Here is a 115,343-nt window from a genome sequence, read left to right on the forward strand (position 1 = left end):
ACGTCGTCGCCGAGACGCCGGTCGTCGTCCTTCGCCTCACCACGGCGGCGATCGATCGGATCGAGGCCGAGAACCCCGAGCTCGCAACGGCGCTGCACCGATGGCTCGCGCGGACGCTCGCCGAGCGGCTGGCGGAGTCGCGGAGAACGTTCGAAGCCCTCGTCGATTAGCGGGAACGTCCTACCAGGTCACCGCGCCGCGTGAAGCGGAGCCGACGAGTCGCGCGTACTTCGCGAGCGCACCCGACGTGTAGCGCGGATTGGGAGCCTTCCATCCTGCCCGCCTGCGTTCGAGCTCGGCGGCGTCGACGACGAGGTCGAGCGTTCGGTTCGCCGCATCGATCACGATCTCGTCACCGTCGCGCACGAGCGCGATCGGACCGCCGACGAACGCCTCCGGCGAGATGTGGCCAACGCTGTATCCCTTCGATGCGCCGCTGAACCTGCCGTCGGTGATCAGAGCGACCTCCGCGCCGAGCCCCGCCCCGGCGACGGCGGCGGTCACCGCGAGCATCTCCGGCATGCCGGGCGATCCCTTCGGGCCTTCGTATCGGATCACCATCACGTCGCCGGGAACGATCGCCCCGCTCGTCACGGCGTCGAACGCGCCCTGCTCGGAGTCGAACGCGCGGGCCCGCCCGCGGAACTCGAGCGACGCCGCGCCGGCGATCTTCATGACCGAACCCTCCGGTGCGAGCGAGCCGTACAGGACCGCGATCCCGCCATCGCGATGGATCGCGTCCGACGGGGGGTGTACGACGGTGCCGTCCGGGGCACGCACGTCCATCGCCGCGAGGTTCTCGGCGAGGGTCGCGCCCGTGACGGTGAGGCAGTCACCGTTCAGCAAGCCGGCGTCCAACAGCTCCTTCGTCACAACCTGCACGCCGCCGACGCGGTCGAGGTCGCTCATGACGAACTTCCCCGCCGGCCGAACGTCGACAAGGTGTGGGACCACGCGTGAGATCCGCTCGAAGTCGTCCAGTCCCAGCTCGACGCCCGCCTCGTGCGCGATCGCGATCAGGTGCAGGACAGCATTCGTCGAGCCGGCCAACGCCATCACCACCGCGATGGCGTTCTCGAACGCTTCCTTGGTCAGGATGTCGCGGGGTCGGATCCTCGCCTCGAGCAGATTGGTCACCGCGATGCCCGATTCCCGCGCGAACACCTCGCGCCGGTAGTCGACCGCCGGAGGAGACGCAGCCCCGGGAAGCGACATCCCGAGCGCTTCTGCGGCGGCCGCCATCGTGTTCGCCGTGTACATGCCGGCGCACGATCCCGTTGTCGGGCAGGCCGCACGCTCCACGCCGAGGAGCTCCTCGTCGGTCATCGTGCCCTTCGAGTGCGCGCCGACCGCCTCGAACACGTCCTGGATCGTGATGTCGCGTCCGTGGTAGGTGCCGGGAAGGATCGTCCCGCCGTACAGATAGACCGACGGAAGGTTGAGCCGCGCCATCGCCATCAACATGCCGGGCTCGGACTTGTCGCACCCGGCGATGCCGACGAGCGCGTCCATCCGTTCGGCGTGCATCACGAGCTCGACCGAATCGGCGATCACGTCACGGCTGACGAGCGAGGCCTTCATCCCCTCGTGCCCCATCGCGATGCCGTCGGACACCGCGATCGTCGTGAACTCGAGCGGTACGGCGTTCCCCTGCCGAACGCCTTCCTTCGCCAGCGCCGCAAGCTTGTCGAGGTGATAATTGCAGGGCGTCACCTCGTTCCAACTCGACGCCACACCGACCTGCGGCTTGCCGAAGTCGTCCTCGGAGAAACCGACGGCGCGCAGCATCGCGCGCGCGGGCGCGCGCTCAGGACCGTCGGTGACCTCGCGGCTACGGGGGCGTTCAGCCGGACCCATCGAAGGATGACCTCCCGACTCGTGCGCCAGAATGGGCTCGAACCTTAGCAGCGCCCGACGAGAGGAGGGTTCGTGAAGCAGGCGCCACGTCCAGCCCGAAGGTCGTGGTGGATGGAGGAGGCCCTCTCGCACCCCGAGTTCGTCGGGCCCGATACGCCGCCACTCCGTGGCGACACCAAGGCAGACGTCGTCATCCTCGGCGGCGGGTACACGGGAATGTGGACCGCGTACTTCCTGAAGGAACGACAGCCCGACGTCGACGTCGTCCTCCTCGAGGCCGACATCTGCGGCGGCGGGCCGAGTGGCCGCAACGGCGGGTTCTGCGACGGCTGGTGGAGCCACATCGAGGACGTCGCCGGGACCTACGGCGACGCCGATGCCATGGAGCTGCTGATGGCGGGTGGACGCTCCCCCACGGAGATCGGGCAGTGGTGCGATCGCCACGGCGTCGACGCGTGGTTCCGGTACGCCGGGTGCCTCGGCGTGGCGACGAACCCGAACCACGAACGCGGATGGGGCGAGCTCCTCGACGTCGCGCGGCGGCTGGGGGTCGACCACGAGTTCGAGGTGCTATCGCCAGACGACATGCAGAAGCGTTGCGCGTCGCCGACGTTCCGCTCGGCCGTGTTCATGCCCGACGCGGGCACCGTTCAACCGGCGCGACTGGCGCGAGGACTCCGCCGGGTCCTGATCGAACAGGGAGTTCGGATCTTCGAGGGAACGCCGGTGACGCGATTCCGGACAGGTAGGCCGGCGGTGGCCGAGACCCCGAGGGGAACCGTGACGGCCGGGGAGGCGGTAGTCGCGCTCGGCGCGTGGGCCACCTGGTGGAGGGAGTTCAAGCCGCGACTCACCGTTCGCGGGTCGTACATCGTCGTAACGGCTCCCGCCCCGGAACGGATCGAGGGGCTCGGCTGGACCGGCGGTGAGTCGATCTACGACGAGCGCTCGTCGCTCCACTACCTGCGAACGACGGCCGACGGGCGGATCGCCTTCGGCATGGGAGGGCTGCAGCCGAACCTCGCGCGGCGCATCGACGATCGTTACGACTACGTCGAGCGGTACGCGCGTCGGGTCGCGCACGATCTCGTTCGGATGTTTCCGAACTTCGCCGATGTGCCGATCGAGGCGGCATGGGGTGGCCCGATCAACGTCTCCGGATTGACGATGCCGTTCTACGGCACGATGCGTTCGGGCAACGTGCACTACGGGCTCGGCTACACCGGCAACGGCGTTGGCCCGTCGTACCTCGGCGGAAAGATCCTCGCGGCGCTGGCGCTGCACGCGAACGACGGGTTCACCCGGCTGGCCGTCGTAACCAGGAAACCGAAGCGCTTCCCGCCGGAGATGGTCCGCTCGCCCGGCATGTTCGCCGTCAACGCGGCGATCCGCCGCAAGGACGACCTCGAGGACGCGGGGCGTCGCGCAGGAGCGCTCACGCGATTCGTCGCGACGCTCCCGCGCCGCCTGGGCTACAAGCTCGGGCCGCGATAACGGTCAGAACGTGAGCCCAGGTCCAGTGATAGTGCGTGCGTCCGCCCTCACGCGAAGATGTTCCAAGGAGTTCCGATTCACGCAAGACAACCGTAAGGCTCGCCTACCTACGATCGACCAAGGACGGCGAACGCCGCCGTCGTTCGTATGGGAGGGGATGGGTATGCGCAGTATCCGCCAGACGTTCCGAGTCGTGATCCCTGCACTTCTTCTAGTCGGTGCCCTGGCGACACCGTCGGCTGGAGCGCCGGTCGATCTCCGCACCTATCGGGTCACGGTCACAAACCTTACTGCCGGGCAGCCGCTTACCCCTGTCCTGTTCGCGACCCACAACGCGAGCGCCGATGTCTTCACCATCGGCGCGCCCGCGAGCTTCGGCGTCAAGGAGATCGCGGAGAACGGGAACCTCGCGCCCCTCGCCGAGTCGCTCGAGGCCGCGGGTCGCGTGTCGGAGGTCTTCGTGGGCGGCATGCCGATCGTTCCTGAGGGACTTCCCGGATCGGCCCTGTTCCCCGACTCGGTCACCTTCGAGATCTCCGGCGAGCTCGGTGCCCATCGACTTTCGTGGGTGTCGATGTTGATCTGCACCAACGACGGGTTCACGGGCCTGGATTCCCTCAAGCTCCCCGCGCACATCGGCGACCAGGTCACCGCGGCGACCGTCGGCTATGACGCCGGGACCGAGAACAACACCGAAGACTTCGCCGACATCGTGCCTCCGTGTCAGGCCCTGGTCGGAGTGAGCTCCGGCGAGCCCGGCACCGGCACCAGCAACCCCGCGCTCGCCGAAGGCGGCGTGATCCATCACCACGACGGGATCGCCGGCGGATCCGACCTCCTGCCCGAGGTGCATGGCTGGGACGTGAACGCGCCGGTCGCCGAGGTGATCGTCGAGCGGATCGCCTGATCTGGCACGCTGATGCGCCGACTCGGCTTGGCGTGTCCCGTGCTATGGCCTGCCTCGTCCGGGCTCCTTAGGGTGAACTGACTCGCGAGCTCGGCAAGGTCAGTGGGGCCGGCTAGGTCATGGTGTGCGCGCGTGCACCGCTCGATCCTGACCTCTGACAGCAACCCCGGGATCCGCACGCGTCCAGGTTCGCCCGTCGAGTCGCCTCGGAGCTTGCAGCGTTCCGGTGGGACCTCGCGGCCGGGTCCACCGGCAACAGCATCGGGTTCAGAAGGTGAACGCGGGGCCGGTGATCGTGTAGCGAAGGGCGTCGCCGGCCGATGTGAAGAACGCGAACATCACGAGGCAGGCACCGACGATGATGAGATTGCGCCCGAACAGCTGCGACTGGGTCTGCTTCTGCATCGGATCGTCGACTTCCCAGAAGCGGTGGAAGTACGCCGCCGCGACGATGGCGAACGCGGCGATCATCAGCGCGCCGATGTCGGGCCAGACGCCTAGCGCGACCGAGAGCGCGCCGGCGACCAGCCAGATCCCCGTGGGCCAGCCGGCGATGCCCGCCACGGGGAAGCCCGTCGAGCGGGAGTAGTCCTCGGCCATCTTCGACATACGCACGTGGAACCCCGCACCGGAATAGATGAAGTAGGCCGCAAACAGGATCCGGCCGACCAACTGGATGATCCCTGCGGCGTCGCTCACACCAACCTCCCTCTTTCGGATTCCGCCTGATTTGCAACGATCCGGGCGCTCCGATGCTTCCCGAGCGTCGGGGCCGAGGGACGCTCAAGCGCCCGGCGCATCCGTGGAGGGACGCCCGGCGACCCCCTCGAGGCCTAGCCGATCCTCGATCCGCACCAGTCGGTAGGAGATCCGCACCAAGCCAGCGCGCTCGAACTCGCGGAGCACAGAGTTCACAGTCTGCCGCCGAACGGCGAGGAGTGCCGCGAGCGACTCCTGGGGAAGCTCCACCGCGCCGTCGCGCTCCTCGTCGAGCAGGAGCAGGGCGACCTTCCCTTGGACGTCACGGTCCTGGAGCTGAAGGATCCGCCGTTGCGCGTGCACCAAACGGGCTGCCACGCTCGAAAGCCACCTCCGAGACACCTGCGGTCGCGTCGCTAGGAGTCGGTCCAGGTCGGCCGGCGTGATCACGAGAGCGTCGACCACGTCCAGAGCCCGTGCGGAATACGGGGGCGGCATCGACAGGATGATGCCGATGTCTCCCTCGACGTCCCCTGGGTGAAGGATCTGCACGATCAGCCGGCGACGCATCGGGCCGCGCCATACGAGCTCGACGCGGCCGTCGCGCACGATGAACACACCGTTGGGTGACTGCCCCTGGGCGAACAGCTGCGTTCCGGGCTCATACGTCCGTACGGACATACGGGTGGCGAGCTCCTCGAGATCGTCGTTCGCCAACGGAGCCCAATCTCCACGTCCGACGCAACGAGCCACCCATGCAGCTTCGCGAACCATGGGACGCGTGCCGGTTCGTAGCATTCAGCGGCCTCGACTGTGGACCGGTCGGGCCCTCCACAACTGTCGACCATCCCCATCAGAGCGTGTTCTGTCCGTCGCCCGACACTCTCGCGCCGAGAGAAGCACCTGGGGGCAAGACTGGTTACGGAGGTGAAGTGCGATGGCGGCTGAGACCAAGCACACGAATGCTCGAACGACGTGGAATGAAGGCTGGGGACGAACCATTCTCATCGGAACCGTGGCGGGTCTCGTCGCCGCGATCGTCATGGGGATGTTCGCGATGTTCGCGGCCGCCACATATCAGGGGACGGGGTTCTTCACGCCGCTGTACCACATCGCGTCGCCGCTCGCCGGCGGCGATCCGATGATGACGTCGATGGACGCTGCCGCCGGGAGCAACTCGTTCACATTCGACGCGGGACCGGCGTTCCTCGGTCTGACGATACACGTGATCTCGGGCGCGTTCTGGGGAGCTGTCTTCTTTGCGCTGGCTCGCGCAACCGGCCTGCGAGGCGCTGCGCCGCTCGTCGCGGCGGGGATCGCTCTCGGACTTGCGATCATGTTGTTCATGAGCTGGGTGACGCTGCCGCTGACCGCGGCGATCGTCGGCGGTGGCCGTCCGATCGAGGAGATGCCGAGCGTGGTCGGCTGGGGCACCTTCTCAGTCGAGCACGCCATCTTCGGGCTGGTCCTTGGCGTGTGGGCCGCTGCGCGAGGCTCAACCTTGGCGCGCGGCGAGGCACAGCGGCACGAGCCGCGGCTCGCAGCCTGAACGATTTCCTCGCAGCCTGTTGACTGACCCGCCCCTCGCGAGAACGGATGTGATCACGCCTCGTGCGCCGACTTCGCGTGCGCGTCGAGCTCTTCCTGCGATTCGAACTCCATGCCGCACGTGGGGCAGATGGCCTTGCGGCTACCGCCTGTGGCGGCGCCGTGCTCGGACCTCTCGTGCTCCCGCAGCTGCTCCGGCGTGTCGAACTCCATCCCGCACTTGGCGCAGACGTTCGCCATTCGGCTTAGCCTCCTTCACAGGTCGAGGAACGGTTCATCTTTCCTCCGGCCGCCGATTCGCGTGACAGAACTGTCCGGACACGGACAGTTCTCCCCGCGACGTCCGCGCCAGCAGCCGACGCCCTGGGCCGACGATGTGTTGGCCTCACGTGAGCCGCACGATGGCACTCGCACCGAATATCAGGCGGACCTTCATCCCGAGCGCCGCGTACACAGCGGACGGGATCGAGATGTCGGCGAGATAAAGCTCACCGACCACATCGGAAGCCGTGGCGAGCCCCGTCTTCGGCAGCGCCAGCGTGAGCGTTGCCGTTGCCCGGATGCATGGCTCGCGGACGTCGCCGGTCGTCGCGTCGAGACCGCTCGGCACGTCCAGCGCGCACACCGGCGTTTCAGGTTCGTTCGCCCACCGGATCAGATCCGCCGTCCTATGTCGTGGATCTCCGCGAAGCGAGTAACCGATCAACGCGTCGACGATGAGGTCAGCCGTTACGGGCTGCGAAGCAACTGGGACCTCCATCCGTTCCAGGATCGTCAGCTGATGTCCCGGAACCTCACCGAGCCTGCTCGCATCCTCGGCGAGCGTCACGTGAACGATGACGCCGCGATTGGCGAGGTGTCGCGCCGCCACGAGCCCGCCGGCACCGTTGCCGCCTACCCCGCACAGCACCGCGACGCTCTCCGGTCGGAACCGTCGGACGACGAGCTCCGCAAGGTGCGCGCCCGCGTTCTCCATCATCTGGATCAAAAGGAGGTCGAAATCCTCGACGGCGACGCGGTCGGCCTCGCGCATCTCGTCGGCGGTCACGCTGAGGATGGACGACGCCGGAACGGATGGGAAATCGACCTCTCGGTTCAGGGTTGTGGCCGGTCGCGTGCGTCGACGTCGGATCGTGGGGTCATACCTCGGCTCGCGGTTGTGTTTCAAGAGTCCGTCCCATTGAGGGTGATGACCGGCTAGCTTTGCCGACAAAAACGGCCAGAGGGAGGAGAACCGTGCCGAGTGAGATCGACCGCGAAGATGTTCAACGCCTCGTCGCAGAGGGCGCGCAGCTCGTCGAGGTCTTGCCGCCTTCGGAGTACCAGGAAGACCATCTGCCCGGAGCGATCAACATCCCCCTGAGGCTCGTCGATGCGCAGGCCAAGGAGATCCTCGATCGGGATCGCCCGGTGGTCGTGTACTGCTGGGACTCGGCCTGAGACCTCAGCCCACGAGCCGCGTGGCGGCTCGAAGCGCTTGGCTTTGCCGACGTCTCGGACTACGTTCATGGCAAGCTCGACTGGCTTGCCGCGGGTCTGCCGACCGAGGGGACGAACGCACAGCTCCCCAGAGCGGCCGACGTAGCCAGGAAGGACGTGCCCACGTGCGGGCTCGGCGACCGCCTCGGCGACGTGCGTGACCGCGTTCGGTCTGCGGGATGGAAGGCGTGTGTCGTGGTCAACGAGCACTCTGTTGTTCTGGGTCTGCTTCGCGAGAGGGAGCTCGAAAGCGATGCGAGTCTCGCTATCGAGCAAGCCATGCGGCCGGGACCAAGCACCTTCCGGACCTACGTTGCGATCGCGGAGATGACCGAGTACATGACCAAGCACGACCTCGTGAACGCGCCCATCACCACCGCGGATGGCAAGCTGGTCGGGCTACTCCTCAGGGAAGATGCCCAGCGCTCTACATCGGAGATCCAGCGGTCGAAGGGGAGCGAGAGATGACCCTCAAATCAATTGGGAGTCCACCCGAGGTCACCCTTCTGGCGTGCGTGGAATGTGGCCGCGACATCGACGTGTGCGCGTTCTGCGATGAGGCGCAGTGTGGAGCCGCGCTTTGCTACCGCTGTGTCAATCGGCTGCTGTATCTGGCCTCAGATTCTCATCAGGACGATGGCTGACGTAGGGTCGCGCCCTCGCCGCGAGCGAGAGGAGCCCGTCGTGATCGTTCGACAGACATCTCAGGTCGAAGGGACCAGAGCCGATGCGCGGGGCGACGGTTGGCGCAGCCTTCGCATGCTCACGCGCACCGACGGCATGGGCTTCACGATCACGCACACCACGGTCGAGGAGGGATTTCGCGCCGAGCTCCAGTACCGCAACCATCTGGAGGCGTGTCTCTGCCTGGAGGGTGCGCTCGAGATCCACAACCTCGACACCGGCGAGCGGCACGTCGTCCGACCCGGCACGGTCTACGCGCTCGACCGTCACGACAAGCACACGGTGAGCGCGCTCGAGAGAGCGACGCTCGTCTGCGTGTTCGCCCCGGCACTGGTCGGCGACGAGACGCACGACGAGTCCGGCGGGTACCCCGCCGCCGAGTGAAGCCGACGCCGGAACGCTACGGGACCGGGAAGGGCTCGTACCCCGGGGCCGAGAGGGGCCAGGGCCGTTTGCGCTCCCACGCATCGGCGAACGCGAGGACCATGTCGTCGCGCCAGCGCGGCCCGTTCACCTCGAGGCCGAACGGGAGGCCGTTCGAGCACATCCCCGCGGGGATCGCGAGCGACGGGTGACCGCTCATGTTGAACTCGCTGGTGTTGTAGCCCTCTGACCCGACGGGCTCGTTCGTGCCCGGAAGCATCCCGTCGGCCATCCATCCCTGGTACCCGTGCGTCGGACAGACAAGGACGGCGTCGCCGCCGAGCAGGCGATCGAGGTCGCTGGCGTAGTCGTACCGTCGGTGGCGCGCCGCCATGTACCGATCGATCGGCGTCGTGAGCGCGTCCTCCATCTCGCCGCGGAACGGCGCGCTGAACTCGTCCAAGTGCTCCTGCACCCATTCGCGCCCCAGCCAGTGGAGCTCCTCGACGATGACGGTGACGTACCAGTCTCGCGCCGGCTGGCCGCCGTTGGCGATCGCCGTGGGGAACAGGGCCGGCGGCGTGAGCTCCTCGACGGGAAGCCCGAGGTCATGCTCGACGGACTCGAGGGCCAGCCGGTAGGGCCCCTCGACCTCCGCGGGTAGCGGCCCCCAGTCCCACGTCCGCGGCACCGCGAAGACTCGGCTCGGCATCCCGCCGGCAGGCGTCCAGGTGGCCGCGGCGGTCGGGTCGCCCTCGACCGGCCCGCGCATCACGTCGAGCAGCAATTTGACGTCCGCGACCGAGACTCCCATCGGGCCCTGCGTGGACACGTCGAGCCACGACGGGATCGGACGGCGCCCGATCAGACCAGCCGTCGGCTTCAGGCCCACGAGGCCGCAGAACGACGCGGGCGTCCGGATCGACCCGCCGCCGTCGGTCCCCGTGGCGATCGGCGCGAGTCCGGCCGCGAGTGCCGCACCCGACCCGCCCGACGATCCGCCGGGCGACCATTCGAGCCCCCATGGGTTCCCGGTCACGCCGTACACGTCGTTCCACGTCCACCCCTCGAACGCGAACTCCGGAATGTTCGTTCGGCCCACGATGACCGCTCCGGCGTCGAGCATCCGCTCCACGGTGATCTCGCTGCGTTCGGCGGGAAGACGGTCGAGCATCGTTCGCGATCCGAACGTCGTCACGAGACCCGCAGCGTCCGTGCTGTCCTTGACGAGGAGCGGGACGCCGGCGAGCGATCCGTCCGCGCCTCGCTCGTCGAGGACCCGTGCTTCCTCGAGCGCCTGCTCGCCGCGGACGAGGGTGACGGCATTCAAAGCAGGATTGCGGCGCTCGATGCGTGCCAGCGACTCGGTTACGAGCTCGAACGCCGAGACGCGCCGAGAGCGAACCGCGTCCGCGAGCTCGGCAAGCATCTCTCAGCGGCCGCCGCGCCCGATGTCCATGCGATCAGCGTCCGATGTTCTTGATGCGGTCGACGAACTCACCGCGTTTGTGATCGCGCAGCACCACGCTCGCTGCGTTCCGGCCCGGAATGCCCATCACGCCGCCGCCCGGGTGCGTCCCCGAACCGCACAGGTACATGCCGCCGACCGGCGTTCGGTAGTCGCCATATCCCGTGATCGGTCGGAACCCGAAGAGCTGATCGGGCGTGAGCTCGCCCTGCATGATGTTGCCGCCGACGAGTCCGAACCGGTCCTCGATGTCCTTCGGCGCGAGCACCTCGACCCGTTCGATCGAGTCCTTCAGCTTCGGCGCGTACTCACCGAGTCCATCGAAGACTCGTCGGGCGAACTCGTCTCGGCCGCCGTCGTTCCACGATCCCTCGGCGAGGTCGTACGGCCCGTACTGGGCGAACCCGAGCATCAGGTGCTTTCCGTCGGGAGCGAGTCCCTTCGGCTCGTGGGCGGTCGGGAAGACCACTTCGACGTACGGGTGCTCGCTCATCCGTCCGTACTTCGCGTCGTCCCATGCCCGTTCCAGGTACTCGATCGACGGAGAGATCGCCACGAGTCCTCGGTGCAGGCTCGTCTCGTGCTCCCAGCTCGGGAACTCCGGCAGCTCCGAGAGCGCGACGTTCAGCTTCACCGAGCCCGAGCGCGTCCGATAGCGCTCGACGTCACGAACGACGTCGCCGGGAAGTCGTTCCGTACCGATCAAGGACAGGTACGTCGTGACCGGATGCGCCGACGACACGATGCGTTGCGAGCGGATCAGGGTTCCGTCCAAGAGAGCGACGCCGACGGCTCGGCCGCTGGCGTTGATCGCGATGCGGTCGACCTCGGCGCCGGTACGGATCTCCGCGCCGGCGGACTCGGCGGAGCGCGCCATCGCCTGCGAGACGCCGCCCATGCCGCCCTTCACCCATCCCCACGCCCCGGCGTGCCCGTCGATCTCGCCGATCCAGTGGTGCATCAGCACGTACGCTGATCCCGGCGTCATCGGTCCGGCCCACGCGCCGATGATGGCCTGCGTCGCCAATGCGCCCTTCACACGTTCGTCCTCGAACCACTCGTCGAGAAAGTCCGCCGCGCTCATCGTGAACAGCCGGACGACCTCGTGGACGTCTCGCCCGCTCCACTTGCGGAACTTGCCGGCGGTGGCGGCCCACTTGGGCAGCTCACGGACGTTGATGTTCGGCGGCACGACGAACATCAAGTCCTTGAGCAGGCGGGCCGCATGATCGAAGTAGCGATCGAATTCCACGTACGCGCTCGCGTCGCGTTCGGAGAAGGCCGCGATGGCCGCTGAGTCGCGTGACACGTCGCCCCACAGGGTGAGCGACGTTCCATCCGGGAAGGGGACAAAGTAGTCGGGGGTGACGATCGACACCTCGTACCCGTGTCGCTTCAAGTCCAGCTCCCGAACGATCCGCGGCGGCATGAGCGAGACGACGTACGACGCGCTCGACACGCGATAGCCGGGCCACGGCTCTTCTGTCGTCGCGGCGCCGCCGACCACCTCGCGCTTCTCGACGACGACGACATCCAGCCCCGCCTTCGCAAGGTAGGCTGCGCAAGCAAGGCCGTTGTGGCCTCCACCCACGATGACGACGTCGCGTTCGAACGCGCCCACAGACGCCCGAGGTTATCGGGCGGTGTCTCGCACCAGCAAGCCGATCAGCGTTCGCGGAGTGCGGCGTCCGTGACCGATCCTGTACGGCTGCGCGCGCTGATCAACGGCGTCGTCGCGGGCCTCGTCACGCTCGTGATCGGTTCGGCTGTCGTGGTCGGCGCCTCCGAAGACGATCTCCTCGAACCGACTCCGACGCCGAGCGGCGAACCCTCCGCCACAGCGCCCGCGTGTGCACCGACATGGGAGCTCGTGCAGGCCGCCGATCCGAACGACGTTTCGAATGCGCTCCTCGGCGTCGTCGCGATCGCGGGAACGGACGCCTGGTCGGTCGGCGGGTCCGGTGACCCGGCCGAGCCAGCGTTCGCGTTGATCGAACGGTGGGACGGCAGCGCATGGACGGCCGAGGAGGGCCCGAATCCGGCGGCCGAGACGAACGAACTCCTCGACGTCGACGCGTCGGGAACGAGCGACGTGTGGGCGGTGGGGCGATCGGCGGACGAGTTCGGCGATCGGCCGCTCGCGATGCGGTTCGACGGCATCCAGTGGGAAGCCGTCGAACTTCCCGAAGAGCTGAGCGGCCGCCTGACCGGCGTCGCCGTGATCGGGCCCGACGACATCTGGGCCGTCGGGTACAGCGGCTCCCCCGACGCGTTGACGGAGCGTGCGCTCCTGCTTCATTGGGACGGTACCTTGTGGGCGGACGTCGACGCCGGTCGCGCCGACGGTGTCGGCCGAAGCGCGCTCCTCGACATCGACGCGCTCGCATCCGACGACGTTTGGGCCGCCGGATACCTTCACAACCGCCCCCTGATGATCCGATTCGACGGCGAGGCGTGGTCCAGGATGGAATCGGACGCCCGGGGCACGATCCAGGCGATCGAGCCGCTGTCGTCCGACGATGGGTGGGCGGTCGGAGATTCGATCCTTCGGTTCGACGGGTCCACGTGGGTGGAGGACGAGGACGCCCGGCCGCCCGGCCGGCTCTCCTCGGTGGCGGCGGTCGGCGAGCAGGACGTCTGGGCCGTCGGCGCCGTGGTCGCGGACGTCGGGACGAGCCGGGCGCTCGTGATGCGGTTCGACGGGCAGGGGTGGGCGATCGTCGATGGTCCGCGAGTTCCGGGCTCGGAAGCGCTCATCGCCGTCGACGCGTTGCCCGACGGGACCGTCATCGCCACAGGCCATCGCGACGTCGACGCGGGCCGCCGCACGTTCGCCATCCGCGCGGCGACGTGCCCCGGCATCGCGTAGCGTGGGGACGCTTCATGGACGTCATCACGGTCGGCGTCGACATCGGGGGGACGAAGATCCAGGCCGCCGCCGTCCGGAACGGGTCCGTCGCGGGGTCGCACCGAGTATCGACACCGGAGACGGGCGCGAACGGTCTCGTCGCCACCGTCGGAGACGCGATCACCAAGTCGCTCGCCGAGACCGGCGCCGACCTCGAGGATCTATCCGCGATCGGGATCGGCGTCCCCGGCGCCGTCGACACGGCGGCCGGGACCGTTTCGAATTCGCCGAACCTGCCGGGCTTCCAGGGCGCGGATCCGATTCCGCTCGCGAAGATGGTCTCGGCCGTCGCGGGAAACGTCACCGTCAGGTTGGACAACGACGTCCGCGTCGCGATCCTCGGCGAGTGGAAGCGCGGCGCCGGCCGGCCCTATCGGAACCTGCTCGGCGTGTGGGTGGGCACGGGCGTCGGCGGGGGCCTCGTGTTGAACGGCGAGCTGTACGGGGGAACCGGAGCAGCGGGCGAGATCGGTCACACGAACGTGAAGCCCGGAGGACGGGTCTGTTCGGACGGACGGAAAGGACACCTCGAGGCGTATGCCGGGCGAGGTCGGATCGAGGCCGAGGCGCGCGAGCGCGTCAAGAACGGCCAGAAGACGATCCTGTTCGAGCTGATGGAGAAGAAGGGGCGTACGCGCCTCTCGAGCGGCATCATCGCCACGGCGCTGGAGCGCGGTGACAAGCTCGCGGAAGAGCTGATCGACGACGCCGTGTGGGCACTCGGGGTCGCGTGCGCGTCCGTGCAGAACCTGCTCGCGCTCGAGGCGATCATTATCGGCGGTGGACTCACCGACCGGCTGGGTGAGCCATTCGTCGACCGGGTCGCGCGTCAGATGCGGCCTCAGCTGTTCGTCCCCGAAGCCCCGCCGGTGATGCTCACTCCCGCCTTCGGCGACCTTTCCGGCGCGGTCGGCGGGGCGGTTCTCGCCGAGAGCTGATACCCCCGCGCCCTACGTCGCGTTCAGACAACCGACCGCCTCGTCGGGAAGGCCGGGGATCGACAACCCCTCACCGCCGTCGACGAAGTCGTACGGGATGCCCGACCACAAGCCGGGCAGGCCGTCGTACGGCCTCGTGTCGGTGTCCGAGCTCTCGAACTGGAAGCCGATCCAATCGGGTGACCTGAAGCCGGTGCTGTCGTACGGCGCCACCGCGACGAGGCCGCTACCGAACCGACGCCGCTCGACGAGGAATCTTCCCTGGAACGCCAGGTCGCGTTTCGCGTAGAGCTTCACGTACCACCGCTGCACGACGAGCAGGTATCCCTTGTCGGATGGCGGCGACTCCGGTCCCTCGAAGTAGCGCATGTCGACCACGAGCAGCGGACCGTCGATGGCCGTCGCTCGCCTGATCACCCCGAGCGGCAGCCGGTACCGAGACGAGTCCTCGGGCGGCGTCACCCATCCGTTCTCGCAGTCGGACGCGGCCCGACCGCGCGTCGGCGGAGGCTCGTCGGGCAACGCCGGCGGGGTCGGCGAAGCGGCGGACGGCGACTCGGCAGGCGTGATCGACGGCCGTTCGACATCCGACGGCCCCGCGCCCTCGTTCGTGCACACGACGACGACGAACGCGACGACGATCGACATCGCGGCACTGGAGGCGTCTCGGAGTTCCATCGAGTCGAACGGCGAGGATATCGTTCGCACGAGCGCTTGATAGCTTGAGCGCTCGTGCAGGACGTGCCCGGATCTCCGCACCGGCACGCGGAGCGCGAGCCCGAGGTCGGGTACGAGCGCCTCGCGCATCACGACTCGCCGTCGTTTTCCCGCCGTTCCTTCCTACGAAGGTCCGCTCTGGCGCTCGCCGGGGCGACGCTGTACGCGTGTACGGGCGGCGGTCGGAAGGAACGCGTCCTTGCCCCGACGACGACCACGTCGGTGCTGGCTGCGGACACTCGGTGGCCGATCAAGCGCGTCGTCTACGTGATGATGGAGAACCGGAGCTTCGACAACCTGTTCGGTCGGTTCCCGGGCGCGCGTGGAGCGACGACCGGCCTGAAGTTCGGGCAGGAGGTTCCCCTCGAGCCCTGCCCCCAATGGCTGCCGGGCGACCTTCCGCACGATCGCGCCGCGCATCTGAACGCGGTGAACGGGGGAACCTTCGACGGGTTCGCGCTGGGGCAGTTCGGCGATCCGTGGGCGTACACGGCGTTCGAGCAACGACAGGTTCCGAACTACTGGCGCCTCGCCCGCGACTACGTGCTGTGCGACAACTTCTTCTCCTCGGTCGCGGGGCCGTCGTATCCCAATCACTTCTTCTTCGTCGCAGGGCAGGCCGGCGGTGCTCTCGACAACCCCGAGAACATCGAGACGCGCGACGAAGAGAACGGCAGTCGCTTCAAGAGCTGGGGTTGCGACGCCGTCGGCGACAACGTGTTCGTCCTCGTCAAGGACGGGAATGGAAACACGACCAAGCACGACACCTGCTTCAACTTCAGATCCGTGCCCGAGCAGCTCGAAGAGGCGGGCGTGTCGTGGGCGTACTACTCGGCGAGCCCGTACCAGCCGGGCTACTTCTGGAACGCGCTCAACGGCGTGTCCGGCGTCTTCCACACCGACCTATGGCGTCCGGAACGGATCCGAGCGGTCGACGACCTGATCGACGACGTGCGTTCGGAACGCCTGCCCGCGGTGACGTGGGTGACGCCACGGTTCGAGCTCTCCGACCACCCCCCCGAGAGCACCTGTTTCGCTCAGGAGTGGGTCACGGACCTGGTGAACGGCGTCATGGAGAGTGGCGCCTGGGAGCACACCGCGATGTTCATCACCTGGGACGAGTGGGGAGGCTTCTACGACCACGTCAGGCCGCCCGAGGTCGACGACCTCGGGTTCGGCTTTCGCGTGCCGACGCTGGTCGTCTCGCCGTTCGCACGGAAGGGGTACGTCGACGACGCCGAGGGCGAGTTCAGCTCACCGTTGAAGTTCATCGAGGACAATTGGGGCCTGTCGTACCTGACCGACCGGATCGAGCGAACGCACAACTTCGAGCACGTCTTCGCTTTCGAACGAAACGCTCGACGCGATGGGCTACCGCTCCCCCGCGTCGAGGGCTGCTACGGAACGCCGTGGGATTTCCCCGGCTTCGACTACCCGGGTTGGCCGGAGGGCACGATGCCGGAGGAGAGCCATTTCGTCTGATGGCTTCGTACACCGTGAACAGACGCGGAGTGGCAGAGGCTCGGAAACTCATCCGGGCCAAGCAATACGTCTTGAACAGCGAGTGGGGCGAGGTTCAGCCGAAGGCCGCAGCCGAGAACTCCTTCCTGAAGGAGCACACATGGCAGGAGTACTCGCGCTGGTTCCTGGGGCTGACGGAGGGTGCCGCCGACGAGACCAAGGCGCGATATGCCTTCGTCTACGGCGACTTCCGCCGCCTCCATCGGAGCGGCCTCATCGCCTGCCTGTACCGAGCGGCTGAGTGGCGACACAAGGCGGTCGAGCGGGCCGCCTACAAGCTTCTGCAAGAACTCGACGCGGCGTCTTCCTAGCCTCGCTCTGACCCGCGAACGTCACCGCCGCGGGAGCACGAGTGCGTCGACCGCGACGCATCCCTCGGGTCCGCAGATCACCGGGTTCACGTCGAACGCCTCCAGGCGGTCGCCGAGGTCACGCGCCAGCCACGACAGGCCGACGATGGCGTTCACCAACGCGTCGACGTCGGCAGGAGGTTGACCTCGGACGCCGTCGAGCAGTGGACGGACCCTGAGCTCGTCAACGAGCCGGCGGGCGCGCGCATCGTCGAGCGGCGGTAGTGCCAGACGGCGGTCCTTCAGCACCTCGACGAGGGCCCCGCCGGCCGCGACGAGGACGAGCGGCCCGAACTGCGCGTCCCTAACGATCCCCAAGTGGATCTCCACGCCGGGCGGCGCCATTGCCGCAACGGTGACGCGTCCCCCGAGTCGTCTCGAGAGCTCCGCGTACGAATCGATCAGCGATTGCCGGTCAACGAGGCCGAGACGCACGCCGCTGACATCGGACTTGTGCGAGAGCCCCGGCGTCGCGGTCTTGAGTGCGACCGGATACCCAACCGCTTCGGCGACACTCGCCGCGGCATCCGCCCCGTCCGCCATCGCGGCGGCAACCGCTGAGACTCCATAGGACCGCAGAAGCTCGAACGCCTCGACCTCGTCGAACGGCTCACCGCCCTCCATCCGTCTCGCCCACTCGTTCCGCGTCGAGGCAGCGACAGGTGGTGGCGCCATGATCGGCGGCAACGCCCGGTGGTCACGATGGTCGAACAGGTGCCGGAAGGCCGCGAGACCCGTCAGCGTCCCCTCGAGCACTGGAGCTCCGGCGTCGTCGAGCCGTTGCGCATCGGACCGGTCGATGCCGCTCGCGAAGTTCGACAGCATCGCCATCGGCTTGTCGGTATCCGCCCACACGTCGAGGAACGACGCGATATATCCCTCCTCCGGATCGTCCTCGGTGGTGAGGTCGACGGTGAACGCGAGCGCGGCCACGCTGGGGTCGTCGAGCAACGCGCGCTCGCACCCCGTGATCACGGCGAACGCATCTCGACCCGTTCCCCAAAAGTCCACCGGGTTCACCTGCGGAAGCCCCGGATCGAGCAACCCTTCCAGCCGCTTCGACGTCTCGTCGGAGATCTCGGCCAGCGGCACGCCGGCGGCGGCGGCGGCGTCGACGAGCATCGCGCGCTCGCCGCCCGAGTCGTGCACCGACGCAAGCGCGCCCGGCCCCGCGCGGCGTCCGGCCACGAACAGCGCGAGCGTGTCGCCGAGCTCGTCGAGTGTCTCGACGCGGTGCACGTTGTCCGCTCGGAACAGCGCCTCGTACGCGCCGTCCTCGCCCGCCAGCGCGCCGGAGTGCGACGCGACCAGCTGCCGGGTGAGCTCCTCACGCCCAACCTTCAGGGCGATGACCGGGACGTCGCGTTCGTTCGCCACCGCCATCGCCTCGCGGAAGCCGACGGGATCACGGATCGTCTCGACGAACAGTCCGATCGCGCGCGTGCTCTCCAGGCCGAGCGCGTAACGCACGTAGTCGGCCGCCGTCGTGGCGAACTCCTGCCCCGCCGAGACCGCGATGTTGAACCGCAACGACCGATCGTTGTGCAGGAGCGCCGCGTATGCCGACCCGGAATGACTGATGAACGCGATCGATCCCGGTTCGAGATCCTCCGGCTCGTACCAGCCCGTGGCGCGCAGGCCGCGCTCGACGTTCACGAATCCCATGCAGTTCCCGCCGCAGACGGCCATCCCGGCGTCGTGGGCGATCTTCGCGAGGCGCTCCGTGAGCGGCTCGCCGTCGCCCGGCTCCTCGTGTCCGCTCGCGTAGATGACTGCGGACGCCACGCCCGCATCGGCACACGCCGTGAGCGTCTCCTCGAGCAGCGCGTTCGACAGGGCGATCACCGCGAGGTCCACCGCCTCGGGCACGTCGCCGACCGAGCCGTAACAGCGGTGCCCCTCGAGCTGGTCGTACTTTGGGTTCACGGGGAAGACAGCGCCGTCGAAGCGGCCCTTGCGGAGCTCGACGAGCGTCTGATGTCCCGGTGTTCCCTCTCGCGCGCTCGCGCCGATCACCGCGACCGAACGCGCCTCGAGCATCCGCTCGAGCGCGCTGCGCCCCTGTTCCGCACGCGCCCCGGCCACCGCGGAAGGCTACTTCGTGGACGCGACCGAACGGTCCCTCTTCGCCTGACGGAACGCCTGCCACCCGGGGATGCCGCAGACGCCCCCGCCGGCGTGGGTCGCCGACGACCCGTGGTACAGACCGCGGATCGGCGTTCGGTAGTCCGCGTAGCCGGGAGCCGGCCGCATGTGGAACAGCTGGTCCACAGACAGCTCGCCGTGGAAGATGTTGCCGCCGATCAGGCCGAGCTCCTGCTCCATGTCGTACGGCCCGATGATCTGCCGTTCGATCACCGACGACTTGAAGTTCGGGGCGAGCTCGGTGTAGAGGTCGACGATCCGGTCGGCGTACTGCTCGAGCTCGTCCCGGTGCGGCTCGTCGACCCAGTCGTCCGGCACCCACTGGGTGAACATCGAGAAGTTGTGGACGCCCTCGGGCATGAGCGTCGGGTCGAGCGTCGTGGGGATCACGCCGTCGACGAACGGCCGCTCCGACGCCTTCCGAAGGAAGTGCGCGTCCTGGAACGCCTTCTCGGCGAAGTCCGCGCTGAAGCAGAGCTCGACGGAGCCCGTGTGGTGGTCCTGGAGGTTCTTCCCCGGATCGGCGATGAAGTCGGGCAGCTCGCTGATGGCGAAGTTGATCTTCACGACGCCGCTGCGCGTCCGCCAGTTGCGGATGTCTCGGACGAAGTCCGCGGGCAGGTCGGTCTCGTCGATCAGCTTCAGGAACGCGATCTTGGGATGGACGGTCGTCACGACGACGGGCGCTCGGAGCTCCTCACCGTTTTCCAGGGCAACGCCGACGGTCCTGTCGTCGCGAACGAGGATCTTCCCGACGCGGGCGTCCGTGCGGATCTCCGCGCCGAACGACTCCGCGGCCCGACGGCACGCGTCCGAGACGGCGCCCATGCCCCCGCGCTGGTACCCCCACGAGCCGAGGTGACCGTCGCCGACGTCGCCGATCGAGTGATGGAGCATGACGTACGCCGTTCCGGGCGAGTCTGGACCGGCCCACGTCCCGATCACGCCGTTCACGGTGAGCATGCCCTTCACCGGGTCCGACTCGAACCACTCGTTGAGCAGGTCCGAGACGCTCATCGTGAACAACTTCGTCACGTCGCCCACGCCGCGGATGCCGAGTCCGCGGGTCTTCCACGCCACGCGAAGCTGCTCCAGCAGGTCGCGTACGCGTATCGACCCCAGTCGTGGCGGCACTTGAAGGAGGAGCGGGCCGAGTACGTCCGCGACGCCCGAGAGCCACGCGTCCCACTTGGGCATGGTCTCGGCGTCCTTCTTGGAGAATTGCGAGATCGATTCGTAGTTCTTCTTCGCGTCGTCGGCGTACAGCTTGATCGCGCGTCCGTCCGGATAGGCCTGGTAGTAGGGGCCGAACGGCGTGACTTCGTAGCCGTGCCGATCGAGTTGGAGCTCGCGGATGATCGTCGGCGGCATCAAGCTCATGACGTACGAATAGGTGGTGACCTTGAAGTCGGGGTGCTCCGGCCACGGGCTGCTCGTGTCGGCCGCACCCCCCGTCTTGTTCCGGGCTTCAAGGACCACGGTCCGCGCTCCGGCCTTGGCGAAGAACCCCGCGCTGATCAGGCCGTTGTGGCCTCCGCCGATGACGATTGCGTCGTAAACGTTGGTCATGTGCTGCGTTCTCCCTCCAGTTGGTTCTGGCGCCAATCCTGGCGAAGTTTGAACGGTCAGTCAAGCCGGGACGCGCCGGCCGCGAGTTGACATCGCTGCTCAACCCCGTAGAGTCGGCTGAACTGCCGTTCAAGTCGGCGCACGGGACGGCTCGTGACTGTACGGCGTTCAGGAGCGCGCGGATGGCGACGAACCGGCAGACCAAGGACCGCCACCAGGAGATCCTGGACGCGGCGGCTCGCGTCATCACCGAGCGTGGCCTTGCGGAAACGCGCATCTCCGACGTCGCCGAGCAGGCGGGGGTCTCGCCGGGACTGATCCTGTACTACTTCGAGTCGAAAGACCGGCTGCTGGCCGAGGCGCTCACCTTTGCGAACGACCAGTTCTACCTACGGACGTCGCGAGAGATCCGCCGCTTGCCGAGCGCCGTGGACCAGCTCAGACGGCTCGTCGACCTCTCCGTTCCGGGATACCTCCCCGAGTACGAGCGCCTGGACGAGTGGGCGCTGTGGATCGAGGTCTGGGTTCGCGCGCTTCGCGACAAGGAGATGGCCAAGGACCGCGAGGTCCTCGACGAACGGTGGCGTTCACAGATCGCCGACATCATCCGCAACGGGCGCGCGTCCGGCGAGTTCAGCTCGACCGAGGACGTCGACGAGCTCGCTTTGCGGCTCGCGTCGCTGATCGACGGCCTCGCCATCCAGGTCGTGATGAACGATTCCAAGGTGACCCCCGAGCGGATGCATCGGGCTTGCATGCAGGTCGCCGCGCACGAGCTCGGGTTCGAGTTCGCCAAGTCGGATTTAATGTCCTGACGCGTTCGGTGCCTGACGCCCCGCCGCTCGTCGTCGTCGGCGCGGTCAATGTCGACCTCGTTGTCCGCGGCGTTCCGCTCCCCGCGCCGGGGCAGACCGTGACCGGGGGCGTCTTCGAACGCCATCACGGCGGAAAGGGCGGCAATCAGGCTGTCGCGGCTGCGCGTGCGTTGCGCGGCGGTTCGCTCGACGGCGCCGTGCGGCTGGTCGGCGCGGTCGGCGACGACGGCATCGGTACGAACGCGCTCGAGGCCTTGCAGGCCGAGGGAGTAGACGTGTCGCGGGTCGGCATCGCTCGCGGCGTCGCGACCGGCGTCGCGCTGATCGTTGTCGACGAGCACGGCGAGAACCAGATCGCGGTCGCGCCCGGCGCAAATGCGACGCTGTCTCCCGCAGACATCCAGGCGGCGCTCGACGATCTCGACGGCCGAAGCGTCGTCCTGGCGAGCCTCGAGGTTCCGCTCGACGTTGTTCGGCGGGCGGCGGAGCATTGCCACGAGGTGGGCGGGACGTTCGTGCTCAACCCGGCGCCGGCGAGCGCGGACGCCGCGTCACTCCTCCCGCTGGTGAACGTGGTCACACCGAACGAGGGCGAGCTGCGGCTTCTCGGCGAGGACGTGGAGTCGATCCGCGCGAAGCTTCGCGATCTCCACGTCATCCTCACAGAAGGGTCGCGCGGCGCGGTCATCGACGGTCGGACGGTCGTTTTCGCGCCGAAGGTCGAAGCCATTGACGCGACCGGCGCCGGCGACTGCCTGAACGGCGTGCTCGCCGCCGGGCTCCTGGAACGCCGTCCTGTCCAAGAGGCCGTCGCCAGAGCCGTCGCGGCGGCGTCCGTCTCCGTGACTCGCCCCGGCGCACGGGGTGGCATGCCGACGCGCGACGAGATCGAGTCCGCGGTCGCCTCCGCCTAGGCCTGAGCGGCTAGGCCACGCGGCTAAGCAGGAGCGGAGAACCGCTCGAGATCAGCTCGGTGCTCGTCGTAGTGGTCGTACGTCTCGCCGGCGAGCTCCTCGACGGCGAGTTCGTCGACGTTCGGCAGCGCGTTCCATCCATCGACGACGAGCTCCCGCGCGGACATCAGTCCCCGGTACACGGCGTCGATCGTCATGCCGTGCGCCTGCGCCGCCAGCTCCTCGTTCCGCTCGTCGACGGTCTGCTCCGAGGCGAGCTCGTCCTCCCCTCGCGCGAATCGCTCGAGGTTCCGGGCGCACTTCTGCAGCCAGCCGGCCATGTGCCACAGGAGCTCCTTGACCGACCACCCGGGAAGGATTCCTTCCTCCTCCCACCGCTCACGCGGGATCCGCTCGAGCGCGCCCGCGAACGCCGCCCACGATTCGGCCTCGCGAGCCGCCTGCTCCGTCCGGAGATCGCTCATCCGGTCAGCGTCTGGACGCCGCGCTTGGCGAGCTGGTCGGCGATGATGTTCCGCTGGATCTCCGACGTTCCCTCCCAGATCCGGTCGACGCGCAGCTCGCGGTAGAACCGCTCGGCGACGTTCTCGCGCATGTATCCCCGACCGCCGAAGATCTGCAGCGCGCGGTCCGCGACTCGGTTGGCCATCTCGCTCGCGTAGAGCTTCGCCATGGAGCACTGCGCATGCTGCACCTTCACGTCCACGCCGCGATCGATGTTCTTCGCCAGCTCGTAGGTCATCAAACGAGATCCCCAGAGTTCGGTGAGCGAGTCGGCGAGCATGTGCTGGATCGCCTGGAACTCAATGATCGCGCTGCCGAACTGGACACGCTCCTTCGCGAATGCGGTGGCCTCCTCGATCAGACGCTCCATGGCGCCGCAACACCGAGCGGCGATCATGAGCCGCTCATACCGGAACCACGCGTAGGTGAAGTCGAGACCGTCGCCCTCTTCCCCGATCAGATGAGACGCGGGGACCCGGACGTCCTCGAACGCCAGCGTCGCGTGCGAGTCTGAGTACGTGTGCGAGTACTTCGGCTCTCGAACGAGTCGCACACCGGGCGTGTCCTTGTCGACGAAGAACATCGCGTGCGCGCCGGCGTTCGGGCCGTCGGCGATCTTGGCCTGGAAGAAGATGTACTCGGACGTGTTGTACGACGTCACGTGCCACTTGACGCCGTTCAAGACGTACTCGTCACCGTCGCGTCGCGCCGTCGCCTGGATCGAGTCGACATCGGAACCCGCGTTCTCCTCCGTGATCGCGTAGCACTCACGGACCTCGCCGCGAATGCCGGGCACAATCCACCGGTCGAGTTGCTCATCGGAGACGACGTCGGGCGCCCACCCCGGCGGGGTGTGCACGCACCAGCCGAGGCCGTTCGTCACCCGCCCGATCTGCTCGGAGACGAGGACTTGCTGGAGCGTCGTCATCCCCGTCCCGCCGAGCTCCTTCGGCATGTTCATCGAGTAGAACCCGAGCTCGAGTGCCATCTCGTGATGCCGTTCCCGTAGGCCGTCGGGCAGTCGGCCCTCGTTCATCTCGGCCTCGACCTCGTGCGGGATCAGTTCTACGTCGACGAACCGCCGAGCGCGATCCTGGATCTCGCGCTCCTCGTCTGACAGCGGGTACGTGCTCACGGCGAAAGCATATCCCGCGTGTTGAACGGTGATTCAGCGCAGAACGCTACGGGATGAATTCGAGGCGGTTCCGGTTCGCGCGGATCTGCGCAAGTGAGTCCGCGTCGATCTCGTGATCGCGCTCCGGACTGTCGACGTCCGGTCCGTCGCCGAACAGCTCACCGGACAGGTACCGCTGACCCGTGTCAGGGATGACCGTCACGATGCGTTCCATCTCCGGGTGCTTCTCCGCCACCTTGAGCGCGGCCGCCACGTTCATGCCGGACGACGGACCGCACAGCATCCCTTCGTCGCGTGCGAGTCGCCGAGCCATCTCCAGCGAATCCTCGGTCGACACGGTCACGATGCCGTCCATGCAGGACAGATCGAGGTTCTTGGGCACGATCCCGTCGCCGATCCCCGGAACGCCGTGTTGCCCCCAGCGCTGTTCGGAGATCAGTGGGCACTCCGCCGCTTCCACCGCGTACGCCTTCACGCTCGCGTCGCGCTCCTTCAGTGCGCGAGCGACGCCGGTGATCCAGCCTCCGGTGCCCTGGGAAGCGACGACTGCGTCGACGCGGCCGTCGAGCTGTTCCCAGATCTCGACGCCGGAGGATTCCTGCGCCTTCGGGTTGTCGGGGTTCTCGAACTCGGCCGGGAAGAAGTAGCGGTCGGGATCGGTCGCCACGATCTCGCGCATCTTTTCGAACGCGAGCTCGATGTCCGTTCCGGCGCCCGGGGAGAGCACGAGCTCCGCTCCGTAGGCGGCGATCATCCGCTTGCGTTCCTCGCTCATCCCCTCGGGCATGACGATCACGCACCGGTAGCCCATGATCGCCGCCGTCGCCGCGCATGCGATGCCCGCGTTGCCCGTCGTGCACTCGATGATCGTCATGCCCCGGTGGAGGCGCCCGCGTCGCTCGGCTCGGCGGAGCATCTCGCGGTAGATCCGGTCCTTCACCGATCCCGTGGGGCCGTACCACTCGATCTTGGCGTAGAGGTCGGGACCGTCCTCCGCGACGACGCGCCGCAGCCGGACGAGCGGGGTCCGCCCGACGGCGTCGAGCAACGAGTCTGCCGGACGCCTGGCGGCGTCCCACTCGGTCGGCACGACCCGGCCTCCCTTCCGGAACCGCGGAAGTGACAAAGTACCTGAACGGTGGTTCAACTCGCCAACGCGGTTCGGCCGGGGGCTTCGGCGTTCATGGACTTCAAGGTACCCGCCACCGGCCAGCGGGACACCCGCGCCCGGCCAGCGACCTCGTCCCGCTGGATGGCGCGAGCGCTAGGCTCGCGCTCGAACGATCTCGAAGACGGGCGATGGACGAGAACGGCCACAGGTACTGGCGCGCGGCGGAGCCAAAACCGGCCTACGACGTCATCGTCATCGGCGCCGGAGGCCACGGTCTTTCGACCGCGTACTACCTCGCGCGCAACCATGGCATCACCGACGTCTGCGTCGTCGAGAAGGGATGGCTCGGCGGCGGGAACATGGCGCGGAACACCACGATCATCCGGTCGAACTACTTGTTGGACGAATCGGCCGCGATCTACGAGCACTCGCTGAAGCTGTGGGAGGGGCTCGAGGAGGACCTGGGCTTCGACCTCCAGTTCAGTCAGCGGGGCGTGCTGAACCTTTCGCACAGCGTCCAGGACGTTCGTTCGTCGATCCGGCGTCTCAACGCGAACCGGTTGAACGGCGTCGACGCGGAGTGGCTGACGCCAGACGAGGTCAAGAAGTTCTGCCCCATCGTGAACGTCTCCCCGTCGCTCCGGTACCCGGTCATGGGCGCGACACTGCAGCGCCGAGGGGGGATCGCACGCCACGACAAGGTCGCGTGGGGGTACGCGACCAGGGCGAGCGACAAAGGCGTGGATATCGTGGAGCACTGCGAGGTGACGGGATTCGTTCGAGGCGACGGTGGTCGCATCGACGGCGTCGAGACGACGCGCGGCGCGATCCAGGCGCCGAAGGTCGCGCTCGTCGCCGCCGGGCATACATCCGTGCTCGCGTCGATGGTCGGACTTCGTCTACCGATCCAGTCCCACCCGTTGCAGGCGCTCGTGTCTGCGCTGTTCGAGCCGGTGCTGGAGTGCGTCGTGATGTCGAACGCCGTGCACGTGTACGTGAGCCAGGCCGACAAGGGCGAACTCGTCATGGGCGCGGGGATCGACGCGTACAACGGCTATGGACAGCGGGGGTCGTTCCACGTGATCCAGCACCAGCTGGCCGCAGCCGTCGAGCTGTTCCCCATATTCGAGCACGCCAAGCTGCTCCGGACGTGGGGCGGAATCGTCGACGTCTGCCCCGATGCGTCGCCGATCATCGGGCCAACGCCGATCGACGGACTATTCCTCAACTGCGGATGGGGAACGGGTGGGTTCAAGGCGACGCCGGGTTCGGGATGGGCGTTCGCAGAGACAATCGCGACGGGCGAGCCCAGCGAGCTGGCGAAGCCGTTCGGGCTCGACCGATTCACGACCGGCGCTCTGATCGACGAGCACGGCGCGGCTGCCGTCGCGCACTGATGCAGGCACGAACGATCCGGAAACTCGCCCTCGCTCTGCCCCACACGGAGGAGCGGGAGACGTGGGGAACGCCGACGTTCCGTGTGCGCAACAAGATCTTCGCGATGTTCGCCGAGGGCGGTTCGGAGGTCTGGGTGAAATCGACGTTCGACGAGCAGCGCGCGCTCGTCGCGATGGACGAAGACACGTTCTTCTTCCCGCCATACGTGGGACCGAGCGGATGGGTCGGCGTGCGGTACCGGACCGTCGATCGCGACGAGATGGAGGAGCTCCTCGTCGAGGCGTGGCGGCTCACTGCGCCGAAGCGCATCGTGCAGGCTTTCGACGAGGAGGCGAGCTGATGCTCCTCGTGCCCTGCCCCTGGTGCGGCCCGCGCGACGAGATCGAGTTCCGCTACGGGGGCCAGGCGCACGTGAACTACCCGGCCGACCCGGACGCGCTCTCGGACGAGGAGTGGGCCGACTTCCTGTTCATGCGGGAAAACCCGAAAGGTGATTTCCGCGAGCGTTGGTATCACACGGCCGGTTGCCGTCGTTGGTTCAACGCGGTCCGCGACACCGCGACGTACGAGTTTCGCGCGGTGTATCACGTCGGCGAGGAGGCTCCGGCGTGAGCCGGCGGCTCGATACGGGTGGCACGTGGATCGATCGTTCCAAAACGCTGAGGTTCACGTTCGATGGCGAGGAGTACGAGGGGTTCGAGGGCGACACGCTCGCCAGCGCGCTGCTCGCGAACGACGTGGTGGGCGGGTTCCTTTCACCGATACTGGGGCGACCGCGCGGGATCTACTCGGTGGGCGTCGAGGAACCGAACGCGTTCGTGGAGATCTCGGAGCCGTGGTTCGACGCGATCGTCGCGGCGACGATAGTCGAGTTGGTCGACGGTCTGGTCGCCCACAGCCGTCCAGGCGTCGGACGGCTCCCCGCCGACCGGAACGCCCTCCCCAGGCGCCGAACCGAACATCTGCATGCCCATGTCGAAACATTGGTCATCGGCGGCGGACCGTCGGGGCGTTCGGCTGCGATTGCCGCGATGAGTCGCGACGACCGAGTCCTGCTTCTGGACGCGTGGCATCGGATCGACGACGTGCCTCGGGGAGTCACTGCGCTTCCGCACACAACAGCGATCGGGATGTACGACGACGGCTACGTCGTGGCGCACGAACGATTCGGCGATCTCGAGCGTCTCCGGCACATCCGCGCTCGGCGGGTGGTCTTGGCGACCGGAGCGCACGAGCGACCCGTCGCGTTCGCGAACTGCGATCTGCCCGGCGTGATGCTCGCCTCGGCGGCGCGCGCATACGTGGAACGGTTCGGCGTTCTGCCCGGACGACGGGCGGCCGTTCTCACGACGAACGACAGCGGATTGGAAACTGCGGACGTGCTGCGCGCCGCCGGCGCTGAGGTCGTGGCGTTGGCGGACGTTCGCAAGGGAGAGGCCGTTTCGCAGGCCGTCGGTGATGCCGCCGTCGAGACCGTCCTCGTTCGAGACGCCGACGGCACCGAGCGCACGGTGGAGGCCGAACTCGTCGCCATCGCGGGCGGATGGAATCCCGCCGTGCAGCTGTGGCGCGCGAGCGGCGGTGCTCTCGCATGGGACGAGGATTGCGCGTGTTTCGTGCCGGATGGGACCGGACCGAGCTGGCTCGACATCGTCGGCCGGGCGTCCGGCGAGGGCCTGCCCGCATCGGGGCCCTATTGGTTCGTCCCCGCAGATGATCTGTCGACGCACTTCGTCGATATGCAGCGCGACCAGACGGTGGTGGACGTGATGCACGCCGTGGAAGCCGGTCTTCGTTCCGTCGAGCACGTGAAGCGCGCCACGTACATCGGCACCGCCGTCGACCAAGGGCGAACGTCCGGAGTGCTCACCGCCGGAATCGTCAACGCGCTCCAGCAGGCGAGCGCCGGCGCGCACGAGCCGACGAACGCTCGACCGCCGTACGTCCCCATCTCGTACGGGGCGGTTGCCGGTCCGTATCGCGGTGCGCTCCTCGATCCGGTTCGAACGACGGCGATGCACGACGCCCACGTTGAGCGCGGCGCCGTGTTCGAGGACGTCGGCCAGTGGAAGCGCCCGCAGTATTTCCCGCGCAACGGCGAATCGATGCGCGACGCCGTAACGCGCGAGTGCCTCGTGGTTCGGAACGACGTCGGGGCGATGGACGCGTCGACGCTGGGCAAGATCGAGTTGGTTGGGCCGGACGCGCCGGCGTTCCTCGACCGCATGTACACGAACCGGATGTCGAACCTCAAGATCGGCTCGATCCGGTACGGACTGATGTGCGGGCTGGACGGGATGGTGTTCGACGATGGCGTCGCGATGCGCCTCGCCGACGATAGATATCTGGTCACGACGACGACCGGTGGAGCCGCGCACGTGCTCGACCACTTCGAGGAGTGGCTCCAGACGGAGTGGACGGATCTCCGCGTGTTCTGCACCAGCGTCACCGAGCAGTGGGCCGTCGTGGCGGTGAACGGCCCGCGCGCGCGCGAGGTGATCTCCGCAGTGGGCACCGATATCGACCTGACCAAGGACGTCTTCCCGCACATGACGTTCCGCGATGGGCTCGTCGCCGGTGTGCCGGCTCGGCTCGCGCGGGTCAGCTTCTCGGGCGAGCTCGCGTTCGAGATCCACGTGAAGTGGTGGCACGGCGCGCATATCTGGGACCGCCTGCTCTCGGAGGGCGTGAGCCCCTACGGAACCGAGACGATGCACGTGCTCCGCGCGGAGAAGGGGTACGTCATCGTCGGCCAGGACACCGACGGGACGGTGACGCCCTTCGACCTCGGCATGGACTGGATCGTGAACCCCTCGAAGGGCGATTTCATCGGGCGGCGGTCGTTCAGTCGTGCCGACACGGCGCGCAAGGGTCGGAAGCAACTCGTCGGATTGCTCCCCAACGATCCCAAATGGCTACTTCCCGAGGGCGCCCAACTTGTCCTCGAGGAGACTGGTCGGATCCCGATGCCGATGGCAGGTCACGTGACATCGAGCTACCGGAGCGCCGCGCTCGGGCGAACGTTCGCGCTCGCCATGCTGGAACGCGGACAGGAGATGCACGGCGAGAAGGTGTACGCCCCGCTGGAGGGCGAGACGATCGTCGCCACGGTCACCACGCCGGTTCTCTACGACCCCGAGGGAGCGCGTCTTGCCGGTTGACGTTCGAGGCGCTCTCGCGGGCAGGACGCGTGACCTCGCTCGCGTCGCGAGCGAGGTCGAGGCACTGGCGCAGGTCGACGTTCGAGTCGGCTCCGCGCCGGCGTCCCTTGAGCTCCCACTCGAACCGAACACATGGATCGCGAAGGGCGATCGCGAGGCGTTGTGGCTGGGCCCCGACGAGTGGCTCATCGTCGGCCCACCCGGCGCCGAAGACTCGATCTCGAGCGATCTCGAACGAGCGCTCACCGGACTCCCCCACAGCGTTGTCAACGTGTCGGCCGCGCGAGCGATCCTCGAGGTCGAACCCACCGTCCGTCTCGAGCTGCTTCCGCAGGGATGCGGGATCGATCTGCACCCACGATCGTGGCGTGAAGGCATGTGCGCCCAGACGCTCCTTGCTCGAGTCCCGGTGATCCTCCAGGAACGCGAGACCGGCACGAGGATCTTCGTTCGTCCGTCGTTCGCGAACTACCTCGTCGACTGGCTCGGGCACGTCGCCGGCGTTCGACCGTGATCGAACCTGACACACCCGCGCTCCATGCGCTGGAAGGCTCCACGCTGCGATTCGACGTCGTTCGTACGCAGCGCGCGCGAAGCGCGGAGGAGAGTGCGTCGTTTCAAGGGATCGAGCTGGGTCAGCTCCTCCGAACGATCGTCGTCAGGCGAGGCGCGGACGATTACGTCTTCGTGCTCGTGCCGGGCGGCCGCGAGATCGACTGGAAGAAGCTCCGAGCGCATCTGGACGTCAGCCGCCTGTCGCTGCCGGACGCCGCCGAGGCAAAGGAGGCGACGGGCTACGAACGGGGGACGATCACGCCCTTCGGATCGAGGACAGCGTGGCCCGTGATCGTCGATGCGACGATCCCGTCGATCGGCACGGTTGCGATCGGTGGCGGAGGGCACGGGATCAACCTGCACCTGGAAGGACGCGACCTCGTCACGTTCCTAAAAGCGGACGTCGCCGACGTCACGAAGTTCGTCGAGCGCTCGGCGGAGTGAGGAGCGCGATCCGCTCGCCCCGAGCCGAGTGCTCGATCAGCGTCTCCAGCCGGCGCTGCCGAGTCTCGTCGCGCTTGGCGCTCACCACCCACCAGGTCGCGTTCCGTCGAAACCCGGGTGGCAGCGACTCCCAGAACGACCACGCGGCCTTGTTCTTCCGAAACCTCGCCGTCTCCGAACGGGAGAACGCCGGGTTCGCGCGCGCTGACGCGTTCTGCCGCGCGAGTTGCTCGTCGCGCCACTCGAACGCCTTCAGGCCGGCTGGATGCATCCTGCCTTCGGCGATGAGCTCTCTGACACGCGCGATGTTGACTGCGCTCCAGTAGCTCTTCGGCGTGCGCGGCGTGAACCGGTTCACGTACCGCTCGGCGTCGACGCTGTGTCTGACGCCGTCGATCCATCCGAAGCACAGCGCCTCGTCCAGGGCCTCGCGGAACGTGATGCTCTCCTTCCCCGTGCCCTTCTTGTAGAAGCCGACCGTGATCTCGCTCTCGCGTGCGTGGTTTCGCTCGAGCCAACGCCGGAACTCCGCCGCGGAGCGGAAGTACCGAGCCTTCATCGAGCGCCGCGCTAGCCTTTCGGGATCTCTTTCGACGGGTCCCAGTGCGGCATCTGGACGACCTTCGCCGCGACGCGACCCGACTTCGGGGTCTCGACCTGGAGCTCCGTGCCGAGCTCGGTGAACTCGATTGGGAGCATCGCCAGGCCGATGTTCTTCTCCAGCCGCGGCGAGTAGCACGCGGAGGTCACGCGGCCGACCCCTCGGCCGTCCGCGGACGTCGGGAAGAAGTCGAGCATCTCGTTGTCGATGTACGTGCCGAGGGGTTCGCCGTCGATGTCGACGCCGACGAGCTTCTGCTTCACACCCTCTTCCTTGATCCGCGTGAGGGCGGCCTTGCCCATGAAGTCGGCTTCCTGATCGAGATCGACCATCCACGTGTAGTGGTATCCGACCTCGAAGGGGTTGTTCTCGTACCACATGTCCGCTCCGAAGGCGAGGATGCCTCCCTCGATGCGACGGATGTGGCACGGGCCGATCACCTCGAGCCCGTGTGGGCGACCGGCCTCGAGCACGGCGTCCCACAGCTCGACGCCGTGCTTGGACGCGTCCTGCAGGTAGATCTCGTAGCCGATCTCCCCCGTGTAGCCGGTGCGCGAGATGACGACGCGCCTGCCGTTGAGCTCGGTCTGCATCAGGCCGTAGTACGGGATGTCGAGGACCTTGTCGCCGAACAGGTTGGTCAGGACGCCCTTGGCGTTCGGTCCCTGGATCTGCACGGGCGCGACGTCGATCTCTCGAACCGTGACGTTCATGCCCTTGGCCGCGGCGATGCCCAGCGCGTACAGGTTCACGTCGCTGTCGGCGAGCGAGAGCCAGAACTCGTCCTCGGCCACGCGAAGCAGCACCGGGTCGTTCAGGATCCCGCCATCGGGTGCCGTGATGAACACGTACTTCGCCTGATCGACCGCGCACTTGTGCAGGTCGCGCGGAACGATCATGTTCGTGAGATCGAACGCGTCCGGCCCCTTGATCTGGATCTGCTTCTCCACGCCGACGTCCCAGAGCGTGACGCCGCTCACCAGGTGCCAGTACTCCTTCACCGGGTCGCCGTAGTGGCGGGGGTGGTAGGTGTGGTTGTACACGCTGTACCGCTGCACGCCGTGCCGACGCGAGGCGTAGAAGTACGGCGACTTTCGGATCCGCGTGTACAGCAGGATCCCGGGGTTCTCGATCACGCTCACGTACGCGTTCCTCCTTCTGTCCCAGCCCGCTCCGGCCGGCTTCTCATGCCCGAAGGCGCTCGCCCTTCGGGTCCCACAGCGGCTCGGACGCGACGTGCGCCGGGAGCCGTTCGTCGAAATACTCGATCTCGAGCGACGTATCCTCGACGGCCAGCTCGCTCGGAAGGTAGCCGTACGCGATGCACCGCCCGATCGAGTAACCGTAGCCGGCGCTCGTCACGTAGCCCACGACGTCCCCGTTCGCGCGGATCGGCTCCTTGCCCATGACGACGTGGCTGGTGTCGTCGAGGGTGACGCAGCAGAGCTTCCGCTCGATGCCGTGTTCGAGTTGGCGTTCGAGCGCTTCCTTTCCCTGGAAGCCCTTGTGCATCTTCACGGCGAAGCCCAGACCGGCCTCGAACGGGCTGTACTCGGTGCCGATGTCCTGGCCCCACAGGCGATAGCCCTTCTCCAGCCGAAGGGTGTCGAACGAGCCGAGGCCTGCTGCGACGATCCCGTGATCCCGGCCGGCGTTCCACAGGAGCTCCCACGCCCGGTCGCCCATGGCGAACTGGCCGTACAGCTCCCAGCCGAGTTCTCCCGCGTAGCTGATCCGCTGCGCCCAGACCGGGGCGACCTCGCCGACGTTCAGGTACTGCGCGGACATATACGGGAAGGCCTCGTTCGACAGGTCGGCGTGGGTCACCGCGCTCAGCACGTCGCGCGCCATCGGTCCCCACAGGCCCAGCGCGAACAGCGACCCAGTGCGTTCGGTGATCGTGACGCGTTCGCCGTCGCGGAGCTGCGCACGAAGCCACCCGACGTCGTGCGGCCCCGTGCCACCGCCGGTAACGATGCGGAACAGGTCCTTCCCCTTGCGCGCGATGGTCAGGTCGAGGCGGATCCCGCCCCGTGGCGTCAGCGCGGCCGTGTAGATGAGCGTACCGACGGGACGGTCGATCCGGTTGGCGAACACGCGCTCGAGGAACGCGAGGGTGTCAGGTCCCTGGACGTCGAACTTGGCGAAGGCCGTGATGTCGAACAGGGCGACGCGGTTCCGAGTGGCCAGGTGCTCCGCGCCCTCGATCGGCGACCAGAGCTTGGCCGCCCACTCGTCGCGTCGGAACCAGGGCTCGTCGTCACGAACGAGGGACCCGTTCGCCTCGAACCACTGTGGACGCTCCCACCCTGCACCGACGACGAACTGCGCGCCGAGCTCCTCTTGCCGGGCGAAGAACGGCGACAGTCGAAGCTTCCGCGGACGAGCCGGTTGCTGGCGCGGATGGATGATGTCGTAGACCTCGCGGTACTGCTGCTTCCCCCGCTCGAGCACGTAGGGCGGCGTTGTCGCATACGGGTAGAAGCGGTTCGCGTCCGCCTCGGCAAGGTCGTACGAGGGCTCGCCGTTCACCATCCACTCCGCGACCTGTTGCCCGAAACCGCCGGCGTGCGTCACCCACACCGCCTCGCACACCCAGACGCCGCGAACGCTTACGGACTCGCCGACCACGGACGCGGCATCCGGCGTGAACGAGAACATCCCGTTGATCGAACGCGACGGATCCTTGGCCCGCATCCTGCCCTTCAGGGCGGGCAGCAACCGTGCCGCCTCGGCCTCGGCCACGTCGAAGTCGCGCGGCGTCCACGGCATGAGCGAGGGCATCGGCCCGGGGTTGCGGGGATGTCGGATCGATGTCTGCGGCGTGGCGATCGGCTCGTGCTTGTAGTTCCCGACCGCGTAGTGGTCCTCGCGCTGTCGGAAGTACATGGCCATGTCCTGATGACGAAGGATCGGGTGGACGACCTCGCGCGTCTCGCCTTCGAGCTCGGGAACCGGATCGGTCCACACGAGCTGGTGCTGCACGGCGACGAGCGGGATCGGAACGCCGACCATCGCGCCGACGGTGGGCCCCCAGATACCGGCGCAGATCAGCACGCGTTCGCAGTCGATCGAGCCGTGGTCGGTGACGACGCCGCGAACCCGGCCGTCCCGCACGTCGAACCCCGTCACCGTCACGTCACCCTCGAAGGCGACCCCCCATGCCGATGCCCTCGCCGCGAGCGCCGCGGCGATCCGAAGCCCCTTGGCGATTCCGTCGCTCGGCACGTGATACGCGCCGAGGATCGTCGAACCGTCGAGCAGCGGGATGAGCTCGACCGCCTCGGACGGCGTCAGGAGGTCGGCGCCCTGCAACCCGTACGAGCGCGCGAACCCCAGCCGTCGCTTCAGCTCCCGCAAACGCTCGTCGGTCGTGGCCACCTCGATGCCGCCGACGCCGTACCAGGCCGGCTCCCCGTCCACCGACAGCGTCGAGTACAGCGCGACGGAGTCTTGCGCGATCCGACACATCATCTGGGAGGCGTTCGTCTGAAACGCGAGCCCGGGCGCGTGTGAGGTCGATCCGCCCGTCTCGAACAACGGTCCCTGATCGAGGACGAGCACGTCCGCAGCGCCGAGCTCGGCAAGGTGGTACGCGGCGCTCGCCCCGACGATGCCGGCGCCGACCACGACGGTCTCCGCGCGATCCGGGATCACGGGCGCGATGCTCTCGGACCGAAGCTGGGCCGACAAATCGGGGGTAGCACCGTGATCCAATCGAACGTTGTGCGACCCCGGCCAAGATGGCGCAATGGGCTCAGCCCGAGGTGTGCTGGTAGGCGCCGAGGCGCGCGTCGCTGAGCTCCGCGATGACGCCCTCGAGACGTCCCTCGCCGTACTGGCTCCCCGGGTTGAAGCACGGCGTGCGGCCGATCCGAACGCGGCCGGGCGATTCGTGGATATGGCCGTGGAGCGCGACGAGCGGCTGGTACTCACGGATCGCCTCGCGAACGGCAACGCTCCCGCCGCCCGTCGTGACGAACCGGCCGCCCTCGCGCACCGGTCGAGGAAGCTCACCGGGCGCCTCGCGTCGGAGCTTCAGGCAACGGTCGATCAGCGTGTCCTTCGGTGGGCAATGAAGGTTGAACACGGATCGCGTGAGGTCCCGCACCTGGGCGGCCGAGGTGTCGATCGCGGAGCGGATCTCCTCCTCGCTCGCCTCTCGCGCCGTGTCCCACGGCGTCGCCGTCGAAAGCCCGACGGTGATCATCGTGTGCACGTCGTCGAGCTCCACGACTCGGCCCTCGCTGGCGACGATGCGCTCGCCGTCGGCCTCATCCAGCACGTCGAGCACCGCCGGAGCGTCGTCGTTGCCACCCGTGAGAAACACGCGCACCGGCGTTCCGCGAAGACGATCCTCGGCGAACTCCATCCACTGGTGGAGCCGTTCGCGCGCGAGCTCCTGCACGAGACCCTCGACGAGCAGCGCGTCGGCGCCGAGACGCTCGTGCTCATCGGCATCGATCACCCGCCAGTAGAGGCCGTTGACCTCGACGAGGCGGGTGAACTCCTCCATCGCCGACCGCGAGTCCAGCGTGTGAGCGCGGCCGTGGAGCTCGGCGTGCATCGTGCCGTTCCTCCGAACGATCGGCACGAGCGCCTTGCCCATGAGGTCCCCGCCGAACACCAGCGCGTCGACCTCATAGAACGCCGCCGCGTTGACGAACTTCCGCCACGCCGGTTGCGAACCGTGCAGGTCCGCGGCGAAGAACAGGCGGATCCCGTTTCGCTCGCGCCGACGAGGCACGCAACGACTCCTACGAAACGTCGACGACGATCGTCTTCAGCTCGGTGAGGCGCTCCATGGAGAAGCGACCGCCGACGCGGCCGACCCCGCTCGCCGAGCCCGCGCGCCCGCCAAACGGCAGGTGCGACTCCCAGTAGTTCGTTCCCTCGTTCACGTTGACCCAGCCCGTCCGAACGGCCTCGGCATAGCGCAGTCCGCGTCGAAGGTCGCGAGTGAAGATCGCGGAGAGCAGTCCGTACGGTGATGAGTTGACGATGGCGATCGCCTCGTCCTCGGAGTCGATCGCCGAGACCGGAACGACCGGCCCGAACGTCTCCTCGCGGGCGATCTCCATGTCGTCGGTGACACCGTCCACCACCGTCGCCTCGAAGAACAGGTCGCTTCCGTGCTGCGGCGCGCGCTTGCCGCCGACCGCGACGTTCGCGCCGCGCGACGCGGCGTCCTCCACGTGCCGTTCGGTCTTGTCGGCGACGCCGGTGTTGTTCAGCGGACCCATCGTGGTTTCGGCCTCGAACGGGTCGCCCAGCCGGATCCGTGCCGAGATCGCCTCGCCGAGCCGGCGCAGGTACTCGTCGTGCACGTCTCTGTGCACGAGCACGCGCTCTCCGGCGGTGCAGCTCTGCCCTGCGTTCAGGAAGCAGGCCGAGAGCGTCCCCTCGACCGCGCGGTCGAGATCCGCGTCCTCGAGGACGACGAGTGGCCCGTTGCCGCCCATCTCGAGCAACAGCTCCTTGCCCGCGGCCCGCTCGGCGACCCGGCGGCCGGTGGCGACCGAGCCGATGAACCCGACTGCGTGCGTTCCTTCGTTGGCGGCGACCTCGTCGCCGACGACGGGACCGGGACCGGTGACGAGGTTGAACACGCCGGGCGGGAGGTCCGCCTCGCCGATGCACTCGGCGAGCTTCGCCGCGCAGACGCTCGTCGTCGGTGCCGGCGCGAGCACGACCGCGTTCCCGTAGGCGAGAGCCGGCGCGACGATCTCGGCCGGCATCGTGTACGGCCAGTTCCACGGACTGATCACGCCGACGATGCCGCGGGGAACGCGCTGGACCAGCACGCGCTTGTTCGCGTCTCCGGATGGCGGCAACAGGCCGTCCGCGCGAACTGCGTCCTCACCGGCCATGGAGAAGTAGACGATCAGCTCCTCGACCTCGTCTCGCGCCTCCGCGACGAGCGGCTTGCCCTGATCGAGCGCGAGCGTTCGAGCGAGGTCGTCGCGGCGCGCTTCGATCGCGGCACCGATCCGCCGCATCGCGGCCGATCGGTCAAACGCGGACATCGCCGCCCATCCGGGCCACGCGCGGTTCGCACCGTCGATCGCCCGGTAGACGTCCTCCCGCGTGCCCTGGGGAACCGTCCCGATGACCTCGCCGGTGGATGGGCTCGTCGCCTCGAACACGGCTCCGGACTCCGACGCCGTCCACGAGCCGTCGATGAACATCGCGTACTCGTCAGCCATGGCTCATCTCACACTCCCCACCAGACGCGAGGGGCGGTCCGAAGACCGCCCCTCGCACCGGACCAACCGAGGCTACTCGACGGGGATCTCCCGGTGGATCGCGCTGAGGTTGATGCCCTGGCTCCGCCGCACGAACCACGCGATGACGTAGATCACAATCGCCAGCCCGTACATCGCCGCCATGAACCACAGCGACGTCGAGTCGTTCACCGCGTACAGGTCGTTGGTGAACCAGTGGTACAGGTTGAAGCCGAGGAACAGCGCCGTGATCGCGCCCGTAATGGTGATGAGCGGGATCCCCGCGACCTTGTACCGGGCGATCGGGGAGTTCTCGTATAGCCGCTTCTTGCGGTACGGAAGGATCATCGCCGCGATCGACGTTCCGAAGAACGTCACCGCGATCACCAGGGTCGCGTCGAGGATGAACGTCGCGAAGTCCGCCGTGTACACGTACAGCCAGCTCACGACGATCGACGGGACGAGCATCAGCAGCAGCGCCCAGTACGGGACGTGCCGTCGCTCGGACACGTCGGCCACCTTCTCCGGAAGGATGCGGTCGAACGCCGCAGCGAAGATCACCCGCGTCGACGACAGGAACAGCGTCCCGGCCCACCCCAGGAACCAGGCGCCGAAGACGAGCACGATGATCGCCTGGACCGCCTCGTTGTGGAAGTAGAAGCTCGCCAGCATCGGCGGGTACGACCAGATGGGGATCGCCGCGTCGCCGAACCCGTACACGGTCGCCCAGTAGTTGAGGTTCGCCGCGTTGAAGAACTCCCATCCGAAGAACTTCGCCGAGAGCAGGACGAACACGAAGGCGATGGCCACCGTCACCCACAGACCCCACATCATCCCGCTCATGACGCGCCGGAAGTCGCTCGCGCCGCGGACCTCGCCGTACAGCGTGGCGCCCCAGTTCGGCCACAGGATCCAGAAGCACAGGAACGGGATGAGTAGCAGTGAGTCGCCGAAGAACGGCGTGAACCCGAGCTCCGGGACGATAGGCCCCGCGTTGTTCGTCTGACCGAGCTCGATCGTCTGCTGGTACGCGTTGCCGCTCGTGCCGAACAGGTTCGAGGCCTCCTGGTTGAAGGCGCTCTCGAACCCGCTGCGCGAGCCGAACAACATCACCAGGAAGATGACCGCGAGGCCCGCAAGGCCCAGGTAGAAGCAGAACTTCTGGATCCTTGCATAGCCCTCCATCCCCAGCGAGACGAGGACGGCCGCGAGCCCCACCGTCACGATGGCCACGGTGAACAGCCCGATGTCCTTGGCCAGGAAGTCGGTGAGGCCGTCGAGTCCGAGCACCGCCGCCAGCGGCTGGAACACCTCGACGTTCAGGATGTTCGCGTAGACCGGCGCCCAGTACCACAGGATGAACCACCATCCCGTCACCGCCAGCACGAACGCGATGCCGCCCCCGAGCACGCGACTCTGCCAAACGTAGTCGCCACCGGCCCGCGGCATGACCGAGATCAGCCCGGCGTACGTGACCACGAGGAACGTGACGAATACCCCGGAGATCAGCAGCGCAGGCAGGATCTGACCGCTCGGTACGAACGCCAGCACGGAAAACGCGAAGAACAGGCCGAGCGTTACGAAGTTGACCGACATGAAGCTGTACAGGAACGCGTCGAACTTGGACCATCCCTTGACGAGGCCCGTGGCCTTTCGCAGGAACAGGCCGGGTGCTTCGCTCACAACCGCCATCGACCGGACCCTCCTCTCCGTCCCGACGGATCAGCCGTTCACGAGCTGGTAGTTCTTGATCTTCTTCTTCTTGGCGTCGATGTTGACGATCGCCGCCTGCAACACCCCTTCCTCGTACGAGCTCCCGGGATTCAGCGCCAGGGTCCGTCCGATCCGGGCGGACCCCTTGCTCTCGTGGATGTGGCCGTGGAGCGACAGCAGCGGCTGACGCGCTTGGATCGCCTCCCGGACCGACGTCGAACCAACCGGCCGGATCGCCTGACCCCCCGAGACGTACGTCAGGTCGGCGTTCAACGCGGGCGCGTTGTCGAGCTTGGAGCCGTACGGCGGCGCGTGGAAGTTGAAGATCGTCGAGTCCGGATCGCTCGCGTGCTCGAGAGCGCGTTCGATCCGCTTGGCCAGCTCCGGTTCCTCGGCCTCGCGGAACGTGTTCCACGGCGTCGGGTTCGTCCACCCCATCGAGATCATCGTGAACCCGTCGAGCTCGATCGGGTGATCCTCGTCACCCGTCTCGACCATCTCCGCCCGAGCGAGGACGTCGTCGATCTCGAACATGTCATCATTCGCCGGGCAGGCGATCGCCCTGATCCCCGTCCCCGCGAGTCGCTCCTCGGCCATGGCGATCCAGCGCTCGGTCCCCTCGATCATGACCTCCTTGAAGCGCTTGTCGACGAGATCCTCGTCCTCCTGCAACGCGACGTACTCCTGGTCGGACACTCGGATCGGGTAGTACCCGCGGTTCATGACGCGCTTCTCGAACTCGACGATCTCGGACTCGGACTCGAGCGTCTCGCGGTGATCCTGTAACGACGCCTCCCAGCTGCCGTTGGAACGCTGGACGATGGGGACCATGGCCTTCCCGGTGACGTCGCCGCCGAGAACGACCACGTCGGCCTGGTAGAACTCCCCGGCGTTCAGGAACTTCTTCCAGCAGATCTCCGAGCCGTGGAGATCCGTGACGTAGAAGATCTTCGGCATCGCTCCCGTCCTCAGCGGCAATCTTGGTTGGGACGGCCAACATGCGCAACCGAGGTTGCGGGCGTGGACAACCGCTCCTCCCAAGGCCCTACGTTCGGTCGATCCGCTCGTTCACCCTTCGAGCCCTCGGCACGCCGGCTAATGCCCGACCTCCTCGGGAAGGTCGTACCACTGAACCCGGTCTCCGACGCGGGCCCTGACCTTCCACTTCAGACCCTTGGGGACGGCGTCGGCGTGCTTGCGGAGCGCGACCGCCTGATCGATCGGATCGAAGTCGCAACCCGGCGGGACGAGCCGCGCGAGCTCGCCCCGGGCGAGCTCCACCACGCGATCGAGGTTGCCGGTCGTGGTCCGCCACCATCCCCAATCGTCGGCGACGACCTTGCCGAACCGCGCGAGCCCGATCGTCTCGGCCTCGTCGCCGTCGCGAACCTCGTAGCACGAGAGGAGATAGATGATGTCCTGCACGTCCTTCTCGTTCTGCTGCACGACCTGGAGCTTGGTCAGCAGCAGGTCCGTGACGTCGAGCGTCAACGGCATCCGATCGATCCGGCCGCTGAAGTCCAGCACGTGGCACATCCGCAGCTGATCCATGACCACGTCGGCCGATGTGCCGTTGGCCGCTGTGAAGTACATCTGCCGGTGGCCGTGCATCGTGTTGAACTGCCGGTCGCCCTGGAACCCCCTGTTGAACAGGAACTCCATTACCGGCTTCTTCGCCGAGGAGACCGACGCGAAGTCCATGTCCTGATCGTTCCGGACCCGAGGAGCGCACGTGTGCTGGGTCAGGTAACGCACCGCCTGGCCGCCGATGAGCTTCAGGGGGACGCCCTCACGATTCGCCGCTTGGACGGCGTCGATCGCCGCGCCGTACGCGTCGGTCGAAGCGCCCATCGATCAGCACGATAGCGCTGATCGGCACGAACGGCGTTCGACTAGCATCGCGTACGAACGTGACGATCTACGACTTCGTCATCGTCGGCGGCGGCTCGGCGGGGTGCGCGCTGGCGAACCGTCTCAGCGCCGACCCGTCCAACCGCGTGCTCGTCCTCGAGGCCGGACGGTCCGACTACCCGTGGGACGTGTTCATCCACATGCCGGCGGCGCTCACGTACCCGATCGGCAGCCGCTTCTACGACTGGAAGTACGAGTCCGAGCCGGAGCCGTTCATGAACGGTCGTCGCGTGTACCACGCGCGCGGGAAGGTGCTCGGCGGCTCCAGCAGCATCAACGGGATGATCTTCCAGCGCGGCAACCCGCTCGATTACGAACGCTGGGCGGCCGAACCGGGCATGGAGACGTGGGACTACGCGCATTGCCTTCCCTACTTCAAGAGGATGGAGAACTGCCTCGCCGCGGCGCCCGACGATCCCTACCGAGGGCACGACGGGCCGCTCGTGCTCGAACGCGGACCGGCGACCAACCCGCTGTTCGGCGCGTTCTTCCAGGCGGCGCAGCAGGCGGGCTACGAGCTCACCGACGACGTGAACGGCTACCGGCAGGAAGCATTCGCGCCGTTCGACCGGAACGTCCATCGAGGACGGAGGCTGTCGGCGTCGGACGCGTACCTCGACCCCGTCCGGCACCGGAGGAACCTCGAGGTCCGCACCCGCGCCTTCGTCACGCGTATCCTGTTCGATAAGGCCAAGACGCGTGCCCTCGGCGTCGAGTACTCACGTCTCGGCAAGCGCGAACGCGTTCGCGCCAACGAGGTGATCCTATGCGGTGGGGCGATCAACTCGCCCCAGCTGCTCCAGCTCTCCGGCGTCGGCAACGCTCGCGAGCTCGAGACGCTCGGCATCGAAGCGGTGCACGACCTCCCCGGCGTCGGCGAGAGCCTCCAGGACCACTTGGAGGTGTACATCCAGTACTCGAGCAAGCAGCCGGTGTCGATGGCTCCGTACCTCAAATGGCGGTACCGGCCATGGATCGGCTTCCAGTGGCTGTTCTTCCGGAAAGGACCCGGCGCGACGAACCACTTCGAGGGCGGCGGGTTCGTCCGCGGCAACGACGACGTCGCGTATCCGAACCTGATGTTCCACTTCCTGCCGATCGCGGTGCGCTACGACGGCTCGGCGCCGGCCGGCGGCCACGGATACCAGGTGCACGTGGGGCCGATGTATGCCGACACGCGAGGCTCGGTGAAGATCAAGAGTGCCGATCCTCGGGTGCATCCGGCCCTTCGCTTCAACTACCTGTCGACGCCGGGCGACCGGCGCGAATGGACCGAGGCCGTGCGCGTGGCCCGGCACATCCTGAACCAACCGGCGATGGATCCGTTCAACGGGGGGGAGGTGTCTCCCGGCCCGTCGGTTGAGACCGACGAGCAGATCCTCGCTTGGGTGGCGCGCGACGCCGAAACGGCGCTCCATCCGTCCTGCACCTGCCGGATGGGAACCGACGAGATGGCCGTGGTCGACCCGCGGGCGATGAAGGTCCGCGGTCTCGGAGGGCTACGCGTGGTCGACGCCTCGGTCATGCCGTTCGTGACGAACGGGAACATCTATGCGCCGGTGATGATGATCGCCGAGAAAGCCGCCGACCTCATCCTCGGGAACGCGCCACTCCCCGCCGAGCACGTGGAGTTCTATCGGCACCGGCCCGTTACGCGCCCAGCAACAGCAGGCCCGCGATGACCATGGCCACCCCGATGTAGTGATTGATGGCTGGACGCTCATCGAGTAGCGCGATGCCGCCGAACACCGGGATCAACGGGTAGGTCGCCGACACCGCCGTGACGATCGAGACGAGCCCCACCTCGGAGCCGCGCGAGTAGGAGATCGTCCCGGCCAGATCCGCCACGCCAAGCAGCGCGCACAAGGCGACTGCTCGTGTCGAGAGTGTTCCGCGGACCGCCGGTCGCATTACCGCGATCGCCACGACGGCCGCGATGACGAACAGGAGTGCCGTGGAGGTTCGCACGAGCCACAACGAGGTGAGCCAGCCCACCCTCTTGGCAGACCAGGCGACGGCGTACGCCGCGGTTCCGAACAGGATCGTCGACGCGAGGGCCCACGGTAACGCCGCAGCGGGCACCCGCGTCCCCGTCCGCAGCGATCGCACGTCGGCAGAGGTCACGACGGCGCCGCCGATCGTGACGGCGGCGCCGGCGATCTCGACCGAGCCGAGCGTCTCGTCGAGGAAGATCACCGCGAGCAGAACCGGGATGACCGCGTACGACGCCAGAAGCGGTGAGACGAGAGCGATCGGGCCAAGCTCGAGAGCTCGATACAGCGTCACGTAGGCCACCGCGGTTACCGCGGCGATCGGGAGCAACCAGCCTGCGACCTCGTCGAGTCTGTCGAGATCGTGCCCGGAAGCGAGTACCACGACGCTGATGACAACGGCGGCCGCGACCTGCGAGAGCAAGACCGTGGCAGCGACGCCGACCCTTCGCCCGGAGAACGCTGCGAACAGATCGGCGAAACCCCAAAAGATCGCCGCGCCGAGGCCATAGATCACGTGTCGCCGCGGTACTGAGCGTCTCGCCAGGCGATCGCGGCCTTGAGCCCCCGCTCCTGGGTGATCCTGCGGAACTCCTCGCGCATGGGCAGGTTAGCGGTCTCGATGTCGACGTCGATCTCGACGTTCGCATCCATCGCGTCGCGGAACCCGGCGACCTCCCACACGCGGTTCACCGCCCGCTTCGTCGCCGCGACAACGTGGGGTTCGTTCATCGCGATCTGGTCGGCGAGCTCCAGCGTCGCCTCGTCGAGCCGATCGCGCGGGACCACGCGGTTGACCAGCCCAAGCCGGAGCGCCTCGGGCGCCGGCACGCGATCCTCCCCGGTGAACAGCAGCTCCTTCGCCGCGCGCACGCCGATCACCCACGGCAGGAACATGGACACGACGCCCGAGCCGAACCGCACGTCGACGTACCCGAAGAACGCGTCGTCGGCGACGACGGCCAGATCGCACGCGAGCATCAGGTCGGTGCCGCCGGCGAGGCAGTACGAGTGGACGCTCGCGATGACCGGCTTGGGGTGATCGAAGATCCTCATCATCCGATCGTTGTCGCGTTTCAGGACCGTCAGCCAGGCGCGCGCATCCATCGGCTCGCCGGACGCGTCCTCGTTGAGGTCGTAGCCGGAGCAGAACGCGCGTCCGGCACCGCGGATCACCACGACGTGAACGGCGTCGTCGCTCGCCGCCGCGTCGAGCGCCGACTCGAGCGCCTCGAGGAGCTCCTTGTTCAGCGCGTTCAGCGATCGCGGCCGATTCAGCGTGAGGCGCCGAACCGGCCCGACATCCTCTGAGAGCAGCACGACGTCATCGACCACGGCGCCGATGATATTGCCTTTGAACGGCGCTTCAGCCAGCGCGTTCACCGCGCGGCTGGGAGGAGCGCCGTCGTGCACGACCGGGACGCCGGAACAGGCGCTTGGGTTGCGCATGAGGTCGCTCTGTGCTACTCACAATGTTGTACAGCCGTACAAACCGCAGGAGCGAGGCATGCTGCATCCGCGTGAGCCACGCCGGTCGATCAGTCGTCGAGACTTCCTGCGCCGCTCCGTCGGCGCGGCGGCCGCCTTTCCGTCGGCGGCCGCGATCTTGGCCGCCTGCTCGAAGCCGGGGACGACCGGAGGGGCCACCGGCAGCACGAGCGGCGAGCGCGTCCTGGCGCGCCCCGACAACCCGGTCACGCTGCCGATGACGCGCGACCCCATCGCGACGGACACTGCGCTGGAGTCGGGCCCGCTGCGCGTCTACAACTGGGACGCGTACATGTACAAGAAGGTCCTGAAGGCCTTCGAGGATGAGTTCGACGTCTCGATCGAGGTGACCACGTTCAACAACATGGAGGAGGGGATCCAAAAGCTCGTCGCCGGCCAAGTCCAGGCAGATGTCTTCTTCCCCACCACCGACTACGTCGCCCGCCTGGCCGAGCGCGACATGCTCCAACCGCTCAACCACGAGCTGATCCCCAATCTGGAAGCGAACTACTGGCCGACGTTCTCCGATCCCGGTCCCTGGTACGACCGTGAGTGGCGGTACACGGTCCCTTACGTCATCTACACCACGGGTGTCTCGTATCGACGCGATCGGATCCCCGACTCGGACGCCGACGCCGCCGGCTACGACCTGTTCTTCGATCCGCGTGTTCGAGACGCCGTGAGCTACTACGACTCATACCGGGACGCGCTCGGCATGATGCTGCTCCGGAACGGCCATACGGACGCGAACACCGACGACGCAGCCGCGATCGAACAGGCCAAGGACGACATCCTCCAGATGATCAACGAGAACGGGGCGCGGCTCACCATCAACGGGACCTACGCCCGCCTTCCCGAGGGCGAGTTCACCGTCTCGCAGGCGTGGTCCGGAGACATCGTCGGCGCCAAGTGGTACCTGCCGAGGGACACGGGCGAGGATGTGCTCGGCTACTGGTACCCGGCGGACAACCGAGGCCTGATCGGGAACGACACGATCACCATTCCGGGGGCAGCGGAGAGCCCGCGTCTCGCGCACGAGTTCCTGAACTTCTTCCTCGACGAGCATTGGTCCTACGTGAACTTCTCCCAGTGGAACGGCTACCAGCCACCGCTGAACTCGATCGTTCCCGAGCGACTGGTAGACGAAGGCGTTGTCCCCGAATCGCTATCGCGGGCCGTGCTCGGCGAGGAGAACTTCACGATGGGATACATCCAGGGCGAGCTCTCCGCCGATGCGGACGCGCTCTGGCTCGACGCCTGGAGCGAGATCCAGGCTGGTGGCTAGCGGCGCGGAGGACGCGCCGGCGCGGTCCGGGCGCGCGGGCGCCGACGGTTCGAGAACGTCCGGAGCGTGGTTCCCCAGGACGTACTGGCCATCGTTCACGCTTCCCGCATCGATCTGGCTCGCAGTCTTCTTCGTTTTGCCGTTCTACGTGGTTCTCTCGGTGGCATTCGGGACCGTGGATCCGCTGTTCCGAACGCCGCTGCCCGTGTACCAGCCGTGGTGGTGGAGCTTCGCCACGTTCTCGGACACGTTGCAGAAATTCGTCGGCCGCGACGCCATCTACCTCGACCCGCTGATCCGAACGCTCCTCTACGTCGTCGCCGCCAGCGCTATCTGCCTCGTCGTCGGGTATGCCGTCGCGTACTACACGGCACGTCACGCGGGAAGGTATCGCGGGCTGATCTTGGTCCTGCTGATCTCACCGTTCTGGATCAGCTACCTCATGCGGATCTATTCGTGGCAAAGCCTGCTGCAGCCGGACGGCTACATCAACGATATCGCCGGCATCTTCGGCGTCGTGCCGATCGACTGGCTCGCCGGGAAGCCGGTAACGGTCATCCTCGGCCTCGTCTACGGCTATATCCCGTTCATGATCCTGCCGTTGTTCGGGTTCCTCGACCGGATCGACGTGAGCGTTCTCGAAGCTGGACGTGATCTCGGCGCGGGAGCGCTGGAGACGTTCCGCCGGATCACGCTGCCGCTGTCGAAGCCCGGCATCCTCGCGGGCGTGGTGATCGTCTCGTTGCCGATGTTCGGGGACTACTACACGAACGATCTGCTCGGCTCGGACCGGACGTCGATGTACGGGAACCTCATCGACAACGCCGTCGGTCAGGCGGGCCAGGGTCCCGAAGCGGGGTCGCTCGTCCTGATCCTCATAGCCATCGTCATCATCCCGATGCTCTACTACCTGCGGTCCACGCGGCGGGCAACGGAGGCCTCGTGAGCGACCTTACGCTCGCGCGCGAGCGTCGCGTCGGCGTTCCCGCAACGTCCGTCTCGGCGTGGCGACGGAACCCGTGGCGGAAGCCGAGGTTCCTCCAGGCGATCACGGCCGGATATCTCATCTGGTCGATCGCGCCGGTCGTGATCGCCATCGTCTTCTCGTTCAACTCGGGACGGTCGCGCAGCACGTGGCAGGGGTTCTCGTTCCGATGGTGGTACCAGGACCCGTTCGATTCGCTCTGGAGCGATCTGGCGCTGCGATCCGCCATGTTCCAAACACTCCGGCTGTCCCTGATCACGGTCCTTCTGGCCGTTCCCCTCGGCACGGCGTTCGCCATCGGCATCGATCGGTGGCGCGGGCGGCCGGCCTCGACCGCGAACTTCTTCATGTTGTTCTCGTTCGTCATCCCGGAGATCATCCTAGGAACGTCGCTGTTCCTTTTGTTCACGAACCTGCTCCGCAACGCGGTCAGCCTGGGGACCACGGCACAGGTGATCGGCCTCGTCACGTTCCAGCTGTCGTATCCGGTGATCATCGTTCGCGCGCGCCTTCTCTCTATCGGTCCGGAGTACGAGGACGCCGCGATGGACCTCGGTGCGTCGCCGTTGCAGGCGCTCCGCAGGGTGCTCCTGCCGCTCCTCGGCCCGGCGATCCTCGCCAGCGCCGCGCTGGTTTTCGCCGACTCCGTCGACAACTTCGTGACGGTTCGGTACCTGTCCGGACAGGCCCCGACCGAGCCTCTGTCGGTGAAGATCTACTCGGCGGCGCGTTCTTCACCGACCCCCGCCGTGAACGCCGCGGCCACGGTCATGCTCGTCGCGACGCTCATCGTGATCGTGCTGGCGTGGCTCGCGTACCGCCGGATCGCGACAACCAGGGGGGAGGAGCCGTCTGCCGCCGGCCTCGCCGAGCTGTAGCCCACTCTCGGAGGCGCTACGCCGCCGGCGATCCCTCGAGCTGCGCCGCCGGGCGCCCGTTGTCGACCAGCACCCGAAGCGCGTCTGGCGGCAGGTGCACCGTGACCGGATGCCCCTGCGCGTACGGAATGCCGTCGCCCTGGTTCTGCACCCACGCCTGCAACGTGGGTCCGGACGCGAGGTGGACGATGACCTGCATCGTGGAACCGACGTACACGACGCGCTCGACCATGCCGGGGATCCGGTTCTCGCCCGTGGCACCGCTCTCTTCCAGCCGAACGCGTTCGGGACGGATCACGACCTTCACGTCGCCACGCGCGTCCGTGTCGCCGTGCGCGGCGACGAGCTCGAAGTCCCCGAGCTGGATCCTGCAGCGGCCGTCGCCATCGACCCCCTCGGCGTCGGCGTCCATCAGGTTCGACACCCCGAGGAAGTCCGCCACGTACGCGGTCGACGGCTCCTCGTACACCTCCGACGGCGTTCCGATCTGCTCCACGCGCCCGTTGCTCATCACGGCGAGCCGGTCCGACATCGTGAGCGCCTCCTCCTGGTCGTGCGTCACGTAGATGAACGTGATGCCGACCTCTTCCTGGAGCGCCTTGAGCTCGATCTGGAGCGCCTTGCGGAGCTTGGCGTCGAGTGCGCCCAGCGGCTCGTCGAGGAGCAACACCGACGGGTTCAGCACCAGAGCCCGAGCGAGCGCGACACGCTGCTGCTGACCGCCGGACAGCTGTGACGGTCGCCGGCGTTCGAGCCCCTGAAGCCGAACCAGCTCGAGCGAATCGGAGACCCGCTTCTTCGCCTCCTGCTTGGAGATCTCCTTGTAGCGGAGCCCGAACCCGACGTTGTCCGCCACCGACAGGTGCGGGAACAGCGCGTAGTTCTGGAACACCGTGTTGACGTTCCGCTTGTGGGGCGGAGTCTGCGCCATGTCGACGCCGTCGAGCAGGATCTGCCCCTCGTCGGGCCGCTCGAACCCCGCGATCAGCCGGAGCGTCGTCGTCTTGCCGCAACCCGACGGGCCGAGCAGCGAGAAGAACTCGCCGGGCGGCATGTCCAGGTTGATGCCCGCGACCGCCGTGACGTCGGCGAACCTCTTCACGAGATCGACGAGGACGACCTCACCACCCCCGGCCATGCCGGGACGATACACGACGCTCGCCGCGCCTTGCCGCGAGGATCAGGCGAGGTTCACGTAGACGGACTTCTTCTCGAGGAAGTCCTCGAGACCCTCCTTGCCGAGCTCGCGGCCGATGCCCGACTGCTTGTAGCCGCCCCAGGGCATCTCGGTCGGCGCCGGCTGCGAGTCGTTGATCCACACGATGCCGGCGCGAAGAGCCTGCGCGGTCCGCAACGCCTTCTTGATGTCGGTCGTCCACACGGCGGCGGCGAGCCCGTACTCGGTGTCGTTCGCGTGCCGCACGACGTCGTCGACGTCCTGGAACGGGATCACCGACATCACCGGACCGAAGATCTCCTCGCGAGCGATCGTTGCGGAGTTGTCGACGTCGGCGAAGACCGTCGGAGCCACGAAGTAGCCGTTGGCGAGCCGCCGGTCATCCGGCAGCGAGCCCTGACCCGCGAGCTTGGCCTCCGAGGTCCCGATCTCGATGTACCGCGAGACGCGGTCCTTCTGCTCCAGCGAGATCAGCGGGCCCATCGTCGTCTCCTCGTCGAGGCCGTCACCGAGGCGGATCGTCTTCGCTCGGTCGACGAACGCGTTCACCGCGTCGTCGTAAACGGAACGATCCACGAACACCCTCGTGCCCGCCGAGCAGATCTCACCCTGGTTCCAGAACACCCCGTTGCTGGTTCCCTCGAACGCCGACGGCAGATCCGAATCGGCGAACACGATGTTCGGCGACTTGCCGCCGAGCTCGAGCGTCACGCGCTTCAGGGTTTCGGCGCCCGAGCGCATGATGATCTTGCCGACCTCCTTCGACCCGGTGAAACAGATCTTGTCCACGCCGGGATGTTCGACCAGCGAGGCGCCGGCAGTCTCGCCGAACCCGGTGAGCACGTGGAACACGCCGGTCGGAAGCCCCGCTTCCTCGAGGATCTTCGGGAGCTCCAGGCAGGTGAGCGGCGTCTGCTCCGGGGGCTTGAGGACGAACGTGCACCCGGCAGCCAACCCCGCCGCGAGCTTCTGCGTCGCCATCATCATCGGGTAGTTCCACGGCGTGATGCCGGCGGCAACGCCGACGGGTTCCTTCCACACCATGAACATGCGGTCGGCGTCGAGGTGCTGCGCGTCGCCGTCGATCTTCGTTGCCCAGCCGCCGTAGTACTCGAACATGAAGGCGACCTCGCCGATGTCCTCGCGGCCGTCCTCGATCGGCTTGCCGGTGTCCAGCGATTCCATCCGCGCGAGCCGCTCGAGCTCGCGACGGACGATCTCGCCGGCGCGCAGGAGGATCCGGCCGCGCTCCCGGCTCGGCGTCCCGGGCCACCACTCGCCGTCGTCGAACACGCGGCGAGCGGCCGCGACGGCCACGTCGACGTCCTCGCGTTTGGAGTGGGGCGCGGTCGCGATCACCTCGCCCGTTGCCGGGTTGAACACGTCGAACCGCTCGCCGTCGACCGCGTCCACCCATTTGCCGTCGACGTAGTTCTGCAGAGCCTGCGCCACGTCTCGCCTCCCGCGTCGCGTTCCTGAACTGCCGTTCAAGGGTACTCCGCCGCGTTCGGCGGTGAAGGTCGACGCATCGGGGGCCCATCCCGCAGCTAGTCTGCGCGCCGTGTCGATCGAGGCGTGGGTGGACAGCGACGGAGTTCGCCTCCACGTTCGCGATTGGGCAGCGACGGGCGGGCCGACGACGGGACGCCGAGCCGATCGCGCAGCGCTCCTCGTCCACGGCCTCGCCTCGTCCTCGCACATCTGGGATCTCGTTGCGCCGAAACTCGCGCACGCGGGCGTACGCGCCGTCGCGTACGACCAACGCGGGCACGGCGAGTCGGCGAAACCGCCTTCCGGGTACGGGTTCGACGAGACGGCCGCGGACGCGGCGGCGGTGATTCGCGCCCTGCGCCTCCGGCGCCCGGTCGTCGTTGGTCACTCGTGGGGCGCGAACGTGGCGCTCGAGCTCGCTGTTCGCCGGCCGCGCCTCGTAGGGACCGCCGTGCTGCTCGACGGCGGGTTCACTCGGATGCGCGATCAGTTCGACTGGCCGACTGCGCGGAGGGAGCTCGAGCCACCGAGCATCGACGGCATGACCGTCGAAGATTTCCTTGCGTGGCCGAGGATCCATCTTGCCGAGGTTCTGACCATCACGCCTGAGATCGAGCAAGTGTTCCTGTCACTCGTTCGCGTCGACGCGAGCGGCCGGATCCACCGGCGGCTCACCGTCCGGAAGCACATGCGCATCGTCCGAGCGATCTGGGAACAGGACGCGCCGGGACTCCTTCGCCGGGTAAGCGTTCCGACGTTGGTACTCGCGGTTCGGTCCGTTCCGGGCGCGCCGGATCCCGCGGGGCTCGTCGAGGAACGGCGGCGCGCGGCGCGCGCCGTCAAGGAGATCGGCCCACCCGTCCGGTTCGAATGGATCGAGGGCATTCACGACGTTCCGCTCCAACGACCGGCGGCGGTCGCTCGCCGGATCATCGATAGCACGCGACGGTCGTAGGATGGAGTTGTGCTTCTGTTCGTGCTCCTTCTGCTGCTGCTCGCCGCTGCGACCGGGGTCCTTGGGGCCGTCCTGAAGGCGACGCTCGTCATCGTGCTGTCGCTCGTGCTTACCGTCGTCGCCCTCGGTTGGGTGGCAACGTGGTACGCCAGGCGTCGCATGCGCGAGTTCCACCGGGAGTTCGACCGCCGAGTCGACCACGATCGCCGCCGGCAGCACGCCTACGACGTCGGCGAGGACCCGGCGGGTCGGCCGAGGATCGGCGACGGCGCGTAGCTAGAGCTCGAGCAACGCTGGCGCGAGCTCGCGCAGCGCGTCGACCGCCACGTCGTTCTCGTCCTCCGTGACCGGCTGGACGCACACATGGTCGGCGCCGGCGTCGAGGTGCTGGCGCACCCGCAGCGCGATCTTGTCGACGTCACCCCACGCGATCACGGCGTCGATCACGGCGTCGCTCCCGCTCGACAGATCGGAGTCGGTCCACCCCATGCGCTTGAGGTTGTTCGTGTAGTTCGTCGTCCGCAGGTAATCCGACGCGAACGTACGAGCGATCCCTCGCGCCTTCCCCGGATCCGTTTGCAGCACCACCGTTTGTTCGACGGCCAGGACCGGACCGGGGCCGAGCCGTTGCCGCGCGAACGCCGTGTGTTCGACCGGGACGAAGTACGGATGGGCTCCGAGCGTCTGCTCGGCGGCCAGGCTCAACATGCGGGGGCCGAGGGCCGCGAGCATCATCCGCGGATACGACTCGGGCTCCGGCGCTGCGGACGGCGCGCGCATCATGGCATCGAGGTACTCACGCATCGCCGAGACCGGTCGCGCGTAGGCGCTGCCGCGTCGACCGACCGAGGGCGCATGGCTCACGCCGACCCCGAGGAGGAACCGGCCGGGGTACGCGTCGGTGAGCATCCACCAGCCGTTTGCCATGGCGATCGGATCGCGTGCCCACATGTTGGCGATGCCTGTCGCGACGACCGCCCGTTCGGTCGATGCGAGGAGCCAGCCGGCGTGACTGAACGCCTCGCGGGACTCCACGCCCTCGCCGAACCAGATGGCGCCGTAGCCGAGCGATTCGATCTCCGCCGCGGCGTCGCGCTCCTCAGCCGCCGTTTGCGTCTCGAGCGCGAAGCTCCACACGCCGACCCTGCCGAGCGAAGTGCGGAGCGCGTCGCGCTCCCGCCGAAGCTCGAGGTCGGCGGGTTCCTCCATGGCGGTCGGACCCTATCCGCGACCGGGGGTTCGCACAACGCGCTTCGCTCACTGTGCCCCGGCACCCCCGATCAGGGTGCGTTCGCGCAGTCAGATCAAAAGCGAACGGGCCCTGCCGTTGGGGACGGCAGGGCCCGTTCGGGTGAACGCTGTTAGCGGGCCTCGCCCGCCGTCACCGACTCGCGTTCGGGCTGGACGGGCTCCGCGACCTGCTCTGCCTCGTGACCCTCCACGCGCAGCTGCGGCAGCCACTCGAGCCACTTCGGCAAGTACCAGTTGAGGTTGCCGAGCAGCTTCATCGACGACGGGACCAGGATCGACCGTACGATCGTCGCGTCCAGGAAGACCGCGACTGCCAAGCCGAACCCCAACTGCTGCATCGGCGCCAGCCGTCCCGCCGCGAAACCGGCGAACACTGCCACCATGATCAGCGCGCACCCGGTGATCAGCCCTCCGGTGCTTCGCAGGCCGTACGCGACGGATCCGGCGTTGTCCCCCGTGAAGTCGAACCGCTCCCGGATCCGCGTCAGCAGGAACACGTGATAGTCCATCGACAGCCCGAACAGGATCGCGAACAGGAACAGCGGGATCCACGCCTCGATCGACTGGGTCTGCTGGAAGTTCAGCGCGTCCGCGATGTCCTTCACGAAGCCCGGTCCGACGCCCTGCTGGAAGAACGCCACTACCAGTCCGTACGCGGCGCCGACCGACAGCAGGTTCAGGATGATCGCCTTCACCGGAAGGACGATCGAGCGGAACACCACTGTCAGCAGCAGGAACGACAGACCGAGAACGAACGCGAACACGATCGGCGTGTACGTGTCGGCGAGGTCGAAGAAATCGACGTTGAACGCGGTCTCGCCGCCCACCAGCACCTCCGCGTCGACACCGCTGAAGGCCTGGGGAATGTACTCATCGCGCAGGTCTCGGAGACCCGCGATCGACGCGTCCTCGTAGATGTCGCCGCTGAATGGGATCGGGAGTACGGCGAGGTCACCGGACTCGTTCGGCAGCAGCTCACCGGGCGGACCGAAGCGGTCGTCGGCCGCGACGGCACTCTCGAGCTCCGCGATCGACGCCTGAACATCCGGCGAGGCGATGTCGCCGTCGATGACGACCTGTGCGGGCTCCGCGAGGCCGCCCGCGAAGTTCTGCTCGAGCAGGACGAACGCCTGCTTGGCCTCGAGGTCGTCCGGCAACGTGCTCACGCCCGCTGTGCCGGTGTGGATGCTGAAGTACGGAAGCGCGAGCACGACCAACAGGCCGCCCGCCGCGAGCAGGCTGACGACCGGACGCCGCATGACCAGCCGAGACGCCCAGTCCCAGAATCCTGTGCCCGCCTCGACTCGACCCGCGTTCCTCCGCACGCGTAGCGCATTGATCTTGTCGCCCAGCACGGCGAGCAACGCGGGCAACAGCGTCATCGCGGCGGCCACCGCGCCGATCACGACGAAGATGGCGCCGGCCGCCAGCGCGCCGAAAATCGTCGTCGGAACGATCAGCAGGCCGAGGAGCGCGATCACCACGGTCATGCCGCTGAAGAACACGGCCCGGCTCGCGGTTCCACCAGCGTGCGCGATGGCGTCGAGCTTGTCGCGGCCGTGGAGCCGCTCCTCGCGGTACCTCGCGACGATGAACAGCGAGTAGTCGATGCCGACGGCCAGACCAACCATCGTGATCATGTTCTGGACGAAGAACGAGAAATCGAAGATGAGTCCGGCGAGCGCCGTGAGACCCATCGCCGTCCCGATGGCGAACGCGGCGAGGAGGATGGGAATGATGCCGGCGACGACCGCGCCGAGCACGACGAGCAGAACCACAAGCGCGACGACGACTCCGATCGTCTCGCCCTTGGCGATGTCCTCCTCGATGACCTCCTGGAACTCGTTGAACACGGTGGCCGGACCGGCGAGGAACGTCTCGAAGCCTTCGGGGGCCTCAACCGATCGCACCGCCTCCTCCAGAGCGAGGGCGTCGTCGCTGAGCACGTCCTCGTCTGTGTGCGTCATGAGGACCGGGAGCAACGCGGAGTCGCCGTCTGCCGACACCTGTCCGTCATCGGTCAGGTAACTGCCAACGTGCCTGACGACCGAGTCGTCGAGCGCGTCAACCTCCGCCTGGATCGCCCCGACGTACTCCGCGAATGCCGGGTCATCCACTGTCGCGGTCTCGGATGTGACGAGAACGAGCTCCGTGTCCGGTTCGGGACCGCCGCGCAGTCGGTCCTCGACGAGCTGCGCCGCCTCCTTCGACTCCGGGTTGTTCGTGAAGTCGATCCCGTTGGTCAGCGCGTCGTTGAACAGCCCCGCCGATACGAGCGTGAACGACCCCACCAAGATCACTAGCCAGGCGCCGAACGTCCGCCACGGGTGACGGCTGCTCGCGCGGGCGATCGATTCCGGGTTCAGCCTCATCGGCCCCTCTCCTCTCCTCTCCGGGGCTCATTGCGCGAGCGCCGGTCCACCGCTATACTTACGGCATATGCTTACAGCGTACGGAGTATATGCGTACGATGTAAGGTGTCAACCCCCGAGCCACCCAAGTATTCCGGGCGCTCGTGAACGGAGTCGAACGTGAAGACGGCCGGACGACGATCGACAGCCGAACGAGCAGGACGGCCAATCCGCCGTGCTCCCCTCACGCGTGAGCGGGTCCTCGAGACTGCGCTTCGGGTGATGGACCAGGACGGGCTGGAGGCCGTGACGATGCGGCGGATCGGTCGCGAGCTCGGCGTCGAGGCCATGTCGCTCTACAACCACGTCGAGGACAAGGACGACATCCTTGCCGGCGTTGTCGAGATGGCCATGGGCGAGTTCCGCTTCCCCGAACCGAGCGGTCACTGGGAGACGGACGCCCGGACGATGGCCTACGAGTGGCGACGGCTCCTGACGCTGCACCCGCCGCTTTGCCAGCTCCTCGCGGAACGGCACAAGCCGCTCGAGGGGCTCGCGGCGTTCCGGGCCATGGACGCCGCGCTGGGCGTCTTTCGTGCCGCCGGTCTGTCCGACCGCGACGCTGCGCAGGCGTTCAACGCGATCGGCAGCTACATCCTCGGGTTCGTCGTGATGGAGCAGGGGCTCATGCTCGGCCAGGACGAGGAACACGCCCGCCAACACGAGTACGCGATGCAAGGGATCCGCCAAGCAGGGCTCGAGAACGTGGCGGCCGTCCTTCCCTACTTCGTGGAGTGCGCACCGGATCAGCAGTTCGAGTTCGGGCTCGACCTGATCTTCCGCGGCGTCGAGGCGGCCGCCCGAAAGAACGCCGCAACCGCGAACTAACGCAGACCGAGCTCGCGCCCCACGCGGCCGAAGATCTCCAGCGCCTCGTCGAGGTCCTCGTCCGTGTGCTCGGCGGTCACGATCGTACGCACCCGTGCGAGACCCTTCGCGACCGTTGGGAACACGATCGCCGGCGTGAACACGCCCTCCTCGAACAGGCGCCGGGCGAAGGTCTGCGTCGCCTCTTCTTCTTCGGTGACGACCGGCGTGATCGGCGTCTCGCTGGCGCCGGTGTCGAAGCCGAGCTCGCGAAGCCCGGTCTTGAATGCGCTGGTGTTGTCCCAGAGGCGCTCGAGTCGATCGGGCTCGTCCGCGATGATGTCGAGCGCCTCGATGCACGCGGCGACGACGGCGGGGGGCGCGCTCGTCGAGAACAGGAACGGACGCCCCCGGTTCACGAGCCACTCGATCAGCGCTCGGGGGCCCGCGATGAACCCCCCGAGCACGCCGATCGCCTTCGACAGCGTCCCCACCTGGATGTCAACGCGCCGGTGCAAGCCGAAATGATCGACCGTTCCGGCGCCGCCCTTGCCAAGGACGCCGGATGCGTGCGCGTCGTCGATCATCATGATGGCGCCCCGGCGTTCGGCCACCTCGACGAGGTCCGGCAGCGGCGCGATGTCGCCGTCCATCGAGAACACGCCGTCGGTGATCAGCAGCTGACGTCGTCCCGGCCGGGCGGTCTCCGCGAGGAGCTCATCCGCGTGCTGCGCATCCTTGTGATCGAACACCTTGATCTCCGCGCGCGACAGCCGCGCGCCGTCGATGATCGACGCGTGGTTCAGGCGGTCGCTGACGATCACGTCTTCCTTGTCCAGGACCGCGGCGACCGTTCCGGCGTTCGCCGTGAACCCCGACTGGAACATAAGGGCGTCCTCGGCGTGCTTGAACTCGGCGAATCGTCGCTCGAGCTCCTCGTGCATCGTCATGGTGCCGGCGATCGTGCGGACCGCGCCGGTCCCGGCACCGAGCTCCGCCGCGGCACTCGAAGCGGCGGCGTTCATGCGCGGATGGTTCGCCAGGCCGAGGTAGTTGTTCGACGCGAGATTGATCACGTCGCGGCCGTCGAACCGCGCCCGAGCGCCCGTAGGGCCCTCCAGCGTACGCGGACGGATCGCCAGTCGCTGCGACTCGAGCTCGGCGAGACGTTCCTTCAGAAAGTCGAGCGAACCTGCCATCGCGCCCACGCTAACGCATGCGATAGCGTCGGACGATGGCGATTGAGGTCGACGCGTTCCTGGCCGACTCCGTCGTCGCCGTTCAGGGCAAGCTGTACGCGCTCGGTGTGGGCTGGAACCGGATTGTCGTTCCGACGTTTCCGGCTCGCCACGATCGCATCGGCATCGGGCTGCTCTTTCGACTGCCCGCAAGCACTCGGAACGAGCGTCGTCGGTTCGACCTCCGCGTCGAGGGTCCCAACGGAGCGGAGATCCAGCTGGGCGCGGGACCCGGCGGCACCGGCGGCCGGCTCGGCGGCGAGTTCACCGCCGGCGCGGCCGACGAGCAGATCGTCCCCATCGCGCTGAACCTGAACGGCATGCCGCTCACGCAGGCCGGTGATTATCGCTTCGTCGTGTCCCTCGGCGGGAACGACGTCAAGGTCCTGCCGTTCAGCGTGGCGCAGATCTCTAGCGCGCCATCGACCGAACCACCGGCCACCGGAACGGCCGGGTATCTCTGACGCTGCGGGACGAGCGCATCACGCCCCCGGGAACATGATCACCTTCGCCGCTCGTCCCGACGCGGCCGTCTCGAACGCCTCGTCGTACCGCTCGAGCCCGAAACGATGCGTGATCACCGGAGAGATGTCGACTCGCCCCGTCGAGAGTAGCGTCGTTGTCTGCTGCCAGGTTCGGAACATCTCACGGCCGGTGATCCCCAGGATCTTCGCCTCCTTGAAGATCACCTGATCGTTGAGGTCGAGCGTGACCGGGGCGTCCGGAAGGCCGAGCAGAGACATCCGCCCTCCACGCGCGAGCATCTTCGTTCCCTGATCGATCGCGCGCGCGTTCCCGGACATCTCGAGCACGACTTCGGCGCCGTTGCCGTCGGTCTCGCGGAGGACGACCTCCACCGGATCCTCGACGGTCGGATCGACCAACAGGTCGGCCCCCATACGGCCGGCGAGGGCGCGACGCTCGTCGTTCGGCTCGATCGCGAAAACCTTCCACGCACCGAGCGCCCTGGCGATGGCTACGGAGAACAGACCGATAGGCCCGCAGCCGATCACGGCAACCGGGTTCGTGAGCAGGTCCTCCCCGCCCTCGGTCCCGAACGCCGCATGCACTGCGTTGCCGAACGGCTCCATCACCGACGCGTGATCGGGGTCGATCCCCTCGCCCACGATCCATACGTTCGCGGCCGGCACGACGACGTATTCGGCGAAGGCTCCTTCGGTGTCGACACCGAGGATGCGAAGGTTCCTGCAGATGTGGGCGCGGCCGGTACGGCACGTGGAGCAGATCCCGCACGCGATGTGGGTCTCGGCCGCGACGAAGGCGCCGGGCGCGAGGTGATGGACCTCCGGTCCCACCGACTCGACCCACCCCGCGACCTCGTGGCCGAACGTCATCGGCAGGCTAGTGATCCGGCCCTGCGCCCACTCGTTCCAGTCGTAGATGTGGAGATCGGTGCCGCAGATCGAGGCCGCGTGGACGCGGACGAGGACCTCGCCCTCGCCGGGCTCTGGTACCGGGATGTCCTCCAGGTCGGCGCCGCGACGTGCCGATGTCTTCCGCAGGGCGCGCATCGTGCCCATCGGTGGGAGCGTACCCGCTCGCGTGCCGTACGCACGGTCGAGGAACCCGCCGACGGCGCAGGTCGTCAAAGCGCGAACACCCATCGGGTCGAGGCGCCGCCGAGTGGGCCTCGACGAGAAGGAGGACCAGTCATGAAGACGCGCATCATCGCGATCGCCCTCGCTGCCGTCGCGTTCCTCGCGGCCTGCGGCCGACTGAGCGACGACGGCGCGGGTGACGGCGACGGTGATGGCAACGGATCGATCTTGCACCCGACCGGAGCGAACGAGCTCGTGCTCCGAATCGCTACCGGCGGGGGCTTCGTCCCCGTGGAGTTCAACCTCCGCTCGTTGCCCGGCATCTCCATCTACGGCGACGGCAGGATGATTGTCGAGGGCCCCGTGATCGAGATCTATCCAGGCCCGGCCATGCCGAACCTGCAGGTCCGCCAGCTCACCGAGGAAGCCGTGCAGGCGATCCTGCGCGAGGCGCGCGCTGCGGGACTCTTCGGCGCCGACGCCACCTTCGACTACCCCTGCGTAACGGACCTGCCGACCACGACGTTCACGGTGGTTGCGGAAGGCCGGACCCACACCGTCTCCGCCTACGCGCTCGGGTTCACCGAGGCCGCGGAGGAACCTGCTCAGTGCCCGGGCGTCGACGCCGAGGCGCGCCAGGCGCTCTACGACTTCCAGGTCAAGATCGGCGATCTCGCGAGCTGGCTGCCCGAGGGTTCGTTCGGACCGGAGGAGCCGTTCGAGCCGAGCGAGATGCGGGTGTATGTCCTTCCGTACCGCGGAGACCCCGAGCTCGAGCAGCGCCCGGTGGACTGGCCGATCCTTCCGGAGCTGGATCGGTTCGGAGAGCCCGACGCGAACATGACCGACGTCCGCTGCGGGGTCGTCGCCGGCAATGACCTCTCAACGCTCCTGCCGGAGGCGCAGTCGGCCAACCAGCTCACACCGTGGGTGAGCGATTCCGGCGAGTTCGCGCTGGTGTTCCGTCCGCTCCTGCCGGACGAGCACACCTGCTGAGGTCTCTCGTGGGACCGGACGCACGCCGTCCGGTCCCACGGCTACTCAACGCCCCGTCTCTGGCGTGAGGTGTCCGGGCCTCGTCCCCGAACGGGCCTACTGGCACCCTCGGTCTCGACGGTCAACTCCCCCCTTCGACGAGCCGATACCTAGGGCACGGAGAGAAAGGGAGTACGTGGACCCGACGTCCCACCAGGGACGCGTGCCTGCGTTGGTCGCCCTACGGGAGCTCCTCGATCATCTCGGGGAGTTGCCCGAGCGTGCGCGTGAGCTCCTCGACGTTATCGGGGACGACCTCCACCGGGTCGACGCCGAGTTTCGGGAGCTCGACGCCAGGTACCGCGCCCTCGTCGAGCAGATCCCGGCGATCGTCTACGTCGACGTGGCCGACGAGTCCATGGCCACCACGTACGTGAGCCCCCAGATCGAGGCCCTCCTCGGTTTCACACCGCAGGAGTACATCGACGACCCTGAGCTCTGGACGAGACAGCTCCACCCCGACGACCGGAAGCAAGCGCTCGACACGTACACCCGAGGACGAAAGGGGGGCAAACCGTTCACCTTCGAGTACCGACTCATGTCCACCGACGGGCGACAGGTGTGGTTCCGCGACAGCGCCGTCGTCATCCACGACGAGAACGGCGATCCCGCCTTCATCGAGGGCGTCATGCTCGACATCACCGACCGCAAGAACGCGGAGGAGCAGGCCGCATTCCTCGCCTATCACGACAAGCTGACCGGCCTTCCGAACAAGGCGATGTTCGAGGAGCTCCTCAACCTCGCGATCGCGCGAGCGCGCCGCCACGACATGGCCGTCGCAGTGATCTGCACGGATCTCGACGACTTCAAGCTCGTGAACGACAGCCTCGGTCACGAGAAGGGAGACGAGCTCATCCGTCAGCTCGCCGACCGCCTCCGCGAGGCGACGCGAGAGACCGACCTCGTGGCCAGGCAGAGCGGCGACGAGTTCCTTCTGCTCCTCGCCGACATCGACCGTTCGGGCCCGCCGGGCTCACCCGACGCCGCTGTGCTCGTCGCCGAGGGTGTGGCCGCGCGCGTTCGCCAGGCCCTCATCGCGCCGTTCGATCTCGGCGAGACCGAGGTGTATCTCAGCGCCAGCATGGGCATCGCGCTCTACCCGAACCACGCCGACGAGCCGGCCGAGCTGCTGAGGAACGCGGGCGCTGCGATGTTCCGGAGCAAACGAAACTCGTCAGGCGGCTACTCCACCTACGCCGACGAGAACGTCGACGCGCTCGGACGGCTGTCGCTCTCGACGCTGCTGCGGAAGGCCGTCGAGCAACAACACTGGGAGCTCCACTACCAACCGATCGTCGACCTCACCGACGGAAAGACCATCGGCGTCGAGGCGCTGATCCGGTTGAACGACCCGAACGGCGGTCTCGTGCCGCCCGGCGAGTTCATCCCGTTGGCGGAAGAGATGGGCCTGATCGAGATGATCGGTGACTGGGTCATCGAGGAGGTCGCGCGACAGGACGCCGCCTGGCGTCAGGAGGGACTCGAACTCGAGCTGTCCTTCAACCTGTCGCCGCGTCAGCTGTGGCAGCCCGACGTCGCTACGCGGATCCTGGCCAGGCTGGCAACGCAGGACGTCGCGGCACCCCGAACGATCGTCGAGGTGACCGAGTCCACGGCGATGACGGATCCCGATCGCACCTTGCGGACCCTGTGGGACCTCCACGCGAAGGGCCTGCGCTTGGCGATCGACGATTTCGGCACCGGCTACTCATCGCTGTCGCGTCTGAAGCACATGCCGGTCGACGTCTTGAAGATCGACCGTTCCTTCATCCACGAAGTTCACGCCGACGAGCAGGCGGGCAACATGGTGAAGGCGATCATCCAGCTCGCCGAGGGTCTCGGCATGACGCCGCTCGCCGAGGGCATCGAGACGGCGCAGGAATGGCAGTTCCTCGTCGAGAACGGCTGCCGGCTCGGGCAGGGCTACTACTTCTGCAAGCCCGTTCCCGCGGCGGACGTCTTGGCGCGTCACCGTCGGGCTGGGCTACAGGTCGTCGGCGACTAGCGGCCTCGCAACAGAACGGCGGCCGGCAAACCCGCGACCTAGACGAGCCGCCGGCGCCTGGAGCGAAGACCCGATCGTCGCCCCGACGCGGACGCGGAGTACACCACGCGTGGCGGGGCGACCTTCATCCCATCGAGCTCGAACGCGTCGTGAAGTGCGAGACGCGCGGCCATCCGCCCGACGTCGCCCTGCTGCTCGGCTGTGACGAGCGTGATCCCGGTCCCGGTCCTGCCCGCACGCGCCGTTCGACCGATCCGGTGAACGTACGACTTCTCGTCCTGGGGCGGGTCGTAGTTCACGACGTGACTGATCCCGTCGAGGTCCAGGCCGCGGGCGGCGACGTCCGTCGCAACGAGAACGTCGACGCGGGCCGCCTCGAAGCGCTCGAGCGCGCGCTGACGAGCCACTTGCGTCATGTCGCCGTGGAGCGGGGCGGCTTTGATGTCCTTCTCGGCGAGCTTGCGGACCAACCGGTCGGCGCCGCGCTTGGTGCGGACAAACACGAGCGTGAGTCCGTCGTCGTGGCGGAGGAGCTCGGCGAGCGCGTCCGCCTTCGAATGTGCAGAGACGGAGACGAATCTGTGGTCGACACCCTCTGCCGATTCGATGCTCGCTTCCACCTCGTGCAGGACGGCCCGACGTGTGTACAAGCGGGCCATCGCGCCAACGGCTCCGTCGAGCGTCGCCGAGAAGAACATCGTCTGGCGATCCTTGGTGATGCGCCCGACGATCTGATCGACCTGGGGCTGGAACCCCATGTCGAGCATTCGGTCCGCCTCGTCCAGGACGAGGATCCGAACATTGCCCAGATCGACGAGCCGACGTTCCGCGAGGTCCCGCAGCCGGCCGGGCGTCGCGACGAGCACGTGTGCTCGCCTGATATCGCGTGCTTGCTCGCGCACCCTCGTACCGCCGTACGCGACGCCCACTCGAAGGCCCTTCGCCTTCGCGACGGGGTCGAAGTCGTCGGCGACCTGCTGCGCGAGCTCACGCGTCGGGACCAGGACGAGAGCAACCGGAGCGGGTTCATCCACACGCACTCGCTCCACGATCGGTAGCGCGAACGCGAGCGTCTTGCCCGAGCCCGTTCGCGAACGGGCGAGGACGTCGCGACCGGAGATCGCGTCGGCGATGACAAGAGTCTGGACGGGGAACGGGGTATCGATGCCGAGCGCGCGAAGCGCCTCGACAACTGGCTCGGACACGCCGAGCTCGGCGAAGGTAGCAGTTGGCACGTTCTCTCCTTGCTTGCACCGGCGGTTCACGCCGGAGGCGGATCGTGGGGAGGTTTCGATCTTGGCCCCGAGACCGCCTGAAGGAGGAACGAGGGGGAGGAGCGGAACCTCACAGGACGGCGACGCCGTCCTTGGCATTCACAGTACCAGGAGCGCTTCACCGGACGACGAGCGCGACCATCGCGAAGTGGCAGACGGCGGCCGCGACCTGGAAGGCATGCCACACCTCGTGGTAGCCGAACGTCGCCGGGCGAGGGTCGGGACGACGCCTGGCGAGCACGATCGCACCCCCCGTGTAGAGGAGCCCGCCGGCAATCATCAGAACCGCACCGGCCAGCCACATCGCGTCCACGAGTCGTGGGAGCGCGATGACGGCCAACCAACCAAGAGCCATGTACAGCACCGCGCTCGCGACGCCGAGCCCGTTCGGACGCGCCAGCTTCAGCGCCACGCCGACCGCGGCGCCGGACCACGCGGTGGACAGCAGGACCGCTTCCCATGGCCCGCGCAGCGCGAGGACCGTTACCGGGGTGTAGGTTCCCGCGATCAACACGTAGATCATCGAGTGGTCCAGGCTCTTCATGCGCACTCGCGCCCGCGGCGACCATCGACCGACGTGGTAGGCGGCGCTAGCGCCGAACAGCGCAACAAGGCTCGTTGCGTAGATCGATGCCACGGCCGTCGCCACGGCGCCGCGCGCGATCAGCACGAGCGCGATCGCGGCCGGCACGGAGACGAAGAAGGCGGCCTGATGAATCTTGCCTCGAAGGCGAGGCACAGGCGCTTCCACTGCGGCCGATCCTACCGGCAAAACGTTCCGGTACCCTCCGGGCATGGCGCGTGACCTCGCCCGCAGACTGGCAGTCGCCAGGGGCGACGAGCCCGCCGATGTCGTGCTCCGCGGCGGCACGGTGCTCTCGGTGTTCACGGGGGAGCTCGTTCCCGCCGACGTGGCCATCTCTGGCGAGTACGTCGCGGGCGTCGGCGAGGGCTACGAAGGGTCTGAGATCGCCGACGTCTCTGGCCTGATCCTTCTTCCCGGCCTCGTCGATGGCCACATGCACATCGAGTCGACCAAGCTGATGGTCGACGAGTTCGCGCGCGCCGCACTCCCATGGGGAACGACGACGGTCGTGCTCGATCCGCACGAGATCGCGAACGTCTTCGGCCTGGACGGCGTTCGGTCGATCCTCCGGAGCGCTGACCAGGTTCCCCTCGACTACTTCGTCATGGCATCGTCGTGCGTCCCCGCATCGCCGTTCGAATCCAGCGCCGCGACCGTCACCGCCGACGACATTGCGCGATTTCTCGCCGAGGAACCGAACGCGATTGGGCTCGCGGAGATGATGGACTTCCCGGGCGTCGTCGGCGGAGCCGACGACGCCATCGCCAAGATCGAAGCCGCGTCCGGCCGGCAGGTCGACGGACACGCTCCCGGTCTTTCGGGACGCGCGCTGAACGCCTACCTCGCGGCCGGGGTCCGGAGCGACCACGAGTGCACGACGTTCGATGAGGCGCTCGAGAAGCGACGCCTCGGCATGTGGATCATGATCCGCGAGGGATCGGCAGCGAAGAACCTCGAGGCCCTCGTTCCGCTGGTGCGGCGCTTCGGCCCAACCAACTGCCTGCTCTGCACGGACGACCTCGAGCCGGATCATCTGCTCGAACAAGGTCACGTCAACGACCTCGTCCGCAAGGCCGTCGCCTTGGGGGTCGCACCCGCCGACGCGGTCGTCATGGCCACGCTGAACGCCGCGCGATATCACCGCCTGTACGAGCACGGCGCCGTTGCGCCCGGTTACCTCGCAGATGTCCTCGCCGTTCCGGACCTCGCGTCGTTCCGACCCGAGCGCGTGTGGAAGCGGGGACGCCTGGTCGCCGAGGACGGGCGGGCACTGCCCGTTCCGAAGGCCAACGCGCCGGACTGGATGCGGGGCAGCGTCCGGGTGCGTCAGCTCTCGGGTGGTGACTTCGCGATCGTCGCCAACGGGCGCGTCCGAGTGATCGGTGTCGAGGCCGGACAGATCGTGACGAAGGCGCTCCAGGACGAGCCCGGCCGCCGCAACGGAGTCGCGGCCGCCGATCCGGAACGCGACCTGGCGAAGATGGCCGTCGTCGAGCGTCACAAGGAGACGGGTCGTATCGGGCTCGGGTTCGTCCGCGGCTTCGGTCTCCGGCGCGGCGCGCTCGCGTCGACGCACGCGCACGACGCCCACAACGTCGTCGTCGTTGGAGTCGACGACGACGACATGGCCGCCGCGGCGAACAGACTCCGCGAGATCAGCGGCGGTCAGGTCGCCGTGGCGGATGGCCGCGTCGTCGGAGAGGTCCCCTGCCCGATCGGCGGACTGATCTCGGACCGCCCGGTCGAGGAGGTCGCGTCGTCCGTTCGCGCGATCGGCGTCGCCGCGCGCCAACAGCTCGGGGCGACGCTCCCCTCGCCGTTCATGGCGATGTCGTTCATGGCGCTGTCGGTCGTTCCCGAGCTGAAATTGACCGATCGCGGCCTGATCGACGTCGATCGGTTCGAGATCGTCCCGCTCGAGATCGGTTAACCCAAGAGCGAGCGAACGGTCTCGGCGATCTTCGACGCCGAGATGCCAGCCCACTCGCGCATCTCTTCGGGTTTGCCGGATCCCGGCATGTCACGAACCGCGATGACATGAACTCGGCCGGCGATCTCACCTTCGCTCGCGAGCGCGCCCAGCACCGCCTCTCCCAGACCGCCCTCCGGCCAGTGATCCTCGACGGTCACCACGAGCCCCGTCTCGGCGAGCGCCGTATGGAGCGTACCGGCGTCGATCGGCTTGATCGAGTACGCGTCGATCACACGCGCCGAGATGCCGTCGTCGGCGAGCGCATCGGCCGCCTTCATCGATTCGAACACCGTGACACCGGCGCCGACGAGCGTGACGCGGTCGTCTGCCGACGAGCGAAGCACGACACTCCCGCCGACCCTGAATTCGACGTCCGCGTCGTAGAGCTTCGGGGTCTTCTCACGCGTCGTCCGCAGATACGAGATGCCCGGAAGGTCGGCCATCGCGACGACGAGCTTGGCCGTCGAGTTGCCGTCCGCGGGGTAGAGGACGGTCGATCCGTGGACCGCGCGCATCATCGCCAGGTCCTCGAGGGCCATCTGCGACGGTCCGTCCTCGCCGATCGACACGCCCGCGTGCGAGCCGGACAGCCGAAGGTCCGCGCGGCTGATCGCGGCCATCCGGACGAAGTCGTACGCACGCGTGAAGAACGCGCCGAACGTCGCAGCGAACGCCGTCTTGCCGAGCGACTGCAGGCCGACGGCCATGCCGACCATGGCCTGCTCGGCGATGTAGCTCTCGACGAAGCGTTCGGGAGCGACCTTCTGGAAGTCCTCCGTATGGGTCGAGTTCGACACCTCTCCGTCAAGAACGACGACCTCCGGCCGTGCGGCCAGCGCGGCGAGCGTCTCGCCGAACGCCTTCCGCGTCGCGATCTCGCCGCCGTACGTCGGCACCGTCACGGCTCCGCCGCGTTCGACCGGCCTGGCTCCCGCCTCCGGTTTCGGTGGGGTCACGTGGAGGTCGCGTACGCCGCCGAGCTCAGCGATCGCGCGCTCGGCCTCCTCGGACGACAACGCCTTGCCGTGCCACCCCTCCTTGTCCTGCAGGAACGAGACGCCGTGACCCTTCTGCGTCTTGGCCACGACGAGCGCCGGGCGCCCGGCGGACTCGGCGTCTCGGTACGCGGCATCGATCGCCTCGACGTCGTGACCGTCGACCGTGACCGCGTACCAGCCGAACGCCCTGACGCGCTCGGCATAGACGTCTCCCTGCCACTCGAGCATCGTCGGACCGCGCTGTCCGAGCCGGTTCATGTCGAGGATCGCGATCAGGTTGTCTAGGCCGTGGAACGACGCGTTCTCGAACGCCTCCCACACGGATCCCTCCGCCGATTCCGAGTCGCCGAGCATGACCCACACGCGGGCGGGGATCCGGTCCAGCTTCATCGCCAACGCCATTCCCAGGCCGATCGGCAGCCCCTGCCCCAGCGATCCCGTAGCCACGTCGATCCACGGCATGTCGGGGAGCGGAACCGGATGACCTTGGACCGGGGAGCCGAACGTCCGAAACGTCATCAGCTGCTCGTCGTCGATCGCCCCGATCGCCTTCAACGTCGCGTACAGCAGCGGCGAAGCGTGACCCTTCGACAAGACGAACCGGTCGTTCGCGAGGTTCTTGGGATCGGACACGTGGGTGCGCAGATGCGTCGTGTACAGGACGGCGACCAGCTGAGCGGCCGAGAGGGAGGACGTGGGGTGTCCCGATCCGGCCGCCGTCGACGAGCGGATCGAGTCGACGGCGAGCTGGGCTGCGAGCTCCATCCACCCGTCCCGCGACGTGGCCGGCTCGGGTGCGCGAACGTCGTTCTGCATGGGGACCTCCGGAGCTCGCGTTCGGACGATCCAGCTTACGAGCGGCTGCGGCCCAACGAGGCCCTGCTACCCTGAACGACCAATGGCCGACTACAAGGAAGTTCGCGTCGAGCGCCTGTACCTGAAGGTGCCGAACACCGACAAGCTTCGGAAGAACGCCGCCGGACGACACCGCCATCTGCTCGCGGCGGGGTGGCGGGAGGTCGAGCGGAAACCTCAGGTCGATCACCTCTGGGTGCGCTACGAGCGCTCCGGTCCGCCGCCGCTCAGGCTGCGACTGCCCCGTCCCGACAAGGACGCAGGGCGGTTCGAACGCCGCCCACGAGGCGGGCGAGACTTCGGGCGGGGCGGCCCGCGCGGACGTCGCTGACGCCAAGGCCGCAGCGCCGGATCCACAGAACGTGACGAGGGACCCGCGATCGCGGGTCCCTCGTTCTTGCGTTGTTGTTCTTGCGTTCGTTGGAAGGTTCAGCCGACGAGGCGGACGTTCGATGCCTGCGGACCCTTGTCCCCCTGCGTCACCTCGAACTCAACCTGCTGGCCCTCTTCGAGGTTGCGGTATCCGGCGCCCTCGATCGCGCTGAAGTGCACGAAGACGTCCGGTCCACCCTCCTGAGAGATGAAGCCGTACCCCTTCTCCGGGCTGAACCACTTCACCGTACCGGTTGCCACTGAGCGATCCCTCCTTCCTCGGCCGTCCGGGCCTGGTGGTGCCGCCCGTCGGGCCTCCGGCGCCTCGGCGCCGGGAGGGAACTGCTCGCGTTGCCGAACAACCGTGCGGTGCCCTCGACAGCCGACGATATCACCATGGCTCGGCGCGCCGCCTCGGGAATGCGCACGCACTTGCCGCCTAAAAACTCCCGAATGATGTTCGGAGTTCGGGGTGTTCGACTGAACGAACCGCGGGTACGATGTCCCGGTACCCTGATCCTTCCGGCGCCCCCGGGGCCGACCTGGAATCGCGCCGATGAGAGGACGAGCGATGGAGACAACGCCCCAGGACAGGACCCGTCCCCGTCACGAAGCCGGGCACGCCCACGCCGCGGAGCAGCCGTTCACCTATCCGCTCACGCGCGAGTACGTCGAGCCTGACTGGACCAGGATCCCCGGCTACCGCGACGTCACGAAGGAGGAGTGGGAGTCCGCGCAATGGCAGCGCGCCCACACCGTGAAGAACCTGAACGAGCTCAAACGGGCGCTCGGCGAGCTCCTCGACGACGAGCTTTACGCCGACATCGAGCGCGACCAGCTCGAGCGCGCCACGATGTCGATGCTCCTCCCGCCGCAGATGCTGAACACGATGGACTTCGCCGATCTTCGCGCCGATCCGGTTCGCCGGTACATGGCACCCGCGTTCGGCGATCGCGCGACGGAGTTTCCCTCACACCCGATGGCCTCACGCGACTCCTTGCACGAAGCCGACATGTGGGCCGTCGAGGGACTCACCCATCGCTACCCGACCAAGGTCCTCGCGGAGCTGATCCCGACCTGTCCGCAGTATTGCGGTCACTGCACGCGGATGGACCTCGTGGGCAACGACACCGAGCAATTCCTGAAGTACAAGTTCGAGGCGAAGCAGAACGAGCGGTGGGACGCGATGCTCGACTACCTGCGGCGCACGCCGAGCGTCCGCGACGTCGTTGTCTCCGGCGGCGACATGGCGAACGTCCCCATCAAGCGGTTGCAGGGGTGGCTCTTCCAGCTGCTCGACATCGAGAACGTTCGAGATGTTCGCATCGCCACGAAGGGCTTGATGGGCATCCCCCAGCACTTCCTCCAGGACGACGTGCTCGCCGGCTACGAGGCGATCGCCGAACGAGCGCATCAGCGCGGCGTCGAGGTGGCGATCCACACCCACGTGAACGCGGCGCAGCAGGTGACGCCGCTCGTCGGCAATGCCGTTCGGAAGATGCTCGACATGGGCTACCGCGACGTCCGCAACCAGGGAGTGCTGCTCCGCGGCGTGAACACCACCCCGAACCAGGTCCTCGAGCTCTGTTTCATGTTGCTCGATCACGCCAAGGTAATGCCCTACTACTTCTACATGTGCGACATGATCCCGAACAGCGAGCACTGGCGACTCTCGGTATGGGAGGCACAGGACGTCCAGTTCGCGATCATGGGATATCTGCCGGGGTTCGCCACTCCTCGCTTCGTGTGCGACGTCCCGTTCGTCGGTAAGCGCTGGGTTCACATGGTGAGCGGATACGACCGCACGAAGGGGATCTCTCGCTGGCGCAAGAACTACCGAACGGGAATCGAGCACGACGACCCGGAGGCGCTCCAGCGCGAGTACCCCTACTACGACCCGATCTACACGCTCCCCGAGGAGGGTCAGGCGTACTGGCGCGAGTTCCTGGCGCGCGAACGAGGCCTCGAGCTCACCCCCGTCTGACCGCGCTCACGCCTCGGTCACCGTGCCGAACTTCTCCGCCCACGCCTGGAACGTCTCGGCGTCGTACGCGTGGTACTCGTGCAGGTTTGCCTCGAGCGGGTTGTCGGGCGGGAACAGCAGTGGGCTCTCGGCGAGCGTCTCGTAGTACTGCGCCGTCCCACCGCGCGACTGCTGCGCCTTCTCCCGCATGAGCTCCTGCACGCCGGCGACGGGCGTCATGTACAGGACCCAGTCGGTCACCTGCACGGCGATCTCGGGCTGGTAGAACCAGTCCAGAAACAGGTGCGCGTCGGTTGGGTGCTCCGCGCGCGCCGGGATCTCGAGCGGCGTCACCCACAGCATGCCGCCCTCCTCCGGCACCACGAATTCGAGATCCGGAAGACCGGCTATGTACTTGTAATAGAAGACGTCGCCGGACCAGGCCATCGTGGCCCACGTGTTCCCCGACGCCATCTCGTCGACATAGTCCTGGCCGTAGTAGCCGCGAACGATGCCCGCCTCCCGCTGCTCGATCAGTCGTTCGGTGGCACGATCCACGTCGTCGAGGGTCGCGTCCTTCGGCTCCACACCCTGCATCAGCAGCGTGAGGCTCACGGTGTCGACCAGTTCGGTCAGCATGCCGACGTGACCGGCCAGCCGCTCGTCCCACAGGTCGGCGAAGCGACGGATCTCGAACCCGGTGCGGTTGGGGTCGTACGCGATACCGGTCACTCCACCCTGCCACGGCACGCTGTATGCGTTCATGGGGTCGTACGACGGATCGCGGAACGCCGGCAGGAGGTTCTCGCCGACGTGCGGGATCCGATCGCGGTCGAGGGGCTCGATCCAGCCCGCCTGCCGCATCAGTCCGGCCACCCAGTCAGACAGCGCGATGAGATCCCAGCCGGTATCACGCTCCTGTTCGAAGAACGGGACCAGCGCAGCGAAGAACTGCTGGTTGTCGTTGATCACCTCGCGGTAGCGAACGTCGATGTCGTACTCGCTCTCGAACGCCTCGAGCGTGGGGCGGTGTCCGCCGCGCGCCCGGTCGATGTACAGCGGCCACTGTGCGACGGAGAGCTCACCGGCAACGGGCGGCAGCGGCTCGTTCGTCCCGCGCACCTCGGCCCCGTCGGATCCGCACGCCGCGAGGAGCGCTCCGAGCGTGCTTGCGCCGAGCGCACCACGACCGGCGCCACGAAGCAGTCGCCGCCGCGAGATCGGTCGTTCCAGCCAGCGTTGCAGGTCGCCGTAGATCATCCGCCCCCCCTTGCTCTCTCCCCACGGCTGCGTCTCGTGCCGGGCGCGCAATCCTGCCACACCGCAGGCGCGCGGTAGGGTTCCGCGCCGTGCCCCGGATCTGGTTCCCGCTCGCACTCGCGCTGGTGTTCGCGATGGTAGCCGCGGCGTGCTCCCCAGACGACGAGCCGTTCGTGTGGGATCCGCTTCCACCAGCCGACTACGGCACGGCGCCGGATCGCGTCGACGCCGGCGAGTTCGAGACGCTCACGCCGATCAAGCACGTCGTATACGTGATCAAGGAGAACCGGACGTTCGACAACATGTTCGGGCTGTTCCCCGGCGCGAACGGCGTGACCGTCGGCGTCGACCGCGGCGAGCAGCGGCCGCTCACGCGGGCGGCCGACCTACTGCCCACCGACATCAAGCATTGCTACCGGTGCGCGCTGGATGCATGGAATGAGGGCGCGATGGACGGGTTCGCCACGATCAGCGAGGCTGCGGACCAATATGCGTACACGCAGTACCTGCCCGGGGATCTCCCCAACTACTGGGATTGGGCGACCGAATACGTCCTCGGCGACAACTTCTTCGCCAGCGCCCACGGCCCTTCGTTCCCGAACCACCTGTACACGATCGCCGCCCAGTCCGGCGGCGCGCACGAGAACCCCGGGCAGAACCAGGTGCTGCTCCGCGAGCGACACCGCACGACCGGGCTGTTCAAGTCGTGGGGATGCGATGCACTCGACACGGCCTACGTGAACATCGTCGACAGCGAGGGCGTCGAGAAACGGGTGCCCCCGTGCTTCGACTTCCTTACAGAGGGGGACCTGTTATCCGCCGCCGGGATCCCGTGGGCTTACTACGCGGCGACGCAGTACCAGAACGGCTACGTCTGGTCGGCGTACGACGCCGTTCGCCACATCCGGGAGGATGAGAAGTACTGGGCCGAACACATCTTCCCCGTCGACCGCTTCGCTCGGCACGCGCGGGAGGGACTGCTTCCGCCGGTGACGTGGGTGACGCCGCGGTTCGAGGTGTCCGAGCATCCCGAGTACAGCATGTGCCACGGCGAGAACTGGACGACGAGGGTCGTGAACGCCGTCATGGAGAGCCCGGACTGGGAGAGCACCGCCATCTTCATCACGTGGGACGACTACGGCGGTTTCTACGACCACGTCCCGCCGCCGCAGGTCGACGACTTCGGGTTCGGGATCCGCGTTCCGCTGCTCATGATCTCGCCCTACGCGAAGCGCGGCTTCGTGTCGCACGAGCTCGGCGAGTTCTCGAGCGTTCTGCGGTTCATGGAGGACAACTGGGGATTGACGCAGCTCACGCACCGAGACCGCGAGGCGACGCCGCTCCTGTCGGCGTTCGACTTCGAGCAGAACCCCCGGCCGCCCGATCCGCTCCCACTCCGCACCGATTGCGAGGGCCTGAAGTTCCCGGACCCTCGCCGCTACGAGGGACCGGGGTGAGCTCAGTCGAACGGTGAGCCGATCGTCCGAAGGTAGGGCCACCCCGCGCGGAAGTGCGCGAACGACGTTCCGTACGGGCATTCGTCGCGCAGCGGGAGCACCAGCTTCTTGAACCTCGGATTCTCAAAGTCGAAGGCGCCGAGCAACGGATTCGCGTGCCGATCGCGCGCCGTCATCGGTTCGAGGCCGAACAGCTGCTCGATGAACGCCAGCACCGAGCTGAACTCGTAGGTCGTCGTGTCGACGTACCCGCCGTCGCGGCTTTCGCCGGACCGCGTGTACGGGCTGATGATGAGCGCGGGCGTGCGCGGGCCGAGACCCATGATGTCCGTCTGCGGGGGAGGTACGGGGTCGTAGAAGCCGCCGAAGTCGTCCCACACCACGACGATCGCCGTCGACTCCCAGTACTCGCTCTTCATGATCGTGTTGATCTGGTGCACGGTCCAGTTCTCTCCGGCGCAGACGGACTTCCCGCCACCGGGATGTTCGTTGTACGACTCGGACGGGACGATCCAGGAGACCTCGGGCATCTCGCCGACGCGGACGTCTCGCACGAAGTTCTCCGGCGGCTCCACCTTCCTCCACATGGGACCGCGTCGGACGTGGCGGATCATCTGGAGAGCGTTCATCCATGCGTTCTCGTTCGCGTAGTACTTCCAGCTGATCCCGGCCTCCTCGAGCTGGTCGGGGAGCACCGCGATGTCGAAGCACAGACGGATGCTTCCCCAGTACTCGGCGAGGTCGTACGTGTTCGATCCGTTCGACGTGATGTCTCGTTCGAGCTCGAGGATCCGCTTCTCGTTCGCGCGGGCTGCCGGAGGGTTGAACCGTGTCGCGTACTCCGTGGTGTCGTCACAGTAGTTTCCCTCGTGATCCGTCGTCGACTTGTTGTCGACGATGTAGTTCGCCTGCGCCGCAACCGTGTACAGGTGTTCCGGCAACGTCGGCCCGTACATCGAAGTGAAGAAGTGGTCGGCCAGCACGAATCGGTCGGCGTAGGCCCAGTAGTTCGGCAGCGTGTCGCGGTCGTGGTAGACGTACCCGGAGAGGTCGCCCCCGAATTCCGCCGCTCGGTCCCCCGACATCGGGATGACCCCGTTCATCCGGTTGAACCCGTTCATCTTGCCGCGGTTGATCGCAGTCAGGCCGCACCGAAAGCAGTGTGTCAGGTCGTGAGGCTGCACATCGGTCGCTGGCTGGAGGCGGACGATCGGCCCATCGCTGCACCCGTCCTCGGTGCACTCGATCGTGCCGCCGAGCGTCGCGCCGTCCGCGCCGGGATACGTCGCGAAGTAGTTGTTGAACGTTCGGTTCTCCTTGACGATGAACACCACGTGCTCGATCGGCGTCTCGCCGGGCACGATCACCGTCGGCTCGGATCCGTCGCCGTTCCCGTCGGGAGGACCACTCGGCGATGGCCCGCCGTTGCCCGCGCCGCTCGGCGATGGAGCAAGCGCCGATCCACCGTTTCCCTCCGGACGCCCCCACGCCCAAACCATCACCGCCGTGAGCAGCACGACGACGCCGACGAAGACCAGGAAACCGCGCCGGCGAGCGGCACGTCGTCGCTGGAAGCGGAGGCGGCTTCGCGGCACGGGCACGCGGGAGCCGGGCCCGGGCGTGTAGCTCACGTCGAGAGCCTATCGTCGGGCGGCGACGGGCTTGCCGCGATATCAGGAGCCGGGCGAACGCGCGTCCAACCAACCGCCGTCGCGTCGGTGACGTGCGGCGACGACCCCGGCCGCGATCGACAGTGCGATCTCATCGGGTGTCCGTCCGCCGAGATCGAGGCCGACCGGTGAACGGATCCGCGCGAGCTGCTCCTCATCGAATCCACGTTCACGAAGGACCGCGACGTACGGCCCAACGTGGCGGCGGCTCCCCATCACCCCGATGAACCGCGCGGGTGTACCCAGAGCATCGGAGAGAGCATCGGCGATCCCCGGCGCGTCGTGATCGGTGAAGATCACGTCGGTTCGAGCGTCGAGGCGAGCCTCGGCGATCGAAGAGACCACCCCTCCGCCCGCGCGATCGTCGGCTCCAACCCGCTCCGCCCGGGGTTCGACGAGGACCGTCTCGTCGCCCAGACGAGCGGCATGACGGAGAAGCGCACGCGCGACGTCCGTTGCGGAGATCACGACGAGCCTTGATCTCCGGGGAGGCGGCTCGAAGAACACGAGCACCTGGCCGCTCTCGTGTCGGTACCGGCGCGTCTGCGGTTCACCCGTCTTCGAGATCTCGGCCGCGTCTCGCACCGCTGCGTCGTCGAACTCGGCACAACCGAGCGTGCCGCGGACCTCGCCGCCGGGGACGATCCGCATCGAGTTGCCGACCTTGCACGGTGGCGCGCCCTCGACCTCGACCGCCCGGACGTCGACCCATGAACGTTCGTCGTCGTGCGCATCGTGATCCGCGTGCCCCGTAGGGTGCTCGCCGGTTCGCCCACCGAGCAGTTCGATCGCGTGCGGAACCACGGGCAGAACGGCCTCGAGGCTCTCCCGTACCCCCTTGGGGCTCCCCGGAAGGTTCAGGACGAGCGTCGAGCCGCGGCTCCCGGCGACGGCGCGAGACAGCGCGGCGAGCGGTGTCTGTTCGAGTCCCGTTCGCCGCATCAGCTCGGCGAGCCCGGGCGCCTCGCGATCGATGACTGCCCGCGTCGCTTCGGGCGTCACGTCTCGGGGGCCGAACCCAGTTCCACCGGTCGTGACGACGAGGGCGGTCCGGTCTCGATCGCTCAGTTCGCGAATGGCGCCCTCGATCCGCTCGCGCTCGTCCGGCACGACGACGCGCCGGACCACGTCGAGGCCGCGCTCGGCGAGCAGGGACTGCGCGACGTCGCCGGACTCATCGGTGCGCGTCCCGTGCGATACACCGTCGGACACCGTCACGATGGCCGCACTGCGACGAGAGCCCTGCACGCGCCTCATCCTGTCAGAAAGGTCGGCCCGGACCGTCGACGGCACCACATCGCTGCGTCGGCAGACTAGGTTCTGTCGATGCCGATGCGAACGAGGAGGGACCGATGGAACGGTGGATCGACGAGCTCGCCGACGCACTTGACGCCGAACGGCTGTCGAAGGACGAGGTCGCTCGGTTGCTCGGAGCGGCGCGCGACGTCGCTCATCGCGTGGAGCGGAAGGTGACGCCGCTCGCGACGTTCGTGCTCGGTCAGGCGGTGGGCAGGAGCGTGGCGGAGGGGACGGAACGCTCCGTCGCGCTCGACCAGGTCCTCGGGACGGCGAGCTCGCTGCTGCCCACGCCCTCCGAGGGGGAGACCGCGCCGGACGAGTGAGGCCGCCTCCCGGGTACGATGACGAGAACCCATGAGCGTCCACCCGGCCCCGTCGTCCGCAGCGTTCACAAACGAGCCGCTGCTGGATTCGTTCGGCCGCGTCGCCGACGACCTCCGGCTCTCGGTGACCGACCGTTGCAACTTCCGCTGCACGTACTGCATGCCCGCGGAGGGCCTGAAGTGGCTCCCGAAGGACGAGATCCTGTCGTTCGAGGAGCTCGCACGGTTGCTGCGCCTGTTCGTCCGGCTCGGCGTCCGATCCGTCAAGGTGACCGGCGGCGAGCCGACCGTTCGCGCGGATCTTCCGTCGCTCGTGGCGATGCTTCGGGAGGCAGCGCCCGCCGTGGACATGTCGATGACGACGAACGGAGTGCTCCTCGACCGGCTGGCGGGCCCGCTGGCGGCCGCGGGCCTCGACCGCGTGACGGTCTCGCTCGACTCGTTGCTCCGTCACCGGTTCGAGGAGATGACGCGGCGAGACGCGCTCGATCGCGTCCTCGCTGGGATCCGCGCCGCCGAAAGCGCCGGCCTCGTCCCGATCAAGATCAACTGCGTCGTGATCGGCGGCACAAACGAGGACGAGGTCGTCGAGTTCGCTCGGTGGTCACGCGAGCATGGGCATACCGTTCGGTTCATCGAGTACATGCCGCTCGATGCCGAGCATGCGTGGGAGCGCGCGAAGGTCGTCCCGTCGGCGCGGATCCTCGAGGCCATAGACGCGGTGTACCCGCTCGTCGCCGATGGGCCCGATCAGGAGCCCGCAACGAGCTACCGGTTCGCCGACGGATCTGCCGGGGGGGTCGGCGTGATCGCCAGCGTCACCGAGCCGTTCTGCGACTCCTGCAACCGTCTTCGAATCACCGCCGAGGGGCAGCTCCGCGCGTGCCTGTTCGCGCTCGACGAGACCGACCTACGCGGTCCGATGCGCGCGGGCGCCGCTGACGAGGACCTCGAGGAGCTGATCCGCTCGAACGTGTGGGCGAAGTGGTCGGGGCACCGGATCAACCACCCCGACTTCGTGCAGCCCGAACGGAGCATGTCCGCGATCGGCGGCTGACGGCGGCCGGCCTGGTTCAGCTTTCCTGCACGCCCGCGAGCCGGGCGAGGCCCGAGATCTTCCGCAGCACGAAGCGCCGACCGTCGCGCTCGACGTAGCCACGTCGCTGGAGGTCCGAGAGGATCCGCGTGACGTTCTCCCGGCTGCCGCCGCACAGACTCGCCAGGTCCGCGTGCGTGACCACCGAAGGGAGAACCGCACCGTCGGGCGGGAGGTCGTCGAGCGACGGCGCGACGAGCTGCAGCAGCCGCTTGGCCACGCGTCCCTTGAGATCGAGGAACAGCAGGTCTTCGACGAACGCCTCGTGCGATTGCACCTGCCGCGACAGCGCGCGGAGGATCGCCCGCGAGGCGGCCGACTCTTCCGTCACGAACTCGAGGAAGGTGGCACCCTGGACCGTCCACACCGACGACTCCTCGAGCGCGAGCGCCGCGGCCGTGCGAGGCATGCCACCGAGCACGCCGAGCTCGCCGAAGAACTGAGGACGATCGAGCGTCGTGTGCAGCTGCCGGTGGCCGCTCGCCGAGAGGGAGCTGATCTCCACACGGCCGTCCACCAGGAAGAAGACCTCGGGGGACTCATCGCCCTGGTGGAACAGATACGTGTTCCGCCGGTACCGGCGGACCGAACCGCGGTCGGCGAGTCGCGCGATCATCTCGGCCGAGGCGCCCTCGAACAGCGGGGTACTCGCCATCATCGCTTCGAGGCCCGACACGCCGACCGCCATACGCCGTCAGCGTAGCCAGTCCGCACCTCCGCCGGGAGGCATCACAAAAGCAAGACCCGGGAACTCGTCCCGGGTCTTGCCAAACGGCGAGTGCGAACCGCGCTCTACTTCTGCTTCCGCGCGCGCTTGGCCTTCCTCAGCCTCTTGGTCACCCGCGTCGCCGGCTCCGCCTTCGACGTCTTCGCCGTCGACTTCGTCGCCACCTTGGGAGTGATCTTCTTGTCCGCCACCTCGTCACCTCCCCCGGGAGATCCAGCCCCTCCGATGAGAGGGGGCTTCACCAGGAACGCTCGAGGCGCATAGTGCGACGCCGAGCACGAGGTCGATGTGTCGGCGGTCACACACCCCTGCGTGACGTCGGTCACGGTTCGGATGTGACGACCGTCACACTTGCTCGTCGAGCTCCGGTAGGGACAGCGGATCGGGTCGAGGTGTGCACGCTCCGCAGAACAGCGCGTCCTCCACGATCAGCGCCCGGGTCACGTCGCCGGTCTTGAACAGCTCGACCACGTACGGGAGGGTCTCCACGTGGTCGGCGCAGATACCTCGTCCGCAGAACCGACAGCTCCCCACGGCTGTCTTCCGGCAGTGCCAGCAATCCATCGACAGGTCCCTCCTCAGTGCTCGGCCGTGCGCTCGATCGGAGCCGCGGACACGACGCCCCGGTGGAAGATGCCCGCAACGACCTGGTCGAACCCCTCGCGTTCGACCTCGAAGACGCGCATCGGCGTTCGCGCGACGACGGACGCCGTGCGAGGGATGCCCATGAGCAACGCGAGCTCGCCGAAGTGCTCTCCCGCGCCGATCGACCGGATCGCTTCGTCGTCCTGGAGCACCTCTGCGCGCCCCGACCCGATCACGTAGAACGCGTCACCGTGGTCACCCTGCTCGACCAGGACCTCATCGGGCGAGACGGCGATCCATCGACCATGACGAAGCAGCTCCGCGATCGAGGCCGACCCGAGCGACGCGAACGGGGGGAGTGATCGGAGCTCCGCCGCTTGCTGAAGCGTCGGGGCGAAATCGGGAAGGTTGACGCTGTCGCTCAGCAGACGGTCGAACGTGCTCTCGTCGATCTCGAACAGCTGTGCGTCCACGACCGGACGGACCGTCGCCGAACGCGGCGCACCGTCGACCAGGCCGAGCTCACCGAACATGTCTCCGCGCTCCAGCGCTCGGATGACGTTGTCCTTTCCTGTGCTCTCGTCCTCCTCGACGACCTCGAGCTTCCCCCGTCGGACAACGTAGAGGGCGTGGGGTCGATCTCCCTGGCGGAAGACGGGCTTGCCGGCCGGATATCGCTTCAGCTGGACACGGCCCGCGAGGTCGGACAGCACATCCTCGGGCAGGTCTTCGAAGATCGGCGAGCCATCGATCAGCTCCGCGGCCTCGACGCGCCACCCCGTTTCGAGCTTGAACCTCAAGGCGTCGACCCATCCCTTGATCTTCTTCGCGAACGACCGCACGAGCTTGATCACCCCGCGGATGGCCGGACCCGCCACGAACAGGGCGAGAGCAATCAGAAGCAGTCGACCGAAGACGCCGCCGTCCCACAGCGCCGAGATGAGGCCACCGAAGATCGTCTCCCAGAAGAAGAACGCAGTGAACACGGACAGGATCGTGAACGCGACGCCGACGATGCCGTAGAGCGCCAGCCCGACCTCCTGCTTCGTCACGCGCTCGCGTCGGCGCAGCTTGCGAAACAGGTCATACCGGATGAAGCGCAAGGACCGCGGACGGAGGTCCGGCACCTGGATCACATCCGCCAGGATGAAATAGCCGTCGAGCTCGAGCAGTGGGATGAGGTTCATGAAGATGACGAAATAGTTGATGACAGCCCAGGTGAAGAGGAACGGTGAGACCGCCGCGTGAGGAAAGGCCCAGATGAAGATCACGGCGATGCCCGAGACGATGAGCTCCGCGTACGGTCCGGCGAAGGACTGTGCGATCCGCTCCTTGCGGTCGAGCATCAGCACCTCCGACGACTCGACGAAGAAGACGGGAGAGCCGAAATAGATCATGAAACCGGCGCTCTTCACCTTGCGTCCGTGGTGGACCAGGACGACGGCGTGGCCCAGCTCGTGGATGAAGGTCAGGACGTAATCCATCCCCAGCAAGATGAATGTCTGGATCGCAGCCGATCCGCCGCCGAGCTCGAAGCGACCGCTTCGATACACGGCCGCGAAGGCGACCAAACCGAGAGCGGCCACGACGGCGGCGGCAACGCCCAATACCGGCGTGAAGAAGAAGCGGACGAAGCGACGGTACAACCAATCGACGAGCCGGTGCGCTCCGGCCCAATCGACGGAGAGCGTAGTGACGAACTCGCGCGTCTTCGCCCGCGCCAGCGACGCCGGGTGCGCCGCCCGATCGACGATCTTCCGAGCGTCGACGTACCGGTCGGTGAGGAAGTTCCCCACGCGCAGCTCACGGACGAGGTCGGCAACGCCGTCCAGCTCCATGTCGCCCGATTCCTGCAACCGCTCGACGACGATCTCGCGGACGGTCCGCGTTCCGTCCATCAACTGCAGGAGCGGAACGTCGTTCAGCGACAACTCGTAGTGCAACAGCTCCGTCGGGTTGGCGATCATCGCGTAGTCGTTGCCCCAACGAAGCCTGAAGGTCTTGACCTCGACGTCCGGTCGGAGCTGCGGGCGGTACGTGGCCGGGTCGAGGCGCTCCGACAGCCTCGACCAGATCCCTCCTTCATGGTCCTGCTCCGGAGCTCTGGCCATCGCACCGTGCACGGCCCCGAAGACGCCACGCTCGCTCAGGATCTCGGTCACCGTTCCGGATCCCTTCGGGCCCGTTCTGCCTCCAGCCGTCTCCGAATCACGTCGTAGACCGACAGTCGTGGGCGCGCGCGTCGTTTCTGCGCGTACAGGTTGCCCGCCACGGCACCAACGAGAACGATCACCGCCAACGCCGCGAGCACGCCCTCCACCCGGGCATCTTGGGCCCCTCCGTCCTTCCGGTGCAACGCGAGGGGGACGCGGTATCGGATTCATGGCCTGGCCACATCACCGTCTTCGGCGCGACACACCGAGGGGCTAGCGTCGGGTCTGCCAAGAGGCATGCGCCCCTCTGGAGCGGGGAGCCGGCCGCGAAGGGCCGGCTCCCCGCGCCCCCTTCCCCACCCAGTCGGTCCGGCCCCCGTTTCAGGGCGACCGACCGACGAGCACGCGCGTCACCTTGAACCCGCGATCCATCGTGCTCCGTACGTCGCGGAACCCGGTTCGCCGCATCACGGAGCGCACGGCGCGCGCGCGATCGGGACTCACCTCGATCAGCAGCCAGCCGCCCGGACGGAGCCAGGCCGGCGCCTCGGTCGTGCTCCGTTCCACGATTCCCAGTCCATCGGGACTCCGGTCGGTGAGCGTGTGCGCCGGCTCCCACCGTCGGATCTCCTGGGGCAACTCCCGGAGCTCCGACCTGGCGACGTACGGCGGGTGCAAGGTCACGACGTCTACGCCGCCGCGGAGGTGCTTCGGCAGCCCGCCGTACAGATCACCGACCACGAACGTCGCTGGGAGGCGAAGCTTGCGCGCGTTTGCCCGTGCGACGCGGATCGCCTCGGGGGAGATGTCGGTGCCGTAGACGCGCGCGCGCCGAACCTCGTTCACAACGGCCAGCGCGATGCCCCCTCCGCCGGTCGCGACATCCACGAGCACCGGTCGTCTCCTGCGACGCACCCGACGAACGGCCTGCTCTGCGAGGAACTCCGTCGAGTCCCGTGGGACGAACACGCCCGGCCGAGCGAGGACTTCCATACCACGGAAGATCGCGTACCCCTTGATCAACTGAACCGGCTCGCCCTTCACGCGACGCTCGATCATCCGCTCGAAGCGGCGCCGCTCGCCCGGGGAGACCTCCGTGTCGCGGTCGAAGTCCTCAGTACCGATCGCGTGGCCGAGCAGGTCTTCAGCCTCGATGAGCTCGCGATCTCGTTGCCAGTGATCGATGGCCGGCGACGCCTTGAGTGTCTTGACGGCCTCGTCGACGAGATCCCCGGCGTTCACGGGCGTGCAACCTACCAGGCAGTCTGGGCGTGATCCGCGCGACGCGGTCTGCGCGCTCCGCGCGACGCAGTCTGCGCGCTCCGCGCGACGCCGTCTGCGAGAACCGTGAACGGGTCCGTGGCTCGTCGCGTGCGACAATCGCCTGGTGAGCGCGGCACCCAAACACAAGCCGAAGGCGCGAGGAAAGCGGACCCCCAAGGAAGAGGTCCGGCTCACCGGCGACCGGATCGTCGTCGAGAACCCCGAGGACGGCGAACGCAAGACGCGGGCCGGGCTGCTGATCCCGGCCACGGCGGCGCCCGCGCCGAAGCGTTGCGTCTGGGGCGAGGTAGCGCTGGTCGGCCCCGACGTCCGCGCCGTTCGCGCGGGCGACCGCATCCTCTACCTTCCGCAGGCCGGTCTGGAGATCGAGCTCGATGGGCGCGAGTACCTGCTCCTGCGCGAGCGTGATGTCCAGGCAATCGCGTCTCCCGCGAACGGCCAGGAGGCGCAACCGGGCCAGTATCTGTAGCCCGCTGGGGTCAGCCGCTCAGGAACGACAACCGCACTCGGCGCGTGTCGTTCTCGTGGTTCGGATCCACGAGGACGATCCGCTGCCACGTGCCGAGCGACACTCGCCCGCTCCGGACCGAGAGGACCAGCGACGGGGACACGAGGACGGGCAACAGGTGATCGCCGCCGTGTCCGACCGAGCCGTGACGGTGCGCGTATCGGTCGTCGCGCGGCAGCAGCCGCTGGAGGAGCCGCTCGAGGTCTTCCTCCGATCCCGATCCCGTCTCCATGAGCGCGAGACCCGCCGTCGCGTGCGGCGCGAACACGTGGAGCAGTCCGTCGCCACCCGAGCTCGACGCGAACGTCGCGACCCGATCGGTGATGTCCACGACTCGACGGCCGTGCGTGTCGAGACTGAACTCCTCGACGTTCACACTGTCGGGCCGGGGTCGCTCGCGGCGATCTGCATTGACGATGGCACCTCATCGGCCTGGACTCGCGCCGTCGCGAGTTGCACGCCGGCGCCGACGACGGCGATGAGGCCTCCGGCGATCACCACGTACAGGCCGACGCCGATGGAGATACCGATCTGGCCGCTGTCGACCAGCACGTCGAGGAGCGCTCGAAGCTCCTGGAACGACACGCTCGTCGCTACCGCCGTTTCCTCTGCCACGCTGTCCAGGGCGCTGTCTGTGAGCGTCAGCGCGTCGAACAGGCCGAAACCGACACCGAAGGCCCCCACGATGCCTGCCGCAACGGCCAGCGGGCGTTGCGGTGCCGTCGTTGCCGCGATTCCCACCGCGACGACCACGAGACCCGCCACGACCGTGACCCAGCCGTCGGTCATATCCACGCCAGAAACGACCTCGCTCTGCCCGGCGCCGGAGAACTCCGCCCACGACAGGAACGAGCCGATCACGAGCAGCGCGCCGCCGACGATCGTGAGGATCGCGCCGATCGGCGCACGCGGTGGGGTCGTCGCCTCGCTCACGCGGAACCTCCGATCGTCGGGTCGGGCCATCCTTCCATCGCCCCCGAAGCGCGCGCAACGCTCGCGGCCTCCGAGATCGGTTGACGTATGTCTGTAATCATGTAATCCTCCAGGCATGAGACGATCATCATCCAGCGAAGAGGTGCAGGGCTGGTTCGCGGGGCGGTTGCCGACCGAGTGGTTCGCCGGATCGCCCGATGTGACGGCGGATCGCGAAGAGATCCTCGTCGTCGGGACGCTGTCGGATCCCGAGCTTCCCGAGGGCTCGACGCCCGAGGCGACCTCGGCGGCACGGCTGTCGCGGATCGATGGGTTCCGGGAAGACACCCGGGAACGCAGGATGGGCATCGCCGACGAAGCCCAGCATCGGTTCGGCCGACGGGTCTCGTGGGGAGCCCAGTGCGGCGACGTCCGCAAGCTGTTCACGACGGTGAGCGCGCCCGCAATGACGCGCCTCAGGATGCCCGAGCGCCGGGTGCTCGACACGCTCGTCGAGGCAGGCGTCGCCCGCTCGCGCAGTCACGCGCTCGCGTGGTGCGTTCGGCTGGTCGCCGACAAGCAGGACGAGTGGCTGAAGGACCTTCGTGAAGCCCTCACGAACGTGGAGAAGGTTCGAGGGGACGGCCCGGCGAACGTCTGAGGGTTGCGGCTCGCCGGAAGCTACAAGCCGCTGTCGGCGCCGATCGCCATTCGGTAGAGGCGCTCAGTGCCCTCGTACAGGACGACCTCCTCGACGCCGGTCTCTTGAAGGTCGGACCAGCACGCCCCGATCCAGGCCTCCGCCGACTCGGCGTCGGGGAACCGGGGGGAGCGACCGAGCTCCTGCCCCAAGTGATCCAGGTAGCTCCAGAACATCACGCCCGCCGGATCGACACCATCATGTTCACGGCCCTGCTTACCACGACGCGCTCCCCTTCCTTCAAATCCCCTGGAATAGATTCGGCGCCCAGCCGTCCGGACTCAACCAGCCCGTCGGGATACACGACGGTCACGTCAACGTAGGGCGACCCGTGGATCTGCAACCCACGGACCTCCCTCACGATTCCTTCTCGCTCGCCGAGCACGAGGGCGAAGGCTAGCGCAGCGGAGAAGAACCGAACACCCAAACCGACCACCGCCGCGCGTTCAGCTCGAGGGTGCCGCGTCCCGCTCGAGCGCGCCGCGTTCGTCCTCGGTGAGCGGTCGAGAGCGAAGGGTCGCGGGATCGCGGGGGACGATCACCGACTCCGCCACGGCCGACAGCGAACCATCGCGACGAACGATCTCCTCTCGCGTCCGGATGCTCCCGCGTCCCACCGACGCCAGCGAGCATCGAACGACGACCCGCTCATCGTCCTGCGTCAGCTCCTGCTTGAAGTCGATGGCCACGCGCGCGAGCACGAAGTGCCACGTATCGGTGACCGATCCGAGCATCTGTTGGACCCACGCGTCGCGCGCTTCCTCGAGGTACGTCAGGTAGACGGCGTTGTTCACGTGGCCGTACGCGTCCATGTCGCGCCAGCGGATCGCGATGGTCCGCTCGAGCATCAGTCGATCCGGTCCACCTGCAGGCCGATGTCCGCGAGCCAGCTCACGGCCTCGGCGATTCGGTCGTCGTCGCCATCGACCTCGACGATGATCCAGCCGCCGCGTTCCTCGTCGAGGTTCGCCCGCCGGATGTTGGTGACCAGACCGAACTCCGTCCCCATCCGATGGATGACGGGCTCCGAGATGAGGTCCTCGGGGAACGTGAGATGGAGGCGAGCCTTCGACATCGCGGCAATCCTGACAGAAGCCCGGCGCCGCACGTCTTGGAACCAACCCTGGCCATTGAACGAGCGACAGCCCCGGGACGGGGATCCCGGGGCCGTCACATCGGAGAGAGGGGGCTCCTCACTGAGGGATTCGTCGAGGAGCCCGCGTGGGTTCAGAAGTCCATGTCACCGCCACCGCCGGGCATCGGCGGCGCCTTCTCCTTCTCGGGCTTCTCGGCCACGACTGCTTCGGTCGTCAGGAACAACGCCGCGATCGATGCGGCGTTCTGCAGCGCCGAGCGCGTGACCTTCGTGGGGTCGATGATGCCGGCCTTGAACATGTCGGCGTACTCCCCCGTCGCCGCGTCGAGCCCGTGACCGACGTCCAGACCGCGTACCTTCTCGATCACCACACCGCCCTCCAGACCCGCGTTGTGGGCGATCTGCTTGAGCGGCTCCTCCAGCGCCCGCCGGACGATCACGGCGCCCGTGAGCTCGTCGCCCTCGAGGTCCACCTTGTCCAGGGCGGCCTGCGCGTTGAGGAGCGAGACGCCTCCACCGGGGACGACGCCCTCCTCGACAGCGGCCTTCGTCGACTGCACGGCGTCCTCGATGCGGTGCTTCTTCTCCTTCAGCTCGACCTCGGTGGCCGCGCCGACCTTGATCACCGCGACGCCGCCCGCGAGACGCGCCAGCCGCTCCTGCAGCTTCTCGCGGTCGTAGTCGGAGTCCGTCTTGTCGATCTCGGCCTTGATCTGGTTGATCCGGCCCTTGATGTCCTCTTCCCTGCCGCCGCCCTCGACGACCGTCGTGTCGTCCTTGGTCACGACGATCTTCCGGGCCGAGCCGAGCAGGTCGATGGTCGCGTTCTCGAGCTTCAGGCCGACCTCCTCGGAGATGACCTGACCGCCGGTGAGGATCGCGATGTCCTGGAGCATTGCCTTGCGGCGGTCGCCGAAGCCCGGCGCCTTGACCGCGCCCGAGCGGAACGTGCCACGGATCTTGTTCACCACCAGCGTGGCAAGTGCCTCGCCCTCGACGTCTTCGGCGATCACCAGGAGCGGCTTGCCGCCCTGCATCACCTTCTCGAGCACCGGGAGCAGGTCCTTCACCGCGCTGATCTTCTGGTTGGCGATGAGGATGTACGGCTCCTCGAGCACGGCCTCCATGCGTTCGGCGTCAGTGATGAAGTACGGCGAGATGTATCCCTTGTCGAACCGCATGCCCTCGACGAGCTCGAGCTCCATGCCGAAGGTGTTCGACTCCTCGACGGTGATCACGCCGTCCTTCCCGACCTTGTCCACAGCTTCGGCGATCTGCTCGCCGATCTCGGGGTCGGCCGCGGAGATCGCGCCGACATGGGCGATCTCCTCCTTCTGCTCCACTTCCTTGGACTGGTTCTTGATGCTCTCGACGGCGAGCTCGACCGCGCGCTCGATGCCGCGCTTGATCGCCATCGGGTTGGCGCCGGCCGCGACGTTTCGCAGCCCTTCCTTGACGATCGACTGTGCCAGGACCGTGGCGGTGGTCGTGCCGTCGCCCGCTACGTCGTCGGTCTTCTTCGCGACCTCCTTGACGAGCTCGGCGCCGACCTTCTCCAGCGGTTCCTCGAGCTCGATCTCCTTGGCGATCGACACGCCATCATTGGTGATCGTGGGGGCTCCCCACTTCTTCTCGAGGACGACGTTGCGACCCCTCGGCCCGAGCGTGATCTTGACCGCGTTGGCCAGCATGTCCATGCCGCGCTCGAGGGCTCGCCGCGCTTCCTCGTCGTACGAGATGAGCTTCGGTGCCATCTCCTGCCCTCCTCCGGTTTCTTCGGGGGCCGGCCTGGTCTGTCGCGGCCCCTCACCCGACCTACGGCTCGTCGGCCCCGACTGCTAGCACTCAGGGCCTTCGAGTGCTAGCGAAATCCTAGCGACGACCGCCGGACCTGGCAAGGCGCCGGCCGGGGCGTGGGCAGAGTCGAGGGCAGGCGCCCGACGATCGGGGTGGTTCGGGGAGCCTCTCCGATCACTCCTCGCCGCTGGCCGCGCCCGACTCCACCATGGTGTGGATCTGCTCGACCACCTCGGCGTTCGCGAGCGTCGTCACATCGCCCAGCGGGCGGCCGTGCGCCACGTCGCGCAGCAATCGGCGCATGATCTTGCCCGAGCGCGTCTTCGGCAGGTCGTCGGTGAAGATGATCCCGTGCGGACGCGCGATCTTGCCGATCTTCGTGGCGACATGGTCCCGCAGCTCTGCCGCCGCGCCTTCGGTGCCCTCGAACCCGGACTTCAACGTGACGAACGCGACGATCGCTTCGCCCACGACATCGTCCGGCCGAGACACGACGGCCGCCTCGGCGACCTTCTGGTTGTCGACGAGGGCGCTCTCGATCTCGTACGTCGACAGACGGTGACCGGCCACGTTCATCACGTCGTCGATCCGGCCGAGGAGCCAGTAGTAGGCGTCCTCGTCTCGCTTGGCCCCGTCGCCGGCGACGTAGGTTTCGTGTCCGAACTGGCCGAAGTAGGTCTGCACGTACCGGTCGGGATCGCCCCAGATCGTCCGGGCGATCGACGGCCACGGCCGCTTCAGGACCAGGTACCCGCCCCCTCCGAGGCCGACCGAGTGGCCATGTTCGTCGAGGACGTCCGCGAGGATCCCGGGGAACGGGAGCGTGGCCGAACCGGGCTTCAGGGCGGTGATCCCCGGAAGCGGCGTGATGAGGATGGCGCCGGTCTCCGTTTGCCACCACGTGTCGACCACGGGGCAGCGCTCACCGCCGATGTACTTCCAGTACCAGATCCAGGCCTCCGGGTTGATCGGCTCGCCGACCGATCCGAGCAGGCGCAGCGAGGACAGGTCGTGCTTCGCCGGGTACTCGGTCCCCCACCGCATGAACGCGCGGATCGCCGTGGGTGCGGTGTACAGGATCGTCGCGCGGTACTTCTCCGCGATCTGCCACAACCGATCCTTGTCGGGCCAGTCGGGCGCGCCCTCGTAGATGATCCCGGTGGTGTGGTTCGCCAGCGGTCCGTACACGATGTACGAATGACCGGTCACCCAACCGATGTCGGCTGCGCACCAGTACACGTCGTCGTCGTGGATGTCGAAGATCAGCCGATGCGTCGCGGCGACCTGCGTGAGGTAGCCGCCGGTCGTGTGGGCGATGCCTTTCGGCTTGCCGGTCGTCCCGCTCGTGTACAGCAGGTACAGCAGGTCCTCGGCCTCCATGTGTTCTGGCTCGCACTCGGCCGGTTGATCGGCGACGAGCTCGTGGTACCAGACGTCTCGTCCCGGCGTGAACGGATGGTCGCCGCCGGTCCGCCGAACCGTGACGACATGCTCGATCGACGGGCATTCGGTCAGCGACTCGTCTGCGTTCTGCTTCAGCGGCACGACCTGGCCGCGGCGATAGCCGCCGTCCGCGGTGATGAGGACCTTGGCCTCGGCGTCGTTGATCCGGTCGCGTAACGACTCGGCCGAGAACCCGCCGAACACGACCGAGTGGGCCGCGCCGATCCGAGCGCACGCCAGCATGGCCACCGGCAGTTCGGGAATCATCCCCAGGTAGATGGCGACCCGGTCACCCTTCTGCACGCCGATCGACCGAAGGCCGTTGGCGAGGCGGCACACTTCCTGGAGCAGGTCCGCGTACGTGATCGTGCGTTCCTCGCCCGGCTCACCTTCCCAATGGAACGCGACCTTGTCGCCACCGCCCGCTTCGACGTGGCGGTCCAGACAGTTGTACGACGCGTTCAGCGTGCCGCCCGCGAACCACTTCACCCACGGGGGCGTCCACTCCATCACCGTGGCCCACCGCGAGAACCAGCTCAAACGCTCGGCTTGTTCGGCCCAATACGCCTCGTGGTCGGCGTCGGCGCGCTCGTAGATCGAGTCGTCTCGGACGATCGCCCGAGCTCGAAAATCCTCGGGCGGCTCGAACACCCGCTCCTCGGACAGGAGCGCTTCGATATTCCGTTCGGCGTCGGACACCTTGACCAGAACCCCCTCGTTGGGTGAGCCAGGCGCATCGTACGGCGGCCGCCCGAGGCCGGGCCAACCGACTGCGTGCCTGAGATGACATGCTGGGTGCTTGCATCCGTGCCTAGGAGAGGGAAGCATCGTGCCTAGAGGCCGCCAAGGGCGGCCTCGAAGCCTGTTTGGGGAAGGAGGCCCGCCGTGGCCGATCGCTACGAGGCGTACTGCGTGAAGTGCCGGGCGAAGCGAGAGTTCGACGGAACGATCGTGGAGCTCAAGAACGGCCGGAAGGCCGCTCAGGGCACGTGCCCGGTGTGCGGCACCAAGGTCATGCGGATCCTGGGCAAGAGCGCCAGCTAGGCCCAGCCGACCACGAGCCGGCGCCTCCAGCGTGGGGCGCCGGTGGTACTCAGTTCAGGCGGGAGAGCAGCTGCTCCGGCGTGAACACCTTGCTGCCCGCACGTTGCTGGTGCCGCGCGGCGAGGTCCGCCACGGTCGTCCGCTCGAACACCTGCTGGATCGCGCCCGCCACGTCGCCCCAGAAGCCCTGGAGGCCGCAGCGCGAATCGGCGTAGCAGGTGTGATCGGTCGGCTCCAGGCAGAACATCGGGTAGAGCTGTCCCTCGATCGCGTCCGCGATCTGCGCGACCGTGATCTCGGACGGATCGCGGGCGAGACGACACCCCCCGCCGGCGCCGCGGAAGCTCTCCACGAGTTGTGCCTTGTGCAACGCCCCGAGTTGCTGCTCGAGGAAGCGAAGCGGGATCTGCTGCGCCTGCGCGATCTCGCGTGCCGGCACCAGCAGCGCGGCGTCGCGGCGAAGTGCCAGCTCGATCATCGCGCGCATCGCGTACTCGAGCTTCTGCGAGATCTTCAGCACGGCGCCTCCGAAAGCCCAGCGTAGGGAGGCTTTTTCGGGGTGTCAACGAGCGTTCCACCCGCCGTGACCGGAGCGCCCCACGGCTAGACTCGCGCTCGTGCTCCCCGTTGTGCCGGTGCGGCCCAAGCGCATCGACGACTACGCCGAGACCGCGGGACGCGAGGCCGTCGACCGCGTCTGCCGGGCCGCCGAGCCCCTCCATGGGGCCCGCCTGCTCCAGGTCAGCAGCACCGGGTTCGGGGGCGGCGTCGCTGAGCTGCTGCACGCGCACGTTCCGCTCCTGAACGACCTCGGAGTCGAGACGACGTGGGTGGTGATCGAGGGCTCGGACGAGTTCTTCTCGGTGACGAAGGCCGTCCACAACGCGCTGCAAGGAGCGGAGCAACGGTTGACCGAAGAGATGCAGGCCATCTACTGGAAGCGGATCCGCTTGAACGCCGCCGGCCTGCCGCGCGATTTCGACTTCGTCCTGGTCCACGACCCCCAGCCGGCGGCGCTGCTCGGGCCGATCGAGGAGGAGGGCGGCCGATCTGGGCGGTGGCTATGGCGGTGCCACATCGACCTGTCGGCGCCGTTCCGTCCGGTGTGGGACTTCTTCCGGCCGATCGTCGACCGGTACGACGCGGTGATCTTCACCGCCGAGGACTTCGTCCAGTCAGATGTCACGCGGCCGGTTGCCACATTGATCCCGCCATCCATCGATCCGCTCAGCCTCAAGAGCGCCGAGATGAGCCCGGCGACGATCCTCTCGACCGCCGAGACGCTCGGGATCGACCCTCGCCGACCACTCGTGGTCCAGGTCTCTCGGTTCGATCCGTGGAAAGACCCCCTCGGCGTGATCGACGCGGTCCGGCTCGTCCGGAAGAAGGTCCCCGGCGTCCAGCTCGTCATGATCGGCGCGCTCGCCCACGACGATCCCGAGGGGATGCGGTATCTCGAGCTTACGAACGAGCACGCCGCGGGTGATCCCGACATCCATCTTCTGACCAACCTCGACGGGGTGGGCGACGAATCGGTGAACGCGGTCCAGCGCCTCGCCGACGTCGTCGTGCAGAAGTCGCTACGGGAGGGGTTCGGCCTCGTCGTCGCCGAGGCGATGTGGAAGGGCAAGCCCGTCGTCGGCGGCAACGTCGGGGGGATCCGGCTTCAGATCGAGGACGGAGTCACGGGGTACCTCGTCGACAACACGCTCGGCTGTGCCGAGGCCATCATCCGGCTTCTGGAGGAGCCGAAACTCGGCGAGCGGATGGGCGAAGCCGCTCGTAGCGTCGTTCGCGAGCGGTTCCTGACGACTCGGGAGCTCGAGGATCACCTCCAGCTGTTAGGACGGCTGGCGGCATGACCTCCTGGCCGCCGCTGATCGTCGCGTCGAACCGCGGGCCGGTGACCTTCGAGCGCGGACACGACGGGCAGCTCGACGCACAGCGCGGCTCCGGTGGCCTGGTCACCGCGCTGCTCGGCGCGCTGCAGGACGCAGGCGGGCTTTGGGTCGCAGCCGCGATGTCGGATGGCGACCGCGAGATGGTAGCGCGTTCGGACGGCGGTCGGGTCGACATGGGAGCGTTCGGCGCGACGTACCGCGTCCGATACCTCGACATCCCGTCCGACGTCTACGACGGCTACTACAACAAGATCTCGAACGGCGTGTTGTGGTTCGCCCACCACTATCTGTGGGACACGGTTCGTTCGCCTGCGTTCGGCGACGACATCGAGGAAGCATGGCAACAGTACCTCGAGGTGAACAGGCGCTTCGCGACCGCGCTCGCCGAGGAGGGTGAGGCGGTTGCGAGCGAACCGGCGTACCTGGTGCAGGACTACCACCTCGCGCTCGTTCCGCGATTCCTTCGCGAGCTCCGGCCGAACGCACTGATCGCGCACTTCTCACATACGTCATGGGCCGGCCCGACCTACTTCCGGATGCTCCCCGCCGATATCCGCGACCAGCTGCTTCGCGGGATGCTCGGCGCCGATGTCCTGGGGTTCCACTCCCATGCGTGGGCCGAGAACTTCATGCTCTCGGCGCGCCAGGTCGCGGGCACGCGCGTCGACCTGGCGCGGGCACGGATCACGTCGGACGGACGCGACGTAGCGGTTCGGATCCACCCGATCTCCGTAGACGGACGCGCGATGCGAGAGACGGCATCGACGGCGGAGGTGCGCGAACGGCGCCGGGAGCTCGCTCGGTGGCGTGGCGACGCCCGAATGATCCTGCGCGTCGACCGTCTGGAGCTGACGAAGAACATCGTTCGCGGGTTCCAGGCCTACGAGCTCATGTTGCAGCGCGCGCCGTCGTGGCGAACGCGCGTCCGCTTCCTGGCGATGTTGTCGCCGTCGCGGATGGACGTTCCCGAGTACCAGGAGTACGCGGAGCTGAGCCTGGCCGAGGCCGCCCGGATCAACCTCGAGTACGGGGAGGAGGGTTGGAAGCCGATCGAGGTTCGCCTCCGAGACGACTACATCGGCGCGCTCGCCGCGTACGGGCTGTACGACGTGCTGTTCGTGAACCCGGTGATCGACGGCATGAACCTCGTGGCGATGGAGGGGCCGGTGCTGAACCGACATCAGGGGGTGCTGGTGTTATCGCGGAATGCCGGCGCCCACGCGCGGCTCGGACGGTATGCGATCGGCGTGAACCCGTTCGACCTCGGGGAGATGTCGAGGGCGCTGCAGACTGCCCTCGAGATGCCGATCGATGAACGGACGAGACGCGCGCGCGGGCTTTCGCGACTCGTGCTATCGAACACAGCGGCGAGATGGGTGCGATCCCAACTCGAGGATCTGGAGCGGGTACGACGGAGGCGGGTCCCGGCCGCGGGTGCGGCCGGGACCCACGCGCGGGCGAGCTGACAGCCCACCGGACGCCTACGCGAGCGCGATCAACAACGCGACGAGCGCGCGGGGCCCCTCGACGACGACGTCCGCGGCGTCGAGCAGCTCGGGAGGCGTCTCGTCACCGCGAACGGCGACACGCAGCGTCATCACGCCACGGCTCTGGAGACGATCGAGCGCGACGAACGCGTCGACGTCGGCGAGGTCGTCACCGGCGAACAGCACCGCGCCGAGATCACCCCGACCGGCGAGTCGTTCGACGGCTTCACCCTTCATGGGCCGGCCGTGCGGCACGAGCTCGATCACCATCTTTCCCTCGATGAGATCGAGCCCGCCCTCGGTAGCCACGCGTTGGAGCGCAACGGCCAGCGTCCGACGCGCGGCAACGGGATCCGGCGCCTGACGGTAGTGAACGGCGATCGAGGCGCGCTTGTCCTCGACCCATGCCTCGGGCACCTGCGCGGCGGCCGATTCGACGAGCGGGACGATCGCCATGACGAGCTCGGGCGCCTCATCCTCCATCCCGTACAGGCCGACGTACCGCAGGTGGGGCACGTCGACGAGTCGCGCTACCTCCTCCGAACGGCGACCCGTGAGGATGGCGACGAGACGATACCGCGCCGCGACGGCAGCCAGCGCCTCACGAGCACCCTCGACGGGACGCGCCAGCTCTGGACGCGCAACGATCTCGGACAGCGTGCCGTCGAAATCGAGAACGATCCCGCCGGAGTCGGCGTGCGCCCGGAACGCGCCGGGATCAGTTGTTGAGGCTCTGCGCGTAGTCGGTGCCGAGATAGATCGCGACCTGAACGGACGGATCGACGTCTGCGCTCTGGTCGAGCCGAGCGATGACGACGTCGTCGAGCCGGCGAAAGAACTCGTTCGCGATGTACTCCGCCTCGATCTCGTCCGGTCTCGCCCGCCAGTACAGCGTGGTGACCGAGACCGGTGCCGGCGCATCGGCCGCCTCTTGGCCGGCCACGAAGTCGAAGCGCTCGATGAGCTCGTCCTGCGTGTTGCCCGCGAGCCCGCTGACACCCGCGCCGTTGAACACGGCGATCACCGTCCCCTGCACTGTGGGACTGGGCGTCGGCTTCGTCGGTTCGTCGTCGCCATCCGGTGACGGCGTGGGCGACGGGCTGTCGGTCGCACCGATGCCGTTGTCCGGAGGCACCGACGTGTCCTGCGATGCCTCGGGGAACGCCTGGTTGATGAGGACGATCCCCCCGACGACGAGGGCCACGATGAGCGCGAACCTCAGCGTGCTCGCTCCCATTGAGAGGATGAAGCTCCTGTTGGTCGGGGGCTCGTGCCGGCCCATCCTACCCGTGAGTGGTTGACCGCCCAAGCCTCCGGGCGAGCCGCGTTCGTCGTCGCACGTCACGGAGCCGCCTGAGTCGTCCGACCAACATCGGGTCGTACGCCAGCGCGTCAGCCGACTCCACGACGCGAACGAGGACCTGGTGGTAGCGCGTGGGCGAGATGCCGAACGACTCCCTGATCGCTCGTTCCTTGGACCGCCCGGACGGCCGCCACGCGCGTTCGAAGTCGAGTACGTCCCGGCTCAGATCATCGAGACCCCCGTGGAACGGCCGGACCGAAGGCTCCATGCGTCGAGGCTAACAACCGGCTCCGACGTTTCGACCGGCGACGGTCAGCCGGCCAGCGTTCGGATCTGCCGCACGGCGACGGTCACTGCGGCGATATCGCTGGTCTCCTCCAGCTGGAGGCCGCGCATGAACCGCACGAGGCGCTTGAGCGTGTCCTCTCGCTCGGCGATGAACGCGTCCACCGCCTCGTCCACGGACCGACCGTCTGCGTTCGACAGCGCGCGTTCGGCCAAGCGGCGACGCGCCGAGGCGAGGTCGTCCTCGACCGCCTGCAACGCCCACCGATGCCATCGCGTCGACGCGTGGACCTCGTCGAGCCGTCCCTCCAGCCAGTCGACGTACGCCGCCACCCCGACGAGGAAGAACGCCCGCGCCACGTCCTCGACCGGGCGGTCGAGCTCGAGCGCGAGTGTGGCGACGTTCGGTCCATGGACCAGGAAGGGTTGGATCACATGGCGGCGCGCGATGTCGTCGGGAACACCGCGGTCCATCAGGCTCCACGCCTCTCGCTCGCGCTGCTGCCGCCACGCGTCCGGCGCGACGGACACCACCGACTCCTCGAAGCGACGGAACGGCTCTCGGTGTGCCTCGATAGCCCGTCCGAGCGTCCCCGGTGCGTGCAGCAGATACCACCGGGCGACCTGTTCGACGAGGCGGTCGACCCCTGTCATGAGCTCGTCGAGCTCGGGCGGGGGGAGCGTGCCCACGAGCCCCTCGATCGCCTCCCACCGGTCGACGGCGCCCGTGACGTCCCGAGCGATGCGGTACGCGCGAACGACGTCGCCGATCTCTGCCCCGGTCTCCGTCACGAGTCTGGACACGAACGTGATGCCCTGCGAGTTCACGACGTCGTTGGCGACGATCGTGGCGATGAGCTCGCGGCGGAGGGGGTGCTCCGGCATCAGCGAGCCGAACCGCTCGGTTACTGCCGGGGGGAAGTACGCGCGCAAGTCCTGCTCGAGATACTGCGAGTCCGGGAGTGACGAATCGAGCAGCGCGTACTTCACGCTTTGTTTCGCGTACGCGAGCAGAACGGCGAGCTCGGGTCGGGCCATGCCTCGACCGGCGCGACGACGTTCGGTCATCTCCTCGCCGCTCGGCAGCGCCTCGAGCGTTCGGTCGAGCTGGCCCTGCGACTCGAGGGACTGCATCAAGTCGTCGAACGCCTCCATCCGGCCCGATGACTGGCCCGCCTCCTGCGACAGGATCTGCGCCTGCAGGAAGTTGTCGTAGAGCACGTGCCGCACGACGTCCTGTTCGACCTCGTGCAGAAGTGCGTTCCGGCCCTCGAGCCCGAGCTCGCCTCGCTGCATGGCAAGTCCGAAGAGGATCTTCAGATTGACCTCGTGGTCGGAGCAGTTCACGCCGCCGGAGTTGTCGATGAAGTCGGTGTTGATCCGCCCACCGGCAAGCGCGAACTCGATCCGCCCCCGCTGCGTGAAGCCGAGGTTGCCGCCCTCGACCACGACGCGGCAGCGGAGGTCGATCCCGTTCACGCGGAGCGCGTCGTTCACGCGGTCGCCGGCGTCGGCGTTGGACTCCGACGACGCCTTCACGTACGTGCCGATGCCACCGTTGTAGAGAAGGTCGACGGGAGCGCGGAGGATCGCGCGGATCAGCTCGTCCGGCGACATCTTGTCGACGTCGACGCCGAGCGCCAGCCGCGCCTCCGGGGAGATGGGGATCGACTTGGCCGTTCTCGGCCACACGCCACCGCCCGACGAGATCTTCGAACGGTCGTATGCGTCCCAGGTGGACGTCGGCATGTCGAACAGGCGCCGTCGCTCCTGATAGCCCACTGCCGGGTTCGGCGTCGGATCGACGAACACGTGCCGGTGATCGAACGCCGCGACGAGGCACGTCTGCTCGGAATAGAGCATCCCGTTGCCGAACACGTCTCCCGACATGTCGCCGATGCCGACGACGGTGAACGGCTCGTTCATCACGTCGGTCCCGATCTCGCGGAAGTGACGCTTGACCGACTCCCACGCGCCGCGCGCCGTGATGGCGAGCTTCTTGTGGTCGTATCCCGCCGATCCCCCGGACGCGAACGCGTCGCCCAGCCAGAACCCATAGTCGGCCGCGACCGCGTTCGCGGTGTCGGACAGCCGGGCCGTTCCCTTGTCCGCGGCGACGACGAGGTAGGGATCGTCCTCGTCGTGCACGACGACGTGATCCGGGTGCACGACACGGCCGTCGACGCGGTTGTCGGTCAGGTCCAGCAACCCGTTCATGAAGCGGATGTACTGCCGGGTGACTTCCGCGTTCAGCGCCGTCGGTTCCTCCGGCTGACGTTTCAGGACGAATCCGCCCTTGGATCCGGTCGGAACGATCACGCTGTTCTTCACCATCTGCGCCTTCATCAGGCCCAGGACCTCGGTGCGATAGTCCTGCCGGCGGTCGGACCACCGGATTCCGCCGCGCGCGACCTTCCCGCCGCGCAGATGGATCGCCTCCATCTCCGGCGAGTACACGAAGATCTCGTAGAGCGGTGTGGGCTTCGGCATCTCGGGAACGTCGCCGGAGCGGAACTTGAACGAGAGCGTCGTCGCGCGCGGCTTGTACGCGTTCGTCCGAACGGTCGCGTCGATCACTCCGAGCGCGTTCCGCAGGATCCGGTCGTGCTCCAGCGAAACGACGGCGTCGAGGTCGGCGACGATCTGCTCGCGGATCTTCTCGAGCGCCTCCGGATCGCTCGAACGCGCGGGGTCGAACTTGGCCTCGAACAGCGCGACGAGCCTCGCCGCGATGTGCGGGTGGGCGGCGAACGCCTCGTTCTTGTATTCCACGGGGAAGCTCGCGTTAACCCGATGGTGGTACTTCCGATACGCGCGGAGGATCTGCACCTGTCGCCACGTCAGACCCGCCGTGACGACGAGGCGGTTCAGCGAGTCGGACTCGACCTCGCCGTTCCACACCGCCTCGATGGTCTCGGCGATGCGGTCTCCGGTCTCCTCGACATCGAGCGGCTGGTTGTCCGAACCGAGAACGCCGAAGTCGTGCAGGTAACGTTCGCGGCCCTTGCGGGCCATCGATTCGCTCCCCAGGTCCGGATCGCCCTCGAGGTGGGTCGGCCATTCCTCGACCACGCGAAGGCCGAGTGACTCGAGCGTGGGCACGAAGTCGGAGAGCTGGATCTTGCCGCCGGCCTTGTACAGGCGGACGCGGGTGACGGTCTCGCCGTCCTCGGTCTCATTGGCCAGTCCGACGAGGAACGTCCGGTCGCTCGCATCGAGCTCCTCGAACCGCAGGATGTCCTCCACCGCGAGCGCGACGGGCGTGGTCGACTTGTAGTAGTCGGGGAACCGATGCGCCCACCGATCGAGCAGCACACGTGCGCCCTCGGGGCCGTGTAGCTCGGCGAGCCGCTCCTCCAGGCGGTCGTCCCAGGTCCGCGCGATCTCCACGACCTGCCGCTCGAGCTCGTCGGAGGAGACCTTGGGCACCTCGCCGAGCGCGACGTGAACCGCGTAGTGGAGCTGGGCCAGCCCGCTCTCGCCGAACTGCACGTGCTCGTCGATCGACGAACCGCCGAACCGACGCAAGAACAGCTCCTGTAACCGGCGGCCCACGTCGGCGTTGTACCGATCGCGGGGCAAGGCCACGAGCAAGGACACGCCCCGCCCGTAGAGATCCCGCCGGATGAACAGCCGGACCTGCTGATGCTCCTGCAACTGGAGGAGGCCCATCATCTGCACACGGAGCTCCTCGGCAGTCGCGGCGAACAGCTCGTCCTTGGGAAAGCTCTCGAAGATGGCGATCACGGCCTTGTAGTCGTGGGTCCCCTCGAGCAGGTCTTCCGCCTCGAGGATCTGATGGAGCTTGCGCTGCAACAGCGGCGTCCTGCTGGCCGGCTCCGCGTACGCCTTCGACGTGAACAGGCCGACGAGGCGGGTCTCGCCGACGATCCGTCCCTCGGGCGCGACTCTGCGAACGCCGATGTAGTCCATCCGCGCATGCCGGTGAACCGTCGAGACACGATTGGTCTTCGAGTAGATCAACAGATCGCCGCCCTCGATCCGGGCTCGCAGGTTCGGTTCGATCGTCGAAAGCAGCACGGGCCGCCCGTAGGCCGACCAACCGCTCTTCGAAAGGATGCCGAGACCGCTTCGCTCCGCGGTGGCGAGCGCTCTGCCCTCGGGGAGATCGATGAGGTCGTATTCGCGGTAGCCGAGCAGAATGAAGTTCTCGTCGAGGAGCCACTCGAGGAACGCAACCGTTTCGGCGATCTCGTCGTCGCCGTAGAGCGGACCGCCGGCTTCGGCGATCTGGATCATGCCGCGCAGCGCCTTCTTCATCGCGTCGAAGTCGCGAACGGCCAGACCGACGTCACCGAGGATCCTGTGAACGGCTTCGGCGAGGTCCGCCGCTTCCGCCGTCGAAAGACGTCGCTCGATCTCGAAGTGCATGACGGACTCGCGGATCTGCGCGTCGCGAACGTTCAGGACGCGCCTGATCCGGCCTCCGGCCTCTCGCTCGGTTCCGATCACGGGATGGATCAACCGATGGACGGTGAGTCCCCGAGCGTCGAGCTCTGCGTTCACCGAGTCGACCAGGAACGGCGAGTCGAGCGTGTTCGTCTCGAGCACGCTGCCGTGGGTCTGATATCCGTCCAGTCCCATCGTCGGGTTGAACACGCGGACGGCGACGTCGCTCGACCCTCGGTTGTCCGCGATACGGAACGCGCCGAGAACGACCCCCAGGAGCTCGTCGATCCCGAGATCGGCGATGTCCGACGGCGCGAGCCTGCGCGTGAACGCCTGCGCGAACGACGTGACGGCGTCGACCTGCGCGCGGTCGACCTTCGAGGGGATGCGTTCGCGAAGGGCGTCGAGGAGGGTCCTTTGCTCCTTGGACGCCTCGTCGGTGGCGCTCACGCGCCCATCGTACCTGCGCACCTAAACGGATCCGGGGCCACGACCCGAGCGGCCGCTCGCCTCTGGCCGCACGTACCTTCCGTGTCCCGGTGTTGCCCATGGCGCGGACGAGCGGGTAGGTTGGCGCGCGTTCCCCCGCTCTTACGACATGGCCGAATCACCCGAAAAGACCAACGTGCCCGACGACGCCTCGACCCCGCGCGAACAACGACCGACGTTGTCGAGCGGCGACCCCCGGGACCCATCCAGTGCTGGCGGCCCCGCGGCAGCCGCCGCGCGGGCGTCTGTGCGTCCCGATTGGGCCACCGTTGCCCTGAAGATTGCCTCGCTCGCGATCGCGCTGTTCCTGTTCGTCCTGGCGATCCAGCTGATGAAAGAGGGCGCGAAGGCGATCGGGCCGACACTCTCGGACAGTCCGCTGTTCAGCAACGCCTTCTCGACGCTCGGGGCTGGGTGGCTCGGCGCCTACGTGGTCCTTTCGGGGTCACCGATCGCGGCGGTCGCGCTGAGCCTCTACGTCGGCGGAGCGGCGACCGAGCTGCAGACGTTCAGCATGCTGTCCGGCTCCCGTCTCGGGGCGTCGTTCGTCGTCCTGGTCGTCGGATTCATCTATGCGCTCCGACACGCCGATCGTGACCGAAAGGCGTCGATCGGCATGGGCGTTCTCGCACTGTCGCTGACCGCCGTGGTGTACGTACCGGGGATGGCGATCGGCTACGGCATCCTGAAGTCGGGCGCACTCGACGGCATTCGGCTCAATGCGTCGGACGACGTGCTCTCGATCGTCGACTACGTCTGGGGGCCGGCGCTCGATCTGTTGACCCGGCTGCCGTCGTGGACGCTGCTCCCGCTTGGGCTGGCGATCATCCTCGTCTCGTTCCGGTTCCTCGATCTCGTGCTGCCACAGGTCGACGGCGAACGACACGGGAGCAAGCGGCTGGAGATGCTGAAGCGGCCGTGGCCGATGTTCGCGCTCGGCTGCATCGTCGCGACGATCACGTTGTCGGTGTCGGTCGCCCTCACGGTGCTGGTGCCGCTCGCCGGGCGAGGCTACATCCGTCGCGACGAATCGATCCCCTACATCATGGGAGCGAACATCACGACGCTCGCCGACACCCTCGTCGCGGCGATGGTTCTGGGGAACGCGGTCGCCGTCCACATCGTCCTCGCGGAGGCGATCGGCGTCGGTCTCGTATCGCTCCTCCTGCTCGGCTTCGCGTACCGACCTCTCGTCGACGGCGTCATGCGGCTCGACGAATGGGTCGTCGCATCGAACCGGCGCCTGTGGCTGTTCGTCCTGGTGCTGTTCGTCCTGCCTGCGATCTTCCTCACGTCTGGTATCTGGATCGGCCCGATCACCGGCTGACACGGTGGACGATCTCGTCGTCGCCGACGCGCTGATCGTCGACGGCACCGGCGCCCCGCAGCGCCCAGGTTCGGTCGTGGTATCGGGCGACCGTGTCGTCGACGTCCTCGACCGAGGCGACGAGGAACCTCCGACGACGGCGCGGATCGATGCCGCCGGGCGAGTCGTCGCGCCCGGATTCGTCGACGTGCACAGCCACTCGGACATCACGCCGTTCGTCGAGCCGACGATGGACTCGATGCTGCGGCAGGGCGTGACGACGCTCGTCGTGGGCAACTGCGGCGGATCGGCCTACCCGATCGAGGGCGCGCTCGAGCACGCGGCGATGACCGGCGCGGACCCGAAGGCGCTCGCGCTCGACTGGAGCTCGTTCGGCGAGTACCTGGCGCGCATCGACGACTCGCGCCCCGCTCTGAACGTCGCGTCGCTCGTCGGCCACGGCACGCTGCGCGAGCACGTCATGGGCGTGCAGCAACGACGTTCGCCGACGGACGACGAGATCCGGTCGATGCGCGACCTGCTCCGCGAAGCTCTTGCAGAGGGCGCCGTCGGGTTCTCCACCGGGCTCGTGTACGCCCCGGGCCTGCACGCGTCGACGGACGAGATCGCGACCGTCGCCACCGCCCTCGCGGAAATCGGTGGCGTCTACGCGAGCCACATCCGCGGCGAGGACTCGAACGTGTTCGACGCCGTCGGTGAGTGCATCGAGATCGGCCGGCGGGCCGGCGCACCGTCGCACGTGAGCCACTTGAAGGTCGAGACCCGGCCGATGTGGGGACGCTCCGGTGAGCTGCTCGAGCTCGTCGACGCCGAACGCGCTCGCGGCGCCGATGTGACCGCCGACCAGTACCCGTACGACGCGTGGGAGACGAGCCTCGCGTCGGCGCTCCCGCCGTGGGTCACCGCCGAGGAGCTACCCGGTGTCGTTGCGGACGCCGCTGCGGCACAATGGCTCTTCGACTCGATCGAGCTGGGCGAGCCCGGCTGGGCGAGCGTCGGACGCGGGATCGGCTGGGACCGCATCGTCCTCGGCTCGCATCTGGCCGACCCGTCGCTCACCGGCCGATCGATCGCCGATGTCGCCGACGAGCGCGGCATCGCCCCGGCCGAAGCGATCGGGCAACTGCTGCTCGCCGACCCGCATACCGGCATCGTCGGCCACGCCATGGACGAAGACGACGTTCGTACGATCGTCTCTCGTGCAGACGTGTTCGTCGCGACGGACGGACTCGCGGTGTCGCCGAACGGGCCGCTCGGTGCGTTCGCGGTGCACCCCCGCTATTACGGGACGTTCCCTCGCGTGCTCGGCAGGTACACGCACAACGAGCGACTGCTCTCGCTCGAGGACGCCGTCCTGAAGATGACGTCGTTGCCTGCCGCCCGGTTCGGCCTCGATCACCGCGGGACGATCGAGCGCGGAGCGTTCGCCGACCTCGTCGTGTTCGATCCCGAACGCGTGACCGACCGAGCGACGTTCGAGCGGCCGCACGCCTTCGCGGATGGCATCGACGTCGTCATCGTCAACGGACGAGTCGCGTGGGACGGCTCGGCGGTCGGGCGTCATGGTCGCGCTCTCAGGCGCGGCGAGCGCTGACCCTCAGCTCGGGCAGTTGGCCTGGCCGCTGTCCGGATCGACCATGCACGCCGAAACGTCGACGGCCTCGAAGGCCGACGCGGGCACGGACTTCAGCTGATCGAGCAGGCGGTTCCGCCACCGGCCGTCGCGCGTGCCCTGGAAATACCAGTTGGAGCCGTTGTCGGCGACGATGAGCCCGTACCGCTTCATGGCGCGAAGGATCACCCGCGCTCGGACTGAACTCCGACAGGTCGAAGTTCGCGCGGAGGCGGAACCGCGCCCCCATCGGGGGGCAGTCGGGATCGTTCACACCGGCCTCGTGCCGCGCGGGCCACACGTACGAATCGTTCGTACACGAGACCGTGAAGCGGATCGCGTGGGCGACGCGGCCGTCCTCGACCTCGTCGGCTCGAACGAGGCCCGCGAAGATCGGCAGCCCGGCGGCGTCTGCCGACGTCCACGTGTCCGGACGAAGGCGGTTCGAGTCCAGATCCCAGATCGCGCCGCTCCCCGCTCGAGGGTTCCCGCCGTTCCAGTCGGCGGCGAACAGCTCGTAGAGACGGCACGTTCCCCTCTCGATCATCAGCGCGTGCCGGTCCGACCCGCCTTCGATCGGCGTTCGCCCGTCGAACGGATACGGCCCGCGATCGCTCTCGCCCGCGTAGGTGAAGGCGACCTTCACCTTGGAATGACGGCGTCCAACGGTCTCGAACGGCATGCCGTAGGACGGCGGTCCGAAGTCCGGATGAAGGTTGGTCGACGACGCGCTCGCGGATCGGAGCCACGTGTCGCTCATCGCGTGGACCGGCAGGGCGTCGATGCGCGTGTTCCAGATGTTGTTGGCGGGGAACACGCGGCAGCTCGTGCCGGGCACCTCGGCCGCACGCACCGGCACGGCGACGAGGGTTGCAGCGGAGAGCACGGCGAGCACGGCGATGCGACGCATCCTAGGTGCATCGTCAGGAGTGCGACCTCGACTTGAGCCTCGCCCTGGCGGTCCGCCGATGACCGCGGTCCCGTGACGAACGCGTGACGAACGTGTGGCGTCGCTTGAGCGGACCGTTCGCGGGCGTCACGCTCGCCGGATGGACATTCAGATGACGATCGCGTTGGCACTGATCGGCCTTGCCGGGGTGGCGGCCGGCTTCGTCGGGATCCTCCTACCGCCCGGAGAGCGGATCGCGGCGGCGTTGCCGCTCGTGGTCGGCGCTGGCGTCGGCCTCGTCACGCTGGCGATCGGCGCGAACGGTGCCGAGAGCGACGAGCAGTTCGAGGTCGTGTTCCTGTGGGGTGCGGTCCTCGGCTTCGTGGCAACGTGCGGGGCGCTCGCGGCTCTGTGGTTCCGAGCGCGACCCCGCGTTCGATAGGCACGCCTCGTCCTCTCGTCACCGAACGCGGTCGGGTTTTCGGAGAACGCAGAACTGCCTCTGAACCATCTCGCCGCCCCGTCCGTAGTACGTCGACAAGCCCTGAGACAGGGAGGCGCTGATGCGTCGGATCGTGGTCCTGATCGCTGTTTTGGCCGTGACATCCGCCGCCTGCGGGGGCGACGAGCCCGCGCCGGGATCCGGCTCCTCGCCCCGGGAGGAGAGCGGGGAACGCATCTCCGTGGCGAGCACGGACTTCGGAGAGGCGCTCGTCGAGGAGGAGGGCAGATCCGTCTACATGTTCGTGCCCGACCAGGAGAAGAACGGGACGCCGACGTGCTACGACGACTGCGCGCAGGCGTGGCCCGCGCTCGAAGGTCCGGTCAACGCCGGTGAGGGCGTCGACGAGTCCCTGCTGGGAACCGTGGAGCGAACCGACGGGACGATGCAGGCGACCTACAACGACCTCCCGCTCTACTACTTCTCCGGCGACAGCGCCGCGGGCGACGTCAACGGCCAGGGACTCTTCAACGTGTGGTGGCTCGTGGACGGATCCGGTACTCCCATCGAGGACCCACCCACGAGGATCTCGATCGGGTCGACCGATCTCGGAGACGTGCTCGTCGACGGATCGGGGATGACGCTGTACATGTTCGTGCCGGACCAGGAAGCGAACGGGACACCGACGTGTTACGACGACTGCGCGCGGATGTGGCCGCCCCTCGAGGAGGGCCAGTCCGGTGTGTTCCTGCCGGGAGAGGGTGTGGACGCGTCGCTGTTCGGAACCGTCGCGCGAGATGACGGTACGCAGCAGGTGACGTACAACGATCTGCCCCTGTACCGGTTCGCCGACGACAAGGCCGCGGGCGATGTCAACGGCCAGGGCCTCGGAGACGTCTGGTGGGTGCTGGACGCGGCGGGCGAGCCCATCCAGAAGACTGCCGGCTGACCAGATCCCTCGGAAACCAGAGCAAGGGCTTTGCCGAGCCCGTCGGTGTGGGCCGATACCGAACCCATCCCCGGCGACTGGCGAATCCAAGAGAAGGCCCAGTAGGTCCGAGTCGAGAAGCGGAAGGAGGCTCGACATGGACAAGTCCCCAAGCATGAACCGGAGTCCTCGCCGCACGTGGCTGTGGATCGGCGTCGGGGCCGTGGTGCTGGTCGCCCTCGTAGCTCTGCTCATCACGCAGTCGGGTGGGGGTTCAGGCGGCGGCATCTACTGAGGTCGCTCGCGTCGCGATCCGGGACCAGTTCGCGGGTTCCGGATCGCTGTCGAGCTCTAGAGTGACAAGATCGCTGTCGCCGACGTACCGCCGAAAGGTTTCGATCGGAGCCGGCGGTCGGATTCGAACCGACGACCTGCTGTTTACAAGACAGCTGCTCTGCCCCTGAGCTACGCCGGCCGGCTCTCCGAGTCTACGGTTCGGTCGCGCGCCTCGACGGCAGCACCCAGCCGTATAAGACGGCTGCGAGCGAAGCGGACGCGTTCAACGAGCCGACGCGCCCGAGCATCGGCAACGAGACGAGCACGTCGCACGACTCGCGCGTCAGCCTGGCCAGGCCGGTTCCCTCTGAACCGATCACGACGGCGAGCCGGCCGTCCGGCGGCGGCGCGTCGAGCACGCTCGCGGCGGCGCGCTCGTCGAGCCCGACGATCGTGAACCCGAGGTCCTTGAGCCGTTCGATCGCGCGAGCGATGTTCGCCACGCGCGCGTGCGGCAGATGCAAGAGCGCGCCCGCCGAGGCGCGGATCGCCGCCGACGTGACATCAGCTGAGCGCCTGGTCCTCGTGACGAGCATCGCCGATCCGGCGGCCTCCGCGGATCTCGCCGCCGCGCCGAGGTTCTGTGGGTCCTCGATGCCGTCGAGAACCACGACGACTGCGCCGTCGGCGAATCGGTATTCAGCGAGCTCGCGTTCGCCGAGCGTCCGAGGGGGGCGAACGCGCGCCGCCACACCGCGATGGTCGTCCGAAAACCCATCGAGCTCGTCGCGCGAGACATCGCGAACCGCAACCCTCGCCGCCGCCGCCGCGTCGACGACGTCGCGAAGCGCAGGCGACGAGCGCGCCTCCCTCGCGACCAGCACCTGGTTCGTCACGCCGGCGCGGACGGCCTCGAGGACGGCACGACGTCCCGTCACGACAACCTCGGGGGGTCGGTCGGCGGTTACGTCGCGTCGACGACCGCGATCGCGAGGCATCCGACTCCGTCGCCCGACAGACCGAGACCCTCCGGCCTCGTCGCCTTGACGGACACCCGTTCCGTGGCGACGCCGATCGCGGAAGCGAGCCGCTCACGTATCTCGTCGCGAAACGGCGCGATGGCGGGCTTCGAGGCGACGACGGTGACGTCGGTCGACAACGGTGTCCTCCCCGATCCGCGAACCTTGGCGGCGACCTGCCCGAGCAGCTCGACGCCGGCAATCCCTTCGACGCTCGGATCGTCGTCGGGGAAGTGCTCCCCGATGTCGCCGAGTCCAGCCGCGCCGAGGAGTGCGTCGGCGACCGCGTGACAGATGGCGTCACCGTCGGAGTGACCGGCCAGTCCGTCTTCGCCGTCGAACAGCACCCCACCAAGCATCAACCGGCGCCCGCGCGCGCGGGCATGTACATCGAAGCCGAGCCCAACGCGAACGTCAGCCACGCGCGAGCTCCGACGCGATCGCCTCGGCGCGCGCGAGATCCTCCGGCGTCGTGATCTTGAAGTTCGACGCTTCTCCGGGAACTGCGGCCACCCGATAGCCGGTGCGTTCGAGCACGCCGGCGTCGTCGGTGAGCTCGACGCCATCGCGTTCGGCTCGAGCATGAGACTCACGCAACGCCTCGGCGCGGAACGCCTGGGGCGTCTGCACGACGACGAGTTCGTCGCGAGATTCCGTTCCTGTGACGAACCCGTCGCGGACGCGTTTGACCGTGTCGACGAACGGGAGGACCGGCACGGCGCCGTCCGCAGCGGCCACCGCCCCGATCACCGCGCCGAACAGCGCCGGCGACGCGAACGGACGCGCCGCGTCATGGCACACGAGAACGTCGCTCGACGCCGCGCCCGAGCCGAGCGCCGCTCGAACGGATGCCTGACGTGTCTCGCCCCCGACCACGACATCGCACGGACCGAACGACTCCAGCGCGCGCCGCGCCTCGTCCTCGGACCCAGGGGGAACGGCGACGATGACCGAGCCAACTTCCGGACACTCGAACGCGGATACTGCCGCGTGAACGATCAACGGGCGGCCGGCGAGCCATGCAAACGCCTTCGGAACCTCGAGCCCGAGGCGTTCTCCCCGTCCCGCAGCGACCAAGATGACGACGGCGTCGCCCACGCCGCGAGCCTACCCAGTGCGCGAGGGCACGAGAGCATCCGCCTCACGGGCACGCAGGCGGCCGCCCCTCGTCCGGGCACTGTGCCCGAGCATCTCCAATAGATGCCTCGACGCGAGCGCGCGCCGACTTGACCCGGGAACCGGCGGAGTTCGACGGTGACGCGCTACCGACTACGCGTTGGCGGCGATGGCCCGGGCGCCGTGGGAGTCGTCCAAGACCTTGTCGATCATGGCCTCGGCCTTGACCTCGTCGCCACCCGTCGCGTAGGTGAGCTCGGAGACGAGGATCTGCCGCGCCTTGGTGATCATCCGCTTCTCGCCGGCGGATAGACCGCGCTCGCGCTCGCGGATCGAGAGATTCCGGACGACTTCGGCCACCTGATAGATGTCGCCCGAGCGCAGCTTCTCGATGTTGTTCTTGAAGCGGCGACTCCAGTTGGCGGCCATCTTGGACTCGTCTTCCTTCAGAACGTTGAGGACCTTCTTGACCTCGTTCTTGCTGACGACCGAGCGGAGGCCGACCTCGTCAGAGCTTTCGATCGGGACCATCAGTGTGAGGTCGCCGTACGAGACCCGGAGCTTGAAGTACTTCCGCCTCTCTCCTAGGAACTCCCTCACGCAGAGCTCTTCGATGACTGCTGCACCGTGCTCTGGATGGACAACCGTATCGCCCTTACGAAACACAAGACCCCCTCGGATCGGCGGCTCGGCCCGGAATCGACTGTGCAGCCAGGGTAGCACGGGCGATGCGTGCTCCGCAAATCAAAAGCCCAGGTCAGAGCGCCTTTTGGCCCGTTCTGGGTGGCCGTTTGTCGGTCCGTCGATGGCAATAGACCGAACGCCCTCGGCCGGCCCGGAATGTCGGCGCGATGCTCCGGCCCAGGTCAGGGCTTCTTTCGCGTGATGAACCGGGATCATCCGCACGCCGTCGATCCCTTCGGTGCCCGGCGCGGCGAAGACCGTGCGGATCCCCGCGGCACGCGCGACGCTGAGGCGCGCCGGCATCGCCGCGACGCCGCGAATCACGCCGGTCAGGCCTACCTCGCCGACGAACGCCGACGCCTCGGGCGGAAGGCGCTCGGTCGCTGCAGATGCCAGCGCTGCTGCGAGCGCCAGGTCGCAGGCGGGGTCGTCGACGCGGATACCACCGGCAGACGCGCCGAACAGGTCGGCCCGTCCGACCGGGATCGAGGCACGCTCCAGCACGGCCGCCACCAGGTGGAAGCGCCGGGGGTCCAGGCCCGTCACGTGGCGCCTCGGCGGACCTTGCGTCGGCGCGACGAGCGCCTGAACCTCTACCGCGAGAGCCCGCCGCCCGGCCCGAGGCAGTGCCACGGCAGCGCCCGGTTCGAGCTGGTGGGAAAACAGCACGTCCGACGGGTCGATCTCGTGGAGCCCCCGCGCCGTCATCTCCAGCCATGCGACCTCGCCCTCGGCGCCGAACCGGTTCTTGCCCCCGGTGAGCATCCGAAGTCCCGATCGCGGGTCGCCGTCGAACGTCAGCACGACGTCGACGGCGTGCTCGAGCGTTCGAGGGCCGGCCACGTCGCCGTCCTTGGTGACGTGGCCGGTCAGGACCACGGCGATGCCGAGCGCCTTGGCCAGGCCGACGAGCGCGTCCGCACACGAACGCACCTGCGCGGGCCCGCCCGGGACCTGCCCGCTGTCGGGGTCACGAAGGGTCTGCACCGAATCGACGGCGAGGAGAAAGGGCCGAGATGTGTGGGCGGCCGCCACGACCGACGGCAGCTCGCGTCCTGGAACGAACGAGACCGAGGCGCCGTCGACGCCGAGCCGCCGCGCGCGGGATGCCACCTGCCCGCGCGACTCTTCGCCTGACGCGAGGAGGCAGGAGAGCCCCGCTGCCGACAGGTTGGCCACCACCTGGAGGAGGAGCGTCGACTTGCCGATCCCGGGCTCGCCTGCGAGCAGCGCGACCGAGCCGGGGACGACCCCGCCGCCGAGCACACGGTCGACGCCGGCGAACCCGGTCGACACGCGTTGGTCCTCGTCGCCGTCGTGCACGAGCACCGTGACCTCGACGCCACCCGCGGCCATCTCGGTCTCGGCGCGCTCCGCGATCGTTCCCCAACCACCGCAGCCGGGACAGCGCCCCGCCCACCGGGCGAGCTGTTGTCCGCAATCACGGCAAACGAAGAGCGTCCGAACCTTGACCACCCGCCGACCCTAGCGGGAGGGTCCGACAATCGATGGTCGGCGACACCGACGCGAGTGATGTCGGCGCCCCCGAGTAGGGTCGTCGCGGCGGTCGGTGGCCGTCCCCCGCGGTCGGCCCGGAAATCCTCTCCCTTCGCCATGCGCTCAGACCGCGGTGCGTCCGATATGAAAGAGAACGGGCAGGAGAAGGCGACGTGCAGGCGGTCTCAGCGGAACGATTCGTCGAAGACGGGACCCTGACCGTCGCGCCCGACCTTCCGGCGTCGGGCGGGAGGAGCGAATACCCCCTCGTCCTGGTCGAATGGCACGACGCGTGGTTCGACGCCGACCAGTCCGGACCGGAGGACTGCCGCGCCGACTACGTGGTCCGAACGGTCGGGTTCTTGATCGCCGACGGCCCGAGATTCCTGTCGATCGCCCATGAGGTCCTTCCGGACGACGACGGGTTCCGCGCCGTCACGCACATCCCGCTCGCCATCGTCGAGTCGGTCACGAACCTGTCGCTGCAGCCGCAACGAGACGCTTCGACACTTCCCTGAGCGCACGCGAGCCCCTATACTTCGGCGAACGGATACCGGAAGCGTCCAGAAGGCCCCGGAAGGAGGGATGAAGACATGACAGCGAACGCCGCCGCCGTGATGCCGCATCCCTCGAGGAGCGCGATCTAGCCGCAGGGTCCGTCCAGGCCCGCACCGCCAGCCGCCCCCGAGGGGCGGCTTTCTTGTTGCCCTTATCCCACCGGAAGGAGGTACGTCGATGACTGCGCCCTACGCGCACCGACACGACCTGACCGTAGCGACAGGGAAAGGACACCAGCGTTGGAAACGCTCGAGAACGAAGACAGCTCGTTCAACTACTTCATCGACGAGGGCCTGATCACGGACGTCGTTCGGGTCATCAAGACGGGGAAGGAGGCGTCCGTCCACTTGTGTCGGGCGAACCTCGCCACCGGCGAGGACCTGGTCGCGCTGAAGCTCTACCACCCGCTCGATCGCCGGGATTTCCGTGACGAGTCGCTCTACAGGGACGGCGAGTGGATCAAGGAGCGACGCATCCGCGTCGCACTGGAGAAACGCACTCGTTACGGACGCGAGGTGCAGGGATCGATCTGGGTGAACCGAGAGTGGGAGACCCTGACCGCGCTCTCAGAAGGCGGGGCGCCGGTTCCACGCCCCATCGCCGCGACACACGATGCGATCCTCATGTCGTACATAGGCGATAACGAGATGGCGGCGCCGCAACTGCGCTCAGTCCGGCCCGACCGCGATGAGGCACACGACCTGTTCGAGCAGATGATCCGGGCGATCGAGATGATGTTGTTTCGCAACGTCATCCACGGCGACCTGTCGGCATACAACGTGCTGATATGGGATGGCCGCGTGACCGTGATCGACCTGCCTCAGGCAGTGGATCCAAGGAAGAACCGGCACGCCGAGGGGCTCCTGGAACGCGATGTAACGCGGATCTGCGAGCACTTCGAGCGCTACGGCGTCCGATCGTCACCGAAGAGCATCGTGTCCGACCTATGGACGGGGTGGACGTTCGCCGACCTCGTCCCCGAAGAGCTGCGTGTCGAGCTGGAGCTCTAGGCGTTACGCGCGCCGCGGAACTCGAGCGTGTAGGTCCACGCCGAGCCGTCGGGCGCGTGCTCGAAGCTCTGGAGCCGCCCGACCTCGCCGCCAGGGAGGAGCACGGGAAGTCCAACGTGCTCCGATCCCGGCCACAGCTCCTCGCGCACCCGCTCATCCAGCCGGAGCAGTGTCATGGGCTCCTCGCCCGAGCGTTCGAGCGGCTCGCACCACTCGGCGCCCTTCTGATCCGCCCGGCGGAACCGAACGAGCTTCGGCACGGCGTGGAGCAGCAGTGGCTCGCCGGGAAACGCCCAACCCTTGCCGAAGAAGCGCCACCGTTCGCCGTCCTTGGACGTCTCGACGGCCCAGGGGATGTGTTCGCCCACGCGCGCAGGCTAGACGAGCGCCCTGGATGCGTGAATCCCCTCGAATGGGAGATGCGGCGAGGGCGTCGGAGAGCACATCCTTGCTCCCTCCAGGGCCAGACACCGAAGGGCCCGGCAGCCAAGTGGTTGCCGGGCCATCGGTCTTGCAGTCGGACGGCGGGAGCCGCCCGACGTTCTGAAGCGCTTCCGCCTATCCCTCCTGGGAGCCCGCGAGCTCGACCGGCGGGACGTCGGGCGGAACGCCCACGCCCTCGAACACGATCTCGCCGTCGCGAGCGTCGATGATGACCGTCTGTCCGGCGCGGAACTCTTTCCACAGGAGCTTCTCCGAGAGCGGGTCCTCGACCATCCGCTGGATCGTTCGCCGCAGTGGACGGGCGCCGAGCGCCGGGTCATAGCCCTTCTCGGCGAGCAGCGTCTTGGCCTCGTCCGTCAGCTCGATCTCGAGGTCCTTGCCCTTAAGCTGCTCGCGCACTCGCCGCGTCATCAGGTCGACGATGCGCTTCACGTCCTCCTGAGTGAGCGAGTGGAAGACGATCACCTCGTCGATCCGGTTCAGGAACTCGGGTCGGAAGGACTTCTTGAGCTCGTCCATGACCCGGTCCTTCATCTTCTCGTAGGTCATCTTCTCGTCCGGACGCGCCGCGAACCCGATCCCCGGTCCCTTCTGGATGTCCCGGGTCCCGAGGTTCGACGTCATGATGATGATCGTGTTCTTGAAGTCGACCTGGTGTCCCTGGCTGTCCGTCAGCCGCCCGTCCTCGAGGATCTGGAGCAGCGTGTTGAACACGTCGGGGTGCGCCTTCTCGATCTCGTCGAACAGGATCACGCTGAACGGCTTGCGCCTGACCGCCTCGGTCAGCTGACCGCCCTCCTCGTATCCGACGTATCCCGGAGGCGAGCCGATCAGACGGCTGACCGTGTGCTTCTCCATGTACTCGGACATGTCGAGCTGGATCAGGGCGTCCTCGTCGCCGAACAGGAACTCGGCGAGCGCCTTGGACAACTCGGTCTTCCCGACACCCGACGGCCCGAGGAAGATAAACGAGCCGGCCGGCCGCTTGGGGTCCTTGAGGCCAGCGCGCGTGCGACGGATCGCCTTGCTGACCGCGGTGATCGAGTCGTTCTGGCTGATGATCCGCTTGTGGAGCTCGTCCTCCATGCGGAGCAGCTTCTCCGTCTCCTCTTCGGTCAGCTTGAACACCGGGATGCCGGTCCAGGTGGAGAGAACCTCGGCGATCTCTTCTTCGTCGACCTCCGACAGGATGTCCATCTCGCCGGACTTCCACTCGCGCTCACGGCGCTCGCGCTCGGCGCGGAGCTGGCCCTCCTGGTCGCGGAGCGACGCCGCACCCTCGAAGTCCTGTGCGTCGATCGCCGACTCCTTCTTCAGGCGAACCTCAGCGATCTTCTCGTCGATCTCGCGGACGTTCGGCGGTGCGGTCATTCGACGGATCCGCATGCGTGAGCCGGCCTCGTCGATGAGGTCGATCGCCTTGTCGGGCAGGTACCGGTCGCTGATGTACCTGTCGGCGAGGTTGGCGGCCGCGACGAGCGCGTCGTCGGTGAAGTTCACGCGATGGTGCGCCTCGTACCGGTCGCGGAGTCCCTTCAGGATCTCGATCGTGTGCGCGACGGTCGGCTCCTCGACGTTGATCGGCTGGAGCCGCCGCTCGAGCGCCGCGTCCTTCTCCAGGTGCTTGCGGTATTCGTCGCGCGTGGTCGCGCCGATCGTTTGGAGCTCGCCGCGTGCGAGCATCGGCTTGAGGATGCTGGCGGCGTCGATCGCGCCCTCGGCCGCGCCGGCGCCGACGAGCGTGTGCAGCTCGTCGATGAACAGCACGATGTCGCCGCGCGTCCGGATCTCCTTCAGGACCTTCTTCAGACGCTCCTCGAAGTCGCCCCGATAGCGTGACCCGGCGACGAGCGCGCCGAGGTCGAGCGTGTAGATCTGCTTGCCCTTGAGCGTTTCGGGCACCTCACCCTTGACGATGTCCTGCGCGAGGCCCTCGACGATGGCCGTCTTGCCGACGCCGGGCTCGCCGATCAACACCGGGTTGTTCTTGGTCCGGCGCGAGAGGACCTGCATGACCCGCTCGATCTCCTTCTGGCGACCGATCACGGGGTCGAGCTTGGTTTCGCGCGCGAGTTGCGTGAGGTTCCTTCCGAACTGGTCGAGCACCATCGAGCCCTGTCCCTGGCCTTCGCCGGTGCCGCCCGGAGTGGTCTCGCCCTTGCCGCCGGTGTAGCCCGACAGGAGCTGGATGACCGTCTGGCGAACGCGGTTCAGGTCGGCGCCGAGCTTCTGCAGTACCTGCGCGGCGACGCCCTCGCCTTCGCGGATCAGGCCGAGCAGGATGTGCTCGGTGCCGATGTAGTTGTGCCCCAGCTGAAGCGCCTCCCGTAGCGAGAGCTCGAGGACCTTCTTGGCACGGGGCGTGAAGGGAATGTGCCCGGTCGGAGCGGCCTGACCCTGGCCGATGATTTCCTCGACCTGCTGCCGCACGGCCTCGAGCGAGATGTTGAGCGACTCGAGCGCCTTGGCGGCGACGCCCTCACCCTCGTGGATCAGGCCGAGCAGGATGTGCTCGGTGCCGATGTAGTTGTGGTTGAGCATCCTCGCCTCTTCTTGGGCGAGGACGACGACTCGGCGGGCCCGGTCGGTGAAACGCTCGAACATATGTCTCCCCCGGGGGCCCGAGGCCCCAGCTAGCGAACTGCTTCCTCGCGGATCAGCGGACCCCGTCCTACCCCCGAGGCAGGTTGAGCGCTCCGGTTCGGCGCCAGCTCACGCGCGCCTCCGAAGCGCCCACGCGGGCAAGTATACCCCTGGGTCCTGATAGGAGCGGTCTTGACCACGGCACATCCATACCCTCGGCCGGCTTTCGCATCTACCTCTATTCGGTAAACGTCGGCGCGTGGGATGAGGTTCTGCAACGTTCTAACCCGACCCCCGCCGGGTATGGCCCGAAGTAGCCAGGATGGTTTCCTCCGAATGGGGCGTTGTTCGTGTGGCTTCGGTCCGTGAGGATGAAGCGCCAGCTGGCTTCCCCGGTGCCTTCCCGGGAAGGAGACGAACGAGTTGCAGGTCGTTGTCGTCGACGATCACCAGTCCTTCCGGCGTGCGCTCACGTCGGCGCTTCGCATGGTCAAGGGCATCGACGTCGCCGGCGAGGCCGCCGGCGGGATCGAGGGCGCCGAGCGGGCCATCCTGCTCGATCCGGACCTGGTCGTGATGGACCTGTCGATGCCTGACCTGGACGGCATCGAGTCCATGCGTCGGATCCACAAGGCAAAGCCCGACCTCCCGGTCGTGATCCTTACAGCGCACGCCGATCCCGGCGTGGAGCGCGAGGCCCGCGATGCGGGGGCGGCCGGGTTCGTGGCCAAGGGAACGGGACTCGAGGACCTGGTCACCGTGCTGCGCGACGCCGCCGAAGACTCGCGGCACAGTCGAACGGCCGTCTGAGCTCGAGCTTTACCTCTCCTCGCCCTCTTCCCCGCGCCCCATGGGGCGGTGATGCGGGAACAGGATCACGTCCCTGATGCTTGGCATGTCCGCGAGGATCGTCGCGACCCGGTCGACGCCGATCCCCAGCCCACCCGCGGGTGGCATGCCGTGTTCGAGCGCCTGCAAGAAGTCCTCGTCGAGAGGATGGGTCTCCTCTTCGCCTCGTGACCGGGCGCGCATCTGTGCCTCGAATCTGGAGCGCTGATCGTCGGGATCGGTGAGCTCGCTGTATCCGGCGCCAATCTCGATGCCACCCAGGTACGGGTCGACGTGTTCGGTCAGTTGGGGGTCGTGCCGATTCGGACGGGCAAGCGGCGAGACCTCCCGAGGAAAGTCCATGACGAACGTCGGCTCGAACAGCGTGGGCTCGACAGCGTCCTCCCACAACTCTTGAACGATCTTGCCCGGCCCCCAGGCGGGGTCGACGTACACGCCTCGCGCGTCCGCGAGCGATCCGAGATCGCCGCGGTCGAGGTCGATCTCCTCGCCGATGTGCTCCGAGAGTGACCCGAGCATCGTGATCCGGCGCCAGGGACGACCGACGTCGAGCTCACGACCCCGGTACGTGAACGTGGTCCGACCATGGACCGCGATCGCCGCCTCGCGCATGAGTTCCTCGGTGATCCGCATCATGCCCTCGTAGTCCGTGTACGCCTGGTAGCACTCCATCATCGTGAACTCGGGATTGTGGGTGCGGTCGATTCCCTCGTTGCGGAAGTTGCGGCCGATCTCGTACACGCGCTCAAGGCCGCCGACGAGCAGCCTCTTCAGGTACAGCTCGAGCGCGATCCGTAGGTACAGATCGATGTCGAGCGCCTCATGATGGGTCACGAACGGCTTCGCCAGCGCGCCTCCCGCGAGGCTCTGGAGTACGGGCGTCTCGACCTCGATGAACCCGTTCACGTCGAGGTAGGCGCGGAACGCTGACAGCACGTTCGCCCGGGTTGTCACGATCCGCCGTGCATCGAGATCGGTCGCGAGCTGCAAGTACCGGAGCCGCTGCTGTAGGTCAGGGTCTTTGAGACCGTGCCACTTCTCCGGGAGCGGCCGGAGCGCCTTGGACAGCATCGCCAGCCGCTCGACGAACACCGACAGCTCGCCTTTCTTCGTCTTGCCGACTCGCCCCGTCGCGGCGACGATGTCGCCCAAGTCGATCTCGTCGAGGACC

The 115,343-nt window shown here is 67.7% G+C and carries 110 protein-coding genes and 1 tRNA gene (1 of these 111 running past the window's edge); 47 read left to right on the forward strand and 64 right to left on the reverse strand.

The features are described 5' to 3' along the window. Positions 1-180: 180 nt before the first annotated feature. Positions 181-1,857 carry a dihydroxy-acid dehydratase gene (gene ilvD / locus VFA08_12725; protein ID HYZ14450.1) on the reverse strand — a complete coding sequence of 559 codons (1,677 nt, stop codon included), beginning with the start codon at positions 1,855-1,857 and terminating at the stop codon, positions 181-183. 111 nt (positions 1,858-1,968) lie between these two features. Here ilvD and VFA08_12730 point away from each other — a divergent pair, with 111 nt between their 5' ends. Together VFA08_12730 and VFA08_12735 are read left to right on the forward strand one after the other, a co-directional pair. Further along, on the forward strand, positions 1,969-3,351 hold the full coding sequence (locus tag VFA08_12730) for an FAD-dependent oxidoreductase (protein HYZ14451.1): 1,383 nt from the start codon (positions 1,969-1,971) through the stop codon (positions 3,349-3,351). Between the two features lie 163 nt (positions 3,352-3,514). Continuing rightward, positions 3,515-4,258 carry a spondin domain-containing protein gene (locus tag VFA08_12735; protein HYZ14452.1) on the forward strand — a complete coding sequence of 248 codons (744 nt, stop codon included), beginning with the start codon at positions 3,515-3,517 and terminating at the stop codon, positions 4,256-4,258. Between the two features lie 267 nt (positions 4,259-4,525). Here the strand turns inward: VFA08_12735 and VFA08_12740 are convergent, their stop codons facing one another. Both VFA08_12740 and VFA08_12745 read right to left on the reverse strand, forming a co-directional pair. Continuing rightward, complete coding sequence (locus VFA08_12740; protein HYZ14453.1) at positions 4,526-4,957, reverse strand: DoxX family protein; 432 nt, start codon at positions 4,955-4,957, stop codon at positions 4,526-4,528. An 84-nt stretch (positions 4,958-5,041) separates the two neighbouring features. Further along, positions 5,042-5,674 carry a Crp/Fnr family transcriptional regulator gene (locus VFA08_12745; GenBank protein ID HYZ14454.1) on the reverse strand — a complete coding sequence of 211 codons (633 nt, stop codon included), beginning with the start codon at positions 5,672-5,674 and terminating at the stop codon, positions 5,042-5,044. Positions 5,675-5,894: 220 nt separating this feature from the next. Between VFA08_12745 and VFA08_12750 the strand changes: the two genes are divergently transcribed. Next, complete coding sequence (locus VFA08_12750) at positions 5,895-6,506, forward strand: hypothetical protein (protein HYZ14455.1); 612 nt, start codon at positions 5,895-5,897, stop codon at positions 6,504-6,506. A 53-nt stretch (positions 6,507-6,559) separates the two neighbouring features. On the opposite strand, the gene VFA08_12755 is transcribed toward VFA08_12750, so the two are convergent. Both VFA08_12755 and VFA08_12760 read right to left on the reverse strand, forming a co-directional pair. Continuing rightward, positions 6,560-6,745 (reverse strand): C2H2-type zinc finger protein, encoded by a 186-nt coding sequence (locus VFA08_12755; GenBank protein ID HYZ14456.1) that lies wholly within the window; start codon positions 6,743-6,745, stop codon positions 6,560-6,562. A gap of 145 nt (positions 6,746-6,890) precedes the next feature. Next, positions 6,891-7,553 (reverse strand): NAD(P)H-hydrate epimerase, encoded by a 663-nt coding sequence (locus VFA08_12760; GenBank protein ID HYZ14457.1) that lies wholly within the window; start codon positions 7,551-7,553, stop codon positions 6,891-6,893. A gap of 188 nt (positions 7,554-7,741) precedes the next feature. On the opposite strand from VFA08_12760, the gene VFA08_12765 reads away from it, so the two are divergent. The 3 genes from VFA08_12765 to VFA08_12775 all read left to right on the forward strand — a co-directional run bounded on the left by VFA08_12765 (position 7,742) and on the right by VFA08_12775 (position 9,052). Then, the gene (locus VFA08_12765) at positions 7,742-7,945 is read left to right on the forward strand and encodes a rhodanese-like domain-containing protein (protein ID HYZ14458.1); all 204 of its coding nucleotides are present in this window, start codon (positions 7,742-7,744) and stop codon (positions 7,943-7,945) included. Positions 7,946-8,041: 96 nt separating this feature from the next. Continuing rightward, positions 8,042-8,452 carry a CBS domain-containing protein gene (locus VFA08_12770; protein ID HYZ14459.1) on the forward strand — a complete coding sequence of 137 codons (411 nt, stop codon included), beginning with the start codon at positions 8,042-8,044 and terminating at the stop codon, positions 8,450-8,452. Between the two features lie 216 nt (positions 8,453-8,668). Beyond that, on the forward strand, positions 8,669-9,052 hold the full coding sequence (locus VFA08_12775) for an ectoine synthase (GenBank protein HYZ14460.1): 384 nt from the start codon (positions 8,669-8,671) through the stop codon (positions 9,050-9,052). Positions 9,053-9,068: 16 nt separating this feature from the next. Here VFA08_12775 and VFA08_12780 read toward each other — a convergent pair whose 3' ends face one another. Both VFA08_12780 and VFA08_12785 read right to left on the reverse strand, forming a co-directional pair. Then, positions 9,069-10,460: an amidase gene (locus VFA08_12780; protein HYZ14461.1), complete on the reverse strand. Its 1,392-nt coding sequence runs from the start codon at positions 10,458-10,460 to the stop codon at positions 9,069-9,071. A gap of 34 nt (positions 10,461-10,494) precedes the next feature. Continuing rightward, positions 10,495-12,120: an NAD(P)/FAD-dependent oxidoreductase gene (locus VFA08_12785; GenBank protein HYZ14462.1), complete on the reverse strand. Its 1,626-nt coding sequence runs from the start codon at positions 12,118-12,120 to the stop codon at positions 10,495-10,497. A 69-nt stretch (positions 12,121-12,189) separates the two neighbouring features. Between VFA08_12785 and VFA08_12790 the strand changes: the two genes are divergently transcribed. Both VFA08_12790 and VFA08_12795 read left to right on the forward strand, forming a co-directional pair. Continuing rightward, positions 12,190-13,368, forward strand: coding sequence for a hypothetical protein (locus VFA08_12790; GenBank protein ID HYZ14463.1), 1,179 nt, complete (start codon positions 12,190-12,192; stop codon positions 13,366-13,368). Between the two features lie 14 nt (positions 13,369-13,382). After that, on the forward strand, positions 13,383-14,345 hold the full coding sequence (locus VFA08_12795) for an ROK family protein (protein ID HYZ14464.1): 963 nt from the start codon (positions 13,383-13,385) through the stop codon (positions 14,343-14,345). A 12-nt stretch (positions 14,346-14,357) separates the two neighbouring features. Here VFA08_12795 and VFA08_12800 read toward each other — a convergent pair whose 3' ends face one another. Then, a complete protein-coding gene (locus tag VFA08_12800) occupies positions 14,358-15,053 on the reverse strand; it encodes a hypothetical protein (GenBank protein HYZ14465.1) in 696 nt (231 codons plus the stop codon). A gap of 24 nt (positions 15,054-15,077) precedes the next feature. On the opposite strand from VFA08_12800, the gene VFA08_12805 reads away from it, so the two are divergent. Both VFA08_12805 and VFA08_12810 read left to right on the forward strand, forming a co-directional pair. Then, positions 15,078-16,544, forward strand: a complete 1,467-nt coding sequence (locus tag VFA08_12805; protein ID HYZ14466.1) for an alkaline phosphatase family protein — start codon at positions 15,078-15,080, stop codon at positions 16,542-16,544. Continuing rightward, a complete protein-coding gene (locus VFA08_12810) occupies positions 16,544-16,894 on the forward strand; it encodes a hypothetical protein (GenBank protein HYZ14467.1) in 351 nt (116 codons plus the stop codon). The genes VFA08_12805 and VFA08_12810 overlap by 1 nt, the downstream gene beginning before the upstream one ends. A gap of 21 nt (positions 16,895-16,915) precedes the next feature. On the opposite strand, the gene VFA08_12815 is transcribed toward VFA08_12810, so the two are convergent. Beyond that, positions 16,916-19,018: an acetate--CoA ligase family protein gene (locus VFA08_12815; GenBank protein HYZ14468.1), complete on the reverse strand. Its 2,103-nt coding sequence runs from the start codon at positions 19,016-19,018 to the stop codon at positions 16,916-16,918. Positions 19,019-19,027: 9 nt separating this feature from the next. Beyond that, positions 19,028-20,647, reverse strand: a complete 1,620-nt coding sequence (locus VFA08_12820) for an NAD(P)/FAD-dependent oxidoreductase (protein HYZ14469.1) — start codon at positions 20,645-20,647, stop codon at positions 19,028-19,030. A gap of 182 nt (positions 20,648-20,829) precedes the next feature. Between VFA08_12820 and VFA08_12825 the strand changes: the two genes are divergently transcribed. Beyond that, positions 20,830-21,462 (forward strand): TetR/AcrR family transcriptional regulator, encoded by a 633-nt coding sequence (locus VFA08_12825; GenBank protein ID HYZ14470.1) that lies wholly within the window; start codon positions 20,830-20,832, stop codon positions 21,460-21,462. Between the two features lie 8 nt (positions 21,463-21,470). After that, complete coding sequence (locus tag VFA08_12830; protein ID HYZ14471.1) at positions 21,471-22,376, forward strand: ribokinase; 906 nt, start codon at positions 21,471-21,473, stop codon at positions 22,374-22,376. 23 nt (positions 22,377-22,399) lie between these two features. Here VFA08_12830 and VFA08_12835 read toward each other — a convergent pair whose 3' ends face one another. From VFA08_12835 to VFA08_12845, 3 genes are read right to left on the reverse strand one after another with little or no spacing between them, the layout of a single operon-like run. Beyond that, complete coding sequence (locus VFA08_12835; protein HYZ14472.1) at positions 22,400-22,840, reverse strand: maleylpyruvate isomerase N-terminal domain-containing protein; 441 nt, start codon at positions 22,838-22,840, stop codon at positions 22,400-22,402. Then, on the reverse strand, positions 22,837-24,015 hold the full coding sequence (locus VFA08_12840) for an acyl-CoA dehydrogenase family protein (GenBank protein ID HYZ14473.1): 1,179 nt from the start codon (positions 24,013-24,015) through the stop codon (positions 22,837-22,839). Before VFA08_12840 ends, VFA08_12835 begins: the two co-directional genes overlap by 4 nt. 46 nt (positions 24,016-24,061) lie before the next feature. Then, the gene (locus tag VFA08_12845) at positions 24,062-25,105 is read right to left on the reverse strand and encodes a cysteine synthase family protein (GenBank protein ID HYZ14474.1); all 1,044 of its coding nucleotides are present in this window, start codon (positions 25,103-25,105) and stop codon (positions 24,062-24,064) included. A 209-nt stretch (positions 25,106-25,314) separates the two neighbouring features. Here VFA08_12845 and VFA08_12850 point away from each other — a divergent pair, with 209 nt between their 5' ends. The 6 genes from VFA08_12850 to VFA08_12875 are packed head-to-tail and all read left to right on the forward strand — an operon-like array spanning position 25,315 to position 30,684. Beyond that, entirely contained in the window at positions 25,315-26,523 is a 1,209-nt protein-coding gene (locus VFA08_12850) for a sarcosine oxidase subunit beta family protein (GenBank protein HYZ14475.1), read from the forward strand. Next, positions 26,523-26,864 carry an MmcQ/YjbR family DNA-binding protein gene (locus tag VFA08_12855; protein ID HYZ14476.1) on the forward strand — a complete coding sequence of 114 codons (342 nt, stop codon included), beginning with the start codon at positions 26,523-26,525 and terminating at the stop codon, positions 26,862-26,864. The genes VFA08_12850 and VFA08_12855 overlap by 1 nt, the downstream gene beginning before the upstream one ends. Next, positions 26,864-27,136: a sarcosine oxidase subunit delta gene (locus VFA08_12860; protein HYZ14477.1), complete on the forward strand. Its 273-nt coding sequence runs from the start codon at positions 26,864-26,866 to the stop codon at positions 27,134-27,136. The genes VFA08_12855 and VFA08_12860 overlap by 1 nt, the downstream gene beginning before the upstream one ends. After that, positions 27,133-29,685, forward strand: coding sequence for a 2Fe-2S iron-sulfur cluster-binding protein (locus VFA08_12865; protein ID HYZ14478.1), 2,553 nt, complete (start codon positions 27,133-27,135; stop codon positions 29,683-29,685). Before VFA08_12860 ends, VFA08_12865 begins: the two co-directional genes overlap by 4 nt. After that, on the forward strand, positions 29,675-30,199 hold the full coding sequence (locus VFA08_12870) for a sarcosine oxidase subunit gamma family protein (GenBank protein HYZ14479.1): 525 nt from the start codon (positions 29,675-29,677) through the stop codon (positions 30,197-30,199). The genes VFA08_12865 and VFA08_12870 overlap by 11 nt, the downstream gene beginning before the upstream one ends. After that, complete coding sequence (locus VFA08_12875; GenBank protein HYZ14480.1) at positions 30,196-30,684, forward strand: YbaK/EbsC family protein; 489 nt, start codon at positions 30,196-30,198, stop codon at positions 30,682-30,684. The genes VFA08_12870 and VFA08_12875 overlap by 4 nt, the downstream gene beginning before the upstream one ends. On the opposite strand, the gene VFA08_12880 is transcribed toward VFA08_12875, so the two are convergent. From VFA08_12880 to VFA08_12915, 8 genes are all read right to left on the reverse strand, one after another. Continuing rightward, positions 30,653-31,243, reverse strand: coding sequence for a YdeI/OmpD-associated family protein (locus VFA08_12880; GenBank protein HYZ14481.1), 591 nt, complete (start codon positions 31,241-31,243; stop codon positions 30,653-30,655). The genes VFA08_12875 and VFA08_12880 overlap by 32 nt on opposite strands. 11 nt (positions 31,244-31,254) lie before the next feature. Then, the gene (locus VFA08_12885; GenBank protein ID HYZ14482.1) at positions 31,255-32,427 is read right to left on the reverse strand and encodes a glycine cleavage T C-terminal barrel domain-containing protein; all 1,173 of its coding nucleotides are present in this window, start codon (positions 32,425-32,427) and stop codon (positions 31,255-31,257) included. A gap of 43 nt (positions 32,428-32,470) precedes the next feature. Next, on the reverse strand, positions 32,471-34,942 hold the full coding sequence (locus VFA08_12890; protein ID HYZ14483.1) for an FAD-dependent oxidoreductase: 2,472 nt from the start codon (positions 34,940-34,942) through the stop codon (positions 32,471-32,473). 100 nt (positions 34,943-35,042) lie between these two features. Then, complete coding sequence (locus tag VFA08_12895; GenBank protein ID HYZ14484.1) at positions 35,043-36,032, reverse strand: metallophosphoesterase; 990 nt, start codon at positions 36,030-36,032, stop codon at positions 35,043-35,045. Positions 36,033-36,042: 10 nt separating this feature from the next. After that, on the reverse strand, positions 36,043-37,491 hold the full coding sequence (locus VFA08_12900) for an aldehyde dehydrogenase family protein (protein ID HYZ14485.1): 1,449 nt from the start codon (positions 37,489-37,491) through the stop codon (positions 36,043-36,045). A 72-nt stretch (positions 37,492-37,563) separates the two neighbouring features. Further along, positions 37,564-39,201: an APC family permease gene (locus VFA08_12905; protein ID HYZ14486.1), complete on the reverse strand. Its 1,638-nt coding sequence runs from the start codon at positions 39,199-39,201 to the stop codon at positions 37,564-37,566. 30 nt (positions 39,202-39,231) lie between these two features. Further along, positions 39,232-40,179: a metallophosphoesterase gene (locus tag VFA08_12910; GenBank protein HYZ14487.1), complete on the reverse strand. Its 948-nt coding sequence runs from the start codon at positions 40,177-40,179 to the stop codon at positions 39,232-39,234. 138 nt (positions 40,180-40,317) lie between these two features. After that, positions 40,318-41,073 carry a hypothetical protein gene (locus VFA08_12915; GenBank protein ID HYZ14488.1) on the reverse strand — a complete coding sequence of 252 codons (756 nt, stop codon included), beginning with the start codon at positions 41,071-41,073 and terminating at the stop codon, positions 40,318-40,320. 65 nt (positions 41,074-41,138) lie between these two features. On the opposite strand from VFA08_12915, the gene betA reads away from it, so the two are divergent. Next, positions 41,139-42,815: a choline dehydrogenase gene (betA, locus tag VFA08_12920; GenBank protein ID HYZ14489.1), complete on the forward strand. Its 1,677-nt coding sequence runs from the start codon at positions 41,139-41,141 to the stop codon at positions 42,813-42,815. Here betA and VFA08_12925 read toward each other — a convergent pair. Both VFA08_12925 and VFA08_12930 read right to left on the reverse strand, forming a co-directional pair. Beyond that, on the reverse strand, positions 42,784-43,641 hold the full coding sequence (locus tag VFA08_12925; GenBank protein HYZ14490.1) for an EamA family transporter: 858 nt from the start codon (positions 43,639-43,641) through the stop codon (positions 42,784-42,786). The two genes, betA and VFA08_12925, sit on opposite strands and share 32 nt — an antisense overlap. Further along, positions 43,638-44,459, reverse strand: coding sequence for an enoyl-CoA hydratase-related protein (locus VFA08_12930; GenBank protein ID HYZ14491.1), 822 nt, complete (start codon positions 44,457-44,459; stop codon positions 43,638-43,640). Before VFA08_12930 ends, VFA08_12925 begins: the two co-directional genes overlap by 4 nt. A gap of 172 nt (positions 44,460-44,631) precedes the next feature. On the opposite strand from VFA08_12930, the gene VFA08_12935 reads away from it, so the two are divergent. From VFA08_12935 to VFA08_12945, 3 genes are read left to right on the forward strand one after another with little or no spacing between them, the layout of a single operon-like run. Continuing rightward, the gene (locus tag VFA08_12935; protein HYZ14492.1) at positions 44,632-45,897 is read left to right on the forward strand and encodes a spermidine/putrescine ABC transporter substrate-binding protein; all 1,266 of its coding nucleotides are present in this window, start codon (positions 44,632-44,634) and stop codon (positions 45,895-45,897) included. Next, the gene (locus tag VFA08_12940; GenBank protein HYZ14493.1) at positions 45,890-46,843 is read left to right on the forward strand and encodes an ABC transporter permease; all 954 of its coding nucleotides are present in this window, start codon (positions 45,890-45,892) and stop codon (positions 46,841-46,843) included. Before VFA08_12935 ends, VFA08_12940 begins: the two co-directional genes overlap by 8 nt. Then, entirely contained in the window at positions 46,840-47,760 is a 921-nt protein-coding gene (locus tag VFA08_12945) for an ABC transporter permease (protein HYZ14494.1), read from the forward strand. Before VFA08_12940 ends, VFA08_12945 begins: the two co-directional genes overlap by 4 nt. Before the next feature lie 16 nt (positions 47,761-47,776). Here VFA08_12945 and VFA08_12950 read toward each other — a convergent pair whose 3' ends face one another. Further along, positions 47,777-48,898, reverse strand: coding sequence for an ABC transporter ATP-binding protein (locus VFA08_12950; protein HYZ14495.1), 1,122 nt, complete (start codon positions 48,896-48,898; stop codon positions 47,777-47,779). A gap of 42 nt (positions 48,899-48,940) precedes the next feature. Further along, complete coding sequence (locus VFA08_12955; protein ID HYZ14496.1) at positions 48,941-50,389, reverse strand: aldehyde dehydrogenase family protein; 1,449 nt, start codon at positions 50,387-50,389, stop codon at positions 48,941-48,943. A gap of 109 nt (positions 50,390-50,498) precedes the next feature. On the opposite strand from VFA08_12955, the gene VFA08_12960 reads away from it, so the two are divergent. Further along, a complete protein-coding gene (locus tag VFA08_12960) occupies positions 50,499-51,383 on the forward strand; it encodes an alpha/beta hydrolase (protein HYZ14497.1) in 885 nt (294 codons plus the stop codon). A gap of 9 nt (positions 51,384-51,392) precedes the next feature. Beyond that, positions 51,393-51,659, forward strand: coding sequence for a hypothetical protein (locus VFA08_12965; GenBank protein ID HYZ14498.1), 267 nt, complete (start codon positions 51,393-51,395; stop codon positions 51,657-51,659). Here VFA08_12965 and VFA08_12970 read toward each other — a convergent pair whose 3' ends face one another. Together VFA08_12970 and VFA08_12975 are read right to left on the reverse strand one after the other, a co-directional pair. Then, positions 51,660-52,592: a TIGR03620 family F420-dependent LLM class oxidoreductase gene (locus tag VFA08_12970; protein ID HYZ14499.1), complete on the reverse strand. Its 933-nt coding sequence runs from the start codon at positions 52,590-52,592 to the stop codon at positions 51,660-51,662. It abuts the gene before it with no gap. A 152-nt stretch (positions 52,593-52,744) separates the two neighbouring features. Further along, positions 52,745-55,006, reverse strand: a complete 2,262-nt coding sequence (locus VFA08_12975; protein ID HYZ14500.1) for an MMPL family transporter — start codon at positions 55,004-55,006, stop codon at positions 52,745-52,747. A 159-nt stretch (positions 55,007-55,165) separates the two neighbouring features. Between VFA08_12975 and VFA08_12980 the strand changes: the two genes are divergently transcribed. After that, a complete protein-coding gene (locus VFA08_12980) occupies positions 55,166-55,873 on the forward strand; it encodes a TetR/AcrR family transcriptional regulator (protein HYZ14501.1) in 708 nt (235 codons plus the stop codon). On the opposite strand, the gene VFA08_12985 is transcribed toward VFA08_12980, so the two are convergent. Beyond that, the gene (locus VFA08_12985; protein ID HYZ14502.1) at positions 55,870-57,051 is read right to left on the reverse strand and encodes a glycine C-acetyltransferase; all 1,182 of its coding nucleotides are present in this window, start codon (positions 57,049-57,051) and stop codon (positions 55,870-55,872) included. The genes VFA08_12980 and VFA08_12985 overlap by 4 nt on opposite strands. Before the next feature lie 35 nt (positions 57,052-57,086). On the opposite strand from VFA08_12985, the gene VFA08_12990 reads away from it, so the two are divergent. Continuing rightward, a complete protein-coding gene (locus VFA08_12990) occupies positions 57,087-57,554 on the forward strand; it encodes a hypothetical protein (protein HYZ14503.1) in 468 nt (155 codons plus the stop codon). Positions 57,555-57,572: 18 nt separating this feature from the next. Here the strand turns inward: VFA08_12990 and tdh are convergent, their stop codons facing one another. Next, entirely contained in the window at positions 57,573-58,631 is a 1,059-nt protein-coding gene (gene tdh, locus VFA08_12995) for an L-threonine 3-dehydrogenase (GenBank protein ID HYZ14504.1), read from the reverse strand. 132 nt (positions 58,632-58,763) lie between these two features. On the opposite strand from tdh, the gene VFA08_13000 reads away from it, so the two are divergent. Both VFA08_13000 and VFA08_13005 read left to right on the forward strand, forming a co-directional pair. Beyond that, a complete protein-coding gene (locus tag VFA08_13000; protein ID HYZ14505.1) occupies positions 58,764-59,645 on the forward strand; it encodes a hypothetical protein in 882 nt (293 codons plus the stop codon). Between the two features lie 175 nt (positions 59,646-59,820). Continuing rightward, entirely contained in the window at positions 59,821-61,689 is a 1,869-nt protein-coding gene (locus VFA08_13005; GenBank protein ID HYZ14506.1) for an EAL domain-containing protein, read from the forward strand. Positions 61,690-61,727: 38 nt separating this feature from the next. Here the strand turns inward: VFA08_13005 and VFA08_13010 are convergent, their stop codons facing one another. Together VFA08_13010 and VFA08_13015 are read right to left on the reverse strand one after the other, a co-directional pair. After that, on the reverse strand, positions 61,728-62,924 hold the full coding sequence (locus tag VFA08_13010; GenBank protein ID HYZ14507.1) for a DEAD/DEAH box helicase: 1,197 nt from the start codon (positions 62,922-62,924) through the stop codon (positions 61,728-61,730). A 157-nt stretch (positions 62,925-63,081) separates the two neighbouring features. Further along, entirely contained in the window at positions 63,082-63,714 is a 633-nt protein-coding gene (locus VFA08_13015) for a hemolysin III family protein (GenBank protein ID HYZ14508.1), read from the reverse strand. A gap of 43 nt (positions 63,715-63,757) precedes the next feature. On the opposite strand from VFA08_13015, the gene ade reads away from it, so the two are divergent. Beyond that, positions 63,758-65,479 (forward strand): adenine deaminase, encoded by a 1,722-nt coding sequence (gene ade / locus VFA08_13020; protein ID HYZ14509.1) that lies wholly within the window; start codon positions 63,758-63,760, stop codon positions 65,477-65,479. On the opposite strand, the gene VFA08_13025 is transcribed toward ade, so the two are convergent. After that, positions 65,476-67,335 carry a transketolase gene (locus VFA08_13025; GenBank protein ID HYZ14510.1) on the reverse strand — a complete coding sequence of 620 codons (1,860 nt, stop codon included), beginning with the start codon at positions 67,333-67,335 and terminating at the stop codon, positions 65,476-65,478. The genes ade and VFA08_13025 overlap by 4 nt on opposite strands. An 82-nt stretch (positions 67,336-67,417) precedes the next feature. On the opposite strand from VFA08_13025, the gene VFA08_13030 reads away from it, so the two are divergent. Next, on the forward strand, positions 67,418-67,705 hold the full coding sequence (locus VFA08_13030) for a hypothetical protein (protein ID HYZ14511.1): 288 nt from the start codon (positions 67,418-67,420) through the stop codon (positions 67,703-67,705). Positions 67,706-67,803: 98 nt separating this feature from the next. Here VFA08_13030 and VFA08_13035 read toward each other — a convergent pair whose 3' ends face one another. Further along, positions 67,804-68,007: a cold-shock protein gene (locus VFA08_13035; protein HYZ14512.1), complete on the reverse strand. Its 204-nt coding sequence runs from the start codon at positions 68,005-68,007 to the stop codon at positions 67,804-67,806. A 310-nt stretch (positions 68,008-68,317) separates the two neighbouring features. Between VFA08_13035 and VFA08_13040 the strand changes: the two genes are divergently transcribed. Next, the gene (locus VFA08_13040; GenBank protein ID HYZ14513.1) at positions 68,318-69,730 is read left to right on the forward strand and encodes a lysine 2,3-aminomutase; all 1,413 of its coding nucleotides are present in this window, start codon (positions 68,318-68,320) and stop codon (positions 69,728-69,730) included. Positions 69,731-69,736: 6 nt separating this feature from the next. On the opposite strand, the gene VFA08_13045 is transcribed toward VFA08_13040, so the two are convergent. Then, entirely contained in the window at positions 69,737-70,969 is a 1,233-nt protein-coding gene (locus VFA08_13045) for a spermidine/putrescine ABC transporter substrate-binding protein (GenBank protein ID HYZ14514.1), read from the reverse strand. Between the two features lie 89 nt (positions 70,970-71,058). Between VFA08_13045 and VFA08_13050 the strand changes: the two genes are divergently transcribed. Further along, positions 71,059-72,426: an alkaline phosphatase family protein gene (locus tag VFA08_13050; protein ID HYZ14515.1), complete on the forward strand. Its 1,368-nt coding sequence runs from the start codon at positions 71,059-71,061 to the stop codon at positions 72,424-72,426. A gap of 2 nt (positions 72,427-72,428) precedes the next feature. Here VFA08_13050 and VFA08_13055 read toward each other — a convergent pair whose 3' ends face one another. Together VFA08_13055 and VFA08_13060 are read right to left on the reverse strand one after the other, a co-directional pair. Further along, positions 72,429-74,057 carry an alkaline phosphatase family protein gene (locus tag VFA08_13055; protein ID HYZ14516.1) on the reverse strand — a complete coding sequence of 543 codons (1,629 nt, stop codon included), beginning with the start codon at positions 74,055-74,057 and terminating at the stop codon, positions 72,429-72,431. 42 nt (positions 74,058-74,099) lie between these two features. Next, on the reverse strand, positions 74,100-75,344 hold the full coding sequence (locus VFA08_13060) for a molybdenum cofactor synthesis domain-containing protein (protein HYZ14517.1): 1,245 nt from the start codon (positions 75,342-75,344) through the stop codon (positions 74,100-74,102). Between the two features lie 104 nt (positions 75,345-75,448). Here VFA08_13060 and VFA08_13065 point away from each other — a divergent pair, with 104 nt between their 5' ends. After that, complete coding sequence (locus VFA08_13065) at positions 75,449-75,718, forward strand: DUF6457 domain-containing protein (GenBank protein HYZ14518.1); 270 nt, start codon at positions 75,449-75,451, stop codon at positions 75,716-75,718. A gap of 31 nt (positions 75,719-75,749) precedes the next feature. Then, positions 75,750-76,775 carry a GTP 3',8-cyclase MoaA gene (gene moaA / locus VFA08_13070; protein ID HYZ14519.1) on the forward strand — a complete coding sequence of 342 codons (1,026 nt, stop codon included), beginning with the start codon at positions 75,750-75,752 and terminating at the stop codon, positions 76,773-76,775. Positions 76,776-76,791: 16 nt separating this feature from the next. Here the strand turns inward: moaA and VFA08_13075 are convergent, their stop codons facing one another. From VFA08_13075 to VFA08_13095, 5 genes are all read right to left on the reverse strand, one after another. After that, positions 76,792-77,502 carry a Crp/Fnr family transcriptional regulator gene (locus VFA08_13075; protein HYZ14520.1) on the reverse strand — a complete coding sequence of 237 codons (711 nt, stop codon included), beginning with the start codon at positions 77,500-77,502 and terminating at the stop codon, positions 76,792-76,794. A gap of 104 nt (positions 77,503-77,606) precedes the next feature. Further along, the gene (locus tag VFA08_13080) at positions 77,607-77,732 is read right to left on the reverse strand and encodes a hypothetical protein (protein ID HYZ14521.1); all 126 of its coding nucleotides are present in this window, start codon (positions 77,730-77,732) and stop codon (positions 77,607-77,609) included. A gap of 154 nt (positions 77,733-77,886) precedes the next feature. After that, complete coding sequence (locus VFA08_13085) at positions 77,887-78,075, reverse strand: hypothetical protein (protein ID HYZ14522.1); 189 nt, start codon at positions 78,073-78,075, stop codon at positions 77,887-77,889. A 44-nt stretch (positions 78,076-78,119) separates the two neighbouring features. After that, entirely contained in the window at positions 78,120-80,288 is a 2,169-nt protein-coding gene (locus VFA08_13090) for a cyclic nucleotide-binding domain-containing protein (GenBank protein ID HYZ14523.1), read from the reverse strand. A gap of 372 nt (positions 80,289-80,660) precedes the next feature. Continuing rightward, complete coding sequence (locus tag VFA08_13095; GenBank protein HYZ14524.1) at positions 80,661-81,521, reverse strand: HemK/PrmC family methyltransferase; 861 nt, start codon at positions 81,519-81,521, stop codon at positions 80,661-80,663. Between the two features lie 145 nt (positions 81,522-81,666). Between VFA08_13095 and VFA08_13100 the strand changes: the two genes are divergently transcribed. Beyond that, on the forward strand, positions 81,667-82,032 hold the full coding sequence (locus VFA08_13100; GenBank protein ID HYZ14525.1) for a co-chaperone GroES: 366 nt from the start codon (positions 81,667-81,669) through the stop codon (positions 82,030-82,032). Between the two features lie 10 nt (positions 82,033-82,042). On the opposite strand, the gene VFA08_13105 is transcribed toward VFA08_13100, so the two are convergent. Both VFA08_13105 and VFA08_13110 read right to left on the reverse strand, forming a co-directional pair. Then, on the reverse strand, positions 82,043-82,447 hold the full coding sequence (locus VFA08_13105) for a secondary thiamine-phosphate synthase enzyme YjbQ (GenBank protein ID HYZ14526.1): 405 nt from the start codon (positions 82,445-82,447) through the stop codon (positions 82,043-82,045). Further along, complete coding sequence (locus tag VFA08_13110; protein ID HYZ14527.1) at positions 82,444-83,004, reverse strand: hypothetical protein; 561 nt, start codon at positions 83,002-83,004, stop codon at positions 82,444-82,446. Before VFA08_13110 ends, VFA08_13105 begins: the two co-directional genes overlap by 4 nt. Before the next feature lie 115 nt (positions 83,005-83,119). On the opposite strand from VFA08_13110, the gene VFA08_13115 reads away from it, so the two are divergent. Then, the gene (locus VFA08_13115) at positions 83,120-83,644 is read left to right on the forward strand and encodes a hypothetical protein (protein HYZ14528.1); all 525 of its coding nucleotides are present in this window, start codon (positions 83,120-83,122) and stop codon (positions 83,642-83,644) included. Positions 83,645-83,664: 20 nt separating this feature from the next. On the opposite strand, the gene VFA08_13120 is transcribed toward VFA08_13115, so the two are convergent. From VFA08_13120 to acs, 6 genes are all read right to left on the reverse strand, one after another. Then, positions 83,665-83,862 carry a hypothetical protein gene (locus tag VFA08_13120; protein ID HYZ14529.1) on the reverse strand — a complete coding sequence of 66 codons (198 nt, stop codon included), beginning with the start codon at positions 83,860-83,862 and terminating at the stop codon, positions 83,665-83,667. Then, positions 83,859-84,068 carry a hypothetical protein gene (locus VFA08_13125; GenBank protein ID HYZ14530.1) on the reverse strand — a complete coding sequence of 70 codons (210 nt, stop codon included), beginning with the start codon at positions 84,066-84,068 and terminating at the stop codon, positions 83,859-83,861. The genes VFA08_13120 and VFA08_13125 overlap by 4 nt, the downstream gene beginning before the upstream one ends. Before the next feature lie 61 nt (positions 84,069-84,129). Then, positions 84,130-84,531 carry a thioesterase family protein gene (locus VFA08_13130; protein ID HYZ14531.1) on the reverse strand — a complete coding sequence of 134 codons (402 nt, stop codon included), beginning with the start codon at positions 84,529-84,531 and terminating at the stop codon, positions 84,130-84,132. Then, positions 84,531-84,758 carry an NIL domain-containing protein gene (locus VFA08_13135; GenBank protein ID HYZ14532.1) on the reverse strand — a complete coding sequence of 76 codons (228 nt, stop codon included), beginning with the start codon at positions 84,756-84,758 and terminating at the stop codon, positions 84,531-84,533. Before VFA08_13135 ends, VFA08_13130 begins: the two co-directional genes overlap by 1 nt. 152 nt (positions 84,759-84,910) lie before the next feature. Then, positions 84,911-86,533 (reverse strand): chaperonin GroEL, encoded by a 1,623-nt coding sequence (gene groL, locus VFA08_13140; GenBank protein HYZ14533.1) that lies wholly within the window; start codon positions 86,531-86,533, stop codon positions 84,911-84,913. 217 nt (positions 86,534-86,750) lie between these two features. Beyond that, entirely contained in the window at positions 86,751-88,718 is a 1,968-nt protein-coding gene (gene acs, locus VFA08_13145; GenBank protein HYZ14534.1) for an acetate--CoA ligase, read from the reverse strand. Between the two features lie 186 nt (positions 88,719-88,904). Here acs and VFA08_13150 point away from each other — a divergent pair, with 186 nt between their 5' ends. Further along, entirely contained in the window at positions 88,905-89,063 is a 159-nt protein-coding gene (locus VFA08_13150; GenBank protein ID HYZ14535.1) for a DUF5679 domain-containing protein, read from the forward strand. A 49-nt stretch (positions 89,064-89,112) separates the two neighbouring features. Here VFA08_13150 and VFA08_13155 read toward each other — a convergent pair whose 3' ends face one another. Next, positions 89,113-89,583 (reverse strand): Rrf2 family transcriptional regulator, encoded by a 471-nt coding sequence (locus VFA08_13155; protein ID HYZ14536.1) that lies wholly within the window; start codon positions 89,581-89,583, stop codon positions 89,113-89,115. Positions 89,584-89,680: 97 nt separating this feature from the next. On the opposite strand from VFA08_13155, the gene VFA08_13160 reads away from it, so the two are divergent. Next, complete coding sequence (locus VFA08_13160) at positions 89,681-90,925, forward strand: glycosyltransferase (protein HYZ14537.1); 1,245 nt, start codon at positions 89,681-89,683, stop codon at positions 90,923-90,925. Next, positions 90,922-92,430 carry a trehalose-6-phosphate synthase gene (locus VFA08_13165; protein ID HYZ14538.1) on the forward strand — a complete coding sequence of 503 codons (1,509 nt, stop codon included), beginning with the start codon at positions 90,922-90,924 and terminating at the stop codon, positions 92,428-92,430. The genes VFA08_13160 and VFA08_13165 overlap by 4 nt, the downstream gene beginning before the upstream one ends. 15 nt (positions 92,431-92,445) lie before the next feature. On the opposite strand, the gene otsB is transcribed toward VFA08_13165, so the two are convergent. From otsB to VFA08_13185, 4 genes are all read right to left on the reverse strand, one after another. Then, positions 92,446-93,231, reverse strand: coding sequence for a trehalose-phosphatase (otsB, locus tag VFA08_13170; protein HYZ14539.1), 786 nt, complete (start codon positions 93,229-93,231; stop codon positions 92,446-92,448). Next, the gene (locus VFA08_13175; protein HYZ14540.1) at positions 93,170-93,655 is read right to left on the reverse strand and encodes a LytR C-terminal domain-containing protein; all 486 of its coding nucleotides are present in this window, start codon (positions 93,653-93,655) and stop codon (positions 93,170-93,172) included. Before VFA08_13175 ends, otsB begins: the two co-directional genes overlap by 62 nt. A 79-nt stretch (positions 93,656-93,734) precedes the next feature. Further along, positions 93,735-94,022: a DUF3263 domain-containing protein gene (locus VFA08_13180; protein HYZ14541.1), complete on the reverse strand. Its 288-nt coding sequence runs from the start codon at positions 94,020-94,022 to the stop codon at positions 93,735-93,737. 44 nt (positions 94,023-94,066) lie between these two features. Then, entirely contained in the window at positions 94,067-98,899 is a 4,833-nt protein-coding gene (locus tag VFA08_13185) for an NAD-glutamate dehydrogenase (protein ID HYZ14542.1), read from the reverse strand. A gap of 148 nt (positions 98,900-99,047) precedes the next feature. Between VFA08_13185 and VFA08_13190 the strand changes: the two genes are divergently transcribed. Together VFA08_13190 and VFA08_13195 are read left to right on the forward strand one after the other, a co-directional pair. Beyond that, positions 99,048-100,265, forward strand: coding sequence for a hypothetical protein (locus VFA08_13190; protein ID HYZ14543.1), 1,218 nt, complete (start codon positions 99,048-99,050; stop codon positions 100,263-100,265). Between the two features lie 4 nt (positions 100,266-100,269). Continuing rightward, positions 100,270-101,859 carry a D-aminoacylase gene (locus VFA08_13195; GenBank protein ID HYZ14544.1) on the forward strand — a complete coding sequence of 530 codons (1,590 nt, stop codon included), beginning with the start codon at positions 100,270-100,272 and terminating at the stop codon, positions 101,857-101,859. Here VFA08_13195 and VFA08_13200 read toward each other — a convergent pair. Then, entirely contained in the window at positions 101,840-102,787 is a 948-nt protein-coding gene (locus VFA08_13200) for a hypothetical protein (protein ID HYZ14545.1), read from the reverse strand. The two genes, VFA08_13195 and VFA08_13200, sit on opposite strands and share 20 nt — an antisense overlap. Positions 102,788-102,926: 139 nt before the next feature. Here VFA08_13200 and VFA08_13205 point away from each other — a divergent pair, with 139 nt between their 5' ends. The 3 genes from VFA08_13205 (at position 102,927) to VFA08_13215 (ending at position 104,431) form a co-directional block, all read left to right on the forward strand. Continuing rightward, positions 102,927-103,208 (forward strand): hypothetical protein, encoded by a 282-nt coding sequence (locus tag VFA08_13205; protein HYZ14546.1) that lies wholly within the window; start codon positions 102,927-102,929, stop codon positions 103,206-103,208. A 121-nt stretch (positions 103,209-103,329) separates the two neighbouring features. Beyond that, positions 103,330-104,157 carry a hypothetical protein gene (locus VFA08_13210; GenBank protein HYZ14547.1) on the forward strand — a complete coding sequence of 276 codons (828 nt, stop codon included), beginning with the start codon at positions 103,330-103,332 and terminating at the stop codon, positions 104,155-104,157. A 136-nt stretch (positions 104,158-104,293) separates the two neighbouring features. Further along, on the forward strand, positions 104,294-104,431 hold the full coding sequence (locus VFA08_13215; GenBank protein HYZ14548.1) for a hypothetical protein: 138 nt from the start codon (positions 104,294-104,296) through the stop codon (positions 104,429-104,431). A gap of 108 nt (positions 104,432-104,539) precedes the next feature. Here the strand turns inward: VFA08_13215 and VFA08_13220 are convergent. The 6 genes from VFA08_13220 to VFA08_13245 all read right to left on the reverse strand — a co-directional run bounded on the left by VFA08_13220 (position 104,540) and on the right by VFA08_13245 (position 108,707). Further along, positions 104,540-104,611, reverse strand: a tRNA-Thr gene (locus VFA08_13220). Positions 104,612-104,624: 13 nt separating this feature from the next. Beyond that, positions 104,625-105,350, reverse strand: a complete 726-nt coding sequence (gene rlmB / locus VFA08_13225) for a 23S rRNA (guanosine(2251)-2'-O)-methyltransferase RlmB (GenBank protein HYZ14549.1) — start codon at positions 105,348-105,350, stop codon at positions 104,625-104,627. Positions 105,351-105,376: 26 nt separating this feature from the next. After that, a complete protein-coding gene (gene ispF / locus VFA08_13230) occupies positions 105,377-105,853 on the reverse strand; it encodes a 2-C-methyl-D-erythritol 2,4-cyclodiphosphate synthase (GenBank protein ID HYZ14550.1) in 477 nt (158 codons plus the stop codon). Beyond that, on the reverse strand, positions 105,846-106,529 hold the full coding sequence (ispD, locus tag VFA08_13235) for a 2-C-methyl-D-erythritol 4-phosphate cytidylyltransferase (protein ID HYZ14551.1): 684 nt from the start codon (positions 106,527-106,529) through the stop codon (positions 105,846-105,848). Before ispD ends, ispF begins: the two co-directional genes overlap by 8 nt. A 171-nt stretch (positions 106,530-106,700) precedes the next feature. Continuing rightward, positions 106,701-107,213, reverse strand: coding sequence for a CarD family transcriptional regulator (locus VFA08_13240; protein ID HYZ14552.1), 513 nt, complete (start codon positions 107,211-107,213; stop codon positions 106,701-106,703). A gap of 78 nt (positions 107,214-107,291) precedes the next feature. Continuing rightward, positions 107,292-108,707, reverse strand: coding sequence for an AAA family ATPase (locus VFA08_13245; GenBank protein ID HYZ14553.1), 1,416 nt, complete (start codon positions 108,705-108,707; stop codon positions 107,292-107,294). A 194-nt stretch (positions 108,708-108,901) separates the two neighbouring features. On the opposite strand from VFA08_13245, the gene VFA08_13250 reads away from it, so the two are divergent. Next, positions 108,902-109,246 (forward strand): hypothetical protein, encoded by a 345-nt coding sequence (locus tag VFA08_13250; protein ID HYZ14554.1) that lies wholly within the window; start codon positions 108,902-108,904, stop codon positions 109,244-109,246. Between the two features lie 279 nt (positions 109,247-109,525). Continuing rightward, on the forward strand, positions 109,526-110,296 hold the full coding sequence (locus VFA08_13255) for an RIO1 family regulatory kinase/ATPase (protein HYZ14555.1): 771 nt from the start codon (positions 109,526-109,528) through the stop codon (positions 110,294-110,296). Here the strand turns inward: VFA08_13255 and VFA08_13260 are convergent. Further along, entirely contained in the window at positions 110,293-110,664 is a 372-nt protein-coding gene (locus tag VFA08_13260) for a hypothetical protein (GenBank protein HYZ14556.1), read from the reverse strand. The genes VFA08_13255 and VFA08_13260 overlap by 4 nt on opposite strands. Before the next feature lie 190 nt (positions 110,665-110,854). After that, positions 110,855-113,344, reverse strand: coding sequence for an ATP-dependent Clp protease ATP-binding subunit (locus VFA08_13265; GenBank protein ID HYZ14557.1), 2,490 nt, complete (start codon positions 113,342-113,344; stop codon positions 110,855-110,857). 402 nt (positions 113,345-113,746) lie between these two features. Between VFA08_13265 and VFA08_13270 the strand changes: the two genes are divergently transcribed. Beyond that, positions 113,747-114,133 carry a response regulator transcription factor gene (locus VFA08_13270; GenBank protein ID HYZ14558.1) on the forward strand — a complete coding sequence of 129 codons (387 nt, stop codon included), beginning with the start codon at positions 113,747-113,749 and terminating at the stop codon, positions 114,131-114,133. 9 nt (positions 114,134-114,142) lie between these two features. Here VFA08_13270 and lysS read toward each other — a convergent pair whose 3' ends face one another. Further along, positions 114,143-115,343, reverse strand: the 3' portion of a protein-coding gene (gene lysS / locus VFA08_13275) for a lysine--tRNA ligase (protein ID HYZ14559.1). The gene runs 344 nt beyond the window's last position; the window shows 1,201 of its 1,545 coding nt (coding positions 345-1,545); its start codon lies beyond the right edge, outside the window; it ends in the stop codon at positions 114,143-114,145.

Source organism: Actinomycetota bacterium, assembly GCA_035640355.1.
GTDB lineage: Bacteria > Actinomycetota > UBA4738 > UBA4738 > HRBIN12 > CALGFI01.

What these genes read in the sequence shown, in the direction of transcription:
- ilvD (HYZ14450.1), bottom strand. Translation starts at nt 1,857, where the DNA reads ATGGGTCCGGCTGAACGCCCCCGTAGCCGCGAGGTCACCGACGGTCCT.
- VFA08_12730 (HYZ14451.1), top strand. Translation starts at nt 1,969, where the DNA reads ATGGAGGAGGCCCTCTCGCACCCCGAGTTCGTCGGGCCCGATACGCCG.
- VFA08_12735 (HYZ14452.1), top strand. Translation starts at nt 3,515, where the DNA reads ATGCGCAGTATCCGCCAGACGTTCCGAGTCGTGATCCCTGCACTTCTT.
- VFA08_12750 (HYZ14455.1), top strand. Translation starts at nt 5,895, where the DNA reads ATGGCGGCTGAGACCAAGCACACGAATGCTCGAACGACGTGGAATGAA.
- VFA08_12755 (HYZ14456.1), bottom strand. Translation starts at nt 6,745, where the DNA reads ATGGCGAACGTCTGCGCCAAGTGCGGGATGGAGTTCGACACGCCGGAG.
- VFA08_12780 (HYZ14461.1), bottom strand. Translation starts at nt 10,460, where the DNA reads ATGCTTGCCGAGCTCGCGGACGCGGTTCGCTCTCGGCGCGTCTCGGCG.
- VFA08_12795 (HYZ14464.1), top strand. Translation starts at nt 13,383, where the DNA reads ATGGACGTCATCACGGTCGGCGTCGACATCGGGGGGACGAAGATCCAG.
- VFA08_12810 (HYZ14467.1), top strand. Translation starts at nt 16,544, where the DNA reads ATGGCTTCGTACACCGTGAACAGACGCGGAGTGGCAGAGGCTCGGAAA.
- VFA08_12820 (HYZ14469.1), bottom strand. Translation starts at nt 20,647, where the DNA reads ATGACCAACGTTTACGACGCAATCGTCATCGGCGGAGGCCACAACGGC.
- VFA08_12825 (HYZ14470.1), top strand. Translation starts at nt 20,830, where the DNA reads ATGGCGACGAACCGGCAGACCAAGGACCGCCACCAGGAGATCCTGGAC.
- VFA08_12835 (HYZ14472.1), bottom strand. Translation starts at nt 22,840, where the DNA reads ATGAGCGATCTCCGGACGGAGCAGGCGGCTCGCGAGGCCGAATCGTGG.
- VFA08_12850 (HYZ14475.1), top strand. Translation starts at nt 25,315, where the DNA reads ATGGACGAGAACGGCCACAGGTACTGGCGCGCGGCGGAGCCAAAACCG.
- VFA08_12855 (HYZ14476.1), top strand. Translation starts at nt 26,523, where the DNA reads ATGCAGGCACGAACGATCCGGAAACTCGCCCTCGCTCTGCCCCACACG.
- VFA08_12860 (HYZ14477.1), top strand. Translation starts at nt 26,864, where the DNA reads ATGCTCCTCGTGCCCTGCCCCTGGTGCGGCCCGCGCGACGAGATCGAG.
- VFA08_12880 (HYZ14481.1), bottom strand. Translation starts at nt 31,243, where the DNA reads ATGAAGGCTCGGTACTTCCGCTCCGCGGCGGAGTTCCGGCGTTGGCTC.
- VFA08_12900 (HYZ14485.1), bottom strand. Translation starts at nt 37,491, where the DNA reads ATGGCTGACGAGTACGCGATGTTCATCGACGGCTCGTGGACGGCGTCG.
- VFA08_12905 (HYZ14486.1), bottom strand. Translation starts at nt 39,201, where the DNA reads ATGGCGGTTGTGAGCGAAGCACCCGGCCTGTTCCTGCGAAAGGCCACG.
- VFA08_12910 (HYZ14487.1), bottom strand. Translation starts at nt 40,179, where the DNA reads ATGCCGAAGATCTTCTACGTCACGGATCTCCACGGCTCGGAGATCTGC.
- VFA08_12915 (HYZ14488.1), bottom strand. Translation starts at nt 41,073, where the DNA reads ATGGGCGCTTCGACCGACGCGTACGGCGCGGCGATCGACGCCGTCCAA.
- VFA08_12935 (HYZ14492.1), top strand. Translation starts at nt 44,632, where the DNA reads ATGCTGCATCCGCGTGAGCCACGCCGGTCGATCAGTCGTCGAGACTTC.
- VFA08_12950 (HYZ14495.1), bottom strand. Translation starts at nt 48,898, where the DNA reads ATGGCCGGGGGTGGTGAGGTCGTCCTCGTCGATCTCGTGAAGAGGTTC.
- VFA08_12970 (HYZ14499.1), bottom strand. Translation starts at nt 52,592, where the DNA reads ATGGAGGAACCCGCCGACCTCGAGCTTCGGCGGGAGCGCGACGCGCTC.
- VFA08_12975 (HYZ14500.1), bottom strand. Translation starts at nt 55,006, where the DNA reads ATGAGGCTGAACCCGGAATCGATCGCCCGCGCGAGCAGCCGTCACCCG.
- VFA08_12985 (HYZ14502.1), bottom strand. Translation starts at nt 57,051, where the DNA reads ATGGCAGGTTCGCTCGACTTTCTGAAGGAACGTCTCGCCGAGCTCGAG.
- VFA08_12990 (HYZ14503.1), top strand. Translation starts at nt 57,087, where the DNA reads ATGGCGATTGAGGTCGACGCGTTCCTGGCCGACTCCGTCGTCGCCGTT.
- tdh (HYZ14504.1), bottom strand. Translation starts at nt 58,631, where the DNA reads ATGGGCACGATGCGCGCCCTGCGGAAGACATCGGCACGTCGCGGCGCC.
- VFA08_13000 (HYZ14505.1), top strand. Translation starts at nt 58,764, where the DNA reads ATGAAGACGCGCATCATCGCGATCGCCCTCGCTGCCGTCGCGTTCCTC.
- ade (HYZ14509.1), top strand. Translation starts at nt 63,758, where the DNA reads ATGGCGCGTGACCTCGCCCGCAGACTGGCAGTCGCCAGGGGCGACGAG.
- VFA08_13025 (HYZ14510.1), bottom strand. Translation starts at nt 67,335, where the DNA reads ATGCAGAACGACGTTCGCGCACCCGAGCCGGCCACGTCGCGGGACGGG.
- VFA08_13030 (HYZ14511.1), top strand. Translation starts at nt 67,418, where the DNA reads ATGGCCGACTACAAGGAAGTTCGCGTCGAGCGCCTGTACCTGAAGGTG.
- VFA08_13040 (HYZ14513.1), top strand. Translation starts at nt 68,318, where the DNA reads ATGGAGACAACGCCCCAGGACAGGACCCGTCCCCGTCACGAAGCCGGG.
- VFA08_13045 (HYZ14514.1), bottom strand. Translation starts at nt 70,969, where the DNA reads ATGATCTACGGCGACCTGCAACGCTGGCTGGAACGACCGATCTCGCGG.
- VFA08_13065 (HYZ14518.1), top strand. Translation starts at nt 75,449, where the DNA reads ATGGAACGGTGGATCGACGAGCTCGCCGACGCACTTGACGCCGAACGG.
- moaA (HYZ14519.1), top strand. Translation starts at nt 75,750, where the DNA reads ATGAGCGTCCACCCGGCCCCGTCGTCCGCAGCGTTCACAAACGAGCCG.
- VFA08_13075 (HYZ14520.1), bottom strand. Translation starts at nt 77,502, where the DNA reads ATGGCGGTCGGCGTGTCGGGCCTCGAAGCGATGATGGCGAGTACCCCG.
- VFA08_13115 (HYZ14528.1), top strand. Translation starts at nt 83,120, where the DNA reads ATGAGACGATCATCATCCAGCGAAGAGGTGCAGGGCTGGTTCGCGGGG.
- VFA08_13130 (HYZ14531.1), bottom strand. Translation starts at nt 84,531, where the DNA reads ATGCTCGAGCGGACCATCGCGATCCGCTGGCGCGACATGGACGCGTAC.
- VFA08_13135 (HYZ14532.1), bottom strand. Translation starts at nt 84,758, where the DNA reads ATGTCGAAGGCTCGCCTCCATCTCACGTTCCCCGAGGACCTCATCTCG.
- groL (HYZ14533.1), bottom strand. Translation starts at nt 86,533, where the DNA reads ATGGCACCGAAGCTCATCTCGTACGACGAGGAAGCGCGGCGAGCCCTC.
- VFA08_13165 (HYZ14538.1), top strand. Translation starts at nt 90,922, where the DNA reads ATGACCTCCTGGCCGCCGCTGATCGTCGCGTCGAACCGCGGGCCGGTG.
- VFA08_13180 (HYZ14541.1), bottom strand. Translation starts at nt 94,022, where the DNA reads ATGGAGCCTTCGGTCCGGCCGTTCCACGGGGGTCTCGATGATCTGAGC.
- VFA08_13190 (HYZ14543.1), top strand. Translation starts at nt 99,048, where the DNA reads ATGGCCGAATCACCCGAAAAGACCAACGTGCCCGACGACGCCTCGACC.
- VFA08_13200 (HYZ14545.1), bottom strand. Translation starts at nt 102,787, where the DNA reads ATGCGTCGCATCGCCGTGCTCGCCGTGCTCTCCGCTGCAACCCTCGTC.
- VFA08_13205 (HYZ14546.1), top strand. Translation starts at nt 102,927, where the DNA reads ATGGACATTCAGATGACGATCGCGTTGGCACTGATCGGCCTTGCCGGG.
- VFA08_13210 (HYZ14547.1), top strand. Translation starts at nt 103,330, where the DNA reads ATGCGTCGGATCGTGGTCCTGATCGCTGTTTTGGCCGTGACATCCGCC.
- VFA08_13215 (HYZ14548.1), top strand. Translation starts at nt 104,294, where the DNA reads ATGGACAAGTCCCCAAGCATGAACCGGAGTCCTCGCCGCACGTGGCTG.
- VFA08_13265 (HYZ14557.1), bottom strand. Translation starts at nt 113,344, where the DNA reads ATGTTCGAGCGTTTCACCGACCGGGCCCGCCGAGTCGTCGTCCTCGCC.